The sequence below is a fragment of the Mesorhizobium sp. AD1-1 genome, assembly GCF_020164655.1.
GTDB lineage: Bacteria > Pseudomonadota > Alphaproteobacteria > Rhizobiales > Rhizobiaceae > Mesorhizobium > Mesorhizobium ciceri.
The window spans coordinates 1-112,065 of sequence record NZ_JAIUGP010000010.1; the positions used below are offsets into that span (position 1 = coordinate 1).

Consider the following 112,065-nt stretch of genomic DNA (forward strand, 5'->3'; position numbering starts at 1 on the left):
GCCATGGAAGAGAAGCTGCGCTTCGCTATCCGTGAAGGCGGCCGCACCGTCGGTGCCGGCATCGTCGTCACCATCAAAGAGTAATTTGGACTTAAACCGATCTGTCGCGGGCGCGGGAGTTGCCCGCGCCGCGCCAGAACAAGGAAGTGACGCATGAACGGACAGAATATCCGCATCCGCCTTAAGGCGTTTGACCACCGCGTGCTCGACGCCTCGACGAAGGAAATCGTGTCGACGGCCAAGCGTACCGGTGCAAACGTCCGCGGCCCCATTCCGCTGCCGACGCGGATCGAAAAGTTCACGGTCAACCGGTCGCCTCACGTCGACAAGAAGAGCCGCGAGCAGTTCGAGATGCGCACGCACAAGCGTCTGCTCGACATCGTCGATCCGACCCCGCAGACGGTCGATGCTTTGATGAAGCTCGATCTGGCCGCCGGCGTCGACGTCGAGATCAAGCTCTAAGGGAATGAGAGCGCGGTAAGGGGCGGTGCCCCTGGCCCGGAACTCTAAAGGAATTGAACCGATGCGTTCAGGTGTGATTGCAAAGAAGGTGGGAATGACCCGCATCTATAACGATGCCGGGGAACATGTTCCCGTCACCGTTCTCCTGATGGAGAACTGCCAGGTCGTGGCCCAGCGCACGCAAGAGAAGAATGGCTACACCGCCGTTCAGCTCGGCGTTGGCCTTGCCAAGGTGAAGAACACGTCGAAGGCGATGCGCGGCCATTTCGCGACCGCTTCCGTCGAGCCGAAGGCGAAGGTCGCCGAGTTCCGCGTCTCCGCCGACAATATGATCGATGTCGGCGCCGAGATCACCGTCGAGCACTTCGTCGCCGGCCAGAAGGTCGATGTGACGGGCACGACGATCGGCAAGGGCTTTCAGGGCGTCATCAAGCGCCACCACATGGGCGGTGGCCGTGCAACGCACGGTAACTCGGTTTCGCACCGTACGCACGGTTCGACCGGCCAGCGCCAGGACCCGGGCAAAGTGTTCAAGGGCAAGCATATGGCTGGCCACATGGGCGACACCCGCGTCACCACGCAGAATGTCGAGATCGTGTCGACCGACGCCGACCGCGGCCTGATCCTGATCCGCGGTGCGGTTCCCGGATCGAAGGGCGCCTGGATCCTGGTCCGCGATGCGGCCAAGGTGGCACTGCCGGCCAATGCGCCGAAGCCTGCCGCGATCCGCGCCGTTGCTGCCGAAAGTGGCGCCAAGAACGAGGCTCCGGCCACAGAGGGAGCGGAATAATGGATCTCAAGATCACAACGCTGGGCGGCAAGGACGCCGGCAAGGTGGAACTCTCCGACGAGATTTTCGGCCTTGATCCGCGCGAAGACATCCTGCAGCGCGTCGTGCGCTGGCAGCTTGCCAAGAAGCAGCAGGGCACGCACAAGACCAAGGGTCGCGCCGAGATCGCGCGCACCGGCGCCAAGATGTACAAGCAGAAGGGTACGGGCCGCGCCCGTCACCATTCGGCACGCGCTCCGCAGTTCCGCGGCGGCGGCAAGGCCCACGGCCCGGTCGTTCGCAGCCACGAGCACGAACTGCCGAAGAAGGTTCGCGCTCTCGGCCTCAAGCATGCTCTCTCGGCCAAGGCCAAGAGCGCGTCGATCATCATCATCGACGAGCTGAAGCTGACCGAGGCCAAGACGAAGGCGCTGATCGCGAATTTCGCGACGCTGGGCCTGACCAATGCTTTGCTGATCGGCGGCGCCGAGCTTGACAAGAACTTCAAGCTGGCGGCGACGAACATCCCCAACATCGACGTGCTGCCCATCCAGGGCATCAACGTCTACGACATTCTGCGCCGCGGCACGCTGGTCCTTTCGAAGGCCGCCGTCGAGGCTCTCGAGGAGCGTTTTAAATGACCGACCTTCGTCATTACGACGTGATCGTCTCGCCGGCGATCACCGAAAAGTCGACCATGGCCTCCGAGCAGAACAAGGTCGTCTTCAACGTCGCCAAGAAGGCGTCGAAGCCGGAAATCAAGGCCGCCGTCGAAGCGCTGTTCGGCGTCAAGGTGATGGCCGTGAACACGCTTGTCCGCAAGGGCAAGATCAAGCGCTTCCGTGGCACGGTTGGCCGCCAGAGCGACGTCAAGAAGGCGGTTGTGACGCTGGCCGATGGCCAGTCGATCGACGTCGCGACGGGTCTCTGAGCAAGGCCGCGAGGACAGAACAATGGCACTGAAAAAATTCAACCCGGTAACGCCCAGCACCCGTCAGCTGGTCATCGTCGACCGCTCGGGCCTCTACAAGGGCAAGCCCGTCAAGGGTCTGACCGAAGGCCTGACCAAGTCGGGCGGCCGCAACAATCACGGTCGCATCACCGCCCGCTTCATCGGCGGTGGTCACAAGCGTTCGTACCGCATCATCGACTTCAAGCGCCGCAAGTTCGACGTCGTCGGCACGGTCGAGCGCATTGAGTACGATCCGAACCGCACCGCTTTCATCGCGCTGATCAAGTATGACGATGGCGAGCTGTCCTACATCATCGCTCCGCAGCGTCTGGCTCCCGGCGACAAGATCGTGTCCGGTGAATCGGTCGACGTGAAGCCGGGCAATGCGATGCCGCTGGCTTCGATGCCGGTCGGCACCATCGTCCACAACATCGAGCTGAAGCCGGGCAAGGGCGCTCAGGTCGCCCGTTCGGCAGGTGGTTACGGTCAGCTGGTCGGTCGTGACCAGGGCATGGCGATCCTGCGCCTCAATTCGGGCGAGCAGCGTGTCGTTCACGGCTCCTGCATGGCCACTGTTGGCGCCGTGTCCAATCCGGACCACGGCAACATCAATGACGGCAAGGCCGGTCGCACGGTCTGGCGTGGCAAGCGCCCGCACAATCGCGGCGTGACCATGAACCCGGTCGACCATCCGCACGGCGGCGGCGAAGGCCGCACATCGGGTGGCCGCCATCCGGTTTCGCCCTGGGGCAAGCCGACCAAGGGCAAGAAGACGCGGTCCAACAAGGCGACCGACAAGTTCATCCTGCGCTCGCGCCATCAGCGCAAGAGCTAAGAAGAGGTAACGCCAAGTGACTCGTTCGATTTGGAAAGGCCCCTTCATTGACGGCTACCTTCTCAAGAAGGTGGACAAGGTTCGTGAAGGTGGTCGCAATGAGGTGATCAAGATGTGGAGCCGTCGCTCCACCATCCTGCCGCAGTTCGTCGGCTTCACCTTCGGTGTCTACAACGGCCAGAAGCATGTTCCCGTCTCGGTGAACGAGGACATGGTCGGTCACAAGTTCGGTGAATTCGCTCCGACCCGGACCTATTACGGTCACGGCGCGGATAAGAAGGCGAAGAGGAAATAATCATGGGCAAGGCCAAAGCTCCGCGCAGGCTTGCTGATAACGAAGCGCGCGCCGTATTGCGCACGATCCGTATCAGCCCGCAGAAGCTGAACCTGGTTGCCGCGCTGATCCGCGGCAAGAAGGTCGCGACAGCGCTTTCCGATCTCGAATTCTCGGCCAAGCGGATTTCCGGCACGGTCAAGAAGACGCTGGAATCGGCAATCGCCAACGCGGAAAACAACCACGACCTGGATGTCGATGCACTGATCGTGGCGGAAGCCTATGTCGGCAAGTCGATCGTCATGAAGCGGTTCCATGCCCGTGGCCGCGGTCGCGCCAGCCGTATCGAGAAGCCGTTCTCGCACCTCACGATCGTCGTTCGTGAAGTCGAAGAAAAAGGGGAGGCCGCATAATGGGCCAGAAAGTCAATCCGATCGGTCTTCGCCTCGGCATCAACCGCACCTGGGATTCGCGCTGGTTCGCGAACACCGGCGAGTACGGCAAGCTGCTGCATGAGGACATCAAGATCCGCAAGTATCTCGAGAAGGAGCTCAAGCAGGCTGCCATCTCGAAGGTCGTGATCGAGCGTCCGCACAAGAAGTGCCGCGTCACCATCCATGCCGCGCGCCCGGGTCTGATCATCGGCAAGAAGGGCGCCGACATCGAGAAGCTTCGCAAGAAGCTGATGGAGATGACGAAGTCCGAGACGCACCTCAACATCGTTGAAGTGCGCAAGCCGGAGATCGACGCGACCCTGGTCGCCCAGTCGATCGCCCAGCAGCTCGAGCGTCGTATCGCGTTCCGCCGCGCCATGAAGCGTGCCGTTCAGTCGGCGATGCGCCTCGGTGCCGAAGGCATCCGCATCAACTGCGCCGGCCGCCTCGGCGGCGCCGAGATCGCGCGCATGGAATGGTATCGCGAAGGCCGCGTGCCGCTGCATACGCTGCGTGCGGACGTCGACTACGGTACGGCCGAAGCGCACACGGCTTATGGCATCTGCGGCGTCAAGGTCTGGGTGTTCAAGGGCGAGATCCTTGAGCATGACCCGATGGCTTCGGAGCGTCGGGCCAGCGAAAGCGATGCAGCGCATGGCGGTGGTGGTGATCGCGAACGCGGTCGTCGTCGCGAAAACGCCTGAGACATTTAGGAATTTGGAGTTAGAACGATGCTGCAGCCAAAGCGCACAAAGTTCCGCAAGCAGTTCAAGGGCCGTATCCATGGTACCGCAAAGGGCGGCACCAACCTGGATTTCGGTGGTTTCGGGCTGAAGGCGCTTGAGCCGAACCGCGTCACCGCACGTGAGATCGAGGCGGCCCGCCGCGCGATCACCCGTGAAATGAAGCGCGCTGGTCGCGTCTGGATCCGTATTTTCCCGGACGTGCCGGTCACTTCGAAGCCGACCGAAGTCCGCATGGGTAAGGGCAAGGGCGCGGTCGATTACTGGGCGGCGCGCGTCAAGCCGGGCCGCATCATGTTCGAGATCGACGGCGTCAATGAAGAAACCGCCCGTGAGGCACTGCGTCTCGGCGCGGCCAAGCTCTCGGTCAAGACGCGCTTCGTGCAGCGCATCGCAGAATAAGGACGGGCTGATCATGAAAGCCGAAGACATCCGGACCAAGACCCAGGACCAGCTGACCGACGACCTGGCCAGCCTGAAGAAGGAGCAGTTCAACCTGCGCTTCCAGAAGGCCACCGGCCAGCTCGAGAAGACCGCGCGCGTGAGACAGGTCCGTAAGGATATTGCGCGTATCAAGACCATCGCTGCGGAAAAGTCCGCGGCTAAGAAGGCTTAAGGACGAAAACCATGCCAAAGCGCATTCTGCAGGGCACCGTCGTCAGCGACAAGAACGAGAAGACGGTTGTCGTCAAGGTCGAACGGCGCTTCACGCATCCCGTGATGAAGAAGACCGTGCGCATGACCAAGAAGTACAAGGCGCACGACGAGAACAACGCCCACAAGGTTGGCGATCAGGTGTTCATCCAGGAATCGAAGCCGATTTCCAAGGACAAGCGCTGGATCGTCGTGTCTTCGGACCAAGCCTGACCTCGGGCGTAAACAACGAATTTTGGACAGACCGGGGAGGGGTTTTGAGCCCATCCCGTTAGAAGAGAAGAAGGCGGCCAGTCATGATTCAGATGCAAACAAACCTCGACGTCGCGGATAATTCCGGCGCCCGTCGTGTCATGTGCATCAAGGTGCTGGGCGGCTCGAAGCGGAAATACGCTTCCGTGGGCGACATCATCGTGGTGTCGATCAAGGAAGCCATTCCGCGCGGCCGCGTGAAGAAGGGCGATGTGATGAAGGCGGTCGTGGTTCGCACGGCCAAGGACATCCGCCGCCCGGACGGCAGCGTGATCCGTTTCGACAAGAACGCGGCCGTTCTCGTCGACAACAAGAAAGAGCCGATCGGCACGCGTATCTTCGGACCGGTTCCGCGCGAACTCCGCGCCAAGAACCACATGAAGATCATCTCGCTCGCGCCTGAAGTGCTGTAAGGAGCCGGACCAATGCAAAAGATTAGAAAAGGCGACAAGGTCGTCGTGCTGGCCGGCAAGGACAAGGGCCGTTCGGGCGAAGTCCTCTCGGTACAGCCGAAGGAAGACACCGCGCTGGTGCGCGGCGTCAACATGATCCGCCGTCACCAGAAGCAGTCCCAGTCCCAAGAGGGCGGGATCATCACCAAGGAAGCGCCGATCCAGCTGTCGAACATCGCGCTGGCCGACCCCAAGGATGGCAAGCCGACCCGCGTCGGCTTCATCTTCCAGAAGGACGGCAAGAAGGTGCGCGTCGCCAAGCGCTCGGGAGAAGTCATCAATGGCTAAGGCTCAAACCACGAAGCCCAAGGCTGAAAGCAAACAGTCCAAGGCTCAGAACACGCCGCGCCTCAAGCAGGTCTACAACGAGACCATCCGCAAGGCGCTGCAGGAACAGTTCGGCTACGACAACGAGATGCAGGTTCCGCGCATCGACAAGATCGTGCTGAACATGGGCGTCGGCGAAGCGACCGCCGATTCGAAGAAGCCTTCGATCGCGGCCGAAGACCTGGCGATGATTGCCGGCCAGAAGGCCGTCGTCACCCGCGCCCGCAACTCGATCGCCGGCTTCAAGGTCCGCGAGAAGATGCCGATCGGCGCCAAGGTCACGTTGCGCAAGGAACGCATGTATGAGTTCCTTGACCGTCTCGTGAACATCGCACTGCCGCGCGTCCGCGACTTTCGCGGACTGAATCCGAAGAGCTTCGATGGCCGTGGCAACTACGCCATGGGCATCAAGGAACACATCGTGTTCCCGGAGATCAACTACGACAAGGTTGATCAGATCTGGGGCATGGACGTCATCGTTTGTACGACTGCGAAGACGGACGACGAAGCCAGGGCATTGCTCAAGGCCTTCAACTTCCCCTTCCGCCAGTAACGGCAGCGAGAAAAGGAAAAATCTGAAATGGCAAAGACCAGCTCAGTCGAGAAGAACAACAGGCGCCGCAAGCTTGCCGACCAGTACGGTCCCAAGCGGGCTGCGCTCAAGGCGATCATCATGGATCAGTCCAAGCCGATGGAAGAGCGTTTCCGCGCTCAGCTCAAGCTTGCCGCCATGCCGCGCAACTCGGCCAAGATACGCATCCGCAACCGCTGCGAAGTCACCGGCCGTCCGCGCGCCTACTATCGCAAGCTCAAAGTATCGCGCATCGCGCTTCGTGATCTCGGCAATAACGGCCAGATCCCGGGCCTGGTCAAGTCGAGCTGGTAAGGAGGACATAACATGTCATTGAGCGATCCTCTCGGCGATATGCTGACCCGCATCCGCAACGCGTATGGCCGCAAGAAGTCGAGCGTTTCGACGCCGGCTTCGCGTCTGCGCACCCGCGTCCTCGACGTGCTGAAGGCTGAAGGCTATATCCGCGATTACAGCCAGACCGACTTCGACAACGGCAAGTCCGAAATCGAGATCGAGCTGAAGTATTTCGACGGCGCGCCGGTCGTGCGCGAAATAGCCCGCGTTTCGAAGCCAGGCCGCCGCGTCTATGTTTCGGCCAAGTCGATTCCGCAGGTCGCAAACGGCCTCGGCATCGCCATCCTTTCGACACCGAAGGGCGTGATGGCCGACCATGAAGCACGTGAACAGAACGTCGGCGGTGAGATCCTCTGCCAGATCTTCTGATCTGGCAGTTGACCGCAAAGTGGAATCCGGTCTTCGGATCGTTCCCGAAGACAGAGACCTGAAACAAGAGAAGTGACGAGGACAACAAAATGTCTCGTATTGGAAAGAAACCCGTTTCGCTGCCGCAGGGCGTGACCGCGACCGTCAACGGCCAGACCGTGACGGCGAAGGGCCCCAAGGGTGAGCTGAAGTTCGTGGTGAACGACGAAGTGCTGGTCAAGATGGAAGGCAGCGAGATCGCTGTCCAGCCGCGCGACCAGACCAAGACCGCCCGCTCCAAGTGGGGCATGTCGCGCACGCAGATCGTCAACATCCTGCAGGGCGTCAAGGACGGTTTCGAGAAGAAGCTCGAGATCACCGGCGTCGGCTATCGCGCGGCACTTCAGGGCAAGAACCTGCAGCTGGCCCTTGGCTTCAGCCATGACGTCGTCTATGAGACGCCGCAGGGCATCACCATCACCGTGCCGAAGCCGACTGAAATCACCGTGGCCGGCATCGACAAGCAGCAGGTCGGCCAGGTTGCGGCCGAGATCCGCGAGTATCGTGGTCCCGAGCCTTACAAGGGCAAGGGCGTCCGCTACGCCGGCGAGAAGATCGTCCGCAAGGAAGGCAAGAAGAAGTAGTAGGCCTGGCCTCGAGAAGTTGAAGACTTTTCGGAAAGGGCCAAGCCAAGAGTGTAACGCCGCGGGGAGCGGTCGCGGGAGGCGCTTTCGCCTACCGCATATGGCGGCCCCCGTTTTTTGAAGGCAAGGAAGACCATCATGGGTACCAAGGAATCCACGCAGCGCCGCGCGCAGCGCGTCCGTCGTCAGATCAAGAAGGTCGCCGGCGAGCGTCCGCGTCTGTCGGTTCACCGCACGTCGAAGAACATCTATGTGCAGGTCATCGACGACGCCAAGGGCCACACCATCGCCGCCGCTTCGACGCTCGAGAAGGACTTCAAGGGTTCGCTCAAGACCGGCGCCGACACCGCTGCCGCCACCGCGATCGGCAAGCTGATCGCCGAGCGCGCCACCAAGGCCGGCGTCAAGGAAGTCGTCTTCGACCGCGGCGCTTACATCTATCACGGCCGCGTCAAGGCGCTCGCCGAGGCTGCCCGCGAAGGTGGCTTGAGCTTCTAAGCATGATCCCGAAAAGTTGCAGACTTTTCGGATAAAGATTATGCGAAGGAAATGATTTCGCCCCCGGTGACCGTTTCCCGATTTAATCGGGGCGAGGCACCGGATCTTATCAGCAACCGTGCTTCCGGAAAAAAACAAGGAACAGGATATGGCACAGGAACGTAGGGATGGCGGCCGCGGCCGCGATCGTGAAGAACGCGATGACGGCATGGTGGACAAGCTCGTCCACATCAACCGCGTCGCCAAGGTCGTCAAGGGCGGCCGTCGCTTCGGTTTTGCAGCACTCGTCGTCGTCGGCGACCAGAAGGGCCGCGTCGGCTTTGGTCACGGCAAGGCGCGCGAAGTGCCGGAAGCTATCCGCAAGGCAACTGAATCGGCCAAGCGCGACATGATTTTCGTGCCGCTGCGCTCGGGCCGTACGCTGCATCACGACGTCGAAGGACGCTGGGGTGCTGGACGCGTGCTGCTGCGCGCCGCCAAGCAAGGTACCGGCATCATCGCCGGTGGCCCGATGCGCGCTGTCTTCGAGACGCTCGGCATGCATGACGTGGTCGCCAAGTCGATGGGTTCGTCGAACCCCTACAACATGGTTCGCGCCACCTTCGACGCGCTGAAGAGCCAGATGCATCCCAAGGATGTGGCTGCTGCTCGCGGCATCAAGTATTCGACCCTTCAGGCCCGCCGCGGCACCGCCGTTGCGGCTGAAGAATAGTCGATCTGACCAGGGATTTTGACCATGGCCAAGAAAGCAACCAAGACCATCACCGTTGAGCAGATCGGTTCGCCGATCCGCCGTCCGAAGGAACAGCGCGCGACGCTGGTCGGCCTCGGCCTCAACAAGATGCACAAGCAGCGCACGCTGGAAGATACGCCCTCCGTGCGCGGCATGATCGCTGCCGTCCAGCATCTCGTCCGCGTCGTGGACGAGGGCTGAGCCAGAGCGCAGGAGAAGTCAGATGAAACTCAACGATCTGCGTGACAAGGACGGCGCGACGCACTCCAAGAAGCGTCTCGGCCGTGGTATCGGCTCCGGCTCCGGCAAGACCGGCGGTCGCGGCGTCAAGGGCCAGAAGGCGCGTTCCGGCGTCGCCATCAACGGCTTCGAGGGTGGCCAGATGCCGCTCTACCGGCGCCTGCCGAAGCGTGGCTTCAACAACATCTTCGCCAAGAGCTTCACCGTCGTGTCGCTGGCCCGCATCCAGGTGGCCATCGACGCCAAGAAGCTCGACGCCAAGGCAACCGTGACGGCTGAATCGCTGGTTGCCGCCGGCGTCATCCGCCGCGTCAAGGACGGCGTGCGCATCCTCTCGGATGGCGAGATCAAGGCGAAGCTCGCCTTTGACGTCGCCGGCGCCTCCAAGGCCGCGATCGAGAAGATCGAAAAGGCCGGCGGTTCGGTCAAGCTGCCGCAGGAAAAGGCAGCTGCCGAGTAACGGCAATTTGAAGCGCGATCGGCAGGAGTGGGATCCGTTTTTGCTCACGATTTCGCTTTGATCTGCTCAAGGGGGCGGCCGCGTCACCGCGGCCGCTTGCATGTTTAGAGCCCGGAGCTTATCTCGTGAGCTTCGGTGAAACGCGCCGCCTGACCTCAGGGCCATCAAGCGTTACCAAGCGGAGAATCAGGCATGGCTTCGGCTGCTGAACAATTAGCCTCGAATCTGAATTTCTCGGCCTTCGCCAAGGCGGAGGATTTGAAGAAGCGCATCTGGTTCACGATCGGCGCGCTGCTGGTTTATCGCCTCGGCACCTATATCCCGCTTCCCGGTATCAATCCCGACGCCTTCGCCCAGGCCTTCTCTTCGCAGAGCAAGGGCGTGCTCGGCATGTTCAACATGTTCGCCGGCGGCGCCGTGCAGCGCATGGCGATCTTTGCGCTCGGCATCATGCCTTACATCTCCGCCTCCATCATCATGCAGCTGATGACGTCGGTCATCCCGTCACTGGAAGCGCTGAAGAAGGAAGGCGAACAGGGCCGCAAGGTCATCAACCAGTACACGCGCTACGGCACCGTGCTGCTTGCGCTGGTCCAGGCCTATGGCATTTCGGTCGGGCTGGAAGGCGGCAACGGCATCGTCAGTGACCCCGGCATGTTCTTCCGCATCTCGACCGTCGTCACGCTGGTCGGCGGCACCATGTTCCTGATGTGGCTGGGCGAGCAGATCACCGCCCGCGGCATCGGCAACGGTATTTCGCTGATCATCTTCTCCGGCATCGTCGCCGGCCTGCCGCACGCCATCTCCGGCACGCTGGAGCTTGGCCGCACCGGCGCGCTGTCGACCGGCCTGATCCTGGCGATCATCGTGCTGGCTATCGTCGTCATTGCGCTCATCGTGTTCTTCGAGCGCGCCCAGCGCCGTTTGCTGATCCAGTATCCGAAGCGCCAGGTCGGCAACCGGATGTTCCAGGGCGATACCTCGCACCTGCCGCTGAAGCTCAACACGTCGGGCGTCATTCCGCCGATCTTTGCCTCGTCGCTGCTTTTGCTGCCGGCCACCGTCGCCGGCTTCTCGCAGACGACGAACCTGCCGGCGTGGGCAAGCACCGTGCTCGCCTCGCTCGGCCACGGCCAGCCGCTCTACATGCTGTTTTATGCGGCGATGATCGTGTTCTTCGCCTTCTTCTACACCGCGATTGTCTTCAACCCGAAGGACACCGCCGACCAGCTCAAGAAGCATTCGGGCTTCATCCCGGGCTATCGTCCGGGCGAGCGCACCGCCGATTATATCGATTACGTTCTCACCCGCATCACCGTCGTCGGCGCCATCTATCTGGTGCTGGTGTGCCTGCTGCCGGAGTTCCTGATCTCGGCGACTGGCGTACCATTCTACCTTGGTGGCACATCGCTTCTGATCGTGGTCAGTGTCACGCTCGATACGGTTGCGCAGATTCAGGGTCACCTGATCGCGCACCAGTATGAAGGCCTGATCAAGAAGTCGAAGCTGCGCGGGGGGAAGAAAGCCAGATGAGGTTGATATTGCTTGGGCCGCCAGGAGCGGGCAAGGGGACGCAAGCACAAAGACTGGTAGAAAAACACGGCATACCCCAGCTCTCGACGGGCGACATGCTGCGCGCTGCTGTCCAGGCAGGCACCGAGGTTGGCAAGCGCGCCAAGGCGGTGATGGATGCCGGTGAACTGGTGTCCGACGCGATCGTCAACGCGATCGTCGCTGAGCGTATCGATCAGCCCGACTGCGCCAAGGGGTTCATCCTCGACGGCTATCCGCGGACCCTGGTGCAGGCGGATGCGGTCGAGCAGATGCTGTCGGATCGCTCCCAGGGGCTCGACGCCGTCATTGAACTCGTGGTCGACGACAAGGCCCTGGTTGGCCGGATCGTCAAACGCGCCGACGAGGCGCAGGCCGCCGGCCTTCCCGTTCGCAAGGACGACAATCCGACCGTGTTCGAAGAGCGCCTGAGGGAATACTACAAGAAGACGTCGCCGCTGATTGGCTACTACTATGCCAAGGGCAAGCTCCGCAGTGTCGACGGCATGGCCGATATCGACGCCGTGACGGAACAGATCGAAGCGGTGCTCAAGGACGCGGTGCGGGGAAATTAACGATTGCACTTGACGGAGGCGGTTCGCTGCGGTATGGCGGCCCGTCTTCCTATCAGGCATGAGCTTTGCTTGTCCGCAAGGGCAAGGCAGCCGCATTGAACTGGAAACTCCCGCATGGGCCGGCCTCCACCGGACGCGGGGCAACTTAAGACAGCGCCGAGCCTACCTTGTTTTTGAGGATTGGCCGGCCCACATGGAGAAGGGAAGAACATGGCTCGTATAGCCGGCGTCAACATTCCGACCAACAAGCGCGTTGTCATTGCGCTTCAGTACATTCACGGCATTGGCAAGCGGTTCGCCCAGGAGATCGTCGACAAGGTCGGCATCCCGGCCGAGCGCCGCGTCAACCAGCTGACCGACGCGGAAGTGCTGCAGATCCGCGAGACCATCGACCGCGATTACCAGGTTGAAGGCGACCTGCGCCGCGAAGTCTCGATGAACATCAAGCGGCTCATGGACCTCGGCTGCTACCGCGGCCTGCGTCACCGCCGCTCGCTGCCGGTCCGCGGCCAGCGCACGCATACCAATGCGCGCACCCGCAAGGGCCCGGCCAAGTCGATCGCCGGCAAGAAGAAGTAATTTTTTTAGGGGCATAAGGGAGTAGGGGAGTAAGGCAGTAGGGAATGCCCGCCAGTCGGGTCGCACTTTTCCCTACTCCCTTGCTGCCCTATTCCCCTACTCCCTTACGAAGGTGGAGCCGCTGGCATTACGGCGGTGTAGAGATCAACTGAAAGGACTATCATGGCCAAGGAAGCCGCTCGTGTTCGCCGTCGCGAACGCAAGAATATCTCGTCGGGCGTTGCCCACGTCAATTCGACCTTCAACAACACGATGATCACCATCACCGATGCACAGGGCAATTCGATTGCCTGGTCGTCGGCCGGTGCCCAGGGCTTCAAGGGTTCGCGCAAGTCGACCCCGTTCGCTGCCCAGATGGCTGCCGAGGATGTTGCCAAGAAGGCCCAGGAACACGGCATGCGCATGCTCGAAGTCGAGGTCTGCGGACCCGGCTCCGGTCGTGAATCGGCACTGCGCGCCCTGCAGGCGGCCGGCTTCACCATCACCTCGATCCGTGATGTGACGCCGATCCCGCACAATGGCTGCCGCCCGCGCAAGAAGCGTCGCGTCTAAGCATTTACCGAACGCCGCGCGAGCGCCCTTGGGCGCTCCTCCGTGGCATTCCAGGTCGCCCGCCACGATTGGATGGTGGCGGGTCAACGGAAGGAAAGCATCATGATCCAGAAAAATTGGCAGGAACTGATCAAGCCGAACAAGATCGAGTTCTCGTCGAAGAAGAAGACGCTGACCACGCTGGTCGCCGAGCCTCTCGAGCGTGGCTTTGGCCTGACGCTGGGCAACGCGCTGCGCCGCGTGCTTCTGTCTTCGCTGCGCGGTGCGGCTGTTACCGCCGTGCAGATCGACGGCGTTCTACATGAATTCTCGTCCATCGCCGGTGTGCGCGAGGACGTGACCGACATCGTCTTGAATATCAAGGAAATCGCCATCCGCATGGAAGGCGATGGTCCCAAGCGCATGGTCGTTCGCAAGCAGGGACCGGGTGCGGTTCTTGCCGGCGACATCCAGACGGTTGGCGACGTCGAGATCCTCAACCCCGACCACGTCATCTGCACGCTGGACGAAGGCGCTGAAATCCGCATGGAATTCACCGTCGACACCGGCAAGGGTTACGTGCCGGCCGACCGCAACCGCGCCGAAGACGCGCCGATCGGCCTCATCCCGGTCGACAGCCTTTATTCGCCGGTCAAGAAGGTCTCCTACAAGGTCGAGAACACCCGCGAGGGCCAGGTTCTCGACTATGACAAGCTGACCATGACGATCGAGACCGACGGTTCGATCACCGGCGAGGACGCAGTGGCTTTCGCCGCCCGCATCCTGCAGGACCAGCTCGGCCTGTTCGTCAACTTCGACGAGCCGCAGAAGGAAGTCGCCGCCGAGGCCGTCACCGAGCTCGCCTTCAACCCGGCGCTGCTCAAGAAGGTCGACGAACTCGAGCTTTCGGTGCGTTCGGCCAACTGCCTGAAGAACGACAACATCGTCTATATCGGCGACCTGATCCAGAAGACCGAAGCCGAGATGCTGCGCACCCCGAACTTCGGCCGCAAGTCGCTGAACGAGATCAAGGAAGTCCTGGCGGCGATGGGCCTGCACCTCGGCATGGAAGTGCCGGACTGGCCGCCGGAAAACATCGAAGACCTCGCTAAGCGTTACGAAGACCAATATTGAGCATGAATTCCAAGGATCGGCGGCGTGGGCCGCTCGATCCGACGGTCATGCGGAAAACCATCAGAGGCCGCGGCCTCTTGAACAACTGAAGAAGGAAAAGAGCCATGCGCCACGGTTTCAAAGGCCGCCGCTTCGCCCGAAGCATTAGCCATCGCAAGTCGATGTTCGCCAACCTCGCCGTGTCGCTGCTCGAGCACGAGCAGATCGTCACAACCTTGCCGAAGGCGAAGGACCTGCGTCCGATCGTCGAGAAGCTGGTGACGCTCGGCAAGCGTGGCGACCTGCACGCCCGCCGCCAGGTCATTGCCCAGATCGGCAATGAAGGCGTCGTCAAGCGTCTGTTCGACACCATCGCGCCGCGCTACGCCAACCGCAATGGCGGCTATCTGCGCATCATGAAGGCGGGCTTCCGTCACGGTGACAACGCCGCCATGGCTGTCATCGAGTTCGTCGATCGCGACGTCTCGGCCAAGGGCGCCGGCGACCGCGCTCGCATCGAGGCCGAAAGCGCTGACGCGGACGCCGCAGCCGCATAAGGCTCGGTTTTCCCAAATGAGTTCAAAGGGGCCTGCGGGCCCCTTTTTGTTTTCTGAAAGCAGCAAACCGCGCCGGAATCCGATTTCCGGGCATGCCCCTGGGGTTTTGGCCCAAAATAGTCGGATTTCAGCGGCTTAGCCTTTCATTTTGCACAATCGTCGGGACAATGCCCCCGAACTTGCCTTGGAGGATTCGCGAATGCGCGCCAGAAGACTGCCCTTTGTTCTGCTTTTCGCCATCATGGCGTTTGCGGCCGCACCGGTGGTCAGGCAGGCATTGGCCGAGGAGACCAAGACAGATCCCGGCCTGTCAGATGTGCTGACCGACCTGCTGCATGGCGTCGAGGGCGAGAACGCGACGTCCGGTCCCGACAAGCGCGTGCCGTTCGGTCGCGAGGAGGTGCAGCTGTCGTTTGCGCCGCTGGTCAAGCAGACGGCGCCGGCGGTGGTCAATGTCTATGCCTCGCAGACCGCCAAGGTGACATCGCCTTTCGACGGTGATCCGTTCTTCGAAGAATTCTTCGGCCGCTCGCAGCCGCGCGCGCAGTCTTCGCTGGGCTCCGGCGTGCTGGTCGATCCGACTGGCGTCGTGGTCACCAATTACCACGTCATCAAGGATGCCGACCGGGTCAAGGTGGCGACCGCTGATGGGCGTGAGTTCGACAGCAAGGTGCTGCTCAAGGACGAGACTCTCGACCTTGCCGTGCTCAAGATCACCTCGGACAAGCCGTTTCCGGTCATTGCCATCGGCGATTCCGACGCGCTCGAGGTCGGCGATCTGCTGCTGGCCATCGGCAACCCCTTCGGCGTCGGCCAGACCACCACCAGCGGCATCGTCTCGGCACTGGCCCGCAGCCATATCGGCGTCTCCGATTCCAGCTTCTTCATCCAGACCGACGCCGCCATCAATCCCGGCAATTCCGGCGGTGCGCTGATCAACATGGGCGGCCAGCTGGTCGGCATCAACACGGCCATCTACAGCCGCAGCGGTGGTTCGATCGGCATCGGCTTCGCCATTCCCTCGAACATGGTTCGCGCCTTTGCCGACGCGGCCAAGGCCGGGCTCGACTTCTTCGAACGGCCCTATATCGGCGCCGAGTTCGAAGCGGTGACGCCGCAGATCGCAGAATCGCTCGGCATGGAGAAGCCGACCGGTGCGCTGGTTTCGTCGGTCGAGGCGACCGGACCGGCCGCCAAGGCAGGGCTCAAGCCCGGCGACGTGGTGCTGCAGCTCAACGGCAAGCCGGTCGAGAGCATCGAAGCGCTGGACTACCGGATGGCGACGCTGTCGATCGGCACCACCGCCAATTTCGCGGTTCTGACCAAGGGCCAGCAGGCGGCGATGGATATCGCGCTGGAGCGTGCTCCGGAAGGCATGAAGGCTGCCGAGGTGACGCTGCATGGCCGCAGCCCGTTCTCGGGCGCCAAGGTCGCGGAGCTTTCGCCCCGGCTCGCGCAGCGGCTTGGCCTGCGCACGGACATCAAGGGCGTCACCGTGGTCGACATCAACCGCGATTCACCGGCCGCCGATTTCGGCTTCCAGCCGGGCGACATCGTGCGCGAGGTGAACGGCACCACCATCGATACCGCAGCGACCCTGGAGCTGGCGGCCAAGACGGATACGCGCTGGTGGCGCTTTACGGTCGAGCGCGGCGGGCAGATACTGCGTCAGGTGTTGCGTTATTAGGGCTGGGTTCCGTGCATTCGGGCTCATGCTCCAACGAAAAAGAAGTGCATGGCCGATCTGTTCAGCGTCGATGAACCGGAAAAGAAGCCGCCTGGGCGGCCGCTGGCCGACAGGCTACGGCCGAGGAACCTTGGCGAGGTCGTCGGCCAGGAGCATCTGACGGGGCCTGACGGCGCGCTGACCCGGTTGATCGGTTCCGGCTCGCTCGGCTCGATGATTTTCTGGGGGCCGCCCGGCACCGGCAAGACCACCGTGGCGCGGTTGCTCGCCGGTGAAACGAGTCTCGCCTTCGAGCAGATATCGGCTGTCTTTTCCGGCGTCGCCGACCTGAAAAAGGTGTTCGAATCAGCCAAATTGCGCCGTGCCAATGGCCGCCAGACCTTGTTGTTCGTCGACGAGATCCATCGCTTCAACCGCGCGCAGCAGGACAGTTTCCTCCCGGTCATGGAGGACGGGACAGTCGTGCTGGTTGGCGCCACGACGGAAAACCCGTCCTTCGAACTGAATGCCGCTTTGTTGTCACGCGCGCGCGTTCTGGTCTTCCATTCGCTTGGCGAGGAGAGCATCTCCAAGCTGATGGCGCGGGCGGAGGAGACCGAGGGCAGGGCGCTGCCGCTCGACGACGAGGCGCGGGCCATGCTCATCCGCATGAGCGATGGCGACGGCCGCGCCTCTCTTACCCTGGCGGAGGAAGTCTGGCGAGCAGCCAAGCCCGGCGAGGTCTTCGATCCCGAGGGTCTGCAGCGCATCGTCCAGCGCCGCGCGCCAATCTACGACAAGGGCCAGGACGGCCATTACAATCTGATCTCGGCGCTGCACAAATCGGTACGCGGTTCAGATCCTGACGCGGCTCTCTACTATCTCGCACGCATGTTCGATGCCGGCGAGGATCCGCTCTATCTAGGCCGCCGGCTGGTGCGCATGGCCATGGAAGACATCGGCCTTGCCGACCCGCAGGCGCTTGTCGTCGCCAATGCCGCCAAGGATGCCTACGACTATCTCGGCTCGCCCGAAGGCGAACTCGCCTTTGCCGAGGCCACCGTCTATCTCGCCACCGCGCCCAAATCCAACGCCGTCTACAACGCTTTCAAGGCCGCCACGCGGGCCGCCAAGGAACACGGCTCGCTGCTGCCGCCCAAGCACATCCTCAACGCGCCGACCAAGCTGATGAAAGAGGAGGATTATGGCGCGGGCTACCGCTACGACCATGACGAGCCGGATGCCTTTTCGGGGCAGGATTATTTTCCGGAGAAGATGGGTCGCCAGACCTTCTATGATCCGCCCGAGCGCGGCTTCGAGCGCGATATCAGGAAGCGGCTCGATTATTGGGCAAAGCTGCGCAAAGAGCGGGAATAGCCGGCTTGCGTGAGGCTATTGACCAGATCCGCCAGGCAGCCAGCCGGCCGCGGTAGCAGGGCCGTTGTGTGGTAACCCAAAAAACCTTATCAAGGCGCACGACCGGGCGGTGGCCATTGCCTTGATTTGGGCACCTCATTCGCAACAGGATCGCGCTTGGCGCGTGGAAAAATGACAAAAAATCTTCGCAAATCCCTTCGCAAATTCGCCATTGCCATCCCGCTTCTCGCCCTTGGCTTCTATTTCATCCCCATCCTGACGACGATCTTCATCGTCTGCGGCCTGATCGACGTGCTGCGCAACGACCGCAAGGATCTGTCGCTGTTCTCAGGCTATTTTCTCGGCAACGGCCTGTTCACCTGGCTGCTTTCGCCGTTCAACCTGCTGGTCGACCTCTTGTGCTACAGAAATCCTGGCGTGTGGAAGCTGGAGCAGTTTCCCGCCGACTATCAGCGCGAGGTCAACGAGGTCCTGGATATCTTCAAGGCGCGCAAGGATGAGATCATCGCCGATATCGATGCCAATTTCGGCGCCGGCCGGCGCGGCATGTATGTCTACCAGTGGTACGGCAAGCACAGGATCGACAACGTCGCCGAGTTCAACAAGGATTTCAAATACATCAAGACCATCGCCGTTTCCGTCTTCAGCAAGCGCGAATCGACGTCCTGGCATTTCGGCCCGCTGCGGCTCAGCTTGCGCATTCTCTACAATCTGATCCCGGTGAAGTCGGAGATTTTCGTCGAGTGCGGCAACGTCAAGAATTACTGGTACGACAATCCGCTGTTCATCTTCGACGACACGCTGCTGCATCGCTCGGTCAACGAGTATGACGGCCGCCGCTACTGCGTGTTCATGGACATTATCAGGCCATCCCCGGTTCCCCGCCTCATCGCGGGTATGCTGGCCATCGTCTCGGTGAGCGTCGAGCGCATCAATTCCATGTTCTACAAGAACTGGAAAATGATCGGTTCGACCAAGCCGAAGAATGCCGGGACGACCTAAGCTTTGGAAAATCGGTGCTGCCGGCCCTGCCGGCAGCGTCTGGGTGCTCTGCATGTGAGACTTGGCCAATCCTTGTCGGCCGCTCATGCGCCGGAACGGATCCTGGCTGCATAAACGGTAGTCCGGGCTGGCTTTGATAGTTCTGCCTCTTCTCCTTCTGGCGGCCGCAAGTGACGAAGAACAAATCTCTCGGATTTTGGGCAACGACATATGTGTGCACCGCTCTTGTGGGAATTGCTCTTGCTCTCATCTATGTAGGGCTTGAACAGCCTGTCTATTACTGGGACTTCGCTGCCTATTTCGACACGTTTAGCCGGCAGGGCACGCTCTTGGTTCAGAGCCCTCTCGAGTGGCTCAGCCATTTGAGGACCTCGATCGCCACCGACGACTACAGTGCGGCGATCCTGGTGCCGCTGATGCCGTTTCACATCATTTTTGGCGATTCGAGGTTTTCCTACATCGCCGGAATAGTCGCTGTTTACCTGGTTCCGACCGCTCTTCTCATCGGCAGAACAAGCTATCTGGAGGCGGCGACCGGGACGCCTTCATGCCGAAGCTGGCTCACCGTATGGATTGCGGCCTTTCTCTACACGCCCTTCTGGGCGGCGACGCTTCGTGGGTTGCCGGACATTGCCGGCTGCCTCGCGCTTTGCGCGGCAACCTATTTTCTCTGGAAATCGAGGTTCCTGACCCATGAACCGGTGATCAGCGGAATGCGTGTCGGCGTATGCCTGTGGTTGGCATTCGTGCTGCGCCGCTGGTATGCCTATCCCGTCATCGGGGTCGGAACTTCCGCAGCCTTCTTCTGTTTTCTGCAGGTCGCGAAAGACCGCGACGTCCCGGCACTCCGCAATGCCGCCGTCGGGGGCCTGTGTGTGATCCTCGTGGTTGTCGGAGCCGCGCTGACCTTCCAGCAACCCCTGACCCTCAAGATACTGGGAACCAGCTATGGCGACCTTTACAGCGGATACAAGACAAGCTTCGTTTCACAGGTTGACCAGGCAGGATCGCGGCTCAGCTATGTGAACTGGCTGTTGATCGTATTCGGCCTTTGCATCTCCATCATACGCCAAAACAGATTTTCCCTGTTCTGTGCCGTTGCTTCGGTACTTACCTTCTTCCTCTTCACCCGCATGCAGGACCCGGATCGCCACCATTCGGTGCCAATGTTTCTTTGGCTTTTTCCTGCCTACGCCCAGGCAATCGTTGCGATCGTTTCGATGCCGGCGCTGAGATCGCGATGGTCGAACGCCGCGATAGCCGTTGCCGCCGTGCTGGCGTTTTTCGGTACTTTTTTCCCAATTGGCCGCCAGGTGCTGTCACCGATCAGCTACGTCTTTGCCAGGGAAGCCACGCTCCCGCTGCAACTCGACAATCTTCCAGAATACAGGCGTCTTATCGATGACCTTCTTGGAAAGATGGGACCTGGGGACCGGTTGTCGGTATTTGCGTCCAGCGGGATCATGAGCGACTCATTGCTCTATGAAATGGACAAGGACCTTTACCCTCGCATCGAGTGGGCTTGTCAGGTCGATAGTCGCGATCGATTCAGACCGGCGGCGTTGAAGTCCAAATACGTTGTCGTGACCGATCCGCCCGTTACCCATCTGCAGCCGGGTGCGCAGCTCTGTGTCTCGATACCGGACCAATACATTGTCGAGGGCAAAGGCATCGGCGCAGCATACAGGCGCATCGCGGCGTACCAGCTGTCCGGCGACGTCAAGGGCTACCTCTACGAACAGGCGCGCCCTATCGGCAAAACGGAGATCGATGACCTCTATAACGAGTTCAGGAAAAAATATCCGGGATGGGCAACGCCTGAGTGGTGACGAGCTCGGCTGGTCCGTGCGGTTGCGCCCACAACGAGGGATTGACCGGGCAGCCCTGCGGGGGCAGTAAACGGTCATGTTCAATCTGTTTCTCGTCGTCGTCGGTGGCGGCATCGGTGCCGGCATTCGTCACCTTACCAACATCGGCGCGCTGCGTTTTGTCGGCCCTAACTATCCCTGGGGCACGATGGCCATCAACGTCATCGGCTCCTTCGCCATGGGGCTGTTCATCGCCTCCATGATGCGCCGTGGCGGATCGAACGAGGTCAGGCTGTTCGTTGCCACCGGCATTCTTGGCGGCTTCACCACCTTCTCAGCCTTTTCGCTCGATTTTGCGACGCTGTGGGAGCGAGGAGCCACGCTGCCTGCGCTGGTTTATGCCCTTGCCAGCGTCATTGGCGCCATTATCGCCCTGTTTCTGGGACTTTGGCTCGCAAGAAGCCTGCCTTAGTGCTATTGCCGCGCCAAGAACAGGCCGAGCTTCGCTCGGGAAACGGATAAGCGACAAAAAACATGGCAGGCGTTGAACAGATCACGGTGGAAGCCGGCGAGGCGGGCATGCGGCTCGACCGCTGGTTCAAGACCCATTTCCCGGGCCTTGGTTTCGGCCATTTGCAGAAGCTTCTGCGCTCCGGCCAGATCCGTGTCGACGGCGGCCGGGTCAAGGCCGACACCCGTGTCGAGCCCGGCCAGATGGTTCGCGTCCCACCGCTCGAGGTTGACAAGAAGGGCGAGAGTGCGCTGACCGGCCACTCGATCCGCAACCAGGGCGATGCCGATGTCCTGTCGAAAATGCTGATCCATGAAGACCCTAAGGTTTTCGTCTTCAACAAGCCGGCGGGCCTTGCGGTGCAGGGCGGCTCGGGCGTCACCCGCAATGTCGACGACATGCTGGAGGCCTGGCGCAACCAGAAGGGCGAGAAGCCCAGACTGGTTCACAGGCTCGACCGCGACACTTCGGGCGTGCTGGTCGTCGCCCGCACCCGACTGGCCGCCATGAAGCTCTCGGAAGCGTTTCGCGCCCGCGAGACCAAGAAGACCTATTGGGCGCTGGTCAAGGGCGTGCCGCCCAAACGCGAGGACAAGATCTCGACCTGGCTGATCAAGGAGCCGACGCCGGACGGTGACCGCGTGCGGGTCGCCGCGCATGGCGAAAAGGGCGCCGACCACGCTGTGTCCTACTACCGCATCATCGAGCAGGCGGCGCAGACGATGACCTGGCTTGAAATGGAGCCCTATACGGGCCGCACCCACCAGCTTCGCGTCCATGCCGCCTACATCGGCTGCCCGATCCTGGGCGATCCGAAATATTTCGAGGCCGACACCAACTGGGACTTTCCCGGGGGCATTCAAAACCGCCTGCATCTGCACGCCCGCCGCATCATCATTCCGCATCCCGACAAGGGCGTCATCGATGTCACGGCGCCAATGCCACCGCATATGAGCCAGAGCTGGAACCTGATCGGCTTCGACGACGCCAGCGCGGAGGACTGATCGTGAGCGGCGCCACCGACGCGCTCGACCGGCGCGACACGGTCGACCTGGCCGCCGCCGCGATCATGGTCGGGCTGACCTTTTCCTGGGGGCTGAATTACGTCGCCGCCAAGATCTCCTACGCTGGCTATGATCCGGTTTTCCTGTCGATCGCGCGCTCGATCATCGGCGGCATGTGTGTCTTTGCCTGGTGCCGGTGGCGCGGCATCGCGCTTTTCACGCGCGACGGGACCTTGCTCGCCGGCATCGTGGTTGGCGCGCTTTTCGGCATCGAGTTCCTTTGCCTTTATGTCGGCCTGGAGCATACGACCGTTGCCCGCAACACGCTGCTGGTCAACACCATGCCGTTCTGGATGCTGCTCGGCGGCCATTTCCTGCTCGGCGAGCAGATCACGTTGAGAAAATTCCTTGGCCTGCTGCTGGCCTTTGCCGGCCTTGCCGCGGTGTTTTCCGACAAGCTTGGCGGCGGCGGAGACATGCTGTTCGGCGATCTGCTGAGCCTTGGCTCCGGATTCTTCTGGGCTTTGACCAACATCCTCATCAAGCGGTCGAAGCTGGTCGAGGCGAGCGCCGAGAAGCTGCTGCTTTACCAGCTCGCCGGGGCAGCGATCGTAGGCGTATTGGTGCTGCCTCTCGCCGGCCCGCCCGTTCGCGACCCGACCGTGCTGCCGACCTTGGCGCTGCTTTTCCAGGCGGTCTACATCGTCGCCTTCACCTATGTGCTGTGGTTCTGGCTGCTGCGGCGCTATCCGGCGTCAGGCTTGTCCAGTTTCACCTTCCTGTCGCCGGTTTTCGGCGTGCTGTGCGGAGCCATGTTCTTGAATGAGCCGCTGACCATGCGCATTTTCCTGGCACTTGGCCTGATTGCCGCCGGCCTGATCATCGTCAACCGGCCGGCGCGCAAGCTGACGCCGGTGTAAGAGAGACCTTCATGCGTGACATCCTCAACGACCTCGAAGCGGGCAAGTATCTCTCCGACCCGGATCCTGTGCGCCGCGCCCAGATCCAGATGAAGACGCCTCTGCCCAAGCGCTTCTACAAGGCCGCCTCTGTGGCACCTGTCGACAATGGCTTTGCCGTGCATCTCGACGGCAAGCCGGTGCGGACGCCGGGCAAGGCGCTGCTGGTGCTGCCGACCGAGGCAGCAGCCGCGCTCGTCGCCGACGAGTTCGCCGCCCAAAGCGAGACCATCGATCCGGTGAAGATGCCCGTGATGCGCCTCGTCAACACGGCCATCGATGGCGTTGCCAGCGACCCGCAGGCGGTGCTGGAGGATATCCTGCGCTTTGCCTCATCCGATCTCACCTGCTATCGCGCCGACGCACCGCAAGGGCTGGTGGAGCGGCAGAATCAGCATTGGGATCCGGTGATCGACTGGGCGAGGACACTCGGAGCACGTTTCAATCTGGCCGAGGGCATCATCCATGTCGAACAGCCGCGCGAGACCATCGCCGTGCTGGGCAGCCATCTTGCCCAGCGCGCCGAGCCGCTGCGGCTCGCCGCCATTCATGTGATGACGTCGCTGACCGGTTCGGCGCTGCTGGCGCTGGCTGTCGATTTCGGCGAGATCGACGCTGAGGCTGCCTGGGCCGCTGCTCATGTCGACGAGGACTGGCAGATCGAGCATTGGGGGCAGGATGCGGAGGCCGTTGCCCGCCGCGCGGCTCGCAAGCGCGACATGATGGCTGCCGCCGGCCTGCTGCAAGCGCTCAAGGGCTAGGGGTTTCCCAACTCGCCCGGTTTCATCCCGCAGCGCACCTAATACCAAAGTCATAATCCCAAAGACGCGCTGCCTTTGGCGGGCGCTTTCTGTCATTTTTCCCCGATGGCTGTCGTTGAGTCCGTGCTCGGAGGAGAACGCGGACAGTGTCGCGCAGCATTGAGAACGGGTCTCACGGGAGGATAACGCAATGGCAATAGCATCGACCGCCGGCGGAACAAGCCGCGGCATGACGCGGGAAGAGAAGAAAGTCATCTTCGCTTCCTCGCTCGGCACCGTTTTCGAATGGTATGATTTCTATCTTTATGGCTCGCTGGCGGTGTTCATCGGTTCGACCTTTTTCAGCCCAGCCATTCCGGAAGCGACCCGCAACATTTTCGCGCTGTTGGCTTTCGCCGCAGGCTTCCTTGTGCGCCCGTTCGGCGCACTGCTGTTCGGCCGCATCGGTGACCTTGTCGGCCGTAAATATACTTTTCTTGTCACCATGACGATCATGGGCCTATCGACCTTCCTGGTCGGCTTGCTGCCCGGCTATGCCACTTTGGGCATCGCCGCTCCCGTGATCCTGATCATCCTGCGCATGCTGCAGGGCCTGGCTCTGGGTGGCGAATATGGCGGCGCGGCCACTTACGTCGCCGAACATGCGCCGGACAACCGGCGCGGCTACTACACCTCGTGGATCCAGACCACCGCGACGCTCGGCCTGTTCCTATCGCTGGTTGTGATCCTGATCGTACAGGCTTCATTGAGCAAGGAAAACTATGCTGCCTGGGGCTGGCGTATTCCGTTCATCGTGTCTTTCCTGCTGCTCGGCATCTCGATCTGGATCCGGCTTTCGCTTTCCGAATCCCCGACCTTCCAGCGCATGAAAGATGAGGGCAAGGGCTCCAAGGCGCCGCTGACGGAAGCCTTCGGCCAATGGAAGAACGCCAAGATTGCACTGCTGGCGCTGCTCGGCCTCACCGCCGGTCAGGCCGTGGTCTGGTACAATGGCCAGTTCTACGCGCTGTTCTTCTTGACCAACGTGCTCAAGGTCGACGCGCAGTCGGTCAACATCATGATCGCGGTCGCCCTGGCGGTCGGTTCGATCTTCTTCGTCGTCTTCGGCTGGCTCTCCGACAAGATCGGCCGCAAGCCGATCATCATGGCGGGCCTTGCGCTGGCGATTGTCTGCACCTTCCCGCTGTTCAAGGCACTGACATGGGCTGCCAATCCGGCACTCGCCACGGCGCAGCAGAACACCAGGGCGACGGTGACCGCGGCGCCGGGCGACTGCAAGTTCCAGTTCAATCCGGTTGGCACGGCGAAGTTCACGACATCCTGCGATATCGCGACTTCGTTCTTGACCAAGAACTCGGTTCCCTATGACGTGGTGTCGACGGCTGCCGCCGGCACACCCGCATCTGTCAAAATCGGCAATGAGACGGTCGAGTCCTATGACGCCATCGCCGCCGGTGATCAGGCCAAGGCCAAGGAAGCGGCCTTCATCAAGGCCGTCAATATGTCGCTGCAGGACGGCGGCTATCCGCTGAAGCGCGCGGCAGCCAAGGTTGCGGACCAGAAGCTCGATGCGTTTGTTGCCGCCAACCCGGAACTGAAGCTGGACGCCGCTGCCATCCGTGCCGGTGAAAAGGCGACGGTGCCGATCGACCAGGCGGTCAAGGACAAGCTGCTGACCACCGATGAGGCAGCGGGCGCACCCGAAGTCACCGTCTACAACATTCCAGGCGGCGGCGCGTTCGCCATGTTCGCCGATCCTGCAGCAGTGAACTGGCCAATGACGATCGGCATCCTGTTCATCCTGGTGCTGTTCGTGACCATGGTCTACGGGCCGATCGCGGCGATCCTGGTCGAGATGTTCCCGACCCGCATTCGCTACACCGGCATGTCGCTGCCCTATCACATCGGCAATGGCTGGTTCGGTGGACTGCTGCCGGCAACCGTGTTCGCGCTCAGCGCCTACAAAGGCGACATCTACTATGGCCTTTGGTACCCGGTGGTGATCGCGGCTATAACGCTGGTCATCGGCATGATCTTCGTCAAGGATACGCTCGGCACCGACCTGCACGCCAAGGAGTAGGCAGCCCCAGCGTTCAAAAGAAAGCCCGGCGCGAACGATCGCGCCGGGCTTTTTCTTTTCAGGCCAATTCGTTGGCGAGGGCTGCTGCCCTTTGTGTCAGCTCTTGCGGCCCCGGGCCTCTTCCTCGATGGCTGCCTCATGGTACCAGCCGTCGCCGAAATCCGCGCGGGCACCACGCAGCGAGGCAAGCTCTGCCGCAAACTTAGCCTTTCCGCTCAAATTTGAGGCAGAGAGGCGTGCTGCCGCCGGGAACATCAAAATTTTGGCCGACGGTCGTGTGGAAATGACTTCCATTGCCGGGTTCCTTTCTTCCGCCGAACCTTTTCGATTCAACTTGGCCCGAAGATAAGGTCTGCAATCAAGTTAGGCAATATGCCTATGAAAAGATCAGCATTTGCACACTATTTGTGCAAATAAGGACCGTGATGGATCCGGGCGCATTGCTTAGGCGGCTCACCGACTTCCGGTGGATGCCGCGTCAATTTTGTCGCACCCTCCGGACCAAGAATGGCACACGAATTGCATTTTAAGTGTGCGGCAGGCCAGCTGCTGACGGCAGACGCATGTCGACGCCGTTCAGTGTTCGGTGATCAAGCAACGAGAGGCTAGAATGACGAAATACAAGCTCGAGTATATCTGGCTCGATGGATATACCCCGGTCCCCAACCTTCGCGGCAAGACGCAGATCAAGGAATTCGCCGAATTCCCTGAACTCGAGCAGCTGCCGCTGTGGGGCTTCGATGGTTCCTCGACCCAGCAGGCCGAAGGGCACAGCTCCGATTGCGTGCTGAAGCCGGTTGCGGTCTATCCGGATCCCGCCCGCACCAACGGCGTGCTGGTCATGTGCGAAGTCATGATGCCCGATGGTGTCACGCCGCATGCCTCAAACAAGCGCGCCACCATCCTCGATGACGAGGGCGCCTGGTTCGGCTTCGAGCAGGAATATTTCTTCTACAAGGACGGTCGCCCGCTCGGCTTCCCCGAGAGCGGCTATCCCGCACCCCAGGGCCCGTACTACACCGGCGTCGGCTATTCCAATGTCGGCTCCGTCGCGCGTCAGATCGTCGAGGAGCATCTCGACCTCTGCCTCGCCGCCGGCATCAACCACGAAGGCATCAACGCCGAAGTGGCCAAAGGCCAATGGGAATTCCAGATTTTCGGCAAGGGCTCCAAGAAGGCCGCCGACCAGATGTGGATGGCCCGCTACCTCCTGCAGCGCCTGACCGAGAAATACGGCATCGACATCGAATACCACTGCAAGCCGCTCGGAGACACCGACTGGAACGGCTCTGGCATGCACGCCAACTTCTCGACCGCCTATATGCGCGAAGTCGGCGGCAAAGCCTATTTCGAAGCGCTGATGGCGGCCTTCGACAAGAACCTGATGGATCACATCGCCGTCTACGGCCCGGACAACGACAAGCGTTTGACCGGCAAGCACGAGACCGCGCCGTGGAACCGGTTCAGCTATGGCATTGCCGACCGTGGCGCCTCGATCCGCGTGCCGCATTCCTTCATCAAGAGCGACTATAAGGGTTATCTGGAAGACCGCCGTCCGAACTCGCAGGGCGACCCCTACCAGATCGCCTCGCAAATCCTGAAGACGATCGCCTCGGTTCCGGCAAGCGCTCAGGTTTCAGCCGCCGCGTAAGTGTTTCGGACTGTATGACAAGAGGACCCCGGCGTTTCGCGCCGGGGTTCTTTTTTGGCCGTTACCCGGCGGACTGCATTCCCGGTAAAACATACCCAGAAAAAGTCAGGCAGTTCCGGCGGTCGCTAATCGCCCGTGAGTTCCGGCCGCAGCCGTGCGGGTCTGCGGCGATCACTCGCCAGAAAGCCCGGAAAACCGCCTTTTTCCAGCCCTTGTCCGGGGCGATGGATCTTCCATAAGCATCTGTTCATACAACGGAATCGGTCATTCGCCACCCGGCTGGCGGCGTTGACAGATCACGCTACGGCATGCGTATTCGCTGGCCTTGGGGTTACGTCACGCAATGCTGTTCGGACGGGCGGGGTTTTCTTGAACGGCGGCATTGGCGTGGGCGCCGGACGAGCGGTCACTGTAGCCTGAGACAGTGCTCCGCTCGCTCCTGGCTCCGACGTTGGCGGCCGAACCGCCTCCCTTGATCATTTACTGAACACCGCCGAGTTGTGATTGAAGCGACGCGCTCAAAAGCCGGCCGCTCCGATGGACCGTAGGTCCAAGAATCCGGGCATCCTATGATCGTCGAAGACGAAAGGCGGATACGGCTGTCCATGCGCGGCTGCCGTGCAGGCGAGGCATGCCGGTCGGCTGGCAATCCTATTGGAGCGCAGCAAAAAGCCCTTGAAAGAGGGACGTCTTTCAAGGGCTTGAGCATTATAGCTAATCTTGGACCGAGATTGAATCTCAGACGGAGTAGTACATGTCGTACTCGACCGGATGCGGGGTCATTTCGAAGCGCATCACTTCGGCCATCTTCAGCTCGATATAGCTGTCGATCTGGTCGTCGTCGAAGACGCCGCCGGCTTTCAGGAAGCCGCGGTCCTTGTCGAGGCTCTGCAGGGCTTCACGCAGCGAGCCGCAGACGGTCGGGATCTTCTTCAGCTCCTTCGGCGGCAGGTCGTAGAGATCCTTGTCCATCGGCTGGCCGGGATGGATCTTGTTCTTTATGCCGTCGAGGCCGGCCATCAGCAGCGCTGAGAAGGCGAGGTAGGGGTTCGCGCCCGGATCGGGGAAGCGGACCTCGACGCGCTTGGCCTTCGGCGACGAGCCGAACGGGATACGGCAGGAAGCCGAGCGGTTGCGCGCCGAATAGGCGAGCAGAACCGGCGCTTCGTAACCCGGCACCAGGCGCTTGTAGGAATTGGTCAGCGGGTTGGTGAAGGCGTTGATCGCCTTGGCATGCTTGATGACGCCGCCGATGAAGAACAGGCAGCTTTCCGACAGACCGGCGTATTCATTGCCGGCGAAGGTCGGCTTGCCGTTCTTCCAGATCGACATGTGGACGTGCATGCCCGAGCCGTTGTCGCCGAAGATCGGCTTCGGCATGAAGGTTGCCGTCTTGCCGTAGGCGTTGGCGACCTGGTGGACGACATACTTGTAGATCAGCATTTTGTCGGCGTTGCGCACCAGCGCGTCGAACTTGATGCCGAGTTCGTGCTGAGCCGCCGCCACCTCATGGTGATGCTTTTCGACGCGCACGCCCATCTCGGCGAGCACGGTCAGCATTTCCGAGCGCATGTCCTGCGCGCTGTCGATCGGCGGCACCGGGAAGTAGCCGCCCTTGATGCGCGGACGGTGGCCGAGATTGCCGGTCTCATAATCGGTGTCGTCGTTCGACGGCAATTCCGTGGAGTCGAGCTTGAATCCGGTGTTGTAGGGATCCGCCTTGTACTTCACATCGTCGAACACGAAGAATTCGGCTTCCGGGCCGACAAAGATGGTGTCGCCGATGCCTTCGGCCTTCATGTAGGCCTCGGCCTTCTTGGCCGTACCGCGCGGATCGCGGTTGTAGGATTCACCCGAAACCGGATCGAGGATGTCGCACAGGATGACCATGGTCGACTGCGCGAAAAACGGGTCCATGTGGACCGTTTCCGGATCGGGCATCAGCACCATGTCGGACTCGTTGATGGCCTTCCAGCCGGCAATCGACGAGCCGTCGAACATCACGCCATCGGCGAACATGTCTTCCTCGACCTCGATGACATCCATCGTCACGTGCTGCAGCTTGCCCTTCGGGTCCGTGAAGCGCAGGTCGACGAATTTCACGTCGTTGTCCTTGATCTGCTTCATGATGTCTTTGGCTGTCGTCATGTCATGTATCCCTGTGTGATGACTTTTTTTGATGATGACGTTTTTCGGGAGGATGGCGCGGTCGGTCAGACCGCGTCCATGCCCGTTTCGCCGGTGCGTATACGCACGACTTCCTCGATATTGGAAACGAAGATCTTGCCGTCGCCGATACGACCGGTCTGGGCCGCCTTGCGGATGGCCTCGATCGCACCTTCGACCGCGTCGTCGCCAAGCACGACCTCGATCTTCACCTTGGGCAGGAAATCGACGACATATTCGGCGCCGCGGTAGAGTTCGGTGTGACCCTTCTGACGACCGAAGCCTTTTGCTTCGGTGACGGTGATGCCTTGCAGTCCGGCCTCCTGAAGCGCTTCCTTCACTTCGTCGAGCTTGAATGGCTTGATGATCGCTTCGATCTTTTTCATGTAAAAAGTGGCCTCCACTGCCAAAAAAACGGGTTGTGACCCCCCGCTTGCGCCTCCATCAAGCACGAACTGTGCCAATTCAGCGGATTCTAAGCGGTCTCATAAGATTTCAAAGCCGCGCCGCACCGGGATGCAAATTCGCGTCATTCGCTGCACCGGAAGCAGCATGGACTGCCAGAGCCTACACAGCGCCAGCACCCACGTCCGCACAAAAATCGGGCATATTGCCTATCCCCCAGGCAATTTTCTGCCCGCGATGCTTTCGTGCCAACGTTATGGCTGCAGATCTCGGCAACTCCCCCTTGTTTGCTTAGGATCGAAATCGGACAATGCTTGATCGCATGCGGATCGGCAATCCATGAGCAACGAACTTCTTTCCCCGGCCGAAATGAGCGAGGCTGATCGGCTGACGATTGCCGCCGGCCCAGCCGACGGCATCGGCCTGATGCGGCGCGCTGGTGGAGCGGTCGCGGCCGAGGTTCTCAAGCGCTACCCCTCGGCAAAGCACATCCATGTGCTGTGCGGGCCCGGCAACAATGGCGGCGATGGTTATGTCGTTGCCCGCATCTTGGCCGGCAGCGGCGTCGGCACATCGGTCTGGGCATCCGGCGCGCCGAGGCCGAAAAGCGATGCGGCGCTCGCCGCCGCGGAATGCCCGATCAAGCCCCGGCCGCTGTCTGACTTTGACGCCAAGCCTGGCTCGATCGTGATCGACGCGCTCTATGGGGCGGGGCTGTCGAAGCCGCTGTCCGGCGACGCCGCGAAAGCCATCGATACAGTGACAGCCCTGAGCCTGCCCGTGGTCGCGGTCGACCTGCCGTCCGGCGTCTCTGGAAGGAGCGGTGACATATTGGGCAGGGCGTTTCGTGCCGAGGTCACCATCACCTTCGCGCGGAAAAAGCCTGGCCACCTGCTGCTGCCGGGGCGCGGGCAATGCGGTGAGATCGTGCTCGCCGATATCGGCATCGGCGACGGCATCATCGCCCAACTCGCCGTTTCGACCTTCGAGAATGCGCCCGGCCTGTGGTTGCAGGAATTTCCCGTGCCGGCGATGGATGCGCACAAATACAAGCGCGGCCATGTCGGCGTCTTTTCCGGCGGCCCAAGTGCTACGGGCGCGGCGCGGCTGTCGGCGCTGGCCGCCGCCAGAAGCGGGGCAGGGGCGGTCACCGTGCTGTCGCCTGGCAATGCCATGCAGGTGAACGCGACACACCTGACCTCGATCATGCTGCGCGAGGCGGGTTCGCTCGAGGAGGTGCAGGAATTCTTGACGGCGCGGCATCCCGAAGCGCTGGTGTTCGGACCGGGGCTCGGGCCAAAGCCCAAGGTGGGCGATTTCGCCCTGCAGCTGATCAAGGCTTTGGAGGAGGAAGCACGCGACGAGGCGACCGCGAACCACGCCAGTGCGATGGTTCTTGATGCCGACGCCATCACCTCTCTGGCTCACCAGCCCTCGGCACTGTTCGAAGCCGCCCGTCAGCCGAATGCTCCAGCCCTGGTGATAACGCCGCATGAGGGAGAATTCGGCCGCCTGTTCCCTGATATCGCCGGGGACAAAACCATGTCGAAATTGGACAAGACGCGAACGGCCGCCGCGCGGGCCAACGCCGTCATCGTCTACAAGGGCGCCGACACGGTCATAGCAGCGCCCGATGGCAAAGCGGCGATCAACTCCAACGGTGCACCGTGGCTGGCCACAGCCGGGTCAGGCGATGTGCTGTCGGGCATCATTGCCGGTTTGCTGGCGCAAGGCATGCCGCCCTTCGAGGGCACCTGCGCGGCGGTGTGGTTGCATGCTGAGGCCGGCAGCCGGTTCGGACCCGGTCTGATCGCCGAGGACCTGCCGTTGGCACTGGTGCCGGTGTTGCGCGACCTCTTCGACGCGCGCACGGCTGCCCAATGAGCCGCGCGCTCGCTCTGTTGTTTGCCACCCTCATCGTCGTCTTGATGGTGCCGACTGCGCGCGCCGAAGGTCCTGTGACGATCGTCGACGATCCGGCGGTGCTCGCCGCACTCGATGCCAGGGGTTTCGGTTTCGCCGATGTTTTCGGGGTCGACGGCGAGGGCGGTCTGAAGACGCTTTACGACGAGGCGCCGGCCTTTCACGCCATCGTCGAAACGGTTGCCTCCGATGTTGCAGCACTTCGTGCCGATATGAAAGCCGGCGGCCGGACGCTCTACGAAGTCACCGACGGCAATGTCGGCCGCATCATGGACATGCGCTGGCTGAAGACCGACGCCGCGCGCTTCCGGCTGGTCGGCGTCATCAACCGGCTCGATCGTCGCGACTTCGCGGTGCTGCAAGGCGACAGGAGCTGCGGCGAGGTGCGCTTCATCTACCGCCTGGCCTACAGCTTTCGCAAAAACGGCAAGCTGCTGGCGTCGCGCCTGCCATTCAATTTCAATGCCGTCTACAGCGCCGCCCCCGACGCCGATGGCGGCTGCGTCGGTGTTGCCGGGCGCTGGACGCCCCAGCTTGACGAGAGCGTCGATGCCGGCTGGCTGACCGGCGGGCCGCTGGAGAGAGCTGGGCTCACCTTCAAGCAGCTGGAGCTCAACGCACAGGTGGTGCGCTTCCCCTCCGGCCAGGAAACCGAGTTCGGTGGCCAAGCGGCCTATCTCATGCGGATATTCGGCATCGATGGCGCCGATATCAGCGAAAAACCGCTGGACAACACGCCCGACACCGCACGGCTTTCGCAGGATGCGGCGCTGAAGGCACGGCTCGCCGTCTATGTCGGCGCCAATTTGCCGGCGTTTGACGAAGGCGTCTATGAGATTCCCGACGAGTTCCTGGCCAGAAAGATCATCTCATGGTCGACCTTCGGCAGCGCGCGGCAGGCCAATCATCCGTTTACGCAATTGTTCCAGCCCAAGGAATTCGCACCGCTCGATTATTCCACGCTGAAACTGGTGCGCACGCCGGAAGCGCTGGTCGAGCGGCTGGACAATGGCGCCTGCCAAGGTTGCCATCAGGCCGGCTCTACTGCCGGCTTCCATTTCATCGGCCTTGACGACGAGACGACATCGCCGTTGAACCGCATCGAGGTCGGGATTTCGCCGCATCTTCATGCCGAGATCCCGCGCCGCCAGGCCTGGCTGCGCGCTACAGCTGAGGGCAGGGAGCCGAACCGCTTCCGTCCGCTCTCCTTTGCGCCGCCGGCAGCCTGGACGGACGCCGCGGTCGACTACGCGCCGGCCGAGATGGCCATGCCGTGCCTGATGCCGGAAGATGCCGCGCGGTTCGGCGCGACCTGGCAATGCGGCGGCGGCACCGTCTGCACGCCGCTGGCCACCGCTTCGGGCGTGCACACGAAACTGGCGCAATGCCTGCTGCCCAAAGACAGCGAAAAACTGTTTTCCGGTCATCCCTGCCTGACCGGCTCGATCGCCAGCAATGCGGCGCAGCCTTTCAACGACCGCTACAGCAAATCGGGCCAGTTCGCGGCCTTCGCCTCGGACATTTCCCGTACCGCCTACACCTGCCGACCGCCGAAGATCGGCGTGCCTGGCGGCATCGCCTATCGCGGCTGCGACGACAAGGACCGCTCCTTCGCGGCCTTCAAAGCCGGCAAGCCGATGCCGAACGAGATTTGCGGGCTGGTCGGCGGCAAGAAATTCGACATCTGCGTGGCCACCAACAATTTCGACCAATGCCTTGGCGGCGCCGTCAATCGCGGCAACCGGCCGGCCTGTTCGGCCGATCATTTCTGCCGCGAGGACTATATGTGCCAATCGCTGCCGCCGGACACGCCGGGCATCGGCAAGGTCAGAGGCATCGGCTTCTGCTCGCCGACCTATTTCATCTTCCAGATGCGCATCGACAATCACGCAACGCCATGGGTCAGTCCCGTCCGCGCCACCATGGGGGCGGGGTTCGGCGCGGCGGAAGAGGAGTGAGCTACAGCTTTGGCAGCAATTCCGGGCGGCACCTACCGATCGAGATAGGCGGCGATTTTCGACGTCCACTCGCTATCGAAATGATGGACCCGCTCCACAACAATTTCACTGCTCAGCAGGCTCGACAGGGCAGAAATCGAAACCGGTTCTATTGTGGGAGCCGAGTTGTATCCAAGCGCAGCCAGACGTTCCGACCATGGTGGATGGTCTGCCTTTTCGTCATCGGGGGCATCCCAGGCCTTTTGCGCATATTCTTGCAGGATGGGGTGGCTCAATAGCTCATTGGCGGCCATCAGAACCCGTTGAAGCGGCGGATGAGGCGGGACCATCATGCCAAGCAGTTCACGCTTGAGCGGTGTGTAAACTCTATCATTGAAAAATGCATCGGCAGCGGCGATCAAGAGCAGCGCGCGCGCTGCTTCGTGAGAATCGCCTGACTTTGCCGCATGGAGATCGGCATCGATTTCTGCTCGTCGCGACAATCGTATCTCTTCGCGTTCCAGTGACTGAGAGAGCGGACCCAGCAGCATGTAGAACAGGCTTCCGGAAACGGTCTTTCCTGGGGGAGCGTAGTCGAAGATCAAGTCGAAGCTTTTGTCGAGTTCGGCAAGATTGGGCCCGCCGTTCGTATCCTTGTTCTTTAAATGTGCATCTTCGTGAGCCAGAATCGCGGCGAAGGCCTTGTCGTCGGTCACCGCGAGCAATGGAATGCCTACGGTCAAGACCGCCCGACGGCCGAGCAGACCGAGAAATGGACGCTCTTCCCCTATGCTGGCGTTAAGGCTGTCGCTCAGCACGATCGTGGTTCGGCTGGCGCGGTGCTTGCCCGCAATGCTTTCCCACACGGCCCATAACTGGGGAGCCGAATTGCGAGACATGCCTTCCACCTTGCTGCGTCGAAAGCCGGCAAAGAGCATCCCGATCAACAAAACGAAAGCCAACATTGCAGCCGGTATGGCGACAATACCGCCCGCGATGACCGCGAGCGGGTGCCGATCAAGCAACACCAGCCACAGCAGCACCGGGCAGAACAGCGGGAGAGCAAAAAGCAGGATGGCAAATCTGCCAAAGCGCGTTCCCGAATAGAGGATCAAGCGCGACATCAGCGCCTCACAGCGGGATGTTGTCGTGCTTCTTCCAGGGGTTCTGCATGTCCTTGTTGCGCAGCATGCGCAGCGCCCGGGCGATGCGGCGGCGGGTCGAATGCGGCATGATCACCTCATCGACATAGCCGCGCTCGGCGGCGACGAAGGGCGACAGGAAGCGATCCTCGTAAGCCTTTGTATGGGCTGCGATCTTTTCGGCATCACCGATGTCCTTGCGGTAAATGATCTCGACCGCGCCTCTGGCGCCCATCACCGCGATCTGCGCCGTTGGCCAGGCATAATTCATGTCGCCGCGCAGATGTTTTGAGGCCATCACGTCATAGGCGCCGCCATAGGCTTTGCGGGTGATGACGGTGATCTTCGGCACGGTCGCCTCGGCATAGGCGAACAGCAGTTTCGCACCATGCTTGATCAAGCCGCCATACTCCTGCGCCGTGCCCGGCAGGAAGCCGGGGACATCGACGAAGGTGACGATCGGAATCGAAAAACAGTCGCAGAAGCGCACGAAGCGCGCCGCCTTGCGGCTAGCGTCGGAATCGAGCACGCCGGCCAGCACCATCGGCTGATTGGCGACGAAGCCGACCGTGCGGCCCTCGACGCGTCCAAAGCCGGTGACGATGTTCTTGGCAAAACTCTGCTGGATCTCGAAGAAATCGCCTTCGTCGGCGACCTTCAGGATCAGCTCCTTGATGTCGTAGGGCTTGTTGGCGTTATCGGGAATCAGCCGGTCGAGCGACAAATCATGGTCGGTGACCGACTGGTAGCATTCGATCTCGGGAAGCTCCGATGTGTTGGAAGCCGGCAGCAGGTCGACCAGCCGGCGCATCTGCAGCAGCGCCTCGACGTCATTGTCATAGGCTCCGTCGGCGATCGACGATTTCGTCGTGTGGACGGAGGCGCCGCCGAGACTCTCGGCGGTCACCGTCTCGTTGGTCACGGTCTTCACCACATCCGGCCCGGTGACGAACATGTAGGAGGTGTCGCGCACCATGAAGATGAAATCGGTCATGGCAGGCGAATAGACGTCGCCGCCGGCGCACGGTCCCATGATCACGGAAATCTGCGGGATGACGCCTGAGGCCAGCACGTTGCGCTGAAAGATCTCGGCATAGCCGCCGAGTGCCGCCACGCCTTCCTGGATGCGCGCGCCGCCGGCATCGTAGAGGCCGATGATCGGCGCCCGGTTGCGCAGCGCCATCTCCTGTACCTTGATGACCTTCTCGGCATGCGCTTCCGACAGCGAGCCGCCGAACACGGTGAAATCCTTGGCGAAGAGGTAGACCGGGCGGCCGTTGACCGTGCCCCAGCCGGTGACGACGCCGTCGCCGGCGATCTTGGTCTTCTCCATGCCGAAATCGGTCGAGCGGTGTTCGACATACATGTCGAATTCCTCGAAAGAGCCCTCGTCGAGAAAGACTTCGATGCGTTCGCGCGCGGTGAGCTTGCCCTTCTTGTGCTGGGCATCGATGCGGGCCTGGCCACCACCCATGCGGGCGATCTCGCGTCGGCGCTCGAGTTCCTTCAGCACGTCCTTCATCGATTACCTCCCAAGCCAGCGGCATTTCGTGGTAATCGTGCCGGCAAGCGAGCGCAAGCGCCGCTTGCTCCGTGGATTTTGCTGCGCTGCAGCATGACGCCCCTTGCATTTGGTGGCGAACTGGGCCATATGCGGCGGCATAGGCGCTTGGGCCGGAACTTATCCGGCCTTCTCGACGAATGAGACTGGTTGCGTCTGTTTTCCCTCTTTCCGGTATATCGGCCCTTTTTCCGGTAAATCACAAAGCGGCGAAAAAGCCCCGTGGCATGATGCCTGCGGGCACGACAGCGCAGCCGAGTGGACGAACCCGTCCGCCCGCCTTGTCGTTTCATGAAAATTTGTTGGACGGCAGGTTGCGCCCTGCCGCCATCGATGTTTGCGGCCAGAAGCCGCGTGAAAGAAGATTATTTTGACCAACGAAAACACTTTGCCCGGTAGCAACACTGCGGAACTCACCGGTTTCGCGGCACTGGGTATTACGGGCGCGCTGCTCAAGGCCACCCACAACGCCGGCTTCACCGAGCCGAAGCCTATCCAGGCGCAGGCGATCCCGCCGCAGATGGAAGGCCGTGACATTTTCGGCATCGCCCAGACCGGCTCCGGCAAGACCGCGGCCTTCGCTCTGCCGATCCTGTCGAAGATCATCGCACTCGGCACCAAGCGCCGGCCGAAGACGGCGCGTGCGCTTATCCTGGCGCCGACGCGCGAACTCGCCGTGCAGATCGAGGACACGATCAAGATCCTCGCCAAGGGCGCGCATGTCTCGACCGCGCTCGTGCTTGGCGGCGTCTCGCGCTTCAGCCAGGTGAAGAAGGTTGCGCCCGGCGTCGATATCCTGATCGCAACGCCCGGCCGGTTGACCGACCTGGTGCGTGAGGGCGACCTCATACTTGCCGACACCAAATGGCTGGTGCTCGACGAGGGCGACCGCATGCTCGACATGGGCTTCATCAACGACGTCAAGCGCATCGCCAAGGCGACCGCGCCCGATCGTCAGACGGTGCTGTTCTCGGCGACCATGCCCAATGAGATCGCCGAACTGGCCAAGGGCCTGCTGAAGAACCCGATCCGCGTCGAAGTCGCGCCGCAAAGCACGGCAGCGGCCGAGATCGTGCAAGGCGTCGTCTTTGCCCGCACCAAGCAGAAGCGCCAGGTGCTGTCGACGATGCTCGCCGATGAGGCGATGAAGTCCGTCATCATCTTCTCGCGCACCAAGCATGGTGCCGACAGGGTGACCAAGGACCTCGAGCGCGATGGCTTCAAGGCCGCCGTCATTCACGGCAACAAGTCGCAGAACGCCCGCCAGAAAGCGCTGAACGATTTCCGCGACGGCTCGGTGCGCATTCTGGTGGCGACCGACATCGCGGCGCGTGGCATCGACGTGCCCGGCATCAGCCATGTCGTGAATTTCGATCTGCCTGATGAAGCCGAGAGCTACGTCCACCGCATCGGCCGTACCGGCCGCAACGGCATGGACGGCATCGCGATCACGCTTTGCGATCCTTCCGAGAACAGCAAGCTGCGCCAGGTCGAGCGCATCATCCGCACCAAGCTGCCGATCGTTGCCGACCATCTCGGCAGCCCCGATCCGCTGCGCAATCCGGCTGAAAAGAACGAGCGTTTCGAGCCGGCCAATGACCGCAACGACCGCAATGGCCGTCGCGACGGCAGGCGGCCCGGTGGCGAGAACAAAGGCAACGGCTTTGGCAAGAAGCGCTTCGGCGACAAGCCGGCCTTCGCCGGCGAGCGCAAGCCGGACGGCGCCAAGCCGGCCTTCAAGGGCAACAACAAGCGCCGCTTCGGCGGTAAGCGTCCGGCTGCGCGGGCCGCGTAAGCCAGACCGCGCTGCAGTCAGTCAAGCTTCGGCTGGCTGATTGCCGAGACGAAACAAGAAAAGGGCGGCCGAAGCGATGCTTCGGTCGCCCTTTTTCGTCGCCTACTTCACCACCGCTTCGATCCAGACGGCGATCCTTTGCGCCAGAAACGCCGTGGTCGATGGCGACAGCGCGTCGCCGGCAATGACGTGATTGTCCGGGTCGCCAGTGTCGTCGACCGGAACCAGTTCATGCGGCGCGCCCCAGCGCCCGGCAATCTCGCGGCTGCGGTCGGCCCGCACCACTTTGTCCGAATCAGAAAAGATGAACAAAGCAGGGACGGTCGCCTTCTCCACCGGCGCGCCATAGGCAAGCTCGGTCAGCGCCTGCATCGGCAAGGTTGCTTCGATCGGATAGCGGGTGGTCCAGAATTTTTCATTCAGCGCGTTGCGCGGCACGAAGCTATGTTCCTTGCCGGCGACCAGCCTGGCGATCTGTTTGCCCCACGGCATGGTCAGGATCCCGGCGCCCGAAGCCTTGACGCCGAAGTTCGGGGAGATGAACGCAATCGCCGCCACCCCGTCCGACGCACCGGGCTGCGTTGCCGCCCAGACCGCCAGCGAGCCGCCGGTCGAAGTCGAGATGACGATCACCTTGTCGCCGATCGCCCGGCCGATGGCGAGCGCCTCCTCATAGTCGTTGATCCAGGCATTGATGCTGCCTTGCGTCATCGCTGCGCCATCCTGCCCATGACCGGTAAGCCGTGTGTAGAAGAGATTGGCGTCAAGCTGTTCCGCCACTTCGTCAGGCAGCGGGCGGACCTCGCCCTTCGATGCGGAAAAGCCGTGGATGTAGACGATCGATAGCGGGGTCCTGGCATGCACCAACGGATCGGCCCAGACGATCTCCTTCTCCAGCCCGTCTCGGATTCCGGGGATGGCGGCTTCCGCCTTTGCCACATAGGCCTGCGGATCGTCGCCGATGAGCGAGGGATCGAAACGGATCGTGGTGTCGACGCGAACGCGCGGGCCGAACACGAAGGCCAGTGCGAGAACGGCAATAAGGCCCAGCACAGCAAGCACGATCCGTCGCCCCATCGCAGACTCCACGCAGCACTTGTCTCAACCATGGCGACGGCGGCCCGAAAACGGGGAGCCTGCCAATTTCGCAGGCGTCCTATTCGATCGGCGGTTTGCGGTCGTAATGCAGAGGCCGCGCCTTCCAACTGGTCATCAGGCTGATAAACCCTCTGCACAGCGGCCTCGGCAGCAGGGCGAGCAGTTTCAGCGGCCAGCTTGTCCGGCGCGGGAAATGGACTTCGAAACCGCCCGACTTGATGCCCCGCGCCATGCGGCGCGACGCACGGCTGACCGGCATCAGTCCCGGCATCGGCAGCATGTTCTTCTCGGTCAGCGGGGTGTCGATGAAGCCAGGATTGAACACCTGGATACGCACGTTCATCTTGTCGAAATCATACTTCAGCGACTCGGCCAGGATGTTGATGGCCGCCTTGGTGCCGCCATAGGCGGCCGTTGTCGGCCAGCCGAAATAGGACGTCACGGAGCCGACCAGCACGACATGGCCGCGGGCCCGCACACGCATGCGTTCGACCGCCGGCACGAGGCCGTTGATGATGCCGAAATAATTGACCTCGAAGGACCGGCGAAAGTCGTTGACGACAAGATTCTCCCCCGGCGTCGAAATGTAATTCCCTGCATTGAAGATGGCGAGCACGATGGGACCGAGCTCCTTCTCGATCGCGGCGACGGTTCTTGCCATGCGCGGCTCGTCGGTGACGTCGCAGGGAAAGGCCGTGACGCTGCCCGGCATCTGCGCGGTCTCGACGACAAGCGTGTCGATCGGATCGTCGTCGAGCGCCGTCACCGCGACGGCATAGCCCTGGGAAGCAAGATCCCTGGCCAGGGCACGGCCGATGCCGCTCGATCCGCCCGTGATCCAGGCGACGCCGTGCTTCGGGTTGGCCCGGTAGAGTGTCATGCTGCGCCCTGTCGACTTGTTGGTGCTTTGCTCTAGCGATGAAGAAATCGAATGAAAAGCTGCTTTTCAACGTCAGCCGGAAAATGAGCTGTGGCGCAAGAGGTCGGTTTCGGGAAGCGCTGACGCAACTACAGTACCGCAAATGCGACTGGACCAGACAAATTCTTGCCTTGAAACTGCAGCTTCGGGTTTCTAGGGTTTCGGCGCACCTACACAAGGAATCCTGAATGCCCCGTTCTGTGATCGACGCAATCGGCAACACGCCTTTGATCCGCCTCAACAAAGCTTCGGAACAAACCGGTTGCGAGATCCTGGGCAAGGCCGAATTCATGAATCCGGGCCAGTCGGTCAAGGATCGCGCCGGCCTGTTCATCATCCGCGATGCCGAGCAGCGTGGGCTGCTGAGACCCGGCGGTGTCGTCGTCGAGGGAACGGCGGGCAACACCGGCATCGGGCTGACGCTGGTCGCCAACGCGCTCGGCTATCGCACCGTCATCGTCATTCCCGACACACAGAGCCAGGAGAAGAAGGACACGATCAAGCTGCTCGGTGCCGAACTGATCGAAGTGCCTGCCGTGCCCTACAAGAACCCCAACAATTACGTGAAACTGTCGGGGCGGCTGGCCGAGCAACTGGCGCGGACCGAGCCGAACGGCGCCATCTGGGCCAACCAGTTCGACAATGTTGCCAACCGTGACGGCCATATCCGCACCACAGCGGAGGAAATCTGGAGCCAGACCGGCGGCAAGGTCGATGGCTTTGTCTCGGCGGTCGGTTCCGGCGGCACGCTGGCCGGCGTCGCCTTTGGGCTGAAAGCGAAAAGCAAGGATGTGAAGATCGCGCTGGCCGACCCTCTGGGGGCCGCGCTCTACTCCTTCTACACCAGCGGCGAGCTGAAGTCCGAAGGCAGCTCGATCACCGAAGGCATCGGGCAGGGGCGCATCACCGCCAATCTCGAAGGGTTTACGCCGGACTTTTCCTTCCAGATCCCCGATGAGGATGCGCTGCCGATCGTCTTCGACCTGATCCAGGAAGAGGGGCTTTGCGTCGGTGGCTCGACCGGCATCAACATTGCCGGCGCGATCCGCCTGGCCAGGGAATTGGGTCCCGGCCACACCATCGTGACCATTCTTTGTGACTACGGCACGCGCTATCAGTCAAAACTGTTCAACCCGGAATTCCTGCGCGAGAAGCAACTGCCGGTGCCAGGCTGGATGGAGCTGAAGAGCACAATTTCGGTGCCGTTCGAAAAGGTCGCGTGATGGCAAACAGGACGGATGCCCTGTTTCGCGACGACGCCTATCTGCGGACGGCGGATGCGACAGTCGTTGCCGTCAACGACCGCGGCGGCATCATCCTCGACCGGACGATCTTCTACGCCACTTCGGGCGGCCAACCGGGCGATACCGGTTATCTCGAACGCGCGGACGGCAGCCGCATCGCCATTGCCGCTACCCTCACCGGCGAGACCAAGGACGAGATCATCCATGTGCCGGCGCCTGAGCAAGCGGTGCCACAGGTCGGCGAGACGGTGAGGCTGGCCATCGACTGGGAACGCCGGCATCTCCTGATGCGCATGCATGCGGCTTGCCATTTGCTCACCGTCGTCTGTCCGTTTCCAATCACCGGTGCCGCCGTTTCCGAGGACGACAGCCGTGTCGACTTCGACGCTCCGGAGCCGGCTTCACCAAGGAGGACATCACCGCCGGGCTGATGGAGCTGGTGCGGGCCGATCATCCGATCTTTGTCAGGCTGATCAGTGACGAGGAACTGGCCGCCAATCCCGGCCTGGTGAAATCCAAGAACGTTCGGCCGCCGGCCGGCACCGGCAAGATCCGCCTGGTCTGTATCGGCGACAACGCCTCGGTGGACAGCCAGCCCTGCGGCGGCACCCATGTGAAGAGCACTGGCGAAGTCGGCGAAATCCACATCGGCAAGATCGAGAAGAAGGGCCGTGAAAACCGGCGCTTCCGCATCCGCTTTGGGCCGATGCCGGCAAACTGAACAGACAGTGATCGCCAAAAGGCGAGCAGGAGCACAAAATGGCCGAGGACAGCCCCTTCACCGTCGACGCAGACTGGCTGCAGCAACGTCTCGGCCAGCCGGGCCTGACGATCATCGACGCATCCTGGTATCTCCCGGCGCAGAAGCGCGATGCGCGCGGCGAGTACGATTCGGCCCACATCCCGGGCGCACGATTTCTGGATCAGGATGCCGTTTCGGATCCGGATTCGCCCTTGCCGCATACGCTGCCGTCACCGCAGCATTTTGCCCAGTATGTCGGCGCCATGGGCGTTTCGGCCGATGACACCATCGTCGTCTACGATGGTCCGGGCTTCTTCTCGGCGCCCCGGGCGTGGTGGATGTTCAGGGTCATGGGCGTCTTCCAGACCTATATTCTGGATGGCGGCTTCGATGGCTGGAAAGCCGCCGGCAGACCGGTGACGGCTGAGCCGACGAAGATCGCGCCAAGCGTGTTTCATGCCGATTTCGACTCCGGGCGCGTCGCCAGCCTCGCCGACATGCGCCGGATCGTCGACACCAGGGCAAGCCAGATCGCCGACGCCCGGGGACCGGGCCGCTTCACCGGCACTGAACCTGAGCCGCGCGCGGGTATCCGCTCCGGCCATATGCCTGGCGCGCGCAATCTGCCCTATTCGGTGCTGTCGGAAAATGGCGAGCTGCTGTCGAAGGACCGCCTGCGCAAGGCGATCGAGGAGGCCGGCATCGATCTGTCGAAACCTGTCGTCACCTCATGCGGCTCCGGCATTACCGCAGCGGTGGTGACGCTGGCGCTGGAAACACTTGGCCATACCAACAACAGGCTTTACGACGGCTCCTGGACGGAGTGGGGCGGGCTTTCCGACACGCCTGTCGTGACCGGCCCCGTTGTGATCGGCAAGGAATGAAGACGATGGAAAACGGCGCGCTGGAAGATATTGACGTCACGGTGACGTTTCTCGAGATGCATGTGCCGCCGGCCTATTCGCCGCCGGTGCCCTACAACCGTCAGATCGCGCTGCTGAAGACCAAGGACATTCCGCTGCATTTCTACCGCTATCTGATGGACCGGGTGGGGCGCAAATGGCACTGGGTCAATGTGCTGAGGCTGGATGACGACGAGCTTGCCGCCGGCATTCATCGCGAGGATCGCGACATCAGGGTCCTTTATCTCGACGGCGCACCCGCCGGCTTTTTCGATCTCAAGCCGCATCTGCCGGAAGAAGTCGAGCTCGCCTATTTCGGCATGATGGAACATGCGACGGGACAAGGCATCGGCCGCTGGTTCCTGGGCTCCGCGATCGCTGCCGCCTGGTCGCATGGGCCGAAGCGGGTGACGGTGCAGACCTGCACGCTCGATCATCCGGCGGCTCTGCCGCTCTACCAGAAGCTCGGCTTTGCACCGGTGGCGCAAAAGAAGGAAATCGTGCATCCGCTGCCTTTCGCCGAGCGCGCGGCCAGCGTCATGCGGCCCTAGCCGGAAGCTGACACCAGCTCGAATCTGAACCTGTCGTTCATCGGCCCTTCAGGCTGCTTTTGGCATGTTGCCCGCACCATCAATGCGGCCAAGGCCGAAGGAGACGAAGACATGCTGACCCGCCGTACACTTGCCGCCGCGCTGATCGCGGCGATTGCCATGCCAAGCCTCGCCGCAGCCCAGGCGACGACGCCTTCGGCCGCGACGATCGAGCGGAAGCTCGAGGCGGCACCGCGTGTGAAATTGCGGCCGAACGAGCGCGTCACCATCCGGGAATTCAAGCGGCGCCCGGATTTGCGCCGCATGGCCCGCTCGATCGATATCCAGTCGATCAACTTCGCCTTCGGTTCGGCGGCTATTGCCAACTCGCAATACGACAAGATCGAGACTATTGCCGACGCGCTGCGGCGAATCCTGCGCCGCGATCCCGGCGCCCGCGTGCTGATCGAGGGCCATACCGACGCCGTCGGCTCCTTCCAGTCGAACCAGGCCCTGTCCGAACAACGCGCCGCTTCGCTCAAGCGCACATTGGTGCGCGAATTTAGGGTGCCCGGCCATGCACTGGAAACGGTTGGTTACGGTGAGGAGTTTTTGCTGGTGCAGACGCAGAACGAAAACTGGCAGAATCGCCGGGTGACGCTGCGCCGCTTCGACGATTTCATCCGTTGAGTCGCAGCTCCGAAATTTAATTAGCCGGCGCCTTTGACAGGAACCTGATGAGAGCCGATCGCCGAGGGGCGATCGGCTTTTCGACATTTGGCAGGAATCGGGTGGGCGGCGAGGGTTCAAGGACATAATTTCCAATCACGACACCGGAGATTTTTCCATGACCATCCAGTTCAAAGCTTTGCCGACCGAAGCTGTCAGGACGCTGCAGCGTGGTGGCGTCGATGCTTATGGCCAAACGCCCGAGCGAAAGGTCTCAGATGGTGACGGCATGCCTTGCCGGCATTGTTTGAAGAACATAGGAGCCGGCGATGCCTATCTTGTTCTGGCATACAGGCCATTCCCGCAGCTTCAGCCCTATGCCGAAACCGGGCCGATCTTCCTGCATGCCGAGGCATGCGACGGCGCTGCCGAGGGCGAGGCGCTGCCCGAGATTCTCGACAGCCCCGACTACATCGTGCGCGGCTATGGCAGGGATGACCGTATCGTCTATGGCAGCGGCGGCGTGGTCCCGACCGGAGACATCACCAGGCGGGCCAAGACCTTGTTGGAACGCGACGAGATCGCCTACGTCCATGTCCGCTCGGCGCGCAACAATTGCTACCAGTGCCGCATCGAGCGCGCTTGAGGCTGAGATTAGCCGCTGGAAACAGCTGTCGTACTCCCGTCGCATAGTCGCGATAGAAAGCCATTGTCGATCGATTTGCCGACCGCGGATGAACCGGCGGCAAATCTCGACATCGAGGAAGCGGGGCTTTGGCTCCGCTTTTTTGTTGCGTGCGTTTGGAGCAGACGTATTCCACGCAAGAAAAAAGCCCGCCGGCATGGCCGACGGGCTGCAACTGTTTGGCTGGAGGGCCTTTTAGTTGAACTTGTACTTCGCGCCGAGGCGCACGGTGTGGAAAGAGGAAGTCGAGGTAAGGGTGTCGTCAGGTGCGCCGAATTCCGAAGAAAAGTCCTTCTTGGCGAACTGCGAATAGCGATATTCGAGGCCAACGGTGACATTGCTGGACAGAGCCGTTTCCAGTCCGCCACCGACCGAGAAGCCGCTGGAGCCCCAGTCGAGGATGTCGCCGATCGGGTCGGAAGCGTTCAGGTCGAAATGCTGCCAGCTGTAGCCGGCAAGCGCATAGGCAAGGGTCGATTCGTTCATCTTCATGCCAACGCGGCCCAACACATCGAACCCATAGTCGGTATCGACGTTGATCGATCCGCCGCCGAGATCCAGCTTGGAAGTCATGCCGGAGTAGCGTGCATCGACCATGACGCCTGCGACCCAGCTGCCGAAGTCATGATCGTAGCCGACGTTCAGTTCACCAAAGGCACCTTCGCCACCGAGACCATTGAATTCCAGGTCGCCGAGCGGCGGAACGTTGATCTGGTGCACGGACGCACCGGCACCACCAGCGCCGCCGATATAGAAGCCGGTCCAGTTGTAGGCTGGCGTCTCGAAGGCAGCACCGCCGCCGTTCTGGGCACCGAAACGGTAATTGGCTGCGATCTGGAAAGTATGGCGCGAGGTGTCAAGATTGAGGAGACCGTCCGGAACCCCGACGATGCCAGCCTCGGAAAGAAGATCGTCCTTGGTCCCGAAGCCCGTATAGCGATACTCAGTCTTGATCGTCCAATTGCTGTTGATGGCCGTTTCGATGCCACCTCCGACAAAATACCCGCTCTGATCCCAATCAAAGTCGAAGCCAGCGTTCGTATCGAGCTTGTACTTCTGCCAGGAATAGCCACCCAGCACGTATCCCAGAGTGTTTGGCGTCAAGAGGTAGCCGAGACGCAGGCCAGCGTCGAAACCGTAGGTTTCCTTGATCGAAGCGTCGAATCCCGTAATGTCCAGCGTGGTCCCGATGTTGCCGACGTGAGCGTCCAGCAGACCACCGATGAGGAACCGCGGCGCGACCATATAGTCATAGCCAACCGTCAGCTCACCGTAGACGCCTTCGCCACCAATGCCGTTCAGCGAGACTGGAATAAAATCGCTGCTGAGCTTGTGTACGTTGGCACCGGCGCCGACGCCAAAACCAACGTATAGACCGCTCCAGTTAAAGCCGGCAGCTTCTTCTACCGGCTGCACGACGTCTGCTGCGTGAGCAGCAGATATCAAAGCCACAGCAGAAACAGCACCAAGAAGAAAAGATTTCGCGGATGTGCGAATGAACATATGCCCGTACCCCATGAGTAAACCCAGAATGTCTCTAGCAGGGAACCGGCCGGCACGGGAATGACAAATATGCAACAATGATGAGCAAAGTGCCGTTGCGTCACATCTTTCGGCGCCATGCTTTGCCTGAAAAACAGGCTCGCAAGAAAAAACCCGCCGGCATGGAACCGGCGGGCTGGATTGAAAGGAGCTGTTTTTCGCGAAAATCAGGCGGCGAGTACCGCTTTCGGCTCGACCAGTTCGTAGCCGAGCGCCTCGGCGACTGCGCGGTTGGTGATCTTGCCCTTGTGGACATTGAGGCCGTTGCGCAGGTGATGATCGTCGACCAGCGCCTTCAGGCCCTTGTCGGCGAGCTGCAGGCCGTAGTGAAGCGTCGCGTTGTTGAGCGCGTGGGCCGACGTGACGGGCACGGCACCCGGCATGTTGGCGACGCAATAGTGGATGACGCCGTCGACCTCATAGGTCGGCTCGGCATGGGTGGTGGCGTGCGAGGTCTCGAAGCAGCCGCCCTGGTCGATGGCGACATCGACCAGCACCGAGCCTTTCTTCATGCCCGACAGCATTTCGCGCGAAACCAGTTTTGGCGCCGCGGCACCCGGGATCAGCACCGCGCCGACGACGATGTCGGCTGAAAAACACTCTTCTTCCAGCGCCTCGACAGTCGAGTAACGAGTGTGGACGCGGCCGGCAAAGAGATCGTCGAGCTGGCGCAGGCGCGGGATCGAGCGGTCGATGATGGTGACGTCGGCGCCAAGGCCCGCCGCCATCCTGGCCGCGTGCAGGCCGACGACGCCACCGCCGAGAACGGTGACCTTGCCGGGCAGCACGCCGGGCACGCCGCCCAGCAGCACGCCGCGGCCGCCATTGGCCTTCTGCAGCGCCGTGGCGCCGGCCTGGATCGACAGGCGTCCGGCAACTTCCGACATCGGCGCCAGCAGCGGCAGGCCGCCACGGTCGTCGGTCACGGTCTCGTAGGCGATTGCCGTTACGCCGGACGCAAGCAGGCCCTTGGTCTGCTCCGGATCCGGAGCAAGGTGGAGGTAGGTATACAGGATCTGGCCTTCGCGAAGCTGCGCCCATTCGCTGGGCTGCGGCTCCTTGACCTTGACGATCATGTCCGACCTGGCGAACACCTCGGCGGCCGTCTTGGCAATCGTGGCGCCGGCGGCGCGATAGGCGTTGTCATCGGCGCCGATGCCGGCACCGGCCCCGGTCTCGACCAGCACTTCGTGGCCATGGGCGACATATTCGCGGACCGAGCCGGGGGTGAGGCCGACGCGGTATTCGTGGTTCTTGATTTCCTTGGGGCAGCCGACGCGCATTTTCTTCTCCTGATCCGGCCCTTTTGGGCTCGTTCCCTGTATGGCTGGAGTGAACCACGAATCGTTGCGCAGGTGTTTGCGAATGCGCTTGCGCCCACCGGCCGGTTTCGATAATTGTTGCGCGAAACAGCAAGATATTCGCAGGATTCACGAATAATGCCGCTCGACAGGATCGATATCGCCATTCTCGAGGCTTTGCAGAAGGATGGCAGGATACCCAATGCGGCGCTGGCCGAGAAGGTCGGCCTGTCGCAGTCGGCCTGTTCGCGCCGGCTCGACAATCTGGAGAAATCCGGAACCATTCGCGGCTACCACGCCCGGCTTTCCAATGTGGCACTTGGCCACCAGATGACGGCGATCGTGCACATATCGCTGTCGGGGCAGTTCGAGAAGACGCTGTCGGATTTCGAGGCGGCGATCAAGCGCTGCCCGAACGTGCTGTCCTGTCACCTGATGTCGGGCGAATACGACTACATCCTGCGGATCGCGGCGAAGGATCTCGTCGACTATGAGCGCATCCACAAGGAATGGCTGTCGGCGATGCCGCATGTGACCAAGATCAATTCGTCCTTTGCGCTACGCGAAATCGTCGACAGGACCGCCATGGGCATGAAGCCGGAAATGGCCTAGGCCTCCGTTACCACCCGATCCATCGGAATGTCGTGCGGCTGCGGGTAGATGGTCGCGATGCGCTGCAGCTCGTAGCCGACGCCGATGACCAGTGGCTTGAACGGCATCGCTGCCAGCGTACGGTCGAAGAAACCGCCGCCATAACCCAGGCGGTAGTTCAGGGGATCGATGCCGACGATCGGCGAGATGACGATGTCCGGCAGCACCGGATCGCCCTCGGCCGGGATCGGGATGTTCCAGACACCTTTCTCCAGCCGGTCGCCTGCTTTGTAGGCGCGGAAGATCAGCGGCTGCCCCTTCTCGATGACGATGGGCAGGGCGGTGCGGCCGCCGCGTTCGTTTATGGACGCCATCCAAGACCGCAAATCCGGCTCGCCGCGAAACGGCCAGTAGAGACTGACCATGCGGCCGGCGATCTCGCCGATTACCGCGTCGAGGCCATCGGCGATGCGTTGCGACATTACCGTTCGCGCGTCGGCCGAAACAGCAAGACGCGCGGCGATCAGGCGTTCGCGCTCAGCCTTGCGCCAGCGTCTCACATCGGTCCAGTCGCTCGAAGGCGCACGGAATTCCGGATCGAGTTCGTGCATGAAACAGGGCGGCGAAGAATACTGCGCCGGAGCATCGTCGTCACGATCGTTGGCCATGCCTCACCTCATCGCGTGTTCGATGACGCTATACCTCGCGATACGATACAACATGTGCATTCACGACATGCAACGACGAGTCTCGGGCACTGGCCATCTGTTGTTGCATTGCACAAAAATACCTACATGCAGGACAGGCAATCTTGCTATCAAGGTGAACGAAATGAACGAAGCCAGGCATCATGTCGTCGTTGTCGGCGCGGGTTTCGGCGGCCTCGAGTTCACCCGTGCGCTTGCCGGCGCTCCCGTGCGCATCACCATGATCGACAAGCGCAACCATCACCTCTTCCAGCCGCTGCTCTACCAGGTGGCGACGACGGCGCTGGCCACCTCCGAGGTTGCCTGGCCGATCCGCCACCTCCTGCGCAACCGCAAGGATGTGACGACGCTGCTCGCCAATGTCACCGGTGTCGACCGCGCCGGCAAGCGCGTGCTGCTCGACGACGGCAGCGCGGTCGCCTACGACACGCTGCTGCTCGCCACCGGTGCCCGCCACGCCTATTTCGGCCATGACGAATGGGAGCCGTTCGCGCCTGGCCTGAAGACGCTGGAGGACGCCACCACCATTCGGCGGCGAATTCTCCTGGCCTTCGAACAGGCCGAGCGGGAGGCTGATCCCGCCAAGCGCCAGGCGCTGCTGACAATTGCGATCGTCGGTGGCGGGCCGACCGGCGTCGAGCTTGCCGGCACCATCGTCGAGTTGGCGCATGACACGCTGCGCGGCGAGTTCCGCAACATCGACACGCGGCAGACGCGCGTGGTGCTGATCGAGGCCGGCGACCGCATTCTGGCCAATTTCGCACCGAAACTTTCCGACTATGCCAGCAAAGCGCTCGAGCGGCTCGGCGTGACGGTCGAGCTCGGCCGGGCCGTCACGCGCTGCGACGCCGAAGGTGTCGTGTTTGGCGATAAGCAACTGGCCGCCCGAACGATCCTGTGGGCAGCCGGCGTTGCCGCTTCGCCAGCCGCTGAATGGCTGGGAGCGAAGGCGGACCGCGCGGGCAGGGTGCTGGTCGAGCCCGATCTAAGTGTGCCTGGCAGCCCGGAGATCTTCGTCATCGGCGACGCCGCTCATGTGCTGCGGCCAGACGGGCGGCCGGTTCCCGGCGTGGCGCCTTCCGCCAAGCAGGAGGGCCGACATGTTGCGGCTACCATCAAGGCCAGGCTCGGCGGCGACACGACCGCGCGTCCTTTCCACTACAGGCATGCCGGCGATCTGGCGACGATCGGCAAACGCGCCGCCGCCATCGATTTCGGCTGGATCAAGCTCACCGGCTGGCTCGCCTGGTGGCTGTGGGGAGTGGCCCACATCTATTTCCTGATCGGCTTTCGCAACCGGCTTGCTGTTTCGCTGAGCTGGCTATGGATCTACGCGACGGGGCAACGCAGCGCGCGGCTGATCACCCAGGGCGACGACGACAAGGGCTGATTTCCTCACCGGCACCGTTCATCCGCACGTCATCTGTTGCTGGTCGACTGACCTTCCGATGCACGCAACTTCTTGAATGGACTTGAGCCGATTTCGGCGCGAAGTTCGCTTCGGGGCAGGGCGTGTCACGTTGTCGATGAGGAGAAAACATGTCGCAACTGCTCCATCCCGTCTCCCGCCGCGATTTCCTCGCTGGCACCGCAGCTACAGGGGCGCTGATCGTGCTTCATCCCTTCTCCGCTCGCGCACAGGCCAACCAGGCGCATCTCCGGATCATGGAGACCACCGACATCCATGTGAACGTGCTGCCTTACGATTATTACGCCGACAAAGCGAACGACACGCTGGGCTTGTCGCGCACGGCCTCCCTGATCGACGCCGTGCGCAAGGAAGCGGTGAATTCGATGCTGATCGACAATGGCGACCTGCTGCAGGGCAATCCGATGGGCGACTACATCGCCTATGAGAAGGGCCTGAAGGACGGCGACCTGCATCCGATCATGAAGGGTATGAACCTGCTCGGCTACGAGTGCTCGACGCTGGGCAACCACGAGTTCAACTATGGCCTGTCGTTCCTGGACAAGGTGCTGGCCGGCGCCAATTTTCCCTTCGTCTGCGCCAATCTGATCCGCGGCACCGAGCTTGCCGCGAACCCGCGCGACGACAAGCTCTATCTCAAGCCCTATGTCATCCTCGACAAGAAGATCAAGGATGGTTCGGGCGCCGAGCAGCCGATCAGGATCGGCATCATCGGCTTCGTGCCGCCGCAGATCATGGTCTGGGATCTCAAGAACCTCGAAGGCAACGTCAAGACGCGCGACATCGTCGAGGCGGCCAAGGCCTGGGTGCCGCAGATGAAGGAGGCGGGCGCCGACATCGTCATTGCGCTGTCGCATTCCGGCATCGACGTGAAGCACGGCGACATGATGGAGAACGCCTCGTTCTTCGTCGCCGGCGTCGCCGGCATCGACGCGGTGTTCACCGGGCACCAGCATCTGGTGTTCCCCGGCAAGAAGGATTTCCAGTCGCTCGATGGTGTCGACACGCAAAAAGGCACGCTGCAGGGCAAACCCGCCGTCATGGGCGGCTTCTGGGGCTCGCATATGGGGCTGATCGACCTGATGCTGGAACGCGACGGGTCGAAATGGAAGGTCGTTTCCGCCACCTCCGAGGCGCGGCCGATCTTCGAACGCGTCGACAATAAGAACAAACCGACTGTCCCGGACGACAAGCGGATTATCGCGGCCCTTGAGCAGGACCACCAGGCAACACTGGCCTATGTGCGCCGCCCCGTTGGCAAGACCTCCGCGCCGCTCTATTCCTATTTCGCGCTGGTCGCCGACGATCCGTCGGTGCAGGTCGTCAGCCAGGCGCAGACCTGGTACCTCAGGGATATTCTGAAGAACACGCAATGGAAGGATGTGCCGCTGCTGTCGGCGGCCGCTCCGTTCAAGGCCGGCGGGCGCAACGGCGCCGACTACTATACCGACGTGCCCGCCGGCGATATCGCCATCAAGAACGTCGCCGACCTCTATCTCTATCCTAACACCGTGCGTGCGGTCGAAATCACCGGTGCGCAGGTCAAGGAATGGCTGGAAATGTCGGCCGGGATCTTCAACCGGATCGAGCCAGGGAAGGCCGACCAGGCCCTCATCAACACCGACTTCCCATCCTACAATTTCGACGTCATCGACGGCGTCACCTATAAAATAGACCTGTCGCAGCCGCCGAAATACGATGCCAAGGGCGGGCTGGCTAACGCCGGCGTCAATCGCATCGTCGACCTGAGTTTCGATGGAAAACCAATTGACCCCAAACAGAAATTCGTCGTCGCGACCAACAACTACCGGGCCGGTGGCGGCGGCAATTTCCCTGACATCAATGCCTCGAAGATCATCTATGAAGCGCCGGACACCAATCGCGACGTCATCGTCCGCTACATCGTCAGCGAGGGTACAATCAACCCGTCCGCGGACGACAACTGGTCGTTCGCGCCGCTGCCTGGAACCAGCGCCGTGTTCGAAACCGGCGCCAAGGCGAAGGATTTCATTGCGCAGCTGAAATCGCTGAAGATCGAGCCGGCAGGCGAGGGCGAGGCAGGTTTCGCGAAATACCGCATCCTGCTTTGAAGGTGGTTCGGGTCGGCTCGAGTCCCGGCCTTATGGCGTGGATTGAGCCGGCTGGGTGAAACGTTCCTTGATGTCAGGCATGACGAGATCCAGCGCATCGGTGGAAATGCCGCCGGAATAACCGTTCGGCAGCTGCTTGATCAGTTCGGGATCGTCCAGCCCTTGCGAAAAGTCGCCGCCGGTGTACGGGCCGAGCAGATAGACGCGGCTGTCGACGCCTTGCATGCGATCGAGAAACCGGTTCGGCCAACCCCACATCCATTTCGCGATGTTGACGGGAATGAGCAAGGTACCTTTTCGGCAGGCATCTGGAACATAGCCGCTCCAGCCAAGCGCGGCATAGCGCAGAATGCATTGCGTCAGCGACGCGCGGCTCAGTGTATGCATGTCCGGCAGTGCTGCCTTGACTGCGGCAATCGGCTTGTCGCCGCCATAGACCGAGAGATAGAAGCGCTCGTTCGGCGATAGCATGGCAAGCCGTGCGGCCAGCTTTTCGCCTTCGCTCGGATCGTTGCTCTTGACGTTGATGTTGAAGCGGCGGGCCGGGAAGTGCGCCAGAACCTCATCCAGCGACGGCATCATGCCGAGACCCTTGCCGCGAAACGGAAAGGTCTTGCCGCCATCCGCCGTATAGCCATAGCCGACATCGAGGGTCTTCAACTCGGCCATGGAATGGTTACGTGTTTCTCCCTTGCCTTCCGTGCGGCAATCCAGCGTCCAGTCGTGGAAGACGGCGAAATTGCCGTCTGTCGTCGGGTGAACATCCAGTTCGAGCGCGTCAGCGTCCAGCGCGAAGGCGGCTTCCATCGAGGGGATCGTGTTTTCGAGGTAGGCATGGCGCGGCGGCAACATGCGACTGGCCGTGCACGTCTCACCCGTCATGCCTTCCCGTGCGTAGTCCTGGGCAAGGCCGCGATGGGCAAGCACTTCCGGCTTGCCGGCGGGGCGGCTCGACAACAGCGAGGTGTTGTTGAGCCAGATGCCCGCCGCGGCGACAACGATGATGCCGAAGAAGATCGTCCGTTTGCGCATCAAGTGATTTCCGATTCGTCCGTCCTGCGCGGCATCCTGCTTTGCGATCGGACTTTTTGACGGCGACCGGGCGGCGACATCGAGATCATCCTCGATATCGCCTGGTCGGCGGCAATGAAATCGAAGAACGTGTCGACTTACGCCTTGTAGACCACCTGGCGCACGTCGATGTAGCTGGCGCGGAATCCGGCCTCGCAATAGTGCAGGTAGAACTCCCAGAGCTTCTTGAAGCGGTCGTCGAAGCCGAGCGGGACGATCTTCTCCCATGACGCCCAGAACCGGTGGCGCCATTCGGCAAGCGTGCGCGCATAGTCATCCGGAAACACGCGCTCGCGCAGATGGGCAAGGCCATGATCCTTGCCCAGTGTCTTCAGGATCGACGGTGTCGGCAGCATGCCACCCGGGAAAACATAGCGCTGGATGAAATCCGGCCTTGCGCGATACGTGTCGTAGGCGGCTTCGTTGATGGTGATGATCTGCAGGCCGGCGGTGCCGCCGGGTCTCAGGCAAGCCTTCATCTTGCCGAAAAACACCGGCCAGTATTTCTCGCCGACCGCCTCGAACATCTCGATCGAGGCGATGCGGTCATAGGTGCCGGTTTCGTCGCGATAGTCCTGCAGCTTGATGTCGACCTTTTCGGCAAGGCCAGCCTTGGCGATGCGAGCCGTTGCAAAATCGTGCTGCTCGCGGCTGATCGTCAACCCGGTGACGCGGCAGCCGATCTCGCGCGCGGCGAATTCGGCGAAGCCGCCCCAGCCGCAGCCGATTTCCAGCACATGGTCCTTCGGGCCGATCCCTGTGTCTTTCGCCAGCGCGCGATATTTGGCGGCCTGGGCGCTTTCCAAGTCGTTGGCGCCGGTCGTGTAGAGCGCCGAGGAATAGGTCATGCTCGGATCGAGCCATTGCTTGTAAAAGGCGTTGCCGAGGTCGTAATGCGCCGAGATATTGCGCTTCGAACCGGTGCGGGTGTTCTGGTTGAACCAGTGGCGGATGCGCTGGACGGTGTTGATCAGCCAACTGGTGCCGCCCGCGATACGCTCGCCAATGACCGAATTGACCACGAATAGCTCCAGGAAGCTGGTCACATCAGGGCTTTCCCAATCGCCGTCCATGTAGGATTCGGCTACGCCGATCGTGCCGCCGGAAAAGGCGCGGCCGGGCAAGCGCCAATTCTTCAGCACCAGTTCGGCATCTGGGCCAGGTCCCTTGCCGCCGACGAGGACGGCGCGGCCGTCCGGCAGCCTCACCTTGAGTGAACCGCGCGGCAGGTTCATCGCCGCCGACAGCACCATGCGCGCTTTCGCCGGCAGACCTTTGACAATCTCGGCGAAATTGAACTCATCGAGCCTGACCGCGTCGCTCAATGCTGCGCCAAATAGTTCCTTTTGTGCCATCTCGTGCCCCCTGGATTTCCGCGGTGTCGGGGCAGATTGCCGAGCCACGGTTCTCTTGGATCATTCGCCAGCTTCGAACGCCGTTGCCGGTCCCGGGCGCTGACCGGCTCAGTGACGGGCGGGCTCGAATGAAACACGCGCTCTTTTACCAGAGCTTTAGCGCTTCCCAGTGAATCCCTGCGGCGATCTTCCACGTCATGCGGCGAAACTTCAAGAGGCAGGCCGCAAGCGGGGCTGTGCCACGCGGAATGCTTGCGCCAGCGAGAATCCGCTTTTTTGCACAGCAAAGGCCGAGCGCGCAAAAAACGCCTATGGTCGCAGAATTGCTCGTGCGATAGATCTAGCCATGCGTTATGTAATCGTCATTGCCGCCATCGCGTTTTTCCTGATCTGGGATGGCATGTACAATCAGGGCCGCTATCTCGACACAACAGTGAGAGAGCTTAGCCATGTTGTGCGATATGTTACCGGCAGAGCTTAACTCCAGTGGCGGCAGCCGCGACATCCTAGTCGATTGACGCCAACGTCCTGCCGTCACAAAAGACCCCAGCATTTTGATCGAGGAGGCGGGGTTGATCCGGCATATCGTTTTCTTCAGCGCGCGGCGAAAAGAGGATGTCGAGGCTGTGCGCACCGGCTTGCTGGCGCTCGGCAACATTCCTCATTCCAGCCTGTTCGAGGTCACGCTCAACACCAAGGTGGATCCGCTGTCGGACGAGGTCGACGTGGTCGTCTATGCGGAGTTCGCCGATGACGCCGCGCTGGCCGCCTACAAGGCGCACCCGCTCTATGCGCAGACCACCAGCAAGGTCAAACCGATGCGCGAACTGCGCTATTCCGCCGATGTCGTTGCCGGAAGCTGATCGAGGCTTTGTCCCAACTGGTGCCTTTTTCGACGTCCGGTGAACTGGCGGGGGCGAAATGGCCGGGATTGCGATCAAGTCTTGAACCGATTTGCGGAATGATGCACATCGCGGCTGCATGACCCGAACCATCACTGGCACTCATCCGCTCGATCACCTGGTGCTGCCAACGCAGAGCCTTGAGGTGGCGCGAGCCCGGCTCGCCGCGCTTGGCTTCGTCGTGGCCCCGACCGGCATCCATCCCTTCGGAACGGAAAACTGCTGTGTTTTCCTGGCCGACGGCACGTATCTCGAACCGCTGGCGGTCGGCGACGAGCAGGTGGCGGCAAAGGCTATCGCGGACGGCAATGTCTTCGTCACGCGTGATCGCGCCTATCGCGACAGCAACGGCGACGAGGGGTTTTCCGCCATTGTTCTAGGTACGGGCAATGCCGATGCCGACCATGCACGCTATGTCGATGCCGGCATCTCGGCGGGAGACATGCTGGGTTTTTCGCGCGCTTTCACCGACCCAGCCGGCAAGAGCGACATCGCATCGTTCAAGCTCGCTTTCGCGGCCGGAGCCGAAGCCACGGACGCCTTCCTGTTTGCCTGCGAGCGGGTCAACGCGCCTGATGTCGACCGCGCGGCTTTGCAGGCCCACGCCAACGGCGCGACCGGAATTGTCGAGATCTTGGCGGTCAGCGATGCGCCTGGAAAGCAGCATGAGTTGATTTCTGTCACGGTGGACAATCCGGCCGCCGAAAGGCAGGGCGGCATGTTTTCCCTGCCGAATGCAGATTGGAGCGTGCTTGACCGCGCGGCTTTCACCGCGCGCTTTGGCCTGCCGGCCGGCGCGCCGACAGATCTACGCTTCGCAGCGGTGGTCTTTTCGGTTCGGAACGCCGATGTGACATCGAGGCTGCTTGCGGCCAATTCCATCCAACACGATATAGCGGGCAATGATATTGTCGTGCAGCCTGCACCCGGACAGGGCGCGGCTTTCATCTTCCGGGAGACCAAATGAACAAGCCCGTCGCGCCCAATTCAGCGGTAATTGTCGGCAATGTCGTCTTCGACAACAAGGCGGCTCTGTCGCTGATCGCCGGACCGTGCCAGTTCGAGTCGCGTCAGCACGCTTTCGACATGGCCGGCGCGCTGAAGGAACTGACCGGCAGGCTCGGAATAGGCCTCGTCTACAAGACCAGCTACGACAAGGCCAACCGCACCTCGCTGTCGGCGACGCGCGGCGCCGGCATGGACGCGGCACTTCCCGTCTTCGACGAACTGCGCAAGGAATTTTCGCTCCCGGTGCTGACCGATGTCCACACCGAGGAGCAGTGCGCCATCGTGGCGCCGCATGTCGATGTCCTGCAGATTCCGGCTTTCCTGTCGCGCCAGACCGACATGCTGGTCGCCGCGGCGAAAACCGGCAAGGTCATCAACGTGAAGAAGGGACAGTTCCTTGCCCCCTGGGACATGAAGAACGTCGTCGCCAAGATCACCGGATCCGGCAATGCCAATGTGCTGACCACCGAGCGCGGTGCTTCTTTCGGCTACAACACGCTGGTCTCCGACATGCGCGCTTTGCCTGTCATGGCAGAGATCGGCGCGCCGGTGATCTTCGATGCGACCCATTCGGTGCAGCAGCCGGGCGGGCAGGGCGGTTCCTCGGGCGGTGAACGTCGTTTTGTCGAGACGCTGGCGCGCGCGGCCGTCGCTGTCGGCGTTGCCGGCGTCTTCATCGAGACCCATCAGGATCCTGACAACTCGACCTCTTCCGACGGCCCCAACATGCTGCCGTTGAAGGACATGCCCGCCCTACTCGAGCGGCTGATGGCATTCGACCGCATCGCCAAGGGTCTCTAGGCCGGACATATCCTCTGTCGACCGCCGATGCTTGTGGACGGCGCAAGCCGCCTGTACGCTCGACCGGCAAATGAGCGTTTTGGCAGGAGGAAGCCATGTCTGTCGCCCGCGTCACCGAAATCACATCGTCGTCGAAGAAGAGCTTTCAGGACGCCATCGAACAGGGAATTGCGCGCGCATCCAAAACGCTGAAGAACGTCGAGGGCGCCTGGATCCAGGACCAGAAGATCGTCGTCCAGGACGGCAAGATCGTTGCTTATCGCGTCAACATGAAGGTTACCTTCATCCTCGCGGAGTGATCGGTCGACGCCGAAAAAGTCGGGAACCTTCGCCCGCGCCCCTCATTGTCCAATTATGGTTCGAAACCACAATGAGGAGCACAATCATGGCAACCCAGACTGGCCACACCCAAGCCATTGCCGCTTCGCGGGTCATCGGCACATCGGTCTACAACACCGAAGGCACAAGCATCGGCAGCATAGAGGATGTGATGCTCGACAAGATGACGAACGGGATCATGTTCGCGGTCATCGGTTTTGGCGGCTTCCTTGGCATCGGCGAGAAATATCACGCCATTCCCTGGGCAAGCCTCGACTATGATGAGGACAAGGGCGGTTATGTCGTGCCGTTTTCCAAGGAACAACTCATGGCGGCACCGGCCTATTCGATCAACGAACTGACCGGTGCCGATGGCGAGGCGGCGCGCGACGAATCCTACAATTATTACAAGGTCACGCCTTACTGGCATTAACAACAACGACAAAGCGGCCCCGTCGAGAGAGACGGGGCCGCTTTGGATTCCGGCTTATTCGCTGACGTGTAAGGGGGCCATCGCCTTCGGCGGCGACTGCTGATTGTCGCATGACGTCAGGAATGCCGCCGCGATCAGAAACAGACTCACGATACCGCTCAACTGAGACATGGCGAAACTCCTCCTGTTTCGCCCCGCGCGCTGCACCTTAACCGGAAGTCAGCCGACCGTACATGACTTATGATGACAGCGATTTGCGCTTCGTGAATCGTTCGGACGCTGTTGCCGCGGCAATAATTGCCAGCGGGCCGATTGCCTTTTGCAGCACTTTGGCTAAGACGTGCGGCATTCTTCAGATCAATCGAGGACATCGCAAATGACCGCCATCGTCGACATTGTCGGGCGTGAAATCCTGGACAGCCGTGGAAATCCGACCGTCGAGGTCGATGTCATTCTCGAAGACGGCTCGATGGGCCGCGCGGCGGTGCCGTCGGGTGCTTCGACCGGTGCCCACGAGGCCGTCGAACTGCGCGACGGCGGCGCCCGCTATCTCGGCAAAGGCGTGCTCAAAGCCGTCGAGGCGGTGAACGGCGAGCTGTTCGAGGCCATCGGCGGCATGGAAGCCGAAAACCAGATTCATATCGACCAGACCATGATCGAGCTCGACGGCACGCCCAACAAGAGCCGGCTTGGCGCCAACGCCATTCTCGGCGTTTCGCTGGCGGTGGCCAAGGCGGCCGCTGATGCCGCCGGCCTGCCGCTCTACCGTTATGTCGGAGGCACCAAGGCGCATCTCCTGCCGGTACCGATGATGAACATCATCAATGGCGGCGCGCATGCCGACAACCCGATCGATTTCCAGGAATTCATGATCCTGCCGATCGGCGCGCCGACGCTGCGCGAAGGTGTCCGCTGGGGTTCGGAAATCTTCCATACGCTGCGCAAGAAACTGAAGGATGCCGGCCACAACACCAATGTCGGCGACGAGGGCGGCTTTGCCCCGAACCTGAAAAGCGCTCCGGTGGCGCTCGATTTCATCATGGAATCGATCGAGCAGGCCGGCTTCAAGCCGGGCGACGAGATCGCGCTCGGCCTCGATTGCGCCGCGACCGAGTTCTTCAAGGACGGCAACTACGTCTATGAAGGCGAGAAAAAGACGCGCGATCCCAAGGCCCAGGCCAAATACCTGGCCAAGCTTGCCGCCGACTATCCGATCATCTCGATCGAGGACGGTCTTGCCGAGGACGATTGGGAAGGCTGGAAGTACCTGACCGACCTGATCGGCAAGAAGACGCAGCTGGTTGGCGACGATTTGTTCGTCACCAACACGGCGCGGCTGCGCGACGGCATCCGCATGGGGGTTGCCAACTCGATCCTGGTTAAGGTCAACCAGATCGGCTCGCTTACGGAAACGCTCGACGCCGTCGAGACCGCGCACAAGGCCGGCTACACCGCCGTGATGTCGCACCGCTCGGGCGAAACCGAGGATTCGACCATTGCCGATCTCGCCGTCGCCACCAATTGCGGACAGATCAAGACCGGCTCGCTGTCGCGCTCGGACCGCATGGCCAAGTACAATCAGCTGATCCGCATCGAGGAAGAGCTCGGCAAGCAGGCAAGCTACGCCGGCAAGTCGGTGGTCAAGGGCTGATCCGGAAACACCGGCTCATCGATACCGGACAAAAGGGCGGGAGCATTCCCGCCCTTTTTCGTTTCGGCGCCGCCAAACAGGTCACCCGTAACCGTCCGTTAAGCACAATCGGGCGAGAAAGATCGTGAGCCGCCTGAGTTCGCGGGCTAGAGCCGGATGATCTCAGGTCTGTTCGACCTGAAATCTGAATCCGACTCTAAATCAAAGAGATAGAGCATGATGTCGTCCGAAAACCGCTTCACACTTTTCGGCATCATGCTCTAGAGGAATCGGGCGATGTGGACGCGTCAGCACAAGCAGAGAAACACCGGCCGGCTGATCATTCCCTCGCTTTGCGTGGCGTTCCTGGCCTATTTCGGCTTTCATGCCTATCACGGCGAATTCGGTATCTACTCGAAATATCAGCTGGAAGCCCAGACGGTTGCGCTGCAAGGCCAGCTCGATGCGATCAAGGCGCGCCGCATGGAGCTCGAGCGCCGCGTTCGGCTGATGCATGAAGGCACGCTCGAGAAGGACATGCTCGATGAGCAGGCGCGCAAGGCGCTCAATCTGTCCCAAGCTGACGAAATCACCATTATGTTGCCGACCTCGGCGAAATAACTGATTTCAAGTTAATCACCAATATTTTCAATGATTTTAATCGCTTAGGCGCATGCCAGCTATGCAAATTCGGCATGGCGCAACGCTTTGACGCGTGTTAGCCTCCCTAAAATCGGTGGGGAGGAGCTGATCTCCCCAGAGCAGATTTCATCCTGCTCTAATGTCCACGAAGAGACGCCAACAGGGAGTGATGCATGGCCACCGCCGCCAGAAAAGCGCCTGCCAAATCCAAATCCGACGGCAAATCGGGGCTTTCGACCCCCAAACCTGTCGAATTCACCAAGGACGAAGAGCTTGCCGCTTACCGGCACATGCTGCTCATCCGTCGTTTCGAGGAAAAGGCCGGCCAGCTCTACGGCATGGGTTTCATCGGCGGCTTCTGCCACCTCTATATCGGCCAGGAAGCGGTCGTCACCGGCATGAAGATGGCGCTGATCGACGGCGATCAGATGATCACCGCCTATCGCGACCACGGCCACATGCTGGCGATGGAGCTGTCGCCGCGCGGCGTCATGGCCGAGCTGACCGGGCGTCGCGGCGGCCTGTCACGGGGCAAGGGTGGCTCCATGCACATGTTCTCCAAGGAAAAGCACTTTTATGGCGGCCACGGCATCGTCGGCGCGCAGGTGTCGCTCGGCACGGGCTTGGCCTTCGCCAACCGCTACCGCGACAACAACAATGTCTCGCTGACCTATTTCGGCGACGGTGCGGCCAACCAGGGCCAGGTCTATGAAAGCTTCAACATGGCCTCGCTGTGGAAGCTGCCGGTGATCTACATCATCGAGAACAACCGGTATGCCATGGGCACCTCGGTGTCGCGCTCTTCGGCGGAAACCAATTTTTCGCACCGTGGCGCTTCGTTCAAGATTCCCGGCATCCAGGTCGACGGCATGGACGTGCGCGCTGTCAAGGCCGCCGGCGACCAGGCGACCGAATGGTGCCGCGCCGGCAACGGGCCGATCATTCTCGAAATGCAGACCTATCGCTATCGCGGTCACTCGATGTCCGATCCGGCGAAATACCGCTCAAAGGAAGAAGTGCAGAAGATGCGCTCCGACCATGACCCGATCGAACAGGTCAAGGCGCGGCTGATCGAGAAGAAGTGGGCAACCGAGGACGAGCTTAAGGCCATCGACAAGGAGGTCCGCGACATCGTCGCTGACGCCGCCGAATTTGCCCAGAACGATGCAGAGCCGGATCCGTCCGAGCTCTGGACCGATATCGTATTGTAACGGGAGGGCAAGGACATGCCGATCGAAATTCTCATGCCCTCTCTCTCGCCGACCATGGAAGAGGGCAATCTTTCCAAGTGGTTGAAGAATGAGGGCGACAAGGTCGTCGCCGGCGACGTCATCGCCGAGATCGAAACCGACAAGGCGACGATGGAAGTCGAGGCCGTCGACGAAGGCACGCTTGGCAAGATCCTGATCGCCGCCGGCACCGAAGGCGTCAAGGTCAACACACCGATTGCCGTTTTGCTGCAGGACGGCGAAAGTGCCGGCGATATCGGCAAGTCCTCGGCTCCCGCCAAGGCGGAATCACCGGCAAAGGCAGAGGCTCCAGCCGCGGCGGAGGACAAGGCGGAGGCCGCAAAACCGGCTGCCGCGCCGGTGGCTGCTGCACCGAAGACGGAAATCGCCGCCGATCCGGACATTCCGGCCGGCACAGAGATGGTCTCGACCACGGTACGCGAAGCGCTGCGCGATGCGATGGCCGAGGAAATGCGCCGCGACGGCGATGTCTTCGTCATGGGCGAGGAGGTCGCCGAATACCAGGGCGCCTACAAGATCACGCAAGGGCTGCTGCAGGAATTCGGGCCGCGGCGCGTCGTCGACACGCCGATCACCGAGCATGGCTTTGCCGGCGTCGGCGTCGGCGCGGCGATGGCCGGCCTGAAGCCGATCGTCGAGTTCATGACCTTCAACTTCGCCATGCAGGCGATCGACCAGATCATCAACTCCGCCGCCAAGACGCTCTACATGTCGGGCGGCCAGATGGGTGCGCCGATCGTTTTCCGTGGACCGAACGGCGCTGCCGCACGCGTCGCCGCGCAGCACTCGCAGTGCTACGCCGCCTGGTATAGCCACATTCCGGGCCTGAAAGTGGTGATGCCCTACACCGCCGCCGACGCCAAGGGCTTGTTGAAGGCGGCGATCCGCGATCCCAATCCGATCATCTTCCTCGAGAATGAGATCCTCTATGGCCAGTCCTTCGACGTGCCGAAGCTGGATGATTTCGTGCTGCCGATCGGCAAGGCGCGCATCCACAAGACCGGCAAGGACGTCACCATCGTCTCTTTCGGCATCGGCATGACCTATGCGGTCAAGGCGGAAGCCGAGCTGCGCGGCTTGGGCATCGATGCCGAGATCATCGACTTGCGCACGATCCGGCCGCTCGATCTCGACACCATCATCGCCTCGGTCAAGAAGACCAACCGGCTGATCGTTGTCGAAGAGGGATATCCGCAGAACTCGGTCGGCGACCATATCGCCAACCAGGTGTCGCAGCGCGCCTTCGATTTCCTCGACGCGCCGGTCATCACCATCGCCGGCAAGGATGTGCCGATGCCCTATGCCGCCAACCTCGAGAAACTGGCTTTGCCGAACGTCGGCGAAGTCATCGAGGCGGTCAAAGCCGTCACATATCGCTGAACCGGGCGGGAGGACAAAATGCCAATCAACATCACCATGCCGGCCCTGTCGCCCACGATGGAAGAGGGCAATCTGTCCAAGTGGCTCGTCAAGGAAGGCGACAAGGTTTCGCCGGGCGATGTCATTGCCGAGATCGAGACCGACAAGGCGACGATGGAAGTCGAGGCTGTCGATGAGGGCACGGTCGCAAAGCTCGTCGTTCCCGCCGGCACCGAAGGCGTCAAGGTCAACGCTCTGATCGCCGTGCTCGCTGCCGAAGGTGAGGATGCAGGCGCTGCCGCGAAAAGCGGGGGCGATGCTGCTCCAGCGAAAGCCGAGGCCAAGCAGGACAAGGCGCCAATCTCCCCACCCGTGGGGGAGATGTCGACGAAGTCGACAGAGGGGGGCGCTGTCCCGCCGTCCTCTCAGCGCGAGACGCCCCCCTCTGGCCTGCCGGCCATCTCTCCCACAAGGGGGGAGATCAGCCAGTCGCCGGAAGGACGCACCTTCGCGTCGCCGCTCGCACGTCGCATAGCCAAGGAAGCCGGTGTCGATGTGTCTGCCGTGACCGGCACCGGTCCGCATGGCCGGGTGGTGAAGGCGGATGTCGACGCGGCGATTGCCGGTGGCGGCGCCCAGGCGGCGCCTGCCGCCAAGGCTCCGGCTGGCGTGCCCGCTGCTGCTCCTGCCGCGCCGGTAAAGGCGATGTCGGACGATCAGGTGCTGAAACTGTTCGAACAGGGCTCCTACGACCTCGTCCCGCATGACAATATGCGCAAGACCATTGCGCGCCGCCTGGTCGAGGCCAAGACCACCATTCCGCATTTCTACCTGACGCTCGACTGCGAGCTCGATGCGCTGCTGGCGCTGCGCACGCAGATCAATGCGGCAGCCCCGGTGAAGAAGACCGACAAGGGTGATGCTCCGGCCTACAAGCTGTCGGTCAACGATATGGTCATCAAGGCGATGGCGATGGCGCTGAAGGCAGTGCCGGATGCCAATGCCTCGTGGACTGAAAGCGCCATGGTCAAGCACAAGCACGCCGATGTCGGCGTCGCGGTGTCGATCCCCGGCGGGCTGATCACACCGATCATCCGCAAAGCCGACGAAAAGACGCTGTCCACCATCTCCAACGAGATGAAGGACCTCGCCAGTCGCGCCCGCAGCCGCAAGCTGAAGCCGGAAGAGTATCAGGGTGGCACCACGGCGGTGTCCAATCTCGGCATGTTCGGCATCAAGGATTTTGCTGCGGTCATCAACCCGCCGCACGCGACGATCCTGGCGGTCGGCGCCGGCGAGGAGCGGGCGGTGGTCAAGAATGGCGAAATCAGAATAGCCACCGTGATGTCGGTGACGCTGTCGACCGACCACCGCGCCGTGGACGGTGCGCTGGGTGCCGAACTGCTGGTCGCCTTCAAGCGCCTGATCGAGAACCCGATGGGCATGCTGGTTTAGGGAAGCGAGAGGGCGGTGCGGATAGTCTTCACCAGCCTCTTCGCTTTCATCATTTCCGGATTCGCCACCGGACTGGCTGCTCGGAAACGGGCGGTCACAACCCATGGATGGCGGGTGAAGCATGGGTTGATCGACGCGCAGGTGGGTGCATGAAGACGGTTCTTTGTTACGGCGACTCGCTGACCTGGGGCTACAATGCCGAAGGTGGCCGCCATGCGCTGGAAGACCGCTGGCCAAGCGTGCTGCAGGCCGGCCTTGGCAGTGGCGTGGAAGTTATCGCCGAAGGCCTCAATGGCCGTACCACCGCCTTCGACGACCACCTGGCCGGTGCTGATCGCAACGGCGCCAGGCTGCTGCCAACGGTGCTGACGACGCATGCGCCGATCGACCTGATTGTCATCATGCTCGGCGCCAACGACATGAAGCCGTGGATCCACGGCAATCCCGTCGCGGCCAAGCAGGGTATCCAGCGGCTGATCGACATCGTGCGCGGTCACGACTATCCGTTCGACTGGCCGGCGCCGCAGATCCTCATCGTTTCGCCGCCTGTCGTCAGTCGCACCGAAAATGCCGAATTCAAGGAAATGTTTGCCGGCGGCGACGACGCCTCGAAGTTTTTGGCACCGCAATATGCCGCGCTCGCCGATGAGGCCGGCTGCGGCTTCTTCGACGCCGGCAGCGTGGCGCAAACCACACCTCTCGACGGTGTTCATCTTGACGCCGAAAATACGCGAAACATCGGCGAGGCGCTGACACCAGTCGTGCGCGTCATGCTGGAATTGTGAAGGAGAAAACCCGTGGCTGAGAACTATGACGTCATCATCATCGGCTCCGGTCCCGGCGGCTATGTCACCGCGGTGCGTTCCGCGCAGCTCGGCTTCAAGACGGCGATCGTCGAGCGCGAGCATCTCGGCGGCATTTGCCTTAACTGGGGCTGCATCCCGACCAAGGCGCTGCTGCGCTCGGCCGAGATCATGCACTATTCGGATCACCTGAAGGATTACGGGCTGAAGCTCGACGGCAAGGTCAGCGTGGACACATCGGCCGTCGTTGACCGCTCGCGCAAGGTGTCGCTGCGGCTCAATGGCGGCGTTGCCTTCCTGATGAAGAAGAACAAGGTCGACGTCATCTGGGGCGAGGCCAAGCTTTCGAAGGCGGGCGAGATCGTCGTGTCCAAGACGGCCAAGAAGCCGATGGAGCCACAGCCGCCGGTGCCGAAAGGCGTCAAGGGCGAGGGCACCTATACCGCCAAGCACATCATCCTGGCGACCGGCGCCCGGCCACGCGCGCTGCCCGGCATCGAGCCGGACGGAAAGCTGATCTGGACCTATTTCGAGGCCATGGTGCCGAAGGAGATGCCGAAGTCGTTGCTCGTCATGGGGTCGGGCGCCATCGGCATCGAATTCGCCTCCTTCTACCGCACAATGGGCGCCGAGGTGACGGTGGTCGAATTGCTGCCGGCGGTGATGCCGGTCGAGGACGCCGAAGTCTCGAAGTTCGCGCAGAAGCAGTTCGAGAAGCAAGGCATGAAGATCATCCTCGAAGCCAAGGTGACCAAGGTCGAGAAGGGCACGAACTCGGTCACCGCGCATGTCGAGATGAAGGATGGCAAGGTCGAGAAGATCACCGCCGACCGGATGATCTCGGCCGTCGGCGTGCAGGGCAATATCGAAGGCCTCGGACTCGAGGCGCTTGGCGTGAAGACCGAACGCGGCTGCGTCGTCATCGATGGTTACGGCAAAACCAATGTGCCGGGCATCTACGCCATCGGCGATGTCGCCGGCCCGCCGATGCTCGCCCACAAGGCCGAACATGAGGGTGTCGTGTGCATCGAGAAGATCGCTGATTTTCCTGGCGTACATGCCACCGACAAGCTGAAGATTCCGGGCTGCACCTACTGCAATCCGCAGGTCGCCTCGGTTGGCCTGACCGAAGCCAAGGCCAAGGCCGAGGGCTGGGATATCCGGGTCGGGCGCTTCCAGTTCGCCGCCAATGGCAAGGCGATCGCGCTCGGTGAGGATCAGGGCTTCATCAAGACCATCTTCGACAAGAAGACCGGTCAATTGCTCGGCGCCCACATGGTCGGCGCCGAAGTGACCGAACTGATCCAGGGCTTCGTCGTGGCGATGAACCTGGAGACGACCGAGGAAGAGCTGATGCACACCATCTTCCCGCACCCGACGCTGTCGGAGATGATGAAGGAAAGCGTGCTCGACGCCTATGGCCGCGCGCTCAACGCGTGATAGATTGAAAGCGCTGCTACAGATGGAACCCGGCGGCAAGGTACATCGTTTGCGGATGCACTTTCATCCATCACACAAGGAGAAGGCATATGCACCTGAATGGCGTCGGCTGGATAGCAGCCATCATCATCGGCGGCCTGGCAGGCTGGTTCGCCGAAATGTTCATGAAGAGCAACACCGGCATCTTCATGAACATCGTTATGGGCATCGTCGGCGCGATCGTACTGAACGCCATTCTGCAGGCTCTCAATTTTGGCCCGTTCGGCGTCGGCTGGATTGCCTATCTGATCACCGGCTTTATCGGTGCCTGCCTGCTGATCTGGGCGGGACGCCTGGTGCGCCGCTGACATCCCTGAAGAGCTGCCATGCGAAAAAGGCTGTTGCGGCATGCGCCGCAGCGGCCTTTTTCTTTGCGCCGAAAAGTCCTAGATGACGTTATGACAACGAACGCCTGACTGGCGCTCGCCAATGAACCAGGTTTCCCGATGGTCACTGTCCTCGATACGATCGCCAACGCACCGCGCCTGCGGCATCCGGAAAAGGCGCACAAGCCTGATCAGGATGTCCTGCGCAAGCCCGACTGGATCCGCGTCAAGGCGCCGATGTCGAAGGGCTATGCCGAAACGCGCGAAATCGTGAAGTCGCACAAGCTGGTGACGGTCTGCGAAGAGGCCGGATGCCCCAACATCGGCGAGTGCTGGGAAAAGAAGCACGCCACCTTCATGATCATGGGCGAGATCTGCACCCGCGCCTGCGCCTTCTGCAACGTCGCCACGGGCATTCCAACTGCTCTTGACCCGGATGAACCGGCCCGCGTCGCGCATGCGGTCAAGCAGATGGGCCTTACCCATGTCGTCATCACCTCGGTCGACCGCGACGACCTCGCCGATGGCGGTGCGCAGCATTTCGCCGAGGTCATCCGCGCCATCCGGGCGGCGACGCCGCTGACGACGATCGAAATCCTGACGCCCGACTTCCTGCGCAAGGACGGCGCGCTGGAGATCGTCGTGGCGGCCAAACCCGACGTCTTCAACCACAATCTCGAAACCGTTCCGTCGAACTATCTGACGGTTCGTCCGGGCGCTCGCTATTTCCATTCGATCCGGCTGTTGCAGCGGGTCAAGGAGCTTGATCCGTCGATCTTCACCAAGTCCGGCATCATGGTGGGGCTGGGCGAAGAACGGAATGAAATCCTGCAGTTGATGGACGATCTGCGTTCGGCCAATGTCGACTTCATGACCATAGGCCAGTATCTGCAGCCGTCGAAGAAGCACCACCCGGTGATCCGCTTTGTTACGCCGGAGGAGTTCAAATCCTTTGAGACGATCGGTCGGACCAAGGGTTTCCTGCTGGTGGCGTCCAGCCCGCTGACGCGTTCATCGCATCACGCCGGCGACGATTTCGCCAAGCTGCGTGCGGCACGGGAAGCGATTCTCAAGAAATCAGCTTAATCAGCCGGTTTCATGCCAAAATTCGAAGCCACCCGACGCGTATCCCATACACCCGAGCAGATGTTCGCTTTGGTCGCCGATGTTGAATCCTATCCGCAATTCCTGCCGCTTTGCGAAGCGCTGACGGTTCGCTCGCGCAAGGAGCGTGACGGGCGTACCGTTCTCCTTGCCGACATGAGCATCGGCTACAAGGCGATCCGCGAAACCTTCACGACGCAGGTACTGCTGAAGCCCGACGAGAACACCATCGACGTGAAGTACATCGACGGGCCGTTCAAATATTTAAGCAATGTCTGGCGTTTCGAACCCGACGGCGCCGGTTGCGCCGTCCGCTTCTTCATCGACTACGAGTTCAAGAGCCGTATTCTGGGCGCGGTCATGGGAACCATGTTCGATCGTGCCTTCCGCATGTTCGCCGAAGCCTTTGAGAAGCGCGCCGACGTCATCTACGGTACAAAACCGTCTTGAGGCTTGCGCATGCTTTTCTGGATAGCAAGCACCGTTGGACTGGCGATCGCCTATCTCTTCGGTTCAATGCCCACGGGTTATCTGGCGGGAAAGCTGCTCAAGGGCATCGATATCCGGGAGCATGGCTCCAAATCCACCGGGGCAACGAACGTCTTGCGGGTCTTGGGAAAATGGCCTGCGTTGGTGGTGTTGCTGGTGGATGTGCTGAAAGGTGCTGCGGCGATCGTCTTTGCCCGCTGGTTCTATCCCTGGTTCATCACGTTGCCGTTTGTTACGCCATCGACCCCGCTTGACCTGCAAGCCTGGGTGCCTTGGGCTGTTTGCCTGGCCGGAATTGCCGTGTTGTTGGGACATGGCCGTTCGATCTGGTTGAATTTTACAGGTGGCAAATCCGCTGCGACGGGGCTTGGCGTGTTGCTGGCTCTGTCTTGGCCGGTAGGTGTGGGGGCTGCGGCGGCTTTTGGTGCTGTGCTGGCTACGTCTCGGATAGTTTCCCTGAGTTCGATGGTAGCGGCGTTGACCGCGATCGCCCTCATCTGTGGCCTGGAGCAACCGTTGGCCTATCGGTTGCTGGTGATTGCGGGCAGCATCTATGTGGTTATGCGCCATCGTGCCAACATTCAGCGGCTGCTGGCTGGGACGGAGCCACACTTGGGGCAAAGCAGCCCGGAATCGAAAACGTAGCCGCAAATCCGGCTTTCGGGTCCGCCCGCCCAACGTTTTATAATCCTATCCGAGTGCTTGCAGGCCCAGTTCCAGCGCTTGCCGGACCGTTTCGCGACGGATGAAATCGCGGCCTTTGTCTGCAAAGAGTTGGTGCTCGGCGACAATCGGTCGGCCGTCCAGCGCAACCCCGAACCAGACCAGGCCGACCGGTTTTTCCGCCGAACCGCCGCCAGGCCCGGCGATCCCGGTAACCGCCAGGGTCAGCCCGGCGCGCGAACGGGTAAGCGCGCCTGTCGCCATTTCGATCGCAGTCTCGCGCGAAACCGCCCCATGCGCCTCGAGCGTGGCGGCGGAAACGCCGAGCATGTCCATCTTGGCTTCGTTGGAATAGGTGATGAAGCCGCGATCGACCACGGCGGACGAGCCGGCGATGTCGGTGAGTGCCGCGATGATCATGCCGCCGGTGCAGCTTTCCGCCGTTGCCAGCATGATGCCGCGTTTCTGGCAGGCTTGCAGCAAGGCATTTGCCAGGTCGCTGTTGGTCATTCCGGCACCTCGCCGGGAAACACCACGCTGGCAGTGGCGATCGCCGCAATGCCTTCCTCGCGCCCGACGAAGCCGAGCTTCTCGTTGGTTGTCGCCTTGATCGAGATGCGATCCGCGGAAATTGCCAGCATCTGCGACAGGGCTGCCGTCATCGCCTCGCGGTGCGGGCCGACGCGCGGCGCTTCGCAGATCAACGTGATATCGGCATTGGCGATGCGGCCGCCGCGCTCGCGCACCAGCCTTGCCGCATGCTCGACGAAGATCCGCGACGCAGCGCCTTTCCATTGCGGGTCGGACGGCGGAAAATGCGTGCCGATGTCGCCGGCGCCGCAGGTCGCCAGCAACGCATCGGTCAGAGCATGCAGACCGACATCGGCGTCGGAATGGCCGGACAGTTTCTTGTCATGAGCAATGGCGACGCCACACAGTGTGACATGGTCGCCGGGCTCGAAAGCATGGACGTCGTAGCCATTGCCGGTCCGGATGTCGGGAAAGCGCACACGTTCGCCGGAAAGCCGCTGATCCGCCATGGCAATATCCCGTGCCCAGGTGAGTTTGACATTGTCCGGCGAGCCCGGAACGATCTTGACCGGAATATGCGCCCATTCGGCGATCGCGGCATCGTCGGTAAAATCCATTTTTCCCAGATGATGGGCTTTCTCGTGCGCGGCAAGGATGGGCCAGAACGGAAAGCCCTGCGGCGTTTGCGCCGCGTGAAGACCGCTGCGCGAAACGGTTTCGCCGACCACCCCGGAGGCCGATTCGCGCTTCAGCGTGTCGGCGACGGGCAAAGCGGGCAATGCGCCCTCGCGCTCGCCGATGGCGGCGATGGTGCGATCTATCAGGTCCGTATCGACAAACGGACGCACGGCATCGTGGATCAGAACCTGCCCCGGCGCGTGGTCTCTAAGGGCAAGCAGGCCGAGCCGGACGGATTCCTGCCTGGTCGCCCCGCCGATAACGGCGCTAACGCGCTCGGCGTTGGTGCCCGCCGCCTGCCGGAACAGTTCATGGTCGTCGGCATGAATGGCGACGACGATCTCGCCGGTCCGCGGGTGGGCCAGAAAAATGTCCAGCGTGTGTGCAATGACGGCAAAGCCGCCAATGTGTTGATATTGCTTCGGTCCGTTGGCCTGTCCGGCGCGCGCGCCACGGCCGGCCGCGACGATTACCACCGCGACCTTGCCATCCGCACTCGAAACGTGATTTTCACTTGCGTCAGTCATTGCAGATTGGCTTAGCGCACGATCCCGAAAAGTGTAATCGGTTTTCGGCAAAGATCGTGCGTCAAATATGAATCCCAAAGCGTCCTTTGCGCGTCCCACGGGGCGCGCGGCGCTTTGGCCACACCCAATCCCGAAGGCCAGCATTTTCCCAATTGCGCCTTAATGTGGCGTCATTCCGCGTTGCACATTGCGGCCGATATGGCTAGAGAATGTGCAACGAATGAAGATGCTTGGTTTTTGTGCATGGTTAATTTGACCAAATTGGCCGCGCCGCTTAACGTCGGCGGCGTGAAACTCCGCAATCGCGTGTTCCTCGCGCCGATGTCGGGCATTACGGACGAGCCGTTCCGGCAGCGTGCCCACGCGCATGGAGCGGGCCTGGTCGTGTCCGAAATGGTTGCCAGCGGCGAGCTCGCCAAGGGCAGGGCCGGTTTCAACCTGCGCATACGCCACTCCGGCCTGCCCGTCCATATGGTTCAGCTTGCAGGCCGCGAGGCGGTGCACATGGCCGAAGGTGCCAGAATCGCCGCCGGCGAGGGCGCCGACATTATCGACATCAACATGGGATGCCCGGCCAAGAAGGTCACTGGCGGCTACGCTGGTTCGGCATTGATGCTGGATCTCGACCACGCACTGTCGCTGATCGACGCCGTTGTCGGCGCGGTCGAGGTGCCAGTGACGGTCAAGATGCGGCTTGGCTGGGACGAAGGCGCGCTCAACGCGCCGATACTGGCGCGCCGCGCCGAGCAGGCCGGTGTCAGTATGGTGACCGTGCACGGCCGAACGCGCTGCCAGTTCTATCAGGGCAAGGCCGACTGGCGCGCCATCGCCCGCGTCAAGGAAGCCGTGTCCATCCCGGTCGTCGCCAATGGTGACGTCTCTTCGCCGGCGGAAGCGGCCGACATTCTCGATCAATCGGGTGCCGACGCAGTGATGATCGGCCGTGCCCATTATGGCGCCCCTTGGATCGCAGGTGGCGTTGCGGCCGCAGCGACAGGCGAAGCGACGCCAAATATTCCACAGAACCCGACGGCGCTCGCCGACTACATCGTGGCCCATTATGAGGACATGCTAGCGCTCTACGGCGCCGAAAGCGGCCTGCGCCAGGCGCGCAAGCATCTCGGCTGGTATCTTGATCGGCATGCCGGCGGCGTCGCCGACGACAGCCGAAAGGCCATACTGACCGCATTCGAGCCCGCGCGCGTCATTGCCTTGCTGCGCGATGTGTTTTCGCGCGATCCGCAACCTTTGACCCTGCGGAGTGCCGCATGAACGCCGCCGCCGGCCAAGGCGCTGAAATGGCGGATGCCGCCCAGATCGTGCTCAACACCATCCGCCGCCCGGTGATCATGATCAGCGAGGAAGGCTTCATCACCTTCGCCAACGCCGACGCGGAAGACTTCTTTCGTTCAAGCGCGACCATGCTCGCCCGCAACACGCTGTCAAAACTCATTCCCTTCGGCAGCCCGCTGCTGACGCTGGTCGACCAGGTGCGCGAGCGCCTGGCACCGGTCAACGAGTATCGGGTCGACGTGTCGTCGCCGCGTCTCGGCATCGAGAAGGTCGTCGATCTCTATGTCGCGCCGGTACCGGAATTTCCGGGCTCGGTGGTGGTTATGTTCCAGGAACGGTCGATGGCCGACAAGATCGACCGGCAGATGACGCATCGCGGTGCGGCGCGCTCGGTCACCGGCCTGGCGGCGATGCTTGCCCATGAGATCAAGAACCCGCTCTCCGGTATCCGTGGCGCTGCCCAGTTGCTGGAACTGTCGGCTTCCGACGAAGACCGTGCGCTGACGCGGCTGATCACCGACGAGACCGACCGCATCGTGTCGCTGGTCGATCGCATGGAGGTGTTTTCCGACGAGCGGCCGATCGACCGCTACCCCGTCAACATCCATGTCGTGCTCGACCATGTCAAGGCCATTGCCAAGAACGGTTTTGCCAAAAGAATCAAGATATTGGAGGACTATGATCCTTCGTTGCCTCCGGTGTTTGCCAACCGCGACCAGTTGATCCAGGTGTTCCTCAACCTGGTCAAGAACGCCGCCGAGGCGATCGGCAGTGACCCGCAGGGCGAGATCGTGCTGTCGACCGCCTTCCGGCCAGGCATCCGTGTTTCGGTGCCGGGCACGCAGGACCGCGTGTCGCTGCCGCTGGAGTTCTGTGTGCGCGACAATGGCTCCGGCGTCTCGGAAGACATCCTGCCGATCCTGTTCGACCCGTTCATCACCACCAAGCCGAACGGCTCGGGGCTGGGGCTGGCGCTGGTCGCCAAAATCGTCGGCGAACATGGCGGCATCATCGAATGCGAATCGACGCCGCGCGGGACCACATTCCGCATCCTGATGCCGGCCTGGAAAGAAGCGCCATACGGCGCCGATGAAGACGGTGAAGGAGACCGCAAATGACCGTTCGCGGCAATATTCTCGTCGCCGACGACGATGCGGCGATCCGCACTGTCCTCAACCAGGCGCTTTCGCGCGTCGGCCACGAGGTGCGCGTCACCTCCAATGCTTCGACTTTGTGGCGCTGGGTGGCGGCTGGCGAGGGCGATCTGGTCATCACCGATGTGGTGATGCCGGACGAAAACGCCTTCGACATGCTGCCGCGCATCAAGAAGGCGAGGCCGGAACTGCCGGTCATCGTCATGAGCGCCCAGAACACCTTCATGACGGCGATCCGCGCGTCTGAAACCGGCGCCTATGAGTATCTGCCCAAGCCGTTCGACCTGACCGAACTGCTCAACATCGTCAACCGGGCGCTTTCCGAGCCGCGACGGCCGAAGATCGATGCGCGGCCGGAAGAGCAGCCCGATGCAATGCCGCTGGTCGGCCGTTCGGCCGCCATGCAGGACATCTACCGCATGCTGGCGCGCATGATGCAGACCGACCTGACGGTGATGATCTCGGGCGAATCCGGCACCGGCAAGGAACTGGTGGCGCGCGCGCTGCATGAATATGGCCGCCGCCGCGGCGGCCCCTTCGTCGCCATCAACATGGCGGCGATCCCGCGCGACCTGATCGAATCGGAACTGTTCGGTCACGAGAAGGGCGCCTTCACCGGCGCGCAGAATCGCTCGACCGGACGCTTCGAGCAGGCTGAAGGCGGCACGCTGTTCCTCGATGAAATCGGCGACATGCCGATGGAGGCGCAGACGCGGCTGCTGCGCGTGCTCCAACAGGGCGAATACACGACGGTTGGCGGACGCACGCCGATCAAGACCGACGTGCGCATCGTCGCCGCCACCAACAAAGATCTGCGCACCCTGATCAACCAGGGGCTTTTTCGCGAGGATCTGTTCTATCGCCTCAACGTGGTGCCGCTCCGGCTGCCCGCGCTGCGTGAGCGCTCCGAGGATGTGCCCGACCTTGTCCGTCACTTCTTCAAGCTCGGCGAAATGGAAGGCCTGCAGACCAAGCGCATTTCTTCCGGCGGCATCGAGTTGATGAAGCGCTATCCGTGGCCGGGCAATGTGCGCGAACTGGAAAACCTGGTTCGCAGGCTCGCCGCGCTCTATTCGCAGGACGAGATTTCCGCCGAGGTCATTGAGGCCGAGCTCAAGACCGGCGAACGTCCCGTGGTGCCGGGTGGCGGCAACCTCATTCCCGACGATTTGTCGATCGGCCAGGCGGTCGAGCACTTCCTGCAACGCTATTTCGCCTCGTTTGCCGGCGATTTGCCACCTGCCGGGCTTTATCAACGCATCCTGTCCGAGGTCGAGTTTCCACTCGTCCTGGCCTCGATGACGGCAACCCGCGGCAACCAGATCAAGGCCGCGGAACTGCTTGGCTTGAACCGCAACACGCTGCGCAAGAAGATCCGCGAACTCGGCGTCAACGTCTACAAATCGTCGCGCCAGGGCTGAGCCTTGATCTGAGCCCGCGCTCTTTTCAGGGGATCGGCTCGCGAAAGATTTCCGTCTCGGTCACACTTGTTGCATAATCGCCACAATGCGTTGCATACATCCGACGCAATCATGGCACTAGACGGCGACATGGCCCCGCAGGCACCGACAACAAACCAACCGCTTTTCAGCGAACCCGGCGCTCGTGACGGGCGCCGGCTGCTTGCGCTGCCAGGCGTGATCGCGGTCGTCGGCGCGCTGATGACGGCGGCGATCTCGTTCACCATCCTCGTTGGCGCCACGCCGATCACACCGAACGAGTCGACGACGCTGGCGTTGATTGCCCTCAACGCGGCTTTCGTCCTGATTCTTATCGCGCTGGTCGGGCGTGAGGTGCACCGCATCCTGATGGCGCGCCGGCATGGCAAGGCCGCTTCGCGGCTGCATGTGCGCATTGTCGCCATGTTCGCCCTGGTTGCCGCCATTCCGGCCATCATGGTGGCCATCATCGCGTCGATCACGCTCGACATCGGCCTCGACCGCTGGTTCGAGATCCGGACCAAGACGATCGTCAATTCGTCGCTGTCGATCGCCGACGCCTATGTTCAGGAAAATGCCCGCAACCTGCAGGGTACGACACTGTCCATGGCCTATGATCTCGATGCGTCACGCACACTCTACGGCCTTGATCGTACCGGCTTTCTCGACCTGATGAACAAGGAAGCCGTGGGCCGTTCGCTGGCCCATGCGGCGCTGATCAAACCTGACGGCTCTTTCGTCATGAGCGCCAAGACCGACACGGATTTTGCCATGCCTGAGCCGCCGGAAGGCGCCGTGGCCAGCGCTGCCGACGGCAAACCGGTGCTGATCGAACCGAAAACGCGCAACATCATGGGCGCCATCGTCAAGCTGCGCGAGATCGAAGGGCTCTATCTCTATACCATTCGCCTCGTCGATCCCGAGGTCATCAAGGCGCGGCAGATCGTCAGGTCCAACACCGACGAATATCGGGGGCTGGAAGACAACCGCCGCACCTCGCAGGTGGCGTTCGCGCTGCCCTATCTTTCGCTGACGCTCATCATCATCCTGTCCGCGATCTGGACCGGCATTGCGGTCGCCGACCGTCTGGTGCGGCCCATTCGCCAGCTCATCGGCGCCGCCGACGAAGTGGCGACCGGCAATCTCGACGTAGCGGTTCCGGTCAGGCCTTCGGATGGCGATGTCGCCTCGCTCGGCGATACGTTCAACAAGATGCTTCTCGAACTGAAATCGCAGCGCAACGAGATCCTGTCGGCCAAGGACCTGATCGACGAACGGCGCCGCTTCTCGGAAGCCGTGCTTGCCGGCGTTACCGCCGGCGTCATCGGCGTCGATCCCTACGGCATCGTTACCATCGTCAATCGCTCGGCCGAGGCGATGCTGGCCATTTCGGCCAGCGCAGCCCTTGGGCAGAACCTTTCCGCCGTGCTGCCGCATGTCGGCCGCGTCTTCGAAATCGGCCGCAAGTCCGGCAAACCCGTCTATCGCGAGCAGGTGACCTTCTACCGCGCCGGCGCCGAGCGGACCTTCAACGTTCAGATCACCATCGAGGCCGGCGATGACGGCTCGGAGGAAAAGTCCTATGTCGTGACGGTTGACGACATCACCGACCTGGTCCAGGCGCAGCGCTCGTCGGCTTGGGCGGATGTGGCGCGGCGTATCGCCCACGAGATCAAGAACCCGCTGACGCCGATCCAGCTCTCGGCCGAACGCATCAAGCGCCGCTATGGCAAGGTGATTACCGAGGACCGCGAGGTTTTCGACCAGTGCACCGACACCATCATCCGGCAGGTCGAGGATATCGGCCGCATGGTCGACGAATTCTCGGCTTTCGCGCGCATGCCGAAGCCCGAGATGAAGGCCATAGATCTGCGCGAATCGCTGCGCGAGGCCTCGTTCCTGGTCGAGGTCAGCCGCGCCGACATCACTTTCGAGCGGATCTTCGGCAGCGAGCCGCTGAAGGGCACGTTCGACAGCCGGCTGATGGCGCAGGCTTTCGGCAATGTGATCAAGAACGCCGCCGAGGCAATCGACGGATTGGAACAGAAGGACGGTTCGCACGGCATAATCCGGATTCAGGCCGGGCGCCAGAATGGTGCGATTCGAATCGACGTCATCGACAATGGCAAAGGCCTGCCGCGCGAGAATCGCCAACGGCTGCTCGAGCCCTACATGACCACACGCGAGAAGGGCACCGGGCTTGGCCTCGCTATCGTCAAGAAGATCGTGGAGGACCATGGTGGCAGGCTGGAACTACACGATGCTCCAGCGGACTTCCACGATGGGCGCGGCGCGATGATCAGCATCATCCTGCCGCCTGCGGCCGCAACGGCTCCGCGCGGCGAAAGCAGGGCGGAAAACGAAAGAGAAACTGAAAAGGTCGGTAATGGCGTCTGATATTCTCATCGTCGATGACGAGGAAGACATCCGTGAACTCGTCGCGGGCATACTGAGCGACGAAGGTCACGAAACCCGCACCGCATTCGATGCCGACAGTGCGCTCGCTGCTATAGCTGATCGCGCGCCGCGGCTGATTTTCCTCGACATCTGGCTGCAGGGCTCGCGCCTGGACGGCCTGGCGCTGCTCGACGAGATCAAGACGATGCATCCGACCTTGCCGGTGGTGATGATTTCCGGCCACGGCAACATCGAAACGGCGGTCTCCGCCATCCGTCGCGGCGCCTATGACTTCATCGAAAAACCGTTCAAGGCCGACAGGCTGATCCTTATTGCCGAACGTGCGCTCGAGACCTCGAAATTGCGGCGCGAGGTTTCCGACCTCAAGCTGCGCAGCGGCGAAACCTTCGATCTGATCGGCATGTCGTCGGCGATGAGCCAGTTGCGTCAGACCATCGAACGCGTCGCGCCGACCAACAGCCGCGTGATGATCATCGGCCCGTCTGGCTCGGGCAAGGAACTGGCCGCGCGCGCCATCCACACGCTGTCGGCGCGCAAGGGCGCGCCTTTCGTGACGCTGAGCGCCGCCAACATCACGCCCGAGCGTATGGAGATCGAACTGTTCGGCACCGAATCGAATGGCGTCGAACGCAAGGTCGGCGCGCTCGAGGAGGCCCATCGCGGCATCCTCTACATCGACGAGGTGGCCGACATGCCGCGCGAGACGCAGAATAAGATCCTGCGCGTGCTGGTCGAACAACAGTTCGAGCGGGTAGGGGGAACCAAGCGGGTCAAGGTCGATGTCCGCATCATCTCCTCGACCTCGCAGAACCTCGAAGCGATGATTGCCGACGGTCGTTTCCGCGAGGATCTTTACCATCGCCTGGCGGTGGTTCCGGTCATCGTCCCGGGACTGGCCGAGCGGCGAGAGGATATTCCCTACCTCGTCGACAACTTCATGAAGCAGATCGCCCGCCAGGCCGGCATCAAGCCGCGCCGTATCGGCGACGACGCGCTGGCCGTTCTGCAGGCTCACAACTGGCCGGGCAACGTTCGCCAGCTGCGCAACAATGTCGAGCGCCTGATGATCCTGGCGCGCGGCGACGACGTCGATGCGCCGATCACCGCTGATCTGTTGCCGGCCGAGATCGGCGATGTCATGCCGCGCACCCCGAATCAATCCGACCAACACATCATGGCGCTGCCGCTCCGCGAAGCGCGTGAGCAGTTCGAGAAGGATTACCTGATCGCCCAGATCAACCGGTTCGGCGGCAACATCTCGAAGACCGCCGAGTTCATCGGCATGGAGCGCTCCGCTCTGCATCGCAAGCTGAAGTCGCTGGGCGTCTGAGCGCGTCCAGCCGCCGCGCGTGGTCCAACCATTTGCCGGTTACGCCCGCGGTGGAATCGCATAAGAAAGCCCGAGAATTTCTGAGGGGTCGCCAATGCCGCGCATTGCCTATGTCAACGGGCGCTATGTCACGCACGCCGACGCTGCCGTGCATATCGAGGATCGCGGCTATCAGTTCGCCGACGGTGTCTATGAGGTCTGCGAAGTGGCGCGTGGCTTCATCGTCGACATGCCGCGCCACCTGGCCCGGCTGAACCGTTCGCTGACCGAATTGTCGATCGCCTGGCCGGTCACCTCTCACGTGCTGCCGCTCATTCTGCGTGAGGTGGTCAATCGCAACCACGTCGCCAATGGCCTGGTCTACGTGCAGGTGACGCGCGGCGTGGCCAGCCGCGACTTCGTCTTCCCTTCCGCCGACACCAAGCCTTCGCTGGTGGTAACCGCCAGGAAGGCTGACCCTGCCGCTGGAGCGAAGCGAGCCGAGACCGGCATCGCCGTCATCACCGTGCCGGAGAACCGCTGGGATCGCGTCGACATCAAGACCGTCGGGCTGCTGCCCAATGTATTGGCCAAGCAGAAGGCCAAGGAAGCCGGTGCGCAGGAAGCCTGGTTCGTCGACGATGAAGGCAACGTAAAAGAAGGCGGCTCGTCCAATGCCTGGATCGTCACCCGGGACGGCGTCCTGGTCACCAGGCCGGCCGAGCATGGCATCCTGCGCGGCATCACCCGCACGACCATGTTCGAAGTGGCGGCCAAGCTTGGCCTGAAGATCGAGGAGCGCGGCTTTTCCGTCGCCGAGGCCAAGACGGCACGCGAGGCGTTCATCAGTTCCGCAACGACGATCGCCATGCCGGTGGTGACCATCGATGGCGACACGGTCGCCAATGGGCACCCCGGCTCAATAACACTTTCGTTGCGGCAAGCCTTTTTTGACATTGCGGAAAAAAGTCCAGCCTGATAACCGCACAGGTGGAATGAACATCAATATATCTCGTTCTGCTTGTCGTTACTGACGACAAGACGGTGTTTGCGAGCTTGACATGCGCCCGTTAATTTGGCGCATTGGCTTGCAAACCGAAGGGGATCGGCGAAAGACAAGAACAATGGCGGAACGATCGCAAAACCTTCAGGACCTGTTCCTGAATTCAGTTCGCAAGAGCAAGAACCCGCTCACCATCTTCCTCATCAACGGCGTGAAGCTGACCGGCGTGGTCACTTCGTTCGACAATTTCTGTGTCCTGCTGCGCCGCGATGGTCACTCCCAGCTCGTCTACAAGCACGCCATTTCCACGATCATGCCGAGCCAGCCGGTTCAGATGTTCGATGGCGAGGAAAGCCAGGGCGCCTGATTGGCACGTGAGAAAGACGCGGACGCCACCGTTCGCGGGAAACCAGCGCATCACCCCGGGACTGAGGCCAAGGGTCCGACCCGGGCCGTGGTCATTGTGCCCGTCCTTACCCGCCACCAGCGCAACGACGACGAGACCAACCGCCCGCGGCTGATGCGTTCGGCTGATGCGCGTCACGACGAGGCCGTTGGCCTTGCCCGCGCCATCAACCTTGATCTGATTCAGACCGCGGTGGTGACCGTCAACGATCCGCGCCCGGCGACGCTGCTCGGCAGCGGCAAGGTCGCCGAGTTCGCGGAAATCGTCAAAGAGGGACATGCGGAGGTGGTCGTCGTTGACCATCCGCTGACCCCTGTGCAGCAACGCAATCTCGAGAAAGAGCTGAACGCCAAGGTGCTGGACCGCACCGGGCTGATCCTCGAGATATTCGGCGAGCGTGCACGCACCAAGGAAGGCACGCTGCAGGTCGAGCTCGCCCATCTCAACTACCAGAAGGGCCGCCTCGTGCGTAGCTGGACCCATCTGGAGCGTCAGCGCGGCGGCGCCGGGTTCCTTGGGGGCCCCGGCGAAACACAGATCGAATCCGACCGGCGGCAGTTGCAGGAAAAGATCATCAAGCTGAAGCAGGAGCTGGAAACGGTGCGGCGCACGCGCGACCTGCACCGCGCCAAGCGCAGGAAGGTGCCGTTCCCGGTGGTGGCGATCGTCGGCTACACCAATGCCGGCAAGTCGACGCTGTTCAACCGGCTGACCGGGGCGGATGTGCTGGCACAGGACATGCTGTTCGCCACGCTCGACCCGACGCTGCGCCGCGTGCGCCTGCCACATGGCACGCCGATCATCCTCTCCGACACGGTCGGCTTCATTTCGGACCTGCCGACACATCTGATCGCGGCTTTCCGCGCCACCCTGGAAGAGGTGGTCGAGGCCGACCTCGTGCTTCATCTGCGCGACATTTCCGATCCGGACACGGCCGCCCAGGCCGAGGATGTCGAGCGTATCCTTGCAGATCTTGGCGTTGACGCTGGTGATGCCAAGCGGGTGATCGAAGTGTGGAACAAGATCGACCGGCTCGACGAAGGCAACCGGACCCGGCTGCTTGCAGACGGCGCCGATGCCAACAAGGCGCCGCCGATTGCGGTGTCGGCGGTGACCGGCGAGGGCATCGATGCGCTGAAGGCGATCATCGAAACGCGGATGGCGGGCGAACTCGAAGACCTCACCGTGACGATCGAGCCGGCACAGTTCGGCCTTGTCGACTGGCTTTACCGCAATGGCGATGTGGTTTCGCGAAGCGACAATGACGACGGCAGCGCCACCATCTCGCTGAAGGCCACGCAAAGCGCGCGCGAAGAGATCGAAAGCAGATTGCGTCGTAAAAACAACGGATAATCCGGAGCAGTTCCAGGAAAAGTGTATAGCGGCTTTCCGTCGGGAGTTGCCCGAAAAGAGAGACTACTTCGCAGTCTTTGCTTCCTGCCAGAGCGCTTCCATCTCGGCCAGATCAGCCTTGTCCAGCGTGTTGCCGGCTTTCTCCAAAGCCTGCTCGACATAATGGAAACGTGAGCGGAATTTCTCGTTGGTGCCGCTCAGCGCTGCTTCCGAATCGAGCTTGAGGTGGCGACCGAGATTGACGGCGGCAAACAGCATGTCGCCGAACTCGTCTTTGATCGAGGCGGTGTCGCCCTTGGCCAGCGCCTCGCGCAATTCGCCGATCTCTTCCTCGATCTTGTCGAGGATGGGCGCTGCCTCGCTCCAGTCGAAGCCGACGCGGGCGGCCTTCTCCTGAAGTTTCAGCGCCCGGGTCAGCGCGGGCAGGGCGACCGGCACGCTGTCCAGAAACCCCTTGCCATTGTCTTCGGGATCGAGACCGCGCGCGAGGCGGGCGCTTCGTTTCTCTGCCTTCTCTTCTGCCTTGATCTTTTCCCACATGCCCTTGGCCATGCCGGCGCTGCGGGCCTTTTCGTCGCCGAAGACATGCGGATGGCGTCGGATCATTTTCGTCGTGATGGCTTGCACCACATCGGGGAAGGCAAACTCGCCGGCCTCCTCGGCCATTTGCGCGTGGTAGACGACCTGCAGCAGCAGATCGCCGAGTTCGTCGCGCAGATCGTCGAGGTCGCCGCGCGCGATGGCATCCGCGACCTCATAGGCCTCTTCGATCGTGTAGGGCGCGATGGTCGAGAAATCCTGTTCGATATCCCAGGGACAGCCGGTCTTCGGCGCCCGCAGCGCCGCCATGATCTCGATCAGGCGCGAAATGTCTTTCGATGGCGTCATAGGGCTGATGCTATCGCGCGGCCGGCCGCGCGGCCAACGCTGTCAGCCGGCGAGAGTGCCTTGTCCACAGGCGAGCCACGTCAGTCGAGCACAGAAACGATCGCCTTGGCGAGCTCGTCCATGCCGTCCTCGGGCAGGCCGGCGACATTGATGCGGCTGTCGCCGACCATGTAGACGCCGTGCTCGGCGCGCAGCCGTTCGACTTGCGCTTCGGTGAGGCCAAGGCGGGAGAACATGCCGCGATGGCTGGCGACGAAATCGAAGCGGTCGGAATTGGATTGCCGGCGCAGGGCTTCGGCGAACTGGACACGGAGTCTCAGCATGCGCAGCCGCATCTCTTCAAGCTCGGCTTCCCAGTCTGCACGCAAGGCGGCGTCCTCCAGCACGATGCGTACGGCTGCTGCCCCGTGGTCCGGCGGCATCGAATACATGGCGCGCGCCGCCGACAGCATCTGGCTCATCGCCACATCTGCCTGTGCGCCGTCCTTGGCCAGGATCATTGCTGCGCCGACGCGGTCGCGGTAGACGGCGAAATTCTTCGAACAGCTCGACGCGACGACCATTTCCGGAACTTTCGCCGCCAGCAGGCGCAAGCCGAGGGCGTCGGCCTCAAGGCCATCGCCAAAGCCCTGATAAGCGATGTCGACGAACGGCAGCAGCGCGCGCTCGACGACCAGATCGGTAACGGCTGCCCACTGTGCCGCATCCAGATTGGCGCCGGTTGGGTTGTGGCAGCAGCCATGCAGCAGCACGACGTCGCCGCTCTTTGCGGTCCGCAGGGCCGCCAGCATGTCGTCGAAGCGAACAGCACCCGACGCGGCGTCGAAATACGGGTATTCACGGATCTGCAGGCCGGCGGCGCGCATCACCGGCATGTGGTTCGGCCAGGTCGGGTCCGACAGCCAGATGGTTGCGTCCGAACGCGTCCGCTTCAGCAATTCCGCCACCAGCCGCAGCGCGCCGGAGCCGCCAGGCGCCTGTGCGGCGCGGATGCGCGTCATGTCGGCGCCCGGACCGAAGGCGAGCTTGGCCATCACCGTGTTGAAGCCGGTATCGCCGGCAAGGCCGAGATAGGTCTTGGTGTCCTGGGCCTGCAGCAGGCGCTTTTCCGCCTCGCGCACGGCGCGCATAACCGGCGTCTTGCCGTCGCGATCCTTGTAGACGCCGACGCCGAGGTCGACTTTGTCGGGACGCGGGTCGGCGCGATAAAGGCCGATCAGGGCGAGGATCTTGTCGGCGGGGGCGGGCTGCAGGGTCTCAAACATCGATAGGGCTCCAATGGCGGCGGAGTGATACGCAAATCGGTCGCGTTTCGCCAGCGGTTTTAGCTAGGTGCTCCAGCCCGAGACGGCTGGGAAGCCTGCCCTGCGCGCTCATGGATAAGGGTTGAGGGGAAACCCATTGATGCGCGTCGGAAATGACCAGCCGGCACGAGCAGAGCGATCACGCCATCCTCTGCGCCGGCATGAGCGCTTCCGTGTGTAATTTCGGCTTTGCCTCGGCCAGCGGTCAGCCCCCGCCGGGCCTGTCTTTCACAGCCTGCCGCAACAGACAGGCGACCGCGCCCAGCACCATCAAGGCCAGCCCGAACCATGTCAGGGCATAGACCAGATGGTTGTTGTGGAACGAAACGACCGTCAGGCCGCCGACCGGCCACCCTCCCGGATTGGGCGTGGCATCGGCATCGATGAAATAAGGAGCGACCTGCCCGACGCCTTGCTTGGCGGCGATCGCCTGTACATCGCGCGAATACCAGCGGTTGGCAGCCGGATCGTTGGTGCGCAGGAAGCCGCCTTTCGGTTCGCTGATGCGCAACAGGCCGTGAATTCCGGTGTGATCGCCCGAGGGCTTGCCTGCGAAGCGGGTTGCCGGATCGCGCTTGTCCGTCGGCACGAAGCCCCTGTTCACCAGAATCGTGAAGCCATCATCCGCTCGGAACGGCGCCATTACCCAGAAGCCACCGCCGAGATCGGTGACCGCCTGGACCAGGGTCTCGCGATCACCGAGAAACCGGCCCGTGACGACGAGGCGGCGATACTCGTCATCCCTGGCGTTGATCGCTGGCCAGGCCGAAGGCGCCGGGGCGGCCACCGGTACTGCCTTGAGACGCTGATCGACACGCTCGATCAGGTCGAGCTTCCAGACGCGGCGCTCCAGCTGCCAGATACCGAGCGCCGAGAACCCTGCGATGCCGATGGCTCCGCAAAGGCAAAGCATCAATAGCGTCCATCTCGAACGCGTAACCCTTTGGCCGTCGCCTGTAGTCGGATGCGGTGTCGTCCGCGCCTGTTCGTCCAAAGCCAGGTCCCGCTCTCAGGGTATCTGACTCATGTCATGGCCGGGCATCATGTTGACGTTCAGATGGTACATGACCCAGAGCGAGCCCGTCAGCGCGATCATCACCAGGATGAGGGTGAAGATCAGCGCCATCATGGTCCAGCCGCTCTCCGACCTGGTGTTCATATGCAGGAAGAACACCATGTGGACGATGATTTGCACGACGGCGAAGGCCATGATGGCAATCGCCGACGCCATCTGATTGCCGAGCGCGTTGGTCATGACCAGCCAGAAGGGAACGGCGGTCAGCACGACGGACAGGCCGAAGCCTGTCAGATAGCCGGCCAGCGAGCCGTGATTGACGCCGTGATGCGCGTGGCTGTGGTTGCTGGTGTCTGTTTGGTGCCCGGCGCTCATCGCAACATTCCCATCAGATAAACGAAGGTGAAGACGCCGATCCAGATGACGTCGAGGAAGTGCCAGAACATGCTCAGGCACATCAGGCGCCGCTGGTTCGCGGCGATCAGCCCATGCCTGGAGACCTGCACCATCAGCACCACCAGCCAGACCAGGCCGAAGGTGACGTGCAGGCCATGTGTTCCGACCAGCGTGAAGAACGACGAAAGAAAGCCGCTGCGCTGCGGCGTCGCCCCCTCGTGGATGAAATGGGCGAATTCGTAGAGTTCGATGCCGAGAAAGGCGAGGCCGAACAGGCCGGTGATCACCAGCCACACCTGCATCGGCCTCACTCGCCCTTTCGCCATCTCCAGCATCGCGAAGCCGTAGGTGATGGAGGACAGGAGCAGCATGGTGGTGTTGAGCGCGACCAGCGGAAGATCGAACAGGTCCTTCGGCGCGGGCCCGGCGGCGTAGTTGCCACCGAGCACGCCGTAGACTGCAAACAGCATCGCAAAGATGAGGCAGTCGCTCATCAGGTAGATCCAGAAGCCGAGCATGGTGCTGCTGCCGCTCTCGGCATGGCCGTGGTCGTCTTCCAGGTGGAAGATCGTGTCGTCGATCACCGTGTCGGCGTGTGCCATGGTGCTCATCCCGCCTGGCTGGTGGCTGCGAGCAGGCGTGTCCGCTCGTCCTCGACGCGGGTGACGTCGCTGGACGGAATGTGGAAGTCCCGGTCGTAATTGAAGGTATGCGCGATGGCGTAGCCGATCAGAGCAACGAAGCTGACGATCGCCAGCCACCAGATGTACCAGATGAGCGCCACGGCAAGCACCACGCTCAACCCAGCCAGAATGACGCCGGCTCCGGTGTTGCGCGGCATGTGGATGTCGTGGAAGCCCGTCAACGGACGCTGGTAACCGCGATTCTTCATGTCCGCCCAGGTGTCGAGATCGTGGACGACCGGCGTAAAGGCGAAATTGTAGGCCGGGGGCGGCGACGAGGTTGCCCATTCGAGTGTACGCCCGTCCCACGGATCACCGGTGTCGTCGCGAAGCTGCTCGCGCCGGCGCACGCTGACGAAGATCTGGATGAGGAAGGACAGGATACCAAGCAGGATCAGGAAGGCGCCAAAAGCGGCGATGATGAACCAGATCTGCAGCGAGGGATCCTCGAAGGTGCGTAGCCGGCGCGTTACGCCCATCAGGCCGAGGATGTACAGCGGCATGAAGGCGAACCAGAAGCCGACCACCCAGAACCAGAAGGACATCTTTCCCCAGAACGGATCAAGCCGGAAGCCGAATGCCTTGGGGAACCAGTAGCTGATACCGGCAAACAGGCCGAACAGCACGCCGCCGATGATGACGTTGTGGAAATGCGCGACCAGGAACAGGCTGTTGTGGAGCACGAAGTCGGCCGGCGGAACCGCGAGCAGCACGCCGGTCATGCCGCCGACAGTGAAGGTCAGCATGAAGGCGACGGTCCACATCATCGGCAGTTCGAAGCGGATGCGGCCGCGGTACATGGTGAACAGCCAGTTGAATATCTTGGCGCCTGTCGGGATCGAAATGATCATCGTGGTGATGCCGAAGAACGAGTTGACGCTCGCTCCCGACCCCATGGTGAAAAAGTGATGCAGCCAGACGAGATAGGACAGGATGGTGATGACGATGGTTGCGTAGACCATCGAGGTGTAGCCAAAGAGCCGCTTGCCGCAGAAGGCCGAGGTCACTTCGGAAAATATGCCGAAGGCCGGCAGGATCAGGATGTAGACCTCGGGGTGGCCCCAGATCCAGATCAGGTTCACGTACATCATCGGATTGCCGCCGAAGTCGTTCGTGAAGAAGTTGGTGCCGACATAGCGGTCGAGAGCCAGCAGGGCCAGCACCGCCGTCAGCACCGGGAAGGCGGCGACGATGAGCACATTTGTGCAGAGCGCGGTCCAGGTGAAGATCGGCATTCTCATCATGGTCATGCCAGGCGCGCGCATCTTGACGATGGTGCAGACCAGGTTCACGCCCGACAACAGCGTGCCTACGCCCGCCACTTGCAGCGCCCAGATATAATAATCGACACCGACATCGGGACTGTAGCCGATACCCGACAGCGGCGGGTAGGCGAGCCAGCCGGTGCGCGCGAATTCGCCGACGAACAGCGACATCATGACGATGACCGCGCCGCCGACCGTCATCCAGAAGCTGAAATTGTTGAGGAACGGAAACGACACGTCGCGCGCGCCGATCTGCAGCGGGACGACGAAATTCATCAGGCCCGTCACCAGCGGCATCGCCACGAAGAAGATCATGATGACGCCGTGCGCGGTGAAGATCTGGTCATAATGATGCGAATTGAGATAGCCTTCCGAACCGCCGAAGGCCATCGCCTGCTGGAGCCGCATCATGATGGCGTCGCTGAAGCCGCGCAGCAGCATGACGATGCCGAGCACCATGTACATCACACCGATGCGCTTGTGGTCGACGCTGGTGAACCATTCGCGCCACAGATAGCCCCAGAGCTTGAAATAGGTCAGCGCGCCGACGAGGGCGATGCCGCCCAGCGCGACGACTATGAAGGTCGCGACCACGATGGGCTCGTGCAGCGGCAGCGACTCGAGCGTAAGCCGGCCGAAGATCGCCTTGAGAAGAGCAGGATTGTCGAACATGTCTTGCGTGGCGCCTCAGGAGTTGAAGGGCGACCGAAGCGTGCCGGTTGCGGAAGGTGACGGCAGTCGGATCGACAGGGGCAGTGGCCGTTGCAGACCAGCGCCGACTATCGGCGTCGAGGTCATCGGCGTGGCGGATTGATCAGCCTTCGAAGCGGCCAGTGCTTCTTCGGTCGTGCATATGCTGGCGACATAGGATGGGGCAGGGCCGAATATCGTGCCGCGCCGGGCGAACTTGTCGTACAGCAGCGGAAGGGTGTTGCGGATGCCGGCCATCCCCAGACCGCCCTTGGCATCGATCTGCGACATCTCGCTCATGCACATCTTGCCGGGCTCGACGCACATATTGAGGATCGCCTTGTAGAGATCGCTATCCACCGCCGCATAGTGGCGCACGGGTTGGTTCTCACTGGGCTGTTCGAGCTCAAGATAGCCGTTTCGGTCGAGCTTGCCGCCGCTGTCCTTTGCCTTCGCGATCCATGCCTGGAAACCGGCATCCTCGAGGCCGTGGAACGCGAAGCGCATTCCCGAGAAGCCGGCGCCGCTGTAATTGGCAGAGAACCCTTCATAGTCGCCGGACTTGTTGACGACGGCGTGCAGCCTGGTTTCCATACCCGGCATCGCATAGATCTGGCCGGCCAGTGCTGGAATGTAGAAGGAGTTCATCACCGATGCGGAGGTGATGCGAAAGCTGATCGGCCGGTCGACCGGCGCAGCCAGTTCGTTGACCACGGCGACGCCGTATTCCGGATAGATGAACAGCCATTTCCAGTCGAGCGCGACGACTTCGACCTCAAGCGGGCGCACGTCCGGCGGCAGCGGCTTGCCGGCCGCTACACGTCCGATCGGACGATAGGGGTCGAGCAGATGGGTGCCCATCCAGGTCACCGCGCCCAGGCAGATGATGATCAGAAGCGGCACAGCCCAAATGACGAGTTCGAGATGGGTCGAGTGGTCCCAATCCGGCTCGTAGCGCGCCTCGCGGTTGGACTGGCGGTATCGCCAGGCAAAGAATATGGTGAGAGCCATCACCGGTATGATGACGATCAGCATCAGTGCCGTGGACACCATCAGCAGGTCGCGCTGCTGCTCGGCGACGTCGCCGGCAGGGTTCAGGACGACCATGCTGCAGGAGCCGAGCGATGCCAGCAGGGGCAGCAGGAAAAGGGTACGAAGACGGCTCAATGTATGACCTGTCGGTTGTTCCCCCCAGTGCTAACCGTACCGCGGCGATGAAGGCATTGGACAATTTGTCCAATGCCGCAATGACGCGGCAGGCGTCATCAAAGCATCTGGCCCGCGCACATGGCAAGCGATCGTATGAGACCGCGGCGGGGCGACGGAGAATGCTGTGAGCCCAACTTCGAAGATCGAAGCCGACGCAAGACGGATCAATGCGCGGCATCATGAGGTGAAGCCCGGCGAAATCGCCGTTGGCGTCATCATCGGCAGGACGTCGGAATTCTTCGACTTCTTCGTCTACGCGATCGCTTCCGTCATCGTTTTCCCCAAGCTCGTATTTCCATATGCCGACCCGTTGACCGGCACGCTCTACTCCTTCGCCATCTTCGCGCTTGCCTTCATCGCGCGGCCGATCGGGACGGCGATCTTCACCGCGCTCGACCGCGCCTACGGACGTAGCGCCAAGCTCACCATCGCGCTGTTCCTGCTGGGGACCTCGACCGTGTCGATCGCCTTCGTGCCCGGTTACGACCAGATCGGCCCGGCTTCGGCCTGGCTGCTGGCCATGTTCCGGATCGGTCAGGGACTGGCGCTGGGCGGGACATGGGACGGACTTGCCTCGCTGCTGGCGTTGAATGCCCCCGAAAAGCGTCGCGGCTGGTATGCGATGATCCCGCAGCTGGGCGCGCCACTCGGGCTCATCGTCGCCAGTGCCCTGTTTGCATATTTCGTCGGCAACCTGTCGGCTGAAGACTTCTTCAGCTGGGGTTGGCGCTACCCGTTCTTCGTCGCCTTCGCCATCAACGTCGTCGCCCTGTTCGCGCGGCTGCGCATCGTGGTGACGCCGGAATACACCAAACTGTTCGAAGGCCAGGAACTGGAGCCGACTTCCGTCCACGAGACGTTGCGCGCCGAAGGGCGCACTGTCGTGCTCGGCGCTTTCGCGCCGCTGGCGAGCTTCGCCCTGTTCCACATGGTGACGGTGTTTCCTCTGTCCTGGATATTCCTGTTCACGCGCGAGGGACCGGCACGGTTCCTGGTCATCGAGACGATCGGAGCCTTCTTCGGCCTGGCGGCAATCGCGATCTCGGGCGTCGTTGCCGACCGGGTCGGGCGCTGGCCCTTGCTTGGAGGCTCGGCGGTGGCCATTGCCGTGTTCAGCGGTTTCGCGCCACAGCTGCTCGATGGCGGCTTCGTCGGAGAGTCCGTCTTCATGGTGTTGGGCTTCGTCCTGCTCGGCCTGTCGTTCGGCCAGTCTTCGGGAGCACTCGCCTCGAACTTTTCAAAGAACTACCGCTATACAGGTGCTGCGCTGACCTCGGATCTCGCCTGGCTGTTCGGCGCCGGCTTCGCCCCCATTGTCGCCCTGTTCCTGTCCGCCCATTTCGGGCTGATCTCGTCAGGCGCCTATCTGCTGTCGGGAGCGCTATGCACGCTGCTGGCGCTGCGGCTCAACCAGCGCCTGGATCGGACTCCCGCTTGAGTGACCTGCTTGGCCAGGGCTGGGGACCTCCCGGCCCAATGACGCTGCACGACAAGACCAACAAGCAGAATTTCCTGCTTCTGATCCAACTGCGCTGGATCGCCGTCGGCGGTCAGATCGTGACGATCCTGTTCGTCCGCTACGCGCTTGGCATCGGGCTGCCGCTGGTGCCGATGGCAGTGGTGATCCTGCTGCTGATCGCTCTCAACGTCGCCAGCCTGCGCCGGCACAGCAGCCAGGACGCGATCACCAACACCGAGCTGTTTCTTGGACTGCTGCTCGACGTCACCGCGTTGACGGTCCAGCTTTACCTGAGCGGCGGCGCGTCCAATCCCTTCATTTCGCTTTACCTGCTCCAGGTCATCCTGGGCGCGGTGCTGCTGGAGACATGGTCGGTCTGGGCGCTTGTCCTCATTGCAAGCACGTGCTTCATCGCGCTGACCACCTTCTACCGTGAGATCAGCCTGCCCGCCGCACACCGTGCCGGGCTGTTCAGCCTGCACATTCAGGGCATGTTCATCTGTTTCGTCCTGGCGGCAACGCTTCTGGTGCTGTTCATCACCAGGGTCCAGAACAACATTCGCACCCGCGACGCTCATCTTGCGGATTTGCGCCAGCAATCGGCGGAGGAGGCTCACATCGTCAGGATGGGCCTGCTCGCCTCTGGCGCCGCGCATGAGCTCGGCACGCCGCTGGCTACGCTTTCCGTCATCCTCAACGACTGGCAGCGCATGCCGGTTCTCGAGGCCGATCCGGATCTGGCGCAGGAAATCCGGGAGATGCAGGGCCAGTTGGACCGTTGCAAGAAGATCGTTTCGGGAATCCTGATGTCGTCGGGCGAATTGCGCGGCGAAGGCACGGTTCGCACCTCCGTCGATGCCTTTCTGGCGGAGCTGGTGGCCGAATGGAAGTCGACACGGCTGCCGCAAGGTTTCGAATACACCAGGCGTTTCGGCGCCAACCAGGAGATCGTCTCCGATCCCGCGCTCAAACAGGTGATGTTCAATGTACTGGACAACGCACTTGAAGCGTCGCCTCTATGGGTCGGTTTGATCGTCAGCCGCCACGCGAACGATCTCATCATCGAAGTTGTCGACGCGGGACGGGGATTTGAAGAAACCATGCTTGCTGAATTCGGCAAGCCCTACACGTCGACCAAGAACCGGCCAGGTAGCGGGCTCGGCCTGTTTCTGGTCGTCAATGTCATCCGCAAGCTGGGGGGTAGCGTCACCGTAAGAAACAGAACCGAAGGGGGAGCTTCGGTTACGTTGCATCTGCCGCTGGCTGCTCTGTCTCCGCGAGGGCACAATGCCGACTAAACGCACGCTGCTGATCGTCGAGGACGACATCGCCTTTGCCAACGCACTGCGCCGGTCTTTCGAACGGCGTGATTACGAAACGCATAGCTGCCGGAGCGTCGACGGCGTGCAGGCGCTGATCGGCACCGTTGCCTTCCAATATGCCGTCGTCGATCTCAAGCTTGCCAGCGGCTCGGGCCTTGAGTGCGTCAGGGCGCTGCACGAACACGATCCTGAAATGCGGATCGTCGTGTTGACCGGCTTTGCCAGCATCGCCACCGCTGTCGAGGCGATCAAGCTCGGCGCCTGCCAGTATCTCGCCAAGCCCGCCAATACAGACGACATTGAAGCGGCTTTCGGCCAGGTCGAGGGCAATGCTTCGGTACCGCTCGCCGAGCGGCCAACCTCGATAAAGAACCTCGAATGGGAGCGCATCCACGAGACGCTGGTGGAAGCCGACTTCAACATTTCCGAGACGGCACGACGGCTCGGCATGCACCGCCGGACACTGGCGCGGAAGCTGGAAAAGAGGCGTGTGAAGTAGGCACGATCCACCGGGCATGGCACATCGTGGCGATGCCGATGATAAGATTGATGCCGGCAACAATCGTTGCATTCGAACGATGTCCTCCAAAGGAAAAAATTGGCAGGGCAGGGAATAAAATCCCCACATGCTCCGTAAACAGGACATGAAACCGCCGATGCCACGCTTTGACATCATAGGACAGCTCGGTTCGCTGCGCCGCTATGCGCGCTCGCTGACGCGCGACAGCACCGACGCCGAGGACCTTGTCCATGACGCGCTGGTGCGCGCTTATGAGCGGCGCAGCACCTTCCGCTCCGGCGGAAACCTGCGCGCGTGGCTGCTGTCGATCGTCCACAACACCTTCATCGACAGGATGCGGTCCCGCAAGTCCGAGGCGTCGCGCGTCGAACAGGCTGGATACCTGGCCGACGGCAGCACGCCGGCACCACAGGAACATTCGGTGCGCCTGGCGCAGGTGCGCCAGGCTTTTTTCAGCCTGCCGGAAGAACAGCGTTCAGCGCTGCACCTCGTCGCTATCGAAGGCCTCTCCTACCAGCAGGCCGCCGATGCCAGCGGCGTGCCGCTCGGCACGCTGATGTCGCGCATCGGCAGGGCGCGCGCCGCACTGCGCGAGATGGAGGAGCCGGCGGCGAAGGCAAAAAACCACCTCAGGATCGTTGGAGGCCCTTCATGACCGCAACTGTCGATCCCGTGACGGATATCGACCTCGACGCCTATGTCGACGACCAGATCGACGTCACCCGCCGCATCGAGGTGGAGGCATTCTTGTCCGCTCGCCCGGAGGCGGCGGCGCGCGTGATGTCGGATCTCAGGACCCGCGATGAACTGCGCGTGGCGCTTGCCGGCTCCAAAGGTATGGCACGGCCCGCGACCGCCGATGCCGCGCGGCGGCTGGAGAGGGGGCTTGCCCGCGGCCGCATCTTCGGTGTGCTGCAGCGCGCCGCGGTGGTTGCTGTCTTCGTCGCCGCCGGGTGGCTGGCGAACGGTATCATCGGGCCGATGTCGGTGACCAAGGTCGTCGCCTCGCCGCAGCCGCCCGCCTATGTCGACGACGCAGTGCGGGCCCACAGGACCACGCTGGTGCGCGAGAGCATGCCGTCGCAGCCCGAGGCGCCCAACTACAACGCCGGCGAGATTCGCGCCGCGACCGCCATCGTCATGCCGCCGCTGCCCAAGGATTGGAAGGTCCGCGACGTGCAGATCTATCCGTCCCGCTTTGGTCCGAGCGTCGAGATGGCGGTCGAGACGAAAGACATGGGGCTGGTGTCGCTGTTTGCGATCCGGCCTGGAACCTTCGACGTCGTCAAGCCGACGATCGCGCCCTCGGGCGACATCTCATCGGCCTATTTCCAGATCGGCGATGTGGCTTATGCGGTGGTCGGACGAAGCGAGGTCCACGACCTCGACCGCGCCGCAGAGACGCTCGCCAAGACGCTCTACTGATCGATCCACAAAGGAGAACGCAAATGAACACCCCCAATCTGGGATATCGCGTCGCCGCCGGCGCCCAAACCGGAGCCGTCTTCGACGAGGGCCTGCGCCAGCATATGCTGCGCGTCTACAACTACATGGGTGTCGGCCTGGTGGTCACCGGCCTCGTCGCCTTCATGATCTCATCGACGCCGGCGCTCTACGTGCCGATCTTCTCCAGCCCGCTGAAATGGGTGGTGATGCTGGCACCGCTCGCCTTCGTCATGCTGTTCTCGTTCAAGATGCAGACCATGTCCGCGGCGAATGCCCAGGCGATGTTCTGGGCCTTCTGCGCGGTCATGGGCCTCTCGCTCGCCTCCGTGTTTCTGGTGTTCACCGGAACCAGCATCGCGCGCACCTTCTTCATCGCAGCCACCATGTTCGGCGCCACCAGCCTGTACGGCTACACGACAAAGCGCGACCTGACCCAGTTCTCGTCGTTCCTGATCATGGGCCTGATCGGCGTGGTGATCGCCAGCATCGTCAACATCTTCCTCGGCTCGACCGCGCTGCAGTTCGCCATCTCGGTGATCGGCATCGCCGTGTTCATCGGCCTGACCGCCTGGGACACGCAGACGATCAAGGAACAGTATGCCGAGAACTTCGACGCGGAATCGCGCCAGAAACTTGCCGTCTTCGGCGCCTTCTCGCTCTATCTGAACTTCATCAACATCTTCCAGCTGCTGCTGAATTTCACCGGCGAACGCGAATAACGACTATCCGCTGTGGGCAAGAGCGAGGGTTATTGCTCTTGATGCGGAGAGGTGGCCGGAGGGAGATCCTCCGGCCACAATTCGTTCCTGCAGAACCAGGCTGCACCTTGAGTCCCGAAGCGCTTTTGCTAGTCTGCCCACCGCGCCGGCCTTCAACAACGACCCGCGAGGAAATGTGGCACAGGACAGCCAAACGCTTCATGGCGACGGTATCTCGGCGACCATCGTTGCGCAGGGCGCCGAACTGATTTCGCTGCAAGATGCGCACGGATTCGAATTCCTGTGGCAGGCGGGGCCGGAATGGCGGCGTCACTCGCCGGTGCTGTTCCCGATCGTAGGGCGGCTGGCGGGCGATCATCTGCGCCATCGCGGCCGGACCTATCCAATGACGCAGCACGGGTTCGCGCGCGACAAGCCGTTTGCCTGGGCGCGGAAGGGGCCGCGATCCTGCACGCTGGTCCTCACCGACGATGTCGACACCCGGGCGCGCTATCCGTTCGCCTTTCGGCTTGAAGTGACCTACACGCTGGTCCGCCAGCAGCTTGATGTGACTTTCGACATCACCAACACTGGTGATGAGCTCCTGCCGGCATCGATCGGGGCGCACCCGGCATTCAATTGGCCCTTGCAGCCGGATCAGGCCAAGACGGACTACCGGCTGATCTTTGCCGATGATGAGCCGGCGCCGATCCGCCGCCTTAAGGACGGACTGCTGCTGAAAACGCCACAGCCGACGCCTGTCGAAGGCAACATACTCCCGCTCTCCGAGCGGTTGTTCGACGAGGACGCGGTGATCATGGACCAGCCCGCAAGCTCCAGCGTGCGTTATGCCGCCGAGCGTGGCCCGGCGATCGAGATGTCCTGGCAAGGGGTTCGGGAGTTGGGCGTCTGGTCAAAGCCGGGCGGCGCGCCGTTCCTGTGCATCGAACCCTGGCACGGCCTTGCAAGCCCGGTGGATTTCGATGGTGATTTTGTCGACAAACCAGGCCTGATGCTGATCGCGCCGGGTGCAAGTCGCGTGATGAGCTATCGGGTACGTCTGCTGCCAATAGCCAATTGGAGTGCGCTCAGTGAATTCTGAAACGATCGAGATCTACCATCCGCGTGGTGTTTCAAATTTGGGCCAATGGGACATTGGTGGTCTCAAGCTCAAAGTCTATGGTCTCGTCGCAGACAACAGAAAGATCGACGAACCCATGGCGACTCTGGCGCACTCATTCGTGCGACAGGAGGTTCTGCCGCGTGTGGCGGACGAGGGTGACGAGAATGGCATGGGCTTTGTGATCATTCATCCTGGTGAGCTCGGTGTGTCCATCTTAGCTCACTGGTGGATACAGGGTTCGGTGCTTTGTCAGCACATCTATCGGAAGCTGTATTCCGCAACCGAACCGATGGACACGGTTAAGAGACCTGTTATTGCCTGTGTTTGGGAATTGGCTCTGATGAATGCCGAGCAGGAAGCTTGGCGAAAAACGATGATGAAAGGCGAGCCCAATCCATTGGGATACATGGGCGCTTGGGCTGACTTCGAAGCTGCATAGAGGCTGCTCATGATCGACTATTGCGTGGTCGCCCAGATCGTCGGTGCCCAATGAAGCTGTACTTCAGCCGCAATCCCAATCCTCGATTGGCGGTCGCGGTCGCACGCTATCTCGAAACGAAACTGGACTTCGAATTCGCCTCGCCATTCGCTGCCGGGCAAATGGAGAAATTTCGCCGGTTAAATCCCAACCTCTCACTGCCCATCCTTGTGGATGATGAGGGAAAGAGCCTCTGGGAGGCAGACGCCATAGCCTGCAGGCTGTCGCGCCACGCGCATTCGGATTTCTGGCGTACCGGCGATGACGAACCCGAGATGATCCGGTGGCTCAGCTGGGGCAAAGAGCACTTCGCACTCGCTTGCGACACGGTGCATTTCGAACGTGGGACGAAACAGCGGTACGGCATCGGCCCGATCGATCAGAAGCGGGTGGAGGAGGGCCTGAACCAATTCCATACGGCTGCGGCAATACTCGACGCCGTGCTTGCCGAGCGGCAGTGGCTGGTCGGCAATTCGGTTTCCTATGCCGATTTTCGAATGGCGACCTTCCTACCGTTCAACGACGCCGCCAGACTGCCGCTCGACAATTATCCCTCTGTCAGCCGCTGGTACCGTCGACTTGAAGACATCGACGCCTGGCGTGACCCTTTCAAAGGGATGGATGCACCCGAATTGCCGCCGGTGCCGCAAATGGCCGTCGCGGACCAGCGGTGAGAACGCGCGCGAAGAGCAGCGCAGCAGGCCGAGCCTACCAAGGCGATGATGTGCGGGGGACCGGATGAATATCTATGTCCTGAGCGTGGTCGAAGGACAGGAATGGGTCCTTCCTCGGCAGGCGGACGACTACCAGCTGTTTTCGACGCTCTGCGGCCGGAAGCAGACACAATGGCATCCGTCCAGGATGGAGATCCTGCGCGAACACGAAGACGGTACGCTCCGGCAATATTCAGATTTTCCATGGCTTGGCGAGCATGTGCTCATCCTGCGGGCGAGGGCGTCGAAATTGCTTCGGCCAACCCTCGAACCGTACGGTGAATTCCTGCCGCTTCCTGCTGACGAGCCAATATCGCTCTTCAATGTCACCACCGTGATCGATGCGCTGGACGAGGAACGTTCAAAGATCGTTCGCTTTGACGATGGCGGCATCATGGTGATCGAAAGCCTCGTCCTTCGAGCGGACGCAATCGGCGGTACCGAGATATTCAAGCTGCCCGAGCGTGCCGACGGGGTGCGAATATCCGATATTTATGTGCAGGAGACGATCGTACGCCGGATCGGGGAGCTTGGGCTCAAGGGCATTGCTTTCAACCTGGTCTGGAGCGACGAGCCGGTCGGACGAGGCAGGATCGAATACCCAGGTGCCAAAAAGGGCATTTCAACCGCAAGCTCGCTCACGCGCTTTTGGGCCGCTCTGCGGCGAAGAGCGGGATTTTGACATCAAACCTGCCGGACGACGGTGCCGACCACATTGACGAGAAGGCGCGCGTCGGTCAGCGCTGACAGGCCGTCAATATCGGCCGGAGGATAGAACTCGACAAGGTCGAATCCTGCGATCCTGGCCCGTTTGCCGAGGCCGGCGATCAGGTCGATTACCTGCGTGTAGGTGAGGCCGCCGGGTGTACGCGCCGCCACGCCCGGCATGATGCTTGGATCAAGGCTGTCGCAGTCGAGGGTGACGACGACCCGCGCGGCTTCCGGAATATGCCGGAGCGCGGCTTCGACGCCCTGGGCATGAACCTCGCGGGCGGTCACGAAGCGGCTGCCATAGCGCCGGGCTGCTTCGATTTCGGCGATGCGCGCGCTGCCGACGCTGCGCAGACCGACCTGCACCATGCCGGCGACATGCGGCATCTCGCTTGCCCTGCGCATAGGGCTCGAATAGCCGTGGCGTTCGCCATGAACCTCGTCGCGCCAGTCTATATGGGCGTCGACCTGCAGGACCCAGACCGGCCCGTGCTCTGCAAAGCCGGCGAGGAAGGGAATGGTCATGGAACAGTCGCCGCCGATCAGGATCGGCACAGCCGGCAACGTCAGGATCTCGCGCGTTTTTGCCTCGATCCTGGCCCGGTTGCCGGCATTGTCATGCATGGTGGTCAAGATATCGCCGGCGTCGATGCAAGAGGCCGGCTTGCCGTCGAACAGCGGGCCGCCAAGATCGAAATCCCAGTGCTCGACGAATGCGGCATCGTCCTGGCTGGCAGCACGGATGGCGTTGGCGGCCAAGGCATAGCCGCTGCTGTCCTTGCCGGGATAGGTGCTGCCGTGACCGGCCCCGAAGATCACCGCACGAGGCACGCGGCTATCTGCAAGACGGTCGGGAAAGCCGAGAAAGGGAGGCGAGGGGGGCATGCCTTGATGGTCCTGATAATGGCTTGGCGCACGCCGATCGGAGTGCGGTTAGATCAAGCGCCTCGGCTTCAGCTTTGTACCCGATTGGGTAAGCCCAATAAACTCTAAAACGATCGAGATCGAGCACCCACGGGGTGTTTCAAATTTGGGCCAATGGGACATTGGCGGCGGCATGGGCCGATTCCGAGGCGACATAGAGACTTGCGCGCCGGCGATGACGTTGGGCCGGGCTTGGATCGGCAGGCGCGATCCCGAAATTTCCAGTACGTGACGAGAATGAACCTTTGGCTGGCCGCCCGGTAGCGGAACCAGGCGGGGTTCACGTTGTTACCACAGCGGGCGACTGCCGGTTGCCGGATTCGGAGTCATCGTTTCATGACCAATGGCCCATTGCCTGAAAACGTTCTGGTCTCGCTTCCCATGATTGACGCAAAGGCGGCGCCGACGCTCAAAAATGCCGAGGCGGAGGTATTTTATACCGAAGCAATCCGCGAGCTTGCCGCCACCGACATTCCCTTTCTGGTCGCCGGGACCTACGCGGTAAGCGCCTATACGGGTGTCACCCGCCAGACCAAGGACCTCGATATCTTCTGCAAGGCAGGCGACTACGCGCGGATCCTCGCCCATTTCAAGCAGCTTGGATATGCCGTCGAAATCGAGGACGACCGGTGGCTCGGCAAGGTGTTCAAGGGCACGCATTTCTTCGACGTCATCTTCGGCTCGGCCAACGGCACGGTGCCTGTTGGCGACCTGTGGCTGGAACACGCCCGCCAAACCGAGCTGTTGGGCAGCAGGGTGCGGATCATCGGCCCGACCGAACTCATCTGGTCCAAATGCTTTATCCAGGACAGAGGGCGACACGACGGCGCCGATATCGCTCATACGATTCTCAAGGCGGGCGATCAGATCGATTGGCACCGGCTGCTTTCTTATCTGGAGGTTCATTGGGAGGTTCTGTTGATGCAGCTTATCAATTTCAGATGGATCTATCCGAGCGAGCGCGATCATATCCCGGCGTGGTTGCTCGATGAATTGCTCGACCGCCTCGCCAAGCAACGGCAATTGCCGTCTCCAAGGATGAAGATCTGCCGTGGGCGGCTGCTTTCGCAAACCGACTACGAGATCGACGTCAAGGAATGGGGCTTCGCCGGCGTCGGTGGTGTGGGAGAATTCCGTGATGGCTGATCCCGTCAAGAGCAGCGCGCCCAAGGACGGCGCACGCGCGCTCAAAGTTGCCGCGGTCGGGGATCTCCATGTGCGGGAAGATGCACAAAACTCGTATCGAGACCTCTTCGGCGAGATATCGAGCGAAGCGGACATTCTCGTTCTCACGGGAGATCTGACCAATCTCGGCAAGCCTCGTGAAGCGGAGATGCTGGCCGAGGATCTGCGCAACTGCTCGATCCCGGTTGTGGCGGTGCTCGGCAACCATGACTACGAGTCCGGTGCGGTGGAAGACGTCACGAAGATCCTGCGGCAGGCGCATGTTCACCTCCTCGACGGGCAGACAGTCGAAATCGAGGAGGTCGGTTTTGTCGGCGTGAAGGGATTCATAGGCGGCTTCGGGTCACGCATGCTCGGCTCATTCGGGGAACCGGCGATCAAGACGATGGTCGCGGAAAGCGTGAACGAGGCAATGCGACTTGAAAATGCGATGCGCCAGGTGCGGGCCAAGCGCACGCTGGTGATCCTTCACTACGCGCCGATTGCCGACACCGTCGCGGGAGAACCGCTGGAAATATTTCCGTTTCTGGGCTCTTCACGTCTGGCCGAAACGATCGATCGATTCCAGGTCAGTGCTGTCGTGCACGGTCATGCACATCGCGGTTCTTACGAAGGCCAAACGCCTGGCGGAGCCAAGGTCTACAACGTCGCCATGCATGTGGCCAAGCCTGGCGGCCGCCCCTACGCCTTGCTGGAAATCTGATGCCAACGGCTTGCGCCGTCGATGCCCATTGGCCTGGACTCAGTTGGTGGCGTTGATCGACCTCGCCAACTCTTCCAGCTTCCGCGGATCATTGCCGTGACGGCGCACCAGTTCGCGTGCCTGCCTGGACGGCAAATCGGTCGTGGCGGCCAGCTGTCGCACCTGCTGATCGTCGATGGCGACTTGCGGCAGTGTATGGTCGATATCTCCTGACTTGTCCTTCATCACGCTTCTCCTTGGTCGATTTCGACGACAACGGCTCGAAAATCCGACCGGTTCCGAACGATCTGCAACTTTTGCGCCGGCATCCGTGGGCGGACCAACGTGCGCCTGCCTTGAGGGCGCAACGATCTCGATGGCTGGATTCTGCCAGGAACCATGCCACGGCGGACGAGTTGTTCCGACTGAACGGAGATAGTTAGATGCCACAGCCAAGACAGCCAGACCCAAATCGCGATATGCCCGTGCCGCCTCCAACATGGAAGCCGGAGCCGATCGAGGAACCCGAACCGGAAACGCTTCCGGACGAGACTCCGCTGCCCAACCCCGACGAGAATGAAGAGCCTCCCGTCCACGCATGAGACGGGAGTTTCTGCATCGCGGGGCAAGCGCGCAACCTCCGGAGGACTAACGATCTATCTCGCCAAACACGATGTCGAGCGACCCGATGATCGCGGCAACGTCGGCGATCATGTGCCCTCGAGACAGGAAATCCATCGCCTGCAGATGGGCGAAAGATGGCGCACGTATTTTGCACCGGTAAGGGACGTTGCCCCCGTCAGAAACCAGATAAACGCCGAATTCTCCCTTTGGCGCTTCAACCGCGGCGTAGACTTCTCCCGCCGGCACGCGATGCCCCTCGGTATAAAGTTTGAAATGCTGGATGGTCGCTTCCATAGAGCGTTTCATCGTGGCGCGCCGCGGCGGCGTGATCTTCTGGTTCGGAATCGCGACCGGCCCCTGGCCTTCGGGTGACCGCAGTTTTTCCAGGCATTGCTTCATGATCCGCACCGACTGGCGCATCTCCTCCATACGGACGAGATAACGGTCATAGCAGTCTCCGTTCTTGCCGACGGGGATGTCGAAATCCATGTCAGGGTAACATTCGTATGGCTGTGCCTTGCGCAAATCCCATGCCGCGCCCGATCCGCGTACCATCACGCCGGAAAACCCCCAGCGCCAGGCATCATCCAGCCCGATCACACCAACATCGACATTGCGCTGCTTGAAGATGCGGCTGCCGGTGAGCAAATCGTCGAGGTTGTCACAGACTTTGAGGAACGGATCGCAGAAAGCCCAGATGTCGTCGAGAAGCTTCGCAGGCAAATCCTGGTGCACGCCGCCGATTCTGAAGTAATTCGCATGCATGCGAGCGCCGGAGGCGCGCTCGTAAAAGACCATCAGCTTCTCGCGCTCCGCAAATCCCCAAAGCGGCGGCGTCAGGGCGCCGATATCCATGGCCTGGGTCGTGACATTGAGGAGATGCGACAGAAGCCGGCCAATTTCGCAAAAAAGAACACGGACAAGCTGCCCACGCTTTGGAACTGTTATGTCGAGCAGTTTTTCGGCGGCGAGGCAGAACGCATGCTCCTGGTTCATCGGCGCGACATAGTCGAGCCGATCGAAATAGGGCAGCGCTTGCAAATAGTTCTTGTGCTCTATGAGTTTTTCGGTGCCTCGATGGAGCAAGCCAATATGCGGATCGGCACGCTCGACGATCTCGCCGTCCAGTTCGAGCACCAACCGAAGAACACCATGGGCGGAGGGATGCTGTGGCCCGAAATTGATGGTGAAGTTGCGAACGGCGGCTTCGACCATTGCTGCTCTCCGCGACTGCATTTCGTCGATTCAGTGATGCGTATGGTTCGATGCCTCAAGTCGTCGTCTGAATGATCAGCGTCAGCGTGCCATCGCCATCTATGTTTGCAGCGACAACCTGCGAGGAATTGAGCCCATTCGCTCTCAAAGCCGACGTCGCCTGAGGTGAGGCATCGACGGAGCTTTGCAGGCGAAGCAAATCTTCGGCGCTGGTCTGGTTAATCACGGCATCGGCCTGCGCCTTGATTTCGTCCGGCAAATCCTCGACGGCGACAATGGCGACGCCGGTGAAATTCAAACCGGCAGAGCCTGGATCGGGCGGCGCCAGCTCCGGCTGCGCTTCGCCCTGCGGTGGCGTCACCTGGGGAAGCTGCGGTCCGATAGTTTGGGCGTAGACGGGCTGAATGGTGACCGCCCCGGAAAGCGCGACAGCTATCGTCAACATGCGCATGGTCGCTCCTTGCATTCTTCGAGGGAGATTTTGAAGAAACCCCCATGCTGAGCGATGGTTCCGCAAGGCCGGTCCCACCGGGCGATTTCGCCCCAACTCACCCCAGAGAGACGCCGAAAACCCTGGCCAAGGCGTTCGTCACACGGCTGTCTCCAACCGGTTGGGCAGCTCCGTACGGAATCGTACCATCGATCTGCACCTTGGACAGGATCAAAATGAAGCTGAGGTGACCATGGGAGGGAGCCGCATGAGCATCGCCAGATGGGCAATAAGACCTGTCGGTACCGCCAAGGCGTTTCTGGCAGAAGAGCTTCGAAGTGCGCGATACGGCGACATCGTTTCGGTCAAAGCGGCGATAGAGGCCGCTGGCAGGGACGCGCCTTATTTGCAGGATACAGATGATGAATTGATGGAGACGATCATCGAGCTGGCACGGGAACTGGGTCTGGCCGTCCTTTTTGACTCTCGCGATTGACTGATGAGCCATGGTCGATGCGATTTGGTACGAAATCGACAATTGGCTCATGGTCGAAAATGCGCAATCATTGGGAAATGGGACGACGGCTGGACGACAAACTCGATTGCAAGGCTTGTGGGACCATCCAAATGGACATTCCCGACGACGCCAACGAGTCGACGCCAATTCATTGCAGCAATTGCGGCGCCTTTCTCGGCGAATGGGGTGAATTGCAGGATGATTTCTACCGCCAGGCTCGCGGTACCGAAGCATTCGACTTGCGCAACGGAACCATTATCAAGAAGTAGCGCGCAACAACGCGCCCCCCGATGACACAGGTAAATCCACAGGGGGGTGGCAGATCTAACCGACGTCGATCACGACCATCAGCCCGCCGCCGCCCTTTTCCTCGACATTGTTGTTCGTCGTGTGATGCGGGATGTGGCAATGGATGAGCCACTTGCCGGGACGCCGTGCCTTCCAGACGACGTCATAGCGCTGTCCTGGCCCGACATTGATCGTATCGGCCAGAAAGCGCGCCGAGGGAGGAAGCGTCTCACCGTCACGAGCGACGACCTCGAAGGGTCCGCCATGGATATGCATGGGATGGACGAAGCCATTATTGGTGCCGATGAAACGCACCTTCAGCGTCTCGCCCACCTTCATGGGGATGGCGTCGGTTGCGGGATAGGCCTTGCCGTTGATGGTGAAGAAGTTCGGCATACCGCCTTCCATCGGCATCGAAGGATAGGTCAGTCCATCGCGCACCAGCCATTCCTGAAGTTCGATCACATAGTCGTGGTCAGCCTGAACCTCGTCGGCGGGATTGGCAGGGTCGATGATCAGCGCCCCATAGAGCCCCAGCGCCTGGGTACGGTCCGACTTGGCATGCGGATGATAGAAATAGGTCCCGTGCTGGGTCGCGGTGAATTCGTAGGAATAGGATTGCCCAGGCTCGATCGGCGGCTGGGTGATCTCGGCGGGCCCATCCATCTGGTTCGGCAGGATCATGCCGTGCCAATGCACCGTGGTCTCCTCAGGCAGGTCGTTGGTGACGTCGATGCGAACCTTATCGCCCTGGCGAATGTGGATGCGCGGACCGGGAATCTGGCCGTTGTAGGCATAGGCGTCGACCGCGACATTGGGCAGGATCTGCCAGCGGACCACTGAGGGCCTGAGGTCGAACACCTTGACGCCGTTCTCCAGGCGGAATGGCAGTTCCTGGTCGCCCTTGGCGGCAAGGCCATAGGATGCCGTGACGCGATGCGGATCGGTTGCAGCCATGTCACGCATGGCTTCCGCCGGCGTGTCGCGGCCCATGATCATGCCTTGCGGCATGATCGCCCCGCCGACGTCACGTGCCGAAAGCGTCAGGTTCAGCCAGTTCGCCGGTGCGGCCATGCCAATCGCCAGCGCCAGCACCGAGACCATGCCGAGGGCTGCTATCTGCGGCGTCGTGGCGTCCGTCTCCATCTGATGGCCGTTGCGTTTGGATTTGTGGGATGTGTTGGCGTGGCCTTGTCGTCGATCATCGCCGGCGCGGGCATGATGCGTAGCGTGCTGTTGCTGGGCGGTCGGCTCTCGACTGCTCATTTCGGCCGCCTCCGGGCGCTGCGTCATCAACCCGTGCTTCAGTCCGCGGGCGACCAGCCAGACATTGGCGGGATAAGCAAGTGTGAAGCCGGCAATGACGCCGATCGACATCACGCCCCAGAACAAGAGCTCGGTCGGCTCCATCGCGCGCATGTCGCGCCCCATCATCAGGAAGCTCATGACGGGCGCCATGCCGGCCATCATGAAATTCATCGAGATGAACTCGGGCAGGAAGCTCTTGCGCACATTCTCCCAGTAGGTGCCGCCCATCATCGATTTCATGAACAGCGACTGGAAGATGAACAGGCCGAAGGCGAAACCCGCCAGATATTCGACGATGAGGTCGAGCCACATCGGCAGGCCAAGCGTTGCCGTGATGACCGCCGCGAGAATGATGCCGGTTGCATCGCCGGCAACGCAGTGGATGGTCGAACCGACGCCTTGCTTCCATAGCGGCCTGGTGAAGTCTTCATGCTCGCCCGGTCGTGGCTCCTTGTCTGCAAGCACATAAAGCAGCAGCCCCAATGGACCCATATAGAGGGTCACCAGGATGAAACCCCATTTCATCACCACCGGTTCGGGATTGTTGCGGTATTGATCGAAGCCGACATAGAGCGTCGAGGCGGCGGCAAGAGCGAACCAGACGGCAAGGAAATAGTCGATTGGCTGGATGAACATGGATGCATCCCGTCGCGGATCAGCGGTTTGTCACAAGCAGCCCCCGCCGATGAACGCAGCACGTGTGTTTATGATCCCGTCGGCCCAATCCGGTTGTGTCGAATTCTCCAGCCTGGCGCTCTTGTCGAAGCATTACGGCGCGGTAATTCCCTTGAAGGCGTGGGCGCTTCGCTGCCTCAACAGGAGCTGGCCATGAAACATCAAACACTCGACCAACTGCATGCCGTCGCCAAGATTGAATCGTCGGCTGCATATTCCGCAATGACACGAAATCAGCGCATAGAGCGCTGGGCTGAACTGCTGGAGCGTAATCCCGAGCGATGCCTTGGCGCGTTTGCAGGCACCGAACATCTGCACCCCGAAGCACGTGCAATGATGCGGGGCGAGGGAACCGCAATTTCGGTTGCTTTCGAAGATCCAGTGCTGCGCGCATCGGGTTTGAAAGACGATACCTACGGCGAGGCAAAGCGCTTTTTCGAGCTGAACGACTGGCAGTTGCACGACATCGTCTGCGATTGCCACGTCGGCTCAACCATGAAAGCGCGCTGGGCTGCGACGCGAGTCCGCTCAGCCGTCAGCGGCAGGTTCTTTGCGTGGTTGCGGCAAAGGATAATGCGCTGACCCAGTTGGGGATCGTCGTCGCCCGCTGCGGCTTACGATCCCCTGTCTTGCCGATTGGATGTCTTGCCGATTGGATGTCTTCCGATCGGATATCTTGCGATGCGGATCAACGCTTGTCCTGGTATAGCCGGTCGGTCGCCCGGTCGCTTTCCCTTCGTTCAGCGGGCCCACGCCGGCGGCGTGCGATAACTGAATAGGCCAACAGCACGATCAGCAACAATGGGCCGCCGGCAACGACGACCAACCACATGATATCTCCAAACATGGCGGCATCTCCTTTCCCAGACAACCGGCAAGGAGGAGAACCGTTCCGCGCAGCAGCAGGGTAATGCCACCTCGGTCATCAACTTACGGATTGCGTTCGTAGGTTCCGATGAGTTCTGCCTGCTCGAGCGAGTGTTTCTGCGCCTCCCGCCAGATGCGCTCGACGCCTGCGCTGGCCGGAATGGCAAGGCTCGGCGTGTCGAGCGCGGCCAGCCGGAAATGGTAATGGTGGACGCCATGTCCGACCGGGGGTTCAGGGCCGTCGTAATAGGCGTTGCCAAAATCATTTGTTGCTTGCCTAAGGGCACCGGGACCTGGCTTGCCGCTTTCCGCCTCGGGAAGTTCCCTTGTCTCCGCGGAGATGTTGAATACCGCCCAATGACCAAACGTTCCGCTCGGCGCATCAGGATCCTGAACGACGAGAACGAGGCTTTTGGCGTCGTCCGGTACTCCAGACCATTTCAGCGGCGGCGATACGTTTTTGCCGTCTCGTGTATATCTTTCGGGAATTGGTCCGCCTTCGGCAAAGGCGGCGCTGCTGAGGGCAAGTGGCATGGTTCACTCCTTCCGGGGAAGTTGATCGCAGCGATGCCAACGGCATGCTATTTGTTGGTCCGCATCTTTTGTCTTGGATCGATCCCGCCAGCAGCGGTCGTGTCGTTCTCGACATCGCCTTCGACCGTGTTCTCGCCTTCAAGCTCGAACTCTTCGCCTTCCTTGATCGTTCCCTTGGAAGTCCCGATACCAGGATTGTTCGCCAAGTCGGCATCGCTCGGTTTTTTCCATTTCGGATGTTTGGTTCCGGTCATGAGAAAACTCCTTCGACGGGATTTCAGTTTAAAAATGCAAGCCAGATGGGCCGTTCCGGTTCCAGTGCTCTGCTTCATCGGCTCGCCGCGCGCGCCGGTTAGAGCCCGAATGGATAGGTGTCGGGAACGCCGGTTCTTGCATGCTCCGGGCCAAGCGGCGTCACTGCCGCGGTTTTGTCGAACCATAGGAACGCGTCGAACTGCTGGGGCAGGGAAGCGTCCGCATAGTGGCTGCCCAGCTCGGTTTCCGGCCGGTAGATTACCCCGATGAATCGCTCCAGCCTGCGTTCCAGCAGCCGCTCACGCAGCGTCTTGTCGCGCCCGAGGTCGAGCAGGAACCGCGACACGAGAGAATCGTGGCAAAGCCGTTCGTAGCTGTCGGCGTGCGACGCGCGAACCTGCTTCACCTCCATTTCGCCATCCCAGTCGCTTGCGGCCGCTACAGTGCCGGAATGCGTGCCCATACCGATTAGCGCTGCCTCATCGCCGAAACGCTGCCGGCAGAGCTGACCGATGTTCAGTTCGTCCCTGACGACACCCATCTCGGTAAAGCGGGCATCGCCGATATGGGAATTGTGCGCCCACACCACCGCCTTGGAGTTGGGGCCGCCGGCGTCCAACAAATGTTCCAAGGTCTCGAACATGTGGGTGTCGCGCAGGTTCCAGGACTCCGCACCGCCATAGTACATGATCCGGTAGTAGTGTTCGGCGGACGCGATCAGCCGAGCATTCTGACTGGCGTCGAGAAAGTCGGTTCCGTCCTGTTTTGCATAATCGAGTTGTCTGGCGAGCAAGTCCCGGCATTGTTCCAGCACGGCTTTCTCGCATTTTTTATAGCCGGCGGTGAGCACCGCACGGCCGTAGGTAGACGGTTCGTGTTGCCAGGGCGTCAGGCAACCATACCGTTCGCGTGCAATCTTGGCTGCCTGGGGATCGACCCGGTCGAGATAGTCGAGGACCGCGCCTATGGACCCGCTCATATTGTAGATGTCCAGGCCGTAGAACCCTGCTTGCTCCGAAGGTTCTAGCTTCTCGTTGCGACGGCGCATCCAGTCGGAGAAGGCCGCGACATCGGTGTTGCGCCACATCCACGTCGGAAACCGCTGGAATGGCGCACCGGCGCCTGTTCGCGGCCGACGATGGCGAACGTAGCGGTCGATCGCCGCCGCATCGGGCCAGTCCGCCTCGACCGCGACGATGGTGAAGCCGTGCCGTTCGATAAGCCTGCGGGTGATCGCCGCGCGCGCCCTGTAGAACTCGGACGTGCCATGGCTTGCCTCGCCAAGCAGAACGACGCGCCGGTCGGCGAACCGATCGAACAATGCGCCGAAGGCCGGATCGTCGAAATCGGGCAGCGGTTCAGCCGCGGCCGCGATCATATCGGGCAGGCTGATTGGATGCGGATGTCGAAGTGGACGACCGACCTTGGTGACGGTGCCGTTTTCCGACCAACCCTGCTCGCCGATGAGAGGGACGAAGCGCACGCCGCCGAAATCCTCCTCGCTGTAGGTTGCGGCACCTGTCCGGGTGACTTTGAGCAGGCGTTGCAAATCGGGGTCGTTGCCGACCGGAATGACGAGCCTGCCGCCGACATCGAGTTGCTCCTGAAGGGCGAGCGGTGCGCCGGGACCGCTGGCTGTCACCACGATGGCATCGAACGGCGCCGCCTGCGGCCAGCCCTTGGTGCCATCGCCTGTCCGGACCTCGATGTTTCGATAGCCGAGTTTTTCAAACCGCCGTTTCGCCGTTTCTGCCAAACCGGGATGACGCTCTATGGTGTAGACCTGTTCGACGATCCGGCTCATCACCGCGGCGGCGTAACCCGAGCCGGTGCCGATTTCGAGCACGTGGTCACCCGGTTTGACGTCCGCCATTTCGATCATGAATGCGACGATATAGGGTTGCGATATGGTCTGGCCGTCGGCGATCGGCAGCGGCGTGTCTTCATAAGCAAATTCCTCGAAACCGGGTTCTACGAAGGCCTCGCGTGGAACTTCGCGCATCGCCTGCAGAATTTCACGGTCATGGATGCCACGCCGGCCGACGTGGATATTGACCATTCGATCACGGGCACGAGGAAGATCGAGCATTTTTTAGCTCCCTTTGGTGCAACGCTTCGAGGTTGTCCTTCGCGGTAGCTGCCTTGAACCTGGCCTTCGCGATTCCAGTTTCTAACCGCTGGAGGACTTCAAGGTTCCCGCCTATTTGCGGACAGAGCCGCTCGCTCCAGCGGGATAGCGACCGGTCTCTTGGCCGCTCGGATCGCGACACTGTCCCGGACGGCGGCAGTCGGGGGTTGCTCAAGCGCAAAGATGCCCCAGTTATCACCAGCGAACCGAAAGCTGGAGATGTCGATGAACGACAAGGCTGCCGCGACGCCGCAGGCTATCGGCCACGAACGGATCGACCTCATGGACCGTTACTGGCGCGCCGCGAATTACATCTCGGTCGGCCAGATCTATCTGCTCGACAATCCGCTGTTGCGCGAACCGTTGAAGGCCGAGCACGTCAAGCCTCGGTTACTTGGCCATTGGGGCACGACGCCGGGCCTGAATTTTCTCTACCTGCATCTGAACCGCGTTATCCGCGAACGCGACCTCGATGTTCTGTTTATCTGCGGCCCGGGCCATGGCGGTCCCGCAATGGTCGCCAACACATGGCTCGAGGGCACCTATAGCGAGATCTATCCCGATATCGGGCAGGGCGAAGACGGCCTCAGGAAACTGTTCCGGCAGTTTTCCTTTCCCGGTGGCGTGCCAAGCCATGCCGCGCCCGAGACGCCAGGCTCCATCCATGAAGGCGGCGAATTGGGATATGCATTGGTTCATGCCTTCGGTGCGGCCTTCGACAATCCGGGTCTGGTGGTTGCCTGCGTCGTTGGTGACGGCGAAGCCGAGACCGGTCCGCTGGCGGCGGCATGGCATTCCAACAAGTTCCTGAACCCAGCGTCGGACGGCGCCGTCCTGCCGATCCTGCATCTAAACGGCTACAAGATCGCCAATCCGACGATCCTCGGCCGCATGGACGATCAGGAATTGCGAGACCTTTTCGCCGGCTATGGCTACGAACCGTTCTTCGTCGAAGGCCACGAGCCGCTTGCCATGCACCGGTCCATGGCCGCGACGCTCGACACGGTGCTCGATCGCATCCGTTCCATTCAGGAGCAGGCACGGGCTCCGGGATGGCATGGTCAACGCCCGAAATGGCCGATGATCGTGCTGCGCAGCCCCAAGGGATGGACCGGGCCGAAGGAGGTCGATGGCGAAAAAGTCGAGGGTTTCTGGCGCTCGCATCAAGTGCCGGTATCGAACGCTCGAGGGAATGAGGAGCACCGCAAGATCCTCGAAAACTGGATGCGAAGCTACGAGCCGGGAGAGCTGTTCGACGAAAGCGGGCACCTGTTGCCGGAGCTTGCGGCACTTGCCCCGACAGGGACAAGGCGCATGGGCGCAAGCCCGTACGCAAATGGCGGCCTGCTGAAGCGCGATCTGATGCTTCCAGATTGGAAAAGCCTGGCGCTGGAAGTGCCGCGTCCAGGTGGCGTCATTGCCGAGGCGACGCGGATTTGCGGAAGCTATCTTCGCGAGGTGTTCCGCCTCAATGCCGAGGCGCGAAACTTCCGCCTGATGGGGCCGGACGAGACATCCTCCAACCGCCTCGACGACGTGTTCGAGGTCACCGATCGGATCTGGATGGAGCGCATCGAGCCCTATGACGTCCATCTTTCCCGTGATGGTCGCGTCATGGAAGTGCTGAGCGAGCATCTCTGCCAGGGCTGGCTTGAAGGCTATCTGCTCACCGGCCGCCATGGCCTGTTTTCATGCTATGAGGCCTTCATTCATATCGTCGATTCGATGGTCAACCAGCATGCCAAATGGCTGAAGACCTCCGGCGAGCTCGCTTGGCGCAAGCCGATCGCCTCGCTCAATTACCTTTTGACCTCGCATGTCTGGCGGCAGGATCACAATGGTTTCAGCCATCAGGATCCGGGCTTTGCCGATCTGGTCGCCAACAAGAAGGCCGACACGGTAAGGCTCTATTTCCCGCCGGACGCCAACACCCTGTTGTGGATCACCGATCATTGCCTGAGAACCTATAACCGCATCAATGTCATCACCGCCGGCAAGCAGCCGGGACCGCAATGGCTGTCCATTGAAGAAGCCGGAGCGCATTGCAAAGCTGGAGCGGGCATCTGGGAATGGGCCGGCACGGTTGCTCAGCACGAGGAGCCCGATGTGGTCATGGCCTGCGCCGGCGATGTGCCGACCCTGGAAACACTGGCCGCGACAGACATTCTGCGCTCCGCGATCCCCGACCTGAAAATCCGCGTCGTCA

Annotated in this window: 117 protein-coding genes and 2 pseudogenes (1 of these 119 only partly in view); 90 read left to right on the top strand and 29 right to left on the bottom strand. The window is 61.7% G+C overall.

Translation table 11 applies throughout. The features are described from left to right. The 37 genes and pseudogenes from LB519_RS18925 to LB519_RS19105 all read left to right on the top strand — a co-directional run. Positions 1-84 (top strand): annotated as a pseudogene (locus tag LB519_RS18925) (elongation factor Tu); the annotation flags it as partial. 69 nt (positions 85-153) lie between these two features. Continuing rightward, the gene (gene rpsJ, locus LB519_RS18930) at positions 154-462 is read left to right on the top strand and encodes a 30S ribosomal protein S10 (protein ID WP_010909272.1); all 309 of its coding nucleotides are present in this window, start codon (positions 154-156) and stop codon (positions 460-462) included. Positions 463-523: 61 nt separating this feature from the next. After that, positions 524-1,252 (top strand): 50S ribosomal protein L3, encoded by a 729-nt coding sequence (gene rplC, locus LB519_RS18935; protein ID WP_013531422.1) that lies wholly within the window; start codon positions 524-526, stop codon positions 1,250-1,252. After that, the gene (rplD, locus tag LB519_RS18940) at positions 1,252-1,872 is read left to right on the top strand and encodes a 50S ribosomal protein L4 (protein WP_013531423.1); all 621 of its coding nucleotides are present in this window, start codon (positions 1,252-1,254) and stop codon (positions 1,870-1,872) included. The genes rplC and rplD overlap by 1 nt, the downstream gene beginning before the upstream one ends. Next, positions 1,869-2,162, top strand: coding sequence for a 50S ribosomal protein L23 (locus LB519_RS18945; RefSeq protein WP_013531424.1), 294 nt, complete (start codon positions 1,869-1,871; stop codon positions 2,160-2,162). Before rplD ends, LB519_RS18945 begins: the two co-directional genes overlap by 4 nt. Before the next feature lie 22 nt (positions 2,163-2,184). Beyond that, entirely contained in the window at positions 2,185-3,018 is an 834-nt protein-coding gene (gene rplB, locus LB519_RS18950; RefSeq protein ID WP_024505067.1) for a 50S ribosomal protein L2, read from the top strand. A 16-nt stretch (positions 3,019-3,034) separates the two neighbouring features. Beyond that, positions 3,035-3,313: a 30S ribosomal protein S19 gene (gene rpsS, locus LB519_RS18955; RefSeq protein WP_006205463.1), complete on the top strand. Its 279-nt coding sequence runs from the start codon at positions 3,035-3,037 to the stop codon at positions 3,311-3,313. 2 nt (positions 3,314-3,315) lie between these two features. Next, on the top strand, positions 3,316-3,705 hold the full coding sequence (gene rplV, locus LB519_RS18960; protein ID WP_006205462.1) for a 50S ribosomal protein L22: 390 nt from the start codon (positions 3,316-3,318) through the stop codon (positions 3,703-3,705). After that, positions 3,705-4,430 carry a 30S ribosomal protein S3 gene (gene rpsC / locus LB519_RS18965; RefSeq protein WP_013531426.1) on the top strand — a complete coding sequence of 242 codons (726 nt, stop codon included), beginning with the start codon at positions 3,705-3,707 and terminating at the stop codon, positions 4,428-4,430. The genes rplV and rpsC overlap by 1 nt, the downstream gene beginning before the upstream one ends. Before the next feature lie 27 nt (positions 4,431-4,457). Then, positions 4,458-4,871: a 50S ribosomal protein L16 gene (gene rplP / locus LB519_RS18970; RefSeq protein ID WP_013531427.1), complete on the top strand. Its 414-nt coding sequence runs from the start codon at positions 4,458-4,460 to the stop codon at positions 4,869-4,871. A 13-nt stretch (positions 4,872-4,884) separates the two neighbouring features. Beyond that, the gene (gene rpmC, locus LB519_RS18975; protein ID WP_006205459.1) at positions 4,885-5,085 is read left to right on the top strand and encodes a 50S ribosomal protein L29; all 201 of its coding nucleotides are present in this window, start codon (positions 4,885-4,887) and stop codon (positions 5,083-5,085) included. A gap of 11 nt (positions 5,086-5,096) precedes the next feature. Continuing rightward, positions 5,097-5,336, top strand: coding sequence for a 30S ribosomal protein S17 (gene rpsQ / locus LB519_RS18980; protein ID WP_010909280.1), 240 nt, complete (start codon positions 5,097-5,099; stop codon positions 5,334-5,336). 83 nt (positions 5,337-5,419) lie between these two features. Further along, positions 5,420-5,788 carry a 50S ribosomal protein L14 gene (gene rplN / locus LB519_RS18985; RefSeq protein ID WP_006205457.1) on the top strand — a complete coding sequence of 123 codons (369 nt, stop codon included), beginning with the start codon at positions 5,420-5,422 and terminating at the stop codon, positions 5,786-5,788. Positions 5,789-5,800: 12 nt separating this feature from the next. Further along, positions 5,801-6,115: a 50S ribosomal protein L24 gene (gene rplX, locus LB519_RS18990; protein ID WP_013531428.1), complete on the top strand. Its 315-nt coding sequence runs from the start codon at positions 5,801-5,803 to the stop codon at positions 6,113-6,115. After that, positions 6,108-6,707 (top strand): 50S ribosomal protein L5, encoded by a 600-nt coding sequence (gene rplE, locus LB519_RS18995; protein ID WP_013531429.1) that lies wholly within the window; start codon positions 6,108-6,110, stop codon positions 6,705-6,707. Before rplX ends, rplE begins: the two co-directional genes overlap by 8 nt. A gap of 27 nt (positions 6,708-6,734) precedes the next feature. Beyond that, on the top strand, positions 6,735-7,040 hold the full coding sequence (gene rpsN / locus LB519_RS19000; protein ID WP_013895695.1) for a 30S ribosomal protein S14: 306 nt from the start codon (positions 6,735-6,737) through the stop codon (positions 7,038-7,040). 12 nt (positions 7,041-7,052) lie between these two features. After that, complete coding sequence (gene rpsH / locus LB519_RS19005) at positions 7,053-7,451, top strand: 30S ribosomal protein S8 (protein WP_013531431.1); 399 nt, start codon at positions 7,053-7,055, stop codon at positions 7,449-7,451. Between the two features lie 89 nt (positions 7,452-7,540). After that, complete coding sequence (rplF, locus tag LB519_RS19010) at positions 7,541-8,074, top strand: 50S ribosomal protein L6 (RefSeq protein WP_013531432.1); 534 nt, start codon at positions 7,541-7,543, stop codon at positions 8,072-8,074. Positions 8,075-8,212: 138 nt separating this feature from the next. After that, positions 8,213-8,572, top strand: coding sequence for a 50S ribosomal protein L18 (gene rplR, locus LB519_RS19015; RefSeq protein WP_013531433.1), 360 nt, complete (start codon positions 8,213-8,215; stop codon positions 8,570-8,572). 148 nt (positions 8,573-8,720) lie between these two features. Further along, positions 8,721-9,284: a 30S ribosomal protein S5 gene (rpsE, locus tag LB519_RS19020; protein ID WP_006333394.1), complete on the top strand. Its 564-nt coding sequence runs from the start codon at positions 8,721-8,723 to the stop codon at positions 9,282-9,284. Positions 9,285-9,308: 24 nt separating this feature from the next. After that, a complete protein-coding gene (gene rpmD / locus LB519_RS19025; protein WP_006205449.1) occupies positions 9,309-9,506 on the top strand; it encodes a 50S ribosomal protein L30 in 198 nt (65 codons plus the stop codon). Positions 9,507-9,528: 22 nt separating this feature from the next. Next, a complete protein-coding gene (gene rplO, locus LB519_RS19030; RefSeq protein WP_013531434.1) occupies positions 9,529-10,005 on the top strand; it encodes a 50S ribosomal protein L15 in 477 nt (158 codons plus the stop codon). 192 nt (positions 10,006-10,197) lie between these two features. Then, positions 10,198-11,538 (top strand): preprotein translocase subunit SecY, encoded by a 1,341-nt coding sequence (gene secY, locus LB519_RS19035; protein ID WP_013531435.1) that lies wholly within the window; start codon positions 10,198-10,200, stop codon positions 11,536-11,538. Further along, positions 11,535-12,131 (top strand): adenylate kinase, encoded by a 597-nt coding sequence (locus LB519_RS19040; RefSeq protein ID WP_013531436.1) that lies wholly within the window; start codon positions 11,535-11,537, stop codon positions 12,129-12,131. Before secY ends, LB519_RS19040 begins: the two co-directional genes overlap by 4 nt. 210 nt (positions 12,132-12,341) lie before the next feature. Then, positions 12,342-12,710, top strand: coding sequence for a 30S ribosomal protein S13 (gene rpsM, locus LB519_RS19045; protein ID WP_013531437.1), 369 nt, complete (start codon positions 12,342-12,344; stop codon positions 12,708-12,710). A 162-nt stretch (positions 12,711-12,872) separates the two neighbouring features. Beyond that, entirely contained in the window at positions 12,873-13,262 is a 390-nt protein-coding gene (gene rpsK, locus LB519_RS19050; protein WP_006205444.1) for a 30S ribosomal protein S11, read from the top strand. A 102-nt stretch (positions 13,263-13,364) separates the two neighbouring features. Then, entirely contained in the window at positions 13,365-14,375 is a 1,011-nt protein-coding gene (locus LB519_RS19055; protein WP_013531438.1) for a DNA-directed RNA polymerase subunit alpha, read from the top strand. A gap of 104 nt (positions 14,376-14,479) precedes the next feature. Further along, entirely contained in the window at positions 14,480-14,911 is a 432-nt protein-coding gene (gene rplQ / locus LB519_RS19060; protein WP_013531439.1) for a 50S ribosomal protein L17, read from the top strand. Between the two features lie 199 nt (positions 14,912-15,110). After that, on the top strand, positions 15,111-16,598 hold the full coding sequence (locus LB519_RS19065) for a DegQ family serine endoprotease (RefSeq protein WP_013531440.1): 1,488 nt from the start codon (positions 15,111-15,113) through the stop codon (positions 16,596-16,598). A gap of 48 nt (positions 16,599-16,646) precedes the next feature. Further along, positions 16,647-17,954 carry a replication-associated recombination protein A gene (locus LB519_RS19070; protein ID WP_013531441.1) on the top strand — a complete coding sequence of 436 codons (1,308 nt, stop codon included), beginning with the start codon at positions 16,647-16,649 and terminating at the stop codon, positions 17,952-17,954. 171 nt (positions 17,955-18,125) lie between these two features. After that, entirely contained in the window at positions 18,126-18,956 is an 831-nt protein-coding gene (locus LB519_RS19075; RefSeq protein WP_063168068.1) for an aspartyl/asparaginyl beta-hydroxylase domain-containing protein, read from the top strand. A gap of 170 nt (positions 18,957-19,126) precedes the next feature. Then, complete coding sequence (locus LB519_RS19080; protein WP_224620871.1) at positions 19,127-20,785, top strand: hypothetical protein; 1,659 nt, start codon at positions 19,127-19,129, stop codon at positions 20,783-20,785. 76 nt (positions 20,786-20,861) lie between these two features. Continuing rightward, positions 20,862-21,236 (top strand): fluoride efflux transporter CrcB, encoded by a 375-nt coding sequence (gene crcB, locus LB519_RS19085; protein ID WP_224620872.1) that lies wholly within the window; start codon positions 20,862-20,864, stop codon positions 21,234-21,236. Positions 21,237-21,298: 62 nt separating this feature from the next. Beyond that, the gene (locus LB519_RS19090; protein WP_224620873.1) at positions 21,299-22,279 is read left to right on the top strand and encodes an RluA family pseudouridine synthase; all 981 of its coding nucleotides are present in this window, start codon (positions 21,299-21,301) and stop codon (positions 22,277-22,279) included. A gap of 2 nt (positions 22,280-22,281) precedes the next feature. Then, the gene (locus LB519_RS19095) at positions 22,282-23,199 is read left to right on the top strand and encodes a DMT family transporter (protein ID WP_024505073.1); all 918 of its coding nucleotides are present in this window, start codon (positions 22,282-22,284) and stop codon (positions 23,197-23,199) included. A gap of 11 nt (positions 23,200-23,210) precedes the next feature. After that, positions 23,211-23,999, top strand: coding sequence for an ATP12 family chaperone protein (locus tag LB519_RS19100; protein ID WP_027163359.1), 789 nt, complete (start codon positions 23,211-23,213; stop codon positions 23,997-23,999). A gap of 190 nt (positions 24,000-24,189) precedes the next feature. Continuing rightward, positions 24,190-26,079, top strand: coding sequence for an MFS transporter (locus tag LB519_RS19105; protein ID WP_013531448.1), 1,890 nt, complete (start codon positions 24,190-24,192; stop codon positions 26,077-26,079). A 96-nt stretch (positions 26,080-26,175) separates the two neighbouring features. Here LB519_RS19105 and LB519_RS19110 read toward each other — a convergent pair whose 3' ends face one another. Then, positions 26,176-26,373, bottom strand: coding sequence for a DUF2735 domain-containing protein (locus tag LB519_RS19110; RefSeq protein ID WP_063168063.1), 198 nt, complete (start codon positions 26,371-26,373; stop codon positions 26,176-26,178). A gap of 316 nt (positions 26,374-26,689) precedes the next feature. Here LB519_RS19110 and LB519_RS19115 point away from each other — a divergent pair, with 316 nt between their 5' ends. Then, positions 26,690-27,730, top strand: a complete 1,041-nt coding sequence (locus LB519_RS19115) for a glutamine synthetase beta-grasp domain-containing protein (protein WP_013531450.1) — start codon at positions 26,690-26,692, stop codon at positions 27,728-27,730. 738 nt (positions 27,731-28,468) lie between these two features. On the opposite strand, the gene glnA is transcribed toward LB519_RS19115, so the two are convergent. Together glnA and LB519_RS19125 are read right to left on the bottom strand one after the other, a co-directional pair. Next, positions 28,469-29,878 carry a type I glutamate--ammonia ligase gene (gene glnA, locus LB519_RS19120; RefSeq protein ID WP_013531452.1) on the bottom strand — a complete coding sequence of 470 codons (1,410 nt, stop codon included), beginning with the start codon at positions 29,876-29,878 and terminating at the stop codon, positions 28,469-28,471. Positions 29,879-29,943: 65 nt separating this feature from the next. Beyond that, positions 29,944-30,282 carry a P-II family nitrogen regulator gene (locus LB519_RS19125; RefSeq protein WP_006205430.1) on the bottom strand — a complete coding sequence of 113 codons (339 nt, stop codon included), beginning with the start codon at positions 30,280-30,282 and terminating at the stop codon, positions 29,944-29,946. 358 nt (positions 30,283-30,640) lie between these two features. Here LB519_RS19125 and LB519_RS19130 point away from each other — a divergent pair, with 358 nt between their 5' ends. Both LB519_RS19130 and LB519_RS19135 read left to right on the top strand, forming a co-directional pair. Then, the gene (locus LB519_RS19130) at positions 30,641-32,185 is read left to right on the top strand and encodes an NAD(P)H-hydrate dehydratase (protein ID WP_224620874.1); all 1,545 of its coding nucleotides are present in this window, start codon (positions 30,641-30,643) and stop codon (positions 32,183-32,185) included. Continuing rightward, a complete protein-coding gene (locus LB519_RS19135; protein WP_224620875.1) occupies positions 32,182-34,182 on the top strand; it encodes a hypothetical protein in 2,001 nt (666 codons plus the stop codon). Before LB519_RS19130 ends, LB519_RS19135 begins: the two co-directional genes overlap by 4 nt. 32 nt (positions 34,183-34,214) lie before the next feature. Here the strand turns inward: LB519_RS19135 and LB519_RS19140 are convergent, their stop codons facing one another. Further along, a complete protein-coding gene (locus LB519_RS19140; protein WP_224620876.1) occupies positions 34,215-35,285 on the bottom strand; it encodes a M48 family metallopeptidase in 1,071 nt (356 codons plus the stop codon). A gap of 7 nt (positions 35,286-35,292) precedes the next feature. After that, positions 35,293-36,825 carry an acyl-CoA carboxylase subunit beta gene (locus LB519_RS19145; protein ID WP_027028871.1) on the bottom strand — a complete coding sequence of 511 codons (1,533 nt, stop codon included), beginning with the start codon at positions 36,823-36,825 and terminating at the stop codon, positions 35,293-35,295. 409 nt (positions 36,826-37,234) lie between these two features. Between LB519_RS19145 and LB519_RS19150 the strand changes: the two genes are divergently transcribed. Next, entirely contained in the window at positions 37,235-38,659 is a 1,425-nt protein-coding gene (locus tag LB519_RS19150) for a DEAD/DEAH box helicase (RefSeq protein ID WP_127385355.1), read from the top strand. A gap of 102 nt (positions 38,660-38,761) precedes the next feature. On the opposite strand, the gene LB519_RS19155 is transcribed toward LB519_RS19150, so the two are convergent. Together LB519_RS19155 and LB519_RS19160 are read right to left on the bottom strand one after the other, a co-directional pair. Further along, the gene (locus tag LB519_RS19155) at positions 38,762-39,736 is read right to left on the bottom strand and encodes an alpha/beta hydrolase (RefSeq protein ID WP_013531457.1); all 975 of its coding nucleotides are present in this window, start codon (positions 39,734-39,736) and stop codon (positions 38,762-38,764) included. Positions 39,737-39,815: 79 nt separating this feature from the next. After that, the gene (locus LB519_RS19160; RefSeq protein WP_024505081.1) at positions 39,816-40,637 is read right to left on the bottom strand and encodes an SDR family oxidoreductase; all 822 of its coding nucleotides are present in this window, start codon (positions 40,635-40,637) and stop codon (positions 39,816-39,818) included. 227 nt (positions 40,638-40,864) lie between these two features. Here LB519_RS19160 and LB519_RS19165 point away from each other — a divergent pair, with 227 nt between their 5' ends. From LB519_RS19165 to LB519_RS19190, 6 genes and pseudogenes are all read left to right on the top strand, one after another. Beyond that, a complete protein-coding gene (locus tag LB519_RS19165; RefSeq protein WP_224620878.1) occupies positions 40,865-41,899 on the top strand; it encodes a cysteine synthase A in 1,035 nt (344 codons plus the stop codon). Continuing rightward, positions 41,899-42,641: pseudogene (locus tag LB519_RS19170) on the top strand (alanyl-tRNA editing protein). Before LB519_RS19165 ends, LB519_RS19170 begins: the two are co-directional and overlap by 1 nt. A gap of 38 nt (positions 42,642-42,679) precedes the next feature. After that, a complete protein-coding gene (gene sseA, locus LB519_RS19175) occupies positions 42,680-43,546 on the top strand; it encodes a 3-mercaptopyruvate sulfurtransferase (RefSeq protein WP_224620880.1) in 867 nt (288 codons plus the stop codon). Positions 43,547-43,551: 5 nt separating this feature from the next. After that, positions 43,552-44,115: a GNAT family N-acetyltransferase gene (locus LB519_RS19180; RefSeq protein ID WP_013531462.1), complete on the top strand. Its 564-nt coding sequence runs from the start codon at positions 43,552-43,554 to the stop codon at positions 44,113-44,115. 111 nt (positions 44,116-44,226) lie between these two features. Further along, entirely contained in the window at positions 44,227-44,784 is a 558-nt protein-coding gene (locus LB519_RS19185) for an OmpA family protein (RefSeq protein WP_013531463.1), read from the top strand. Positions 44,785-44,941: 157 nt separating this feature from the next. Then, complete coding sequence (locus LB519_RS19190; RefSeq protein ID WP_224620881.1) at positions 44,942-45,409, top strand: DUF1203 domain-containing protein; 468 nt, start codon at positions 44,942-44,944, stop codon at positions 45,407-45,409. A gap of 234 nt (positions 45,410-45,643) precedes the next feature. On the opposite strand, the gene LB519_RS19195 is transcribed toward LB519_RS19190, so the two are convergent. Both LB519_RS19195 and ald read right to left on the bottom strand, forming a co-directional pair. Beyond that, entirely contained in the window at positions 45,644-46,951 is a 1,308-nt protein-coding gene (locus tag LB519_RS19195; protein ID WP_063168057.1) for an outer membrane protein, read from the bottom strand. 206 nt (positions 46,952-47,157) lie between these two features. Next, positions 47,158-48,273 (bottom strand): alanine dehydrogenase, encoded by a 1,116-nt coding sequence (gene ald / locus LB519_RS19200; RefSeq protein WP_023812057.1) that lies wholly within the window; start codon positions 48,271-48,273, stop codon positions 47,158-47,160. 156 nt (positions 48,274-48,429) lie between these two features. On the opposite strand from ald, the gene LB519_RS19205 reads away from it, so the two are divergent. Then, positions 48,430-48,903, top strand: coding sequence for an Lrp/AsnC family transcriptional regulator (locus LB519_RS19205; RefSeq protein ID WP_024505089.1), 474 nt, complete (start codon positions 48,430-48,432; stop codon positions 48,901-48,903). Here the strand turns inward: LB519_RS19205 and LB519_RS19210 are convergent. Then, positions 48,900-49,550: a 5-formyltetrahydrofolate cyclo-ligase gene (locus tag LB519_RS19210; RefSeq protein ID WP_224620882.1), complete on the bottom strand. Its 651-nt coding sequence runs from the start codon at positions 49,548-49,550 to the stop codon at positions 48,900-48,902. The genes LB519_RS19205 and LB519_RS19210 overlap by 4 nt on opposite strands. 163 nt (positions 49,551-49,713) lie before the next feature. Here LB519_RS19210 and LB519_RS19215 point away from each other — a divergent pair, with 163 nt between their 5' ends. Next, positions 49,714-50,979, top strand: coding sequence for an NAD(P)/FAD-dependent oxidoreductase (locus LB519_RS19215; RefSeq protein ID WP_224620883.1), 1,266 nt, complete (start codon positions 49,714-49,716; stop codon positions 50,977-50,979). Between the two features lie 149 nt (positions 50,980-51,128). Next, positions 51,129-53,108 carry a bifunctional 2',3'-cyclic-nucleotide 2'-phosphodiesterase/3'-nucleotidase gene (locus LB519_RS19220; RefSeq protein WP_224620884.1) on the top strand — a complete coding sequence of 660 codons (1,980 nt, stop codon included), beginning with the start codon at positions 51,129-51,131 and terminating at the stop codon, positions 53,106-53,108. A 30-nt stretch (positions 53,109-53,138) separates the two neighbouring features. Here the strand turns inward: LB519_RS19220 and LB519_RS19225 are convergent, their stop codons facing one another. Both LB519_RS19225 and LB519_RS19230 read right to left on the bottom strand, forming a co-directional pair. After that, a complete protein-coding gene (locus LB519_RS19225) occupies positions 53,139-54,140 on the bottom strand; it encodes a glycerophosphodiester phosphodiesterase family protein (protein WP_224620885.1) in 1,002 nt (333 codons plus the stop codon). A 137-nt stretch (positions 54,141-54,277) separates the two neighbouring features. After that, positions 54,278-55,534, bottom strand: coding sequence for an SAM-dependent methyltransferase (locus tag LB519_RS19230; RefSeq protein ID WP_063168054.1), 1,257 nt, complete (start codon positions 55,532-55,534; stop codon positions 54,278-54,280). Between the two features lie 572 nt (positions 55,535-56,106). On the opposite strand from LB519_RS19230, the gene LB519_RS19235 reads away from it, so the two are divergent. From LB519_RS19235 to plsY, 16 genes are all read left to right on the top strand, one after another. Further along, positions 56,107-56,397: a Dabb family protein gene (locus LB519_RS19235; RefSeq protein ID WP_013531473.1), complete on the top strand. Its 291-nt coding sequence runs from the start codon at positions 56,107-56,109 to the stop codon at positions 56,395-56,397. A gap of 118 nt (positions 56,398-56,515) precedes the next feature. Then, positions 56,516-57,403: a VOC family protein gene (locus LB519_RS19240; RefSeq protein WP_224620886.1), complete on the top strand. Its 888-nt coding sequence runs from the start codon at positions 56,516-56,518 to the stop codon at positions 57,401-57,403. Continuing rightward, positions 57,400-58,245 (top strand): 3-deoxy-8-phosphooctulonate synthase, encoded by an 846-nt coding sequence (gene kdsA, locus LB519_RS19245; RefSeq protein WP_013531475.1) that lies wholly within the window; start codon positions 57,400-57,402, stop codon positions 58,243-58,245. Before LB519_RS19240 ends, kdsA begins: the two co-directional genes overlap by 4 nt. 95 nt (positions 58,246-58,340) lie before the next feature. Continuing rightward, positions 58,341-58,544 carry a dodecin family protein gene (locus LB519_RS19250; protein WP_013531476.1) on the top strand — a complete coding sequence of 68 codons (204 nt, stop codon included), beginning with the start codon at positions 58,341-58,343 and terminating at the stop codon, positions 58,542-58,544. 86 nt (positions 58,545-58,630) lie between these two features. Further along, on the top strand, positions 58,631-58,996 hold the full coding sequence (locus LB519_RS19255) for a PRC-barrel domain-containing protein (protein ID WP_024505095.1): 366 nt from the start codon (positions 58,631-58,633) through the stop codon (positions 58,994-58,996). A gap of 376 nt (positions 58,997-59,372) precedes the next feature. Beyond that, a complete protein-coding gene (gene eno, locus LB519_RS19260; protein ID WP_013531479.1) occupies positions 59,373-60,647 on the top strand; it encodes a phosphopyruvate hydratase in 1,275 nt (424 codons plus the stop codon). Positions 60,648-60,923: 276 nt separating this feature from the next. Next, positions 60,924-61,247, top strand: a complete 324-nt coding sequence (locus LB519_RS19265; RefSeq protein WP_027038975.1) for an FtsB family cell division protein — start codon at positions 60,924-60,926, stop codon at positions 61,245-61,247. Positions 61,248-61,441: 194 nt separating this feature from the next. Then, complete coding sequence (pdhA, locus tag LB519_RS19270; protein ID WP_063168051.1) at positions 61,442-62,479, top strand: pyruvate dehydrogenase (acetyl-transferring) E1 component subunit alpha; 1,038 nt, start codon at positions 61,442-61,444, stop codon at positions 62,477-62,479. A 15-nt stretch (positions 62,480-62,494) separates the two neighbouring features. Continuing rightward, a complete protein-coding gene (locus LB519_RS19275; RefSeq protein WP_063168050.1) occupies positions 62,495-63,898 on the top strand; it encodes a pyruvate dehydrogenase complex E1 component subunit beta in 1,404 nt (467 codons plus the stop codon). Between the two features lie 18 nt (positions 63,899-63,916). Further along, positions 63,917-65,332, top strand: coding sequence for a pyruvate dehydrogenase complex dihydrolipoamide acetyltransferase (locus LB519_RS19280; RefSeq protein ID WP_224620887.1), 1,416 nt, complete (start codon positions 63,917-63,919; stop codon positions 65,330-65,332). Between the two features lie 149 nt (positions 65,333-65,481). Further along, positions 65,482-66,117, top strand: coding sequence for an SGNH/GDSL hydrolase family protein (locus LB519_RS19285; protein WP_013531484.1), 636 nt, complete (start codon positions 65,482-65,484; stop codon positions 66,115-66,117). Between the two features lie 12 nt (positions 66,118-66,129). Next, entirely contained in the window at positions 66,130-67,575 is a 1,446-nt protein-coding gene (gene lpdA / locus LB519_RS19290; RefSeq protein ID WP_013531485.1) for a dihydrolipoyl dehydrogenase, read from the top strand. Positions 67,576-67,664: 89 nt separating this feature from the next. Continuing rightward, positions 67,665-67,922, top strand: a complete 258-nt coding sequence (locus tag LB519_RS19295) for a GlsB/YeaQ/YmgE family stress response membrane protein (protein ID WP_013531486.1) — start codon at positions 67,665-67,667, stop codon at positions 67,920-67,922. A gap of 138 nt (positions 67,923-68,060) precedes the next feature. Continuing rightward, positions 68,061-69,026 carry a lipoyl synthase gene (lipA, locus tag LB519_RS19300; RefSeq protein WP_024505190.1) on the top strand — a complete coding sequence of 322 codons (966 nt, stop codon included), beginning with the start codon at positions 68,061-68,063 and terminating at the stop codon, positions 69,024-69,026. Positions 69,027-69,038: 12 nt separating this feature from the next. Continuing rightward, entirely contained in the window at positions 69,039-69,494 is a 456-nt protein-coding gene (locus LB519_RS19305) for a type II toxin-antitoxin system RatA family toxin (protein WP_013531488.1), read from the top strand. Between the two features lie 9 nt (positions 69,495-69,503). Continuing rightward, entirely contained in the window at positions 69,504-70,178 is a 675-nt protein-coding gene (gene plsY, locus LB519_RS19310; protein ID WP_224620888.1) for a glycerol-3-phosphate 1-O-acyltransferase PlsY, read from the top strand. A gap of 45 nt (positions 70,179-70,223) precedes the next feature. On the opposite strand, the gene LB519_RS19315 is transcribed toward plsY, so the two are convergent. Together LB519_RS19315 and LB519_RS19320 are read right to left on the bottom strand one after the other, a co-directional pair. Next, positions 70,224-70,706 carry a CinA family protein gene (locus LB519_RS19315; RefSeq protein ID WP_224620889.1) on the bottom strand — a complete coding sequence of 161 codons (483 nt, stop codon included), beginning with the start codon at positions 70,704-70,706 and terminating at the stop codon, positions 70,224-70,226. Next, positions 70,703-71,932, bottom strand: a complete 1,230-nt coding sequence (locus LB519_RS19320; RefSeq protein ID WP_224620891.1) for a bifunctional 2-C-methyl-D-erythritol 4-phosphate cytidylyltransferase/2-C-methyl-D-erythritol 2,4-cyclodiphosphate synthase — start codon at positions 71,930-71,932, stop codon at positions 70,703-70,705. Before LB519_RS19320 ends, LB519_RS19315 begins: the two co-directional genes overlap by 4 nt. A 243-nt stretch (positions 71,933-72,175) precedes the next feature. Between LB519_RS19320 and dusB the strand changes: the two genes are divergently transcribed. The 8 genes from dusB to hflX all read left to right on the top strand — a co-directional run bounded on the left by dusB (position 72,176) and on the right by hflX (position 82,307). Continuing rightward, the gene (dusB, locus tag LB519_RS19325) at positions 72,176-73,204 is read left to right on the top strand and encodes a tRNA dihydrouridine synthase DusB (protein WP_224620892.1); all 1,029 of its coding nucleotides are present in this window, start codon (positions 72,176-72,178) and stop codon (positions 73,202-73,204) included. Next, complete coding sequence (locus tag LB519_RS19330; RefSeq protein WP_013531493.1) at positions 73,201-74,343, top strand: two-component system sensor histidine kinase NtrB; 1,143 nt, start codon at positions 73,201-73,203, stop codon at positions 74,341-74,343. Before dusB ends, LB519_RS19330 begins: the two co-directional genes overlap by 4 nt. Then, complete coding sequence (gene ntrC / locus LB519_RS19335; RefSeq protein WP_013531494.1) at positions 74,340-75,800, top strand: nitrogen regulation protein NR(I); 1,461 nt, start codon at positions 74,340-74,342, stop codon at positions 75,798-75,800. Before LB519_RS19330 ends, ntrC begins: the two co-directional genes overlap by 4 nt. Positions 75,801-75,929: 129 nt before the next feature. Then, positions 75,930-78,215, top strand: coding sequence for a sensor histidine kinase NtrY-like (locus LB519_RS19340; RefSeq protein WP_224620970.1), 2,286 nt, complete (start codon positions 75,930-75,932; stop codon positions 78,213-78,215). After that, complete coding sequence (locus tag LB519_RS19345; RefSeq protein WP_013531496.1) at positions 78,205-79,566, top strand: sigma-54-dependent transcriptional regulator; 1,362 nt, start codon at positions 78,205-78,207, stop codon at positions 79,564-79,566. Before LB519_RS19340 ends, LB519_RS19345 begins: the two co-directional genes overlap by 11 nt. Before the next feature lie 94 nt (positions 79,567-79,660). Beyond that, a complete protein-coding gene (locus tag LB519_RS19350; RefSeq protein ID WP_013531497.1) occupies positions 79,661-80,524 on the top strand; it encodes a D-amino-acid transaminase in 864 nt (287 codons plus the stop codon). A 145-nt stretch (positions 80,525-80,669) separates the two neighbouring features. Beyond that, complete coding sequence (gene hfq, locus LB519_RS19355; RefSeq protein WP_006202172.1) at positions 80,670-80,915, top strand: RNA chaperone Hfq; 246 nt, start codon at positions 80,670-80,672, stop codon at positions 80,913-80,915. Next, entirely contained in the window at positions 80,916-82,307 is a 1,392-nt protein-coding gene (gene hflX / locus LB519_RS19360) for a GTPase HflX (protein ID WP_224620894.1), read from the top strand. A gap of 63 nt (positions 82,308-82,370) precedes the next feature. On the opposite strand, the gene mazG is transcribed toward hflX, so the two are convergent. From mazG to cyoA, 7 genes are all read right to left on the bottom strand, one after another. Continuing rightward, on the bottom strand, positions 82,371-83,195 hold the full coding sequence (gene mazG / locus LB519_RS19365) for a nucleoside triphosphate pyrophosphohydrolase (RefSeq protein WP_224620895.1): 825 nt from the start codon (positions 83,193-83,195) through the stop codon (positions 82,371-82,373). Positions 83,196-83,275: 80 nt separating this feature from the next. Continuing rightward, on the bottom strand, positions 83,276-84,460 hold the full coding sequence (locus LB519_RS19370; RefSeq protein ID WP_024505198.1) for an aromatic amino acid transaminase: 1,185 nt from the start codon (positions 84,458-84,460) through the stop codon (positions 83,276-83,278). Between the two features lie 244 nt (positions 84,461-84,704). Beyond that, complete coding sequence (locus tag LB519_RS19375) at positions 84,705-85,412, bottom strand: SURF1 family protein (RefSeq protein WP_032899651.1); 708 nt, start codon at positions 85,410-85,412, stop codon at positions 84,705-84,707. A gap of 96 nt (positions 85,413-85,508) precedes the next feature. After that, a complete protein-coding gene (gene cyoD / locus LB519_RS19380) occupies positions 85,509-85,889 on the bottom strand; it encodes a cytochrome o ubiquinol oxidase subunit IV (RefSeq protein ID WP_013531503.1) in 381 nt (126 codons plus the stop codon). After that, positions 85,886-86,512: a cytochrome o ubiquinol oxidase subunit III gene (gene cyoC / locus LB519_RS19385; protein WP_013531504.1), complete on the bottom strand. Its 627-nt coding sequence runs from the start codon at positions 86,510-86,512 to the stop codon at positions 85,886-85,888. Before cyoC ends, cyoD begins: the two co-directional genes overlap by 4 nt. A gap of 5 nt (positions 86,513-86,517) precedes the next feature. Next, entirely contained in the window at positions 86,518-88,530 is a 2,013-nt protein-coding gene (gene cyoB / locus LB519_RS19390) for a cytochrome o ubiquinol oxidase subunit I (RefSeq protein ID WP_024505201.1), read from the bottom strand. Between the two features lie 15 nt (positions 88,531-88,545). After that, positions 88,546-89,715 (bottom strand): ubiquinol oxidase subunit II, encoded by a 1,170-nt coding sequence (cyoA, locus tag LB519_RS19395; protein ID WP_224620896.1) that lies wholly within the window; start codon positions 89,713-89,715, stop codon positions 88,546-88,548. 166 nt (positions 89,716-89,881) lie between these two features. On the opposite strand from cyoA, the gene LB519_RS19400 reads away from it, so the two are divergent. The 10 genes from LB519_RS19400 (at position 89,882) to LB519_RS19445 (ending at position 98,198) form a co-directional block, all read left to right on the top strand. Continuing rightward, complete coding sequence (locus tag LB519_RS19400) at positions 89,882-91,195, top strand: MFS transporter (RefSeq protein WP_224620897.1); 1,314 nt, start codon at positions 89,882-89,884, stop codon at positions 91,193-91,195. A gap of 38 nt (positions 91,196-91,233) precedes the next feature. Next, a complete protein-coding gene (locus tag LB519_RS19405; RefSeq protein ID WP_411909260.1) occupies positions 91,234-92,514 on the top strand; it encodes an ATP-binding protein in 1,281 nt (426 codons plus the stop codon). Beyond that, complete coding sequence (locus LB519_RS19410) at positions 92,504-93,037, top strand: response regulator transcription factor (protein ID WP_024505205.1); 534 nt, start codon at positions 92,504-92,506, stop codon at positions 93,035-93,037. Before LB519_RS19405 ends, LB519_RS19410 begins: the two co-directional genes overlap by 11 nt. A gap of 157 nt (positions 93,038-93,194) precedes the next feature. After that, positions 93,195-93,713: a sigma-70 family RNA polymerase sigma factor gene (locus tag LB519_RS19415; protein ID WP_224620900.1), complete on the top strand. Its 519-nt coding sequence runs from the start codon at positions 93,195-93,197 to the stop codon at positions 93,711-93,713. Next, positions 93,710-94,483 carry an anti-sigma factor family protein gene (locus LB519_RS19420; protein ID WP_224620901.1) on the top strand — a complete coding sequence of 258 codons (774 nt, stop codon included), beginning with the start codon at positions 93,710-93,712 and terminating at the stop codon, positions 94,481-94,483. Before LB519_RS19415 ends, LB519_RS19420 begins: the two co-directional genes overlap by 4 nt. Before the next feature lie 23 nt (positions 94,484-94,506). After that, positions 94,507-95,223, top strand: coding sequence for a Bax inhibitor-1/YccA family protein (locus LB519_RS19425; protein WP_013531512.1), 717 nt, complete (start codon positions 94,507-94,509; stop codon positions 95,221-95,223). Positions 95,224-95,398: 175 nt separating this feature from the next. Next, positions 95,399-96,304: an aldose 1-epimerase family protein gene (locus LB519_RS19430; protein WP_063172181.1), complete on the top strand. Its 906-nt coding sequence runs from the start codon at positions 95,399-95,401 to the stop codon at positions 96,302-96,304. Next, positions 96,294-96,764: a hypothetical protein gene (locus tag LB519_RS19435; protein WP_224620902.1), complete on the top strand. Its 471-nt coding sequence runs from the start codon at positions 96,294-96,296 to the stop codon at positions 96,762-96,764. Before LB519_RS19430 ends, LB519_RS19435 begins: the two co-directional genes overlap by 11 nt. A 50-nt stretch (positions 96,765-96,814) precedes the next feature. Beyond that, positions 96,815-97,477, top strand: coding sequence for a glutathione S-transferase family protein (locus LB519_RS19440; protein WP_224620971.1), 663 nt, complete (start codon positions 96,815-96,817; stop codon positions 97,475-97,477). Between the two features lie 64 nt (positions 97,478-97,541). Then, entirely contained in the window at positions 97,542-98,198 is a 657-nt protein-coding gene (locus LB519_RS19445) for an imm11 family protein (protein WP_224620903.1), read from the top strand. 2 nt (positions 98,199-98,200) lie between these two features. On the opposite strand, the gene LB519_RS19450 is transcribed toward LB519_RS19445, so the two are convergent. Beyond that, complete coding sequence (locus LB519_RS19450) at positions 98,201-99,112, bottom strand: agmatinase (protein WP_224620905.1); 912 nt, start codon at positions 99,110-99,112, stop codon at positions 98,201-98,203. A gap of 375 nt (positions 99,113-99,487) precedes the next feature. Between LB519_RS19450 and LB519_RS19455 the strand changes: the two genes are divergently transcribed. Together LB519_RS19455 and LB519_RS19460 are read left to right on the top strand one after the other, a co-directional pair. Beyond that, positions 99,488-100,297 carry a nucleotidyltransferase family protein gene (locus LB519_RS19455; RefSeq protein WP_063168036.1) on the top strand — a complete coding sequence of 270 codons (810 nt, stop codon included), beginning with the start codon at positions 99,488-99,490 and terminating at the stop codon, positions 100,295-100,297. Continuing rightward, complete coding sequence (locus tag LB519_RS19460) at positions 100,290-101,039, top strand: metallophosphoesterase (RefSeq protein WP_013531519.1); 750 nt, start codon at positions 100,290-100,292, stop codon at positions 101,037-101,039. The genes LB519_RS19455 and LB519_RS19460 overlap by 8 nt, the downstream gene beginning before the upstream one ends. Before the next feature lie 39 nt (positions 101,040-101,078). Here the strand turns inward: LB519_RS19460 and LB519_RS19465 are convergent, their stop codons facing one another. From LB519_RS19465 to LB519_RS19475, 3 genes are all read right to left on the bottom strand, one after another. Next, positions 101,079-101,264 (bottom strand): hypothetical protein, encoded by a 186-nt coding sequence (locus LB519_RS19465; RefSeq protein WP_013531520.1) that lies wholly within the window; start codon positions 101,262-101,264, stop codon positions 101,079-101,081. Between the two features lie 402 nt (positions 101,265-101,666). Next, positions 101,667-102,857 carry an NADH-quinone oxidoreductase subunit D gene (locus LB519_RS19470; protein ID WP_013531522.1) on the bottom strand — a complete coding sequence of 397 codons (1,191 nt, stop codon included), beginning with the start codon at positions 102,855-102,857 and terminating at the stop codon, positions 101,667-101,669. Positions 102,858-102,912: 55 nt separating this feature from the next. Next, positions 102,913-103,308 carry a hypothetical protein gene (locus LB519_RS19475; RefSeq protein ID WP_013531523.1) on the bottom strand — a complete coding sequence of 132 codons (396 nt, stop codon included), beginning with the start codon at positions 103,306-103,308 and terminating at the stop codon, positions 102,913-102,915. Positions 103,309-103,555: 247 nt separating this feature from the next. Here LB519_RS19475 and LB519_RS19480 point away from each other — a divergent pair, with 247 nt between their 5' ends. Together LB519_RS19480 and LB519_RS19485 are read left to right on the top strand one after the other, a co-directional pair. Then, a complete protein-coding gene (locus LB519_RS19480; RefSeq protein WP_224620907.1) occupies positions 103,556-103,783 on the top strand; it encodes a hypothetical protein in 228 nt (75 codons plus the stop codon). Between the two features lie 131 nt (positions 103,784-103,914). Then, positions 103,915-104,073: a hypothetical protein gene (locus LB519_RS19485; protein WP_013531525.1), complete on the top strand. Its 159-nt coding sequence runs from the start codon at positions 103,915-103,917 to the stop codon at positions 104,071-104,073. 55 nt (positions 104,074-104,128) lie between these two features. Here the strand turns inward: LB519_RS19485 and LB519_RS19490 are convergent, their stop codons facing one another. Further along, positions 104,129-106,036 (bottom strand): DUF4396 domain-containing protein, encoded by a 1,908-nt coding sequence (locus tag LB519_RS19490; protein WP_224620908.1) that lies wholly within the window; start codon positions 106,034-106,036, stop codon positions 104,129-104,131. Positions 106,037-106,228: 192 nt separating this feature from the next. Here LB519_RS19490 and LB519_RS19495 point away from each other — a divergent pair, with 192 nt between their 5' ends. Further along, positions 106,229-106,657, top strand: coding sequence for a hypothetical protein (locus tag LB519_RS19495; RefSeq protein ID WP_013531527.1), 429 nt, complete (start codon positions 106,229-106,231; stop codon positions 106,655-106,657). Positions 106,658-107,005: 348 nt separating this feature from the next. On the opposite strand, the gene LB519_RS19500 is transcribed toward LB519_RS19495, so the two are convergent. The 3 genes from LB519_RS19500 to LB519_RS19510 form a co-directional block, all read right to left on the bottom strand. Next, positions 107,006-107,476, bottom strand: coding sequence for a YbhB/YbcL family Raf kinase inhibitor-like protein (locus tag LB519_RS19500; RefSeq protein ID WP_013531529.1), 471 nt, complete (start codon positions 107,474-107,476; stop codon positions 107,006-107,008). A 47-nt stretch (positions 107,477-107,523) separates the two neighbouring features. Beyond that, entirely contained in the window at positions 107,524-107,730 is a 207-nt protein-coding gene (locus LB519_RS19505; protein ID WP_013531530.1) for a hypothetical protein, read from the bottom strand. A gap of 98 nt (positions 107,731-107,828) precedes the next feature. Continuing rightward, positions 107,829-109,820, bottom strand: a complete 1,992-nt coding sequence (locus LB519_RS19510) for a protein-L-isoaspartate(D-aspartate) O-methyltransferase (protein ID WP_024505215.1) — start codon at positions 109,818-109,820, stop codon at positions 107,829-107,831. Positions 109,821-110,084: 264 nt separating this feature from the next. Between LB519_RS19510 and LB519_RS19515 the strand changes: the two genes are divergently transcribed. Further along, positions 110,085-112,065, top strand: partial view of a phosphoketolase gene (locus LB519_RS19515; RefSeq protein ID WP_024505216.1) — the 5' portion only. 431 nt of this gene lie beyond the right edge of the window; the window shows 1,981 of its 2,412 coding nt (coding positions 1-1,981); its start codon is at positions 110,085-110,087; its stop codon lies off the right edge, out of view.

Bases quoted from the DNA above. Each gene is read 5' to 3' on its own strand.
- rpsJ (WP_010909272.1), top strand. From the start codon at position 154: ATGAACGGACAGAATATCCGCATCCGCCTTAAGGCGTTTGACCACCGC.
- rplC (WP_013531422.1), top strand. From the start codon at position 524: ATGCGTTCAGGTGTGATTGCAAAGAAGGTGGGAATGACCCGCATCTAT.
- rplD (WP_013531423.1), top strand. From the start codon at position 1,252: ATGGATCTCAAGATCACAACGCTGGGCGGCAAGGACGCCGGCAAGGTG.
- LB519_RS18945 (WP_013531424.1), top strand. From the start codon at position 1,869: ATGACCGACCTTCGTCATTACGACGTGATCGTCTCGCCGGCGATCACC.
- rplB (WP_024505067.1), top strand. From the start codon at position 2,185: ATGGCACTGAAAAAATTCAACCCGGTAACGCCCAGCACCCGTCAGCTG.
- rplV (WP_006205462.1), top strand. From the start codon at position 3,316: ATGGGCAAGGCCAAAGCTCCGCGCAGGCTTGCTGATAACGAAGCGCGC.
- rpsC (WP_013531426.1), top strand. From the start codon at position 3,705: ATGGGCCAGAAAGTCAATCCGATCGGTCTTCGCCTCGGCATCAACCGC.
- rplP (WP_013531427.1), top strand. From the start codon at position 4,458: ATGCTGCAGCCAAAGCGCACAAAGTTCCGCAAGCAGTTCAAGGGCCGT.
- rpmC (WP_006205459.1), top strand. From the start codon at position 4,885: ATGAAAGCCGAAGACATCCGGACCAAGACCCAGGACCAGCTGACCGAC.
- rpsQ (WP_010909280.1), top strand. From the start codon at position 5,097: ATGCCAAAGCGCATTCTGCAGGGCACCGTCGTCAGCGACAAGAACGAG.
- rplN (WP_006205457.1), top strand. From the start codon at position 5,420: ATGATTCAGATGCAAACAAACCTCGACGTCGCGGATAATTCCGGCGCC.
- rplX (WP_013531428.1), top strand. From the start codon at position 5,801: ATGCAAAAGATTAGAAAAGGCGACAAGGTCGTCGTGCTGGCCGGCAAG.
- rplE (WP_013531429.1), top strand. From the start codon at position 6,108: ATGGCTAAGGCTCAAACCACGAAGCCCAAGGCTGAAAGCAAACAGTCC.
- rpsN (WP_013895695.1), top strand. From the start codon at position 6,735: ATGGCAAAGACCAGCTCAGTCGAGAAGAACAACAGGCGCCGCAAGCTT.
- rpsH (WP_013531431.1), top strand. From the start codon at position 7,053: ATGTCATTGAGCGATCCTCTCGGCGATATGCTGACCCGCATCCGCAAC.
- rplF (WP_013531432.1), top strand. From the start codon at position 7,541: ATGTCTCGTATTGGAAAGAAACCCGTTTCGCTGCCGCAGGGCGTGACC.
- rplR (WP_013531433.1), top strand. From the start codon at position 8,213: ATGGGTACCAAGGAATCCACGCAGCGCCGCGCGCAGCGCGTCCGTCGT.
- rpsE (WP_006333394.1), top strand. From the start codon at position 8,721: ATGGCACAGGAACGTAGGGATGGCGGCCGCGGCCGCGATCGTGAAGAA.
- rpmD (WP_006205449.1), top strand. From the start codon at position 9,309: ATGGCCAAGAAAGCAACCAAGACCATCACCGTTGAGCAGATCGGTTCG.
- rplO (WP_013531434.1), top strand. From the start codon at position 9,529: ATGAAACTCAACGATCTGCGTGACAAGGACGGCGCGACGCACTCCAAG.
- secY (WP_013531435.1), top strand. From the start codon at position 10,198: ATGGCTTCGGCTGCTGAACAATTAGCCTCGAATCTGAATTTCTCGGCC.
- LB519_RS19040 (WP_013531436.1), top strand. From the start codon at position 11,535: ATGAGGTTGATATTGCTTGGGCCGCCAGGAGCGGGCAAGGGGACGCAA.
- rpsM (WP_013531437.1), top strand. From the start codon at position 12,342: ATGGCTCGTATAGCCGGCGTCAACATTCCGACCAACAAGCGCGTTGTC.
- rpsK (WP_006205444.1), top strand. From the start codon at position 12,873: ATGGCCAAGGAAGCCGCTCGTGTTCGCCGTCGCGAACGCAAGAATATC.
- LB519_RS19055 (WP_013531438.1), top strand. From the start codon at position 13,365: ATGATCCAGAAAAATTGGCAGGAACTGATCAAGCCGAACAAGATCGAG.
- rplQ (WP_013531439.1), top strand. From the start codon at position 14,480: ATGCGCCACGGTTTCAAAGGCCGCCGCTTCGCCCGAAGCATTAGCCAT.
- LB519_RS19065 (WP_013531440.1), top strand. From the start codon at position 15,111: ATGCGCGCCAGAAGACTGCCCTTTGTTCTGCTTTTCGCCATCATGGCG.
- LB519_RS19070 (WP_013531441.1), top strand. From the start codon at position 16,647: ATGGCCGATCTGTTCAGCGTCGATGAACCGGAAAAGAAGCCGCCTGGG.
- LB519_RS19075 (WP_063168068.1), top strand. From the start codon at position 18,126: ATGACAAAAAATCTTCGCAAATCCCTTCGCAAATTCGCCATTGCCATC.
- crcB (WP_224620872.1), top strand. From the start codon at position 20,862: ATGTTCAATCTGTTTCTCGTCGTCGTCGGTGGCGGCATCGGTGCCGGC.
- LB519_RS19090 (WP_224620873.1), top strand. From the start codon at position 21,299: ATGGCAGGCGTTGAACAGATCACGGTGGAAGCCGGCGAGGCGGGCATG.
- LB519_RS19100 (WP_027163359.1), top strand. From the start codon at position 23,211: ATGCGTGACATCCTCAACGACCTCGAAGCGGGCAAGTATCTCTCCGAC.
- LB519_RS19105 (WP_013531448.1), top strand. From the start codon at position 24,190: ATGGCAATAGCATCGACCGCCGGCGGAACAAGCCGCGGCATGACGCGG.
- LB519_RS19110 (WP_063168063.1), bottom strand. From the start codon at position 26,373: ATGGAAGTCATTTCCACACGACCGTCGGCCAAAATTTTGATGTTCCCG.
- LB519_RS19115 (WP_013531450.1), top strand. From the start codon at position 26,690: ATGACGAAATACAAGCTCGAGTATATCTGGCTCGATGGATATACCCCG.
- glnA (WP_013531452.1), bottom strand. From the start codon at position 29,878: ATGACGACAGCCAAAGACATCATGAAGCAGATCAAGGACAACGACGTG.
- LB519_RS19125 (WP_006205430.1), bottom strand. From the start codon at position 30,282: ATGAAAAAGATCGAAGCGATCATCAAGCCATTCAAGCTCGACGAAGTG.
- LB519_RS19130 (WP_224620874.1), top strand. From the start codon at position 30,641: ATGAGCAACGAACTTCTTTCCCCGGCCGAAATGAGCGAGGCTGATCGG.
- LB519_RS19135 (WP_224620875.1), top strand. From the start codon at position 32,182: ATGAGCCGCGCGCTCGCTCTGTTGTTTGCCACCCTCATCGTCGTCTTG.
- LB519_RS19140 (WP_224620876.1), bottom strand. From the start codon at position 35,285: ATGTCGCGCTTGATCCTCTATTCGGGAACGCGCTTTGGCAGATTTGCC.
- LB519_RS19145 (WP_027028871.1), bottom strand. From the start codon at position 36,825: ATGAAGGACGTGCTGAAGGAACTCGAGCGCCGACGCGAGATCGCCCGC.
- LB519_RS19155 (WP_013531457.1), bottom strand. From the start codon at position 39,736: ATGGGGCGACGGATCGTGCTTGCTGTGCTGGGCCTTATTGCCGTTCTC.
- LB519_RS19160 (WP_024505081.1), bottom strand. From the start codon at position 40,637: ATGACACTCTACCGGGCCAACCCGAAGCACGGCGTCGCCTGGATCACG.
- LB519_RS19165 (WP_224620878.1), top strand. From the start codon at position 40,865: ATGCCCCGTTCTGTGATCGACGCAATCGGCAACACGCCTTTGATCCGC.
- sseA (WP_224620880.1), top strand. From the start codon at position 42,680: ATGGCCGAGGACAGCCCCTTCACCGTCGACGCAGACTGGCTGCAGCAA.
- LB519_RS19180 (WP_013531462.1), top strand. From the start codon at position 43,552: ATGGAAAACGGCGCGCTGGAAGATATTGACGTCACGGTGACGTTTCTC.
- LB519_RS19185 (WP_013531463.1), top strand. From the start codon at position 44,227: ATGCTGACCCGCCGTACACTTGCCGCCGCGCTGATCGCGGCGATTGCC.
- LB519_RS19190 (WP_224620881.1), top strand. From the start codon at position 44,942: ATGACCATCCAGTTCAAAGCTTTGCCGACCGAAGCTGTCAGGACGCTG.
- LB519_RS19195 (WP_063168057.1), bottom strand. From the start codon at position 46,951: ATGTTCATTCGCACATCCGCGAAATCTTTTCTTCTTGGTGCTGTTTCT.
- ald (WP_023812057.1), bottom strand. From the start codon at position 48,273: ATGCGCGTCGGCTGCCCCAAGGAAATCAAGAACCACGAATACCGCGTC.
- LB519_RS19205 (WP_024505089.1), top strand. From the start codon at position 48,430: ATGCCGCTCGACAGGATCGATATCGCCATTCTCGAGGCTTTGCAGAAG.
- LB519_RS19210 (WP_224620882.1), bottom strand. From the start codon at position 49,550: ATGGCCAACGATCGTGACGACGATGCTCCGGCGCAGTATTCTTCGCCG.
- LB519_RS19215 (WP_224620883.1), top strand. From the start codon at position 49,714: ATGAACGAAGCCAGGCATCATGTCGTCGTTGTCGGCGCGGGTTTCGGC.
- LB519_RS19220 (WP_224620884.1), top strand. From the start codon at position 51,129: ATGTCGCAACTGCTCCATCCCGTCTCCCGCCGCGATTTCCTCGCTGGC.
- LB519_RS19225 (WP_224620885.1), bottom strand. From the start codon at position 54,140: ATGCGCAAACGGACGATCTTCTTCGGCATCATCGTTGTCGCCGCGGCG.
- LB519_RS19230 (WP_063168054.1), bottom strand. From the start codon at position 55,534: ATGGCACAAAAGGAACTATTTGGCGCAGCATTGAGCGACGCGGTCAGG.
- LB519_RS19240 (WP_224620886.1), top strand. From the start codon at position 56,516: ATGACCCGAACCATCACTGGCACTCATCCGCTCGATCACCTGGTGCTG.
- kdsA (WP_013531475.1), top strand. From the start codon at position 57,400: ATGAACAAGCCCGTCGCGCCCAATTCAGCGGTAATTGTCGGCAATGTC.
- LB519_RS19250 (WP_013531476.1), top strand. From the start codon at position 58,341: ATGTCTGTCGCCCGCGTCACCGAAATCACATCGTCGTCGAAGAAGAGC.
- LB519_RS19255 (WP_024505095.1), top strand. From the start codon at position 58,631: ATGGCAACCCAGACTGGCCACACCCAAGCCATTGCCGCTTCGCGGGTC.
- eno (WP_013531479.1), top strand. From the start codon at position 59,373: ATGACCGCCATCGTCGACATTGTCGGGCGTGAAATCCTGGACAGCCGT.
- LB519_RS19265 (WP_027038975.1), top strand. From the start codon at position 60,924: ATGTGGACGCGTCAGCACAAGCAGAGAAACACCGGCCGGCTGATCATT.
- pdhA (WP_063168051.1), top strand. From the start codon at position 61,442: ATGGCCACCGCCGCCAGAAAAGCGCCTGCCAAATCCAAATCCGACGGC.
- LB519_RS19275 (WP_063168050.1), top strand. From the start codon at position 62,495: ATGCCGATCGAAATTCTCATGCCCTCTCTCTCGCCGACCATGGAAGAG.
- LB519_RS19280 (WP_224620887.1), top strand. From the start codon at position 63,917: ATGCCAATCAACATCACCATGCCGGCCCTGTCGCCCACGATGGAAGAG.
- LB519_RS19285 (WP_013531484.1), top strand. From the start codon at position 65,482: ATGAAGACGGTTCTTTGTTACGGCGACTCGCTGACCTGGGGCTACAAT.
- LB519_RS19295 (WP_013531486.1), top strand. From the start codon at position 67,665: ATGCACCTGAATGGCGTCGGCTGGATAGCAGCCATCATCATCGGCGGC.
- lipA (WP_024505190.1), top strand. From the start codon at position 68,061: ATGGTCACTGTCCTCGATACGATCGCCAACGCACCGCGCCTGCGGCAT.
- LB519_RS19305 (WP_013531488.1), top strand. From the start codon at position 69,039: ATGCCAAAATTCGAAGCCACCCGACGCGTATCCCATACACCCGAGCAG.
- plsY (WP_224620888.1), top strand. From the start codon at position 69,504: ATGCTTTTCTGGATAGCAAGCACCGTTGGACTGGCGATCGCCTATCTC.
- LB519_RS19315 (WP_224620889.1), bottom strand. From the start codon at position 70,706: ATGACCAACAGCGACCTGGCAAATGCCTTGCTGCAAGCCTGCCAGAAA.
- LB519_RS19320 (WP_224620891.1), bottom strand. From the start codon at position 71,932: ATGACTGACGCAAGTGAAAATCACGTTTCGAGTGCGGATGGCAAGGTC.
- dusB (WP_224620892.1), top strand. From the start codon at position 72,176: ATGGTTAATTTGACCAAATTGGCCGCGCCGCTTAACGTCGGCGGCGTG.
- LB519_RS19330 (WP_013531493.1), top strand. From the start codon at position 73,201: ATGAACGCCGCCGCCGGCCAAGGCGCTGAAATGGCGGATGCCGCCCAG.
- ntrC (WP_013531494.1), top strand. From the start codon at position 74,340: ATGACCGTTCGCGGCAATATTCTCGTCGCCGACGACGATGCGGCGATC.
- LB519_RS19340 (WP_224620970.1), top strand. From the start codon at position 75,930: ATGGCCCCGCAGGCACCGACAACAAACCAACCGCTTTTCAGCGAACCC.
- LB519_RS19345 (WP_013531496.1), top strand. From the start codon at position 78,205: ATGGCGTCTGATATTCTCATCGTCGATGACGAGGAAGACATCCGTGAA.
- LB519_RS19350 (WP_013531497.1), top strand. From the start codon at position 79,661: ATGCCGCGCATTGCCTATGTCAACGGGCGCTATGTCACGCACGCCGAC.
- hfq (WP_006202172.1), top strand. From the start codon at position 80,670: ATGGCGGAACGATCGCAAAACCTTCAGGACCTGTTCCTGAATTCAGTT.
- mazG (WP_224620895.1), bottom strand. From the start codon at position 83,195: ATGACGCCATCGAAAGACATTTCGCGCCTGATCGAGATCATGGCGGCG.
- LB519_RS19370 (WP_024505198.1), bottom strand. From the start codon at position 84,460: ATGTTTGAGACCCTGCAGCCCGCCCCCGCCGACAAGATCCTCGCCCTG.
- LB519_RS19375 (WP_032899651.1), bottom strand. From the start codon at position 85,412: ATGCTTTGCCTTTGCGGAGCCATCGGCATCGCAGGGTTCTCGGCGCTC.
- cyoD (WP_013531503.1), bottom strand. From the start codon at position 85,889: ATGAGCGCCGGGCACCAAACAGACACCAGCAACCACAGCCACGCGCAT.
- cyoC (WP_013531504.1), bottom strand. From the start codon at position 86,512: ATGGCACACGCCGACACGGTGATCGACGACACGATCTTCCACCTGGAA.
- cyoB (WP_024505201.1), bottom strand. From the start codon at position 88,530: ATGTTCGACAATCCTGCTCTTCTCAAGGCGATCTTCGGCCGGCTTACG.
- LB519_RS19405 (WP_411909260.1), top strand. From the start codon at position 91,234: ATGACGCTGCACGACAAGACCAACAAGCAGAATTTCCTGCTTCTGATC.
- LB519_RS19410 (WP_024505205.1), top strand. From the start codon at position 92,504: ATGCCGACTAAACGCACGCTGCTGATCGTCGAGGACGACATCGCCTTT.
- LB519_RS19415 (WP_224620900.1), top strand. From the start codon at position 93,195: ATGCCACGCTTTGACATCATAGGACAGCTCGGTTCGCTGCGCCGCTAT.
- LB519_RS19420 (WP_224620901.1), top strand. From the start codon at position 93,710: ATGACCGCAACTGTCGATCCCGTGACGGATATCGACCTCGACGCCTAT.
- LB519_RS19425 (WP_013531512.1), top strand. From the start codon at position 94,507: ATGAACACCCCCAATCTGGGATATCGCGTCGCCGCCGGCGCCCAAACC.
- LB519_RS19440 (WP_224620971.1), top strand. From the start codon at position 96,815: ATGAAGCTGTACTTCAGCCGCAATCCCAATCCTCGATTGGCGGTCGCG.
- LB519_RS19445 (WP_224620903.1), top strand. From the start codon at position 97,542: ATGAATATCTATGTCCTGAGCGTGGTCGAAGGACAGGAATGGGTCCTT.
- LB519_RS19450 (WP_224620905.1), bottom strand. From the start codon at position 99,112: ATGCCCCCCTCGCCTCCCTTTCTCGGCTTTCCCGACCGTCTTGCAGAT.
- LB519_RS19455 (WP_063168036.1), top strand. From the start codon at position 99,488: ATGACCAATGGCCCATTGCCTGAAAACGTTCTGGTCTCGCTTCCCATG.
- LB519_RS19460 (WP_013531519.1), top strand. From the start codon at position 100,290: ATGGCTGATCCCGTCAAGAGCAGCGCGCCCAAGGACGGCGCACGCGCG.
- LB519_RS19465 (WP_013531520.1), bottom strand. From the start codon at position 101,264: ATGAAGGACAAGTCAGGAGATATCGACCATACACTGCCGCAAGTCGCC.
- LB519_RS19470 (WP_013531522.1), bottom strand. From the start codon at position 102,857: ATGGTCGAAGCCGCCGTTCGCAACTTCACCATCAATTTCGGGCCACAG.
- LB519_RS19475 (WP_013531523.1), bottom strand. From the start codon at position 103,308: ATGCGCATGTTGACGATAGCTGTCGCGCTTTCCGGGGCGGTCACCATT.
- LB519_RS19480 (WP_224620907.1), top strand. From the start codon at position 103,556: ATGAGCATCGCCAGATGGGCAATAAGACCTGTCGGTACCGCCAAGGCG.
- LB519_RS19485 (WP_013531525.1), top strand. From the start codon at position 103,915: ATGGACATTCCCGACGACGCCAACGAGTCGACGCCAATTCATTGCAGC.
- LB519_RS19490 (WP_224620908.1), bottom strand. From the start codon at position 106,036: ATGTTCATCCAGCCAATCGACTATTTCCTTGCCGTCTGGTTCGCTCTT.
- LB519_RS19495 (WP_013531527.1), top strand. From the start codon at position 106,229: ATGAAACATCAAACACTCGACCAACTGCATGCCGTCGCCAAGATTGAA.
- LB519_RS19500 (WP_013531529.1), bottom strand. From the start codon at position 107,476: ATGCCACTTGCCCTCAGCAGCGCCGCCTTTGCCGAAGGCGGACCAATT.
- LB519_RS19505 (WP_013531530.1), bottom strand. From the start codon at position 107,730: ATGACCGGAACCAAACATCCGAAATGGAAAAAACCGAGCGATGCCGAC.
- LB519_RS19510 (WP_024505215.1), bottom strand. From the start codon at position 109,820: ATGCTCGATCTTCCTCGTGCCCGTGATCGAATGGTCAATATCCACGTC.